The sequence below is a fragment of the Siminovitchia sp. FSL W7-1587 genome (assembly GCF_037963795.1).
Lineage (GTDB): Bacteria > Bacillota > Bacilli > Bacillales > Bacillaceae_C > Siminovitchia > Siminovitchia thermophila.
The window spans coordinates 1-115343 of the sequence record NZ_CP150169.1; the positions used below are offsets into that span (position 1 = coordinate 1).

Here is a 115343-nt window from a genome sequence, read left to right on the forward strand (position 1 = left end):
ATAAACTGAACAATTATAAATGAATTGTTCGGTTTTTGCTATTTCGTATTTGCTTATGTCCCAGCCTAATTTTTACCCACGCAATGTAAAACGAGAATGGTAAGTGGGAAATTAACTGCCCAGCCAAAACCCGATGTTCAAGCCAGCAGGATAAGAATAATCTTCCATAGAAACCATGTTAAGGATACCAGCCATAAAGGTGGCCGGTAAGGGTGCTACTGAAGCGATAGGACAAGAAAGCTTCCATTTCATGAAGAAAAGCATTTGAGGGCGCTGCAGCCTGGGTTTACCTTAGAAATTTACGATCGCTTCTAGGGTAAGGCTCGCCCACTAAGAGCGTGTAATTGCCTGCATGGCCTACATAAGTGAGCGGATTGGAATTCAAATTAGAAAAGTGAGGTACAAAGTTGAGGGGAGTCGCACTCTATATGAGTGCGTGGATAGGATTGAAAAATAAACAATCTGCTATTTCTTTTTTTAAAACCCCTCAAGTTGCACTCTACATGAGTGCGTGGATTGAAATCTTTAAAGCAAATGCTTCTACTGTCGCACTGTTGAAATTTCACTTTATACAGTTATAAACGGGCATGATCCCATTTGGCCATTTTTTGGTTTCTTTCTTTGTAAAATGCGCTTAAATATTGTTGTTCAAATGCTTTTGCTGCTGTTAAGAGTTGTTTTTCCCTGAAATGGCGGCCAATCAACTGTATGCCGATCGGGAGCTTCTCCTTGCTCAGTCCGGCTGGAATCGATAAAGCGGGGTGGCCCGTGACATTAAAATAAGATGTAAATCGGATCATGCAATTAAAAAGCGGCTCAATGTCTCCTTGGATGTTAACCATCTCTTTTCCAATTTCTATGGGCAAGACAGGCAAGGTAGGGGTAACGATCAGATCCACTTCCGTAAAAACATTGTTAAGAGCACTGGCTATTTCTTCTTTTCGTTTCAGTGCGGATATATATTCGAGTGCAGTGATGTTTTTTGCCGCTTCCATTACGAGCCGCACATCGTCACCGTATTTGTCCAAATGCTTTTTTGCCCGTTCTTTATGGACATGGCCCGCTTCCGCCGTGGCAATCGTAAATGCCAAGTCCTCCATTTCCTCAGTGTAAGGAACTTCTACATCTACCAATATTGCCCCGATCGCTTCCAGTTTTTTCAAAACATCTTTATAACATTGTAAAATCTCTGTTTCCATTCGTTCATTAAAGACATGCAACGGTACACCTATTTTAAGTCCGCGGATGTTCACCTCATGCTCATTAAATGAATAATGATCCCCCGTTAAAGCTTCGAGGACAATGGATACATCCCCAACTGTCCGGGCAATGGGACCGGAGTGATCCAAATTCCAGGATATTAAAGAGACCCCGGAATGATCTATTAATTGATAGGTTGGTTTTAGGCCGACGAGGCCGCAGCATGAAGCAGGTATCCGGACCGATCCTCCCGTATCTGTCCCGATGGAGATCATACTGGAATCCAGCGCTACCGAAACAGCCGATCCGCCGCTGGAACCGCCGGAAATAAGCTTTGGATTCCACGGATTTCTGGACGGACCGTAAAAAGGGTTGTGATTTGTAATCCCGAATGCGAATTCATGCATATTTGTCTTGCCGATCATCACTGCGCCTTCCTGTCTTAATACTTTCACTGTCTTGGCATCTTGCTCCGGTATAAATTCCCGGTCAATTTGAGAACCGCTGGTGGCAGGGAATCCTTTTACAAAAATATTGTCCTTGTAAGAAACCGGAATCCCCTCCAATTTCCCAGCTTCCCCGCATGTCCACCGCTCCTCGGCAATATGGGCCTGATGGAGCGCCCTTTCTTCCGTAATCGTTATAAAGGCGTTCATTTCTTCCGTTGCTTTTGCTTTTTCGATATACGATTTGGTGATTTCAACCGGAGAAAACTTCTTTTTTCGATAACCATCCAGCAACTCTTGAATAGTAAACATTCCGTACACCCCCTCCAAAAATTGAAAACATCAACCTAACTATATCACATCCATTTTTAAAAAATTTAAAATTGAAAAAACGAATTGATTTAATATAACGAAAAAGTTATAATTCGTTTAAAATATGATATAAAAGGAGCCAGGATACATGATTAAAAAATATAGTGTTACCGATTTACAAAAGGTAGTAACAGAACGTCTAACTCCGCCTCCTTGTGATCAAACAATGCAAATCACGATCCATAGTGCCGAGAACGGAATTGCACGCGGAATATGGCAGGTTGATCGTAAATACATAAATGGACTGGGTGTCGCCATGGGCGGCTTTTTATCCTCGGCCGCAGATATTACGATGGCCTATGCCATATCTTCCTTATTAACAGAAAAAGAGGGTTTTGCATCAATCGACCTTGATACCACTTTCCATCGCCCAGTGTTGGAGGGAGAGGTGGAAATTATTGCCGAAGTGGAGAGGCTCGGGCGCTCCGTTGCATATGTGACAGCCGAATTGAGGCAAAATGGAAAAAAAGCCGCCTCATGTGTTTCATCGCAGTTAATCAATCGTGCTGAATCAGATAGGGGAGGGGCGAATACATGAGAAGATAGACGGCGATCAAGTTTATGACATCTTCTATCAAGAAATCTACGATACGTTAAAAGAGGAACCTTATGCAAATCATCTCGAAATAAAGTTGCAAAAGGAACAGCTTTAGCTACTTTGGATGTTCAAGAACACATGCTAAATACACATGGGACGGTACACGAGGCGGTTATGTTCGCCATCGCTGATTATGTGTCCGCCGCTGCAAGCAATTCATATGGGAAAACATCTGTGACAATGAATTTTATGGCAGCTGCCATAAAGGGGGAGCTGTTACAAGCGGAGGCTCGGGAAGAAAAGCGGCCCCATACGCTTGCTTGGTATAGAATTCACGTAAAAAGCGACGATCATGTCGTTGCTGTGATGGATACGACCACGACCGTTTATCGGAAAAATGATTGTTTTGTCCCGATCGATGAACTGGAAAAGGGAGCCCAGCCCTTAAGAAATGAGTCTGGCTCTTTTTTTCCTCTCCAATAAGCATCTCTTACACATGTACATTCCCCCCTGTCACGCACCATTTATTTGGCTATTTCGAAAAATATAAACATACACCTTCCAATGGCTGGCTAACAAGAGCCAACAGGTAAAATGTTTAACCGTGCCTGTTTTGTCACCCCCGTCTTGCGACCCTATTACAAAACTAAAACGATGACCTTCATATTCAGAGCAGATACCATCATCCATTTTTAATGTAAACAAAATCATTAAAATATTTGTTCACATCTATATAAAAGTGAAATATTCGCTTTCCGAAATACATAAAAAGTGATGAAGTAAAAAAACACTCAATTTTCCGAAAAGATAGTTGACTTTTATGATTATTGATATTACATTAAAACATAACCAATAAGATAAACGTCACATTTTATTTGTTATAGAAAATTCACTATGCAATGTAAATGGAGGGAAAGGGAATGTACAATCCTGAAATGGAAACGCTGTCAAATGAACAAGTGAAAGTACTACAGCTTGGACGTCTCCAGAATACCATTGACAAAGTTTACAGCAATGTGGCATTTTACAAACATCAATTTGATGAGCAGAATATAAAGCCTGAACAGATACAATCACTGGAAGATGTCGCATTGCTTCCTTTTACGACAAAGAAAGATTTGCGGGATCAATATCCATTTGGATTGTTTGCAGAACCCATCGATCATATTGTCCGTCTCCATGCTTCCTCCGGAACGAGCGGAAAGCCGACAGTAGTGGCGTATACAAAAAATGATATAGCCGTTTGGTCGGAACTGATTGCGAGGGCCATTGTGGCCGCCGGAGGCAGAAAAGGGGATGTCTTTCAAAATGCATACGGTTATGGCTTGTTTACGGGCGGTTTAGGGTTGCATTTTGGAGGAGAGGAGCTTGGCTGTGCAGTCGTTCCCATTTCAGGAGGAAATACAGAAAGACAAATTTTAGCTATCCGGGATTTTAAGCCAAGAGGGATTGCCTGTACTCCTTCTTACGGACTGAATATTGCCGAAACTATGAAGGAAATGGGTCTTCATCCAAGTGACAATACACTTGAATATGGGATTTTTGGAGCTGAACCGTGGTCGGAAGAGATGAGGACAGAATTGGAAGAGATGCTCGGTATTAAAGCTGTCGATATATACGGATTGAGCGAAATTATGGGGCCGGGTGTATCCATAGAGTGCCGCGAGGCGCAGGATGGGCTCCATATTGCAGACGATCATTTTCTCGTTGAAGTGATTGATCCGGATACATTGCTGCCTGTAGATGAAGGGCAAGAAGGAGAGCTTGTCTTTACAACATTGACGAAGGAAGCCTTTCCTGTTATTCGCTATCGGACCGGCGATATTGCTTCCATTACCAGGGAAAAGTGCCAATGCGGCAGAACGACAACAAGAATGTCTCGAGTTAAAGGGCGTACAGATGATATGATCATCATCCGCGGCGTCAATGTATTTCCTTCCGAAATCGAACGCGTTCTTCTGCAAATAAAGGGATTGGCGCCACACTATCAAATTCATCTCGTGAAAAATGGCGCACTCGACGGAGCTCAGCTTCATGTTGAAGTAAATGAAGAGTTTTATACAGCAGCAGGCAATGATTTACAATGTGAAAAAATTCATTTGCTTGAACAAAGAATCAAGCATGAATTAAAATCAGCCTGCCTTGTTACGATTCAAACGGTCGTGAATAAACCAAAAAGTTTGCCGCGATCCCAAGGGAAAGCGGTCAGAATTATCGATCATAGAAAGAGCAGTCCCATCATGCTTACTTAAAGGAAAGGAGTGTCGAAAACAGAATGAGCGGTCAAAAGGTGTTTGATATTACAATTATCGGTGGAGGCCCTGCCGGTATGTTTGTCTCTTTTTATGCAGGGCTCCGGAATATGTCCGTTAAAATCATTGAAAGTCTGCCACAGCTTGGCGGCCAGCTGTCTGCTTTATATCCGGAAAAATATATTTATGATGTAGCAGGCTTTCCCAAAATCAAAGGACAGGAGCTTGTTGACAGACTCACTGCCCAAATGCAAATGTTTCCCCACGAAGTCTGTTTAGGCCAATCGGTCCAGACGTTGGAAAAGTTGGGAGACGGCACATTCCTTCTTCAGACAGACAAGGAAACACATTATACGAAAACAGTCGTCATTACCGCCGGCAACGGGGCTTTTCAGCCAAGAAAACTTCCAATTGACAAGGCAATAAAATATGAGGGAAGCAACTTGTATTATTTTGTAGACAATATGAGCCGGTTTGCTGGTAAGAGGGTCATCGTGTTCGGCGGAGGCGATTCTGCGGTTGATTGGTCGTTAATGCTTGAGCCGATTGCGAAAGAAGTAACTATTGTTCACCGAAGAGATCGCTTTAGAGCACATGAACACAGTGTATCACAGCTGTTTGAATCATCCGTCCATGTAATGACTCCATACGTGCCGACTGATTTAGCGGGAAAAGAACAGATTGAGCACGTCATTTTAAGACATGTAGCATCAGGGGAAGAACGGACCGTTGATGTCGATGCAGTGCTTGTTAATTATGGCTTTGTAGCTTCCCTTGGCCCCATTAAAGACTGGGGGATTGAAATTCATAAAAATTCGATCGTGGTCAATTCCAAAATGGAAACAAATATAAAAGGGGTCTATGCCGTTGGCGACATCAACACATATGAAGGGAAGGTAAAATTAATTGCTACAGGATTTGGGGAAGCCCCTATTGCTGTCAGCAATGCCAAAGTATATATTGACCCTTCATCCAAAATTCAACCTATCCATAGTACCACAGTCATGGAGAAATCGAAGAAGAAAGAAACAGTGTAAACCGGAGGTGAAAAGCATGAAAACATACACGAGGGTGGATCAGGACACATGCATAGCTTGCGGCTCGTGCGGAGCATGCGCACCCGACATATTTGATTATGACGATGAGGGATTTGCCTATGTTACCCTGGATCATAATACGGGTACCGCTGCGGTGCCGGAAGAATTGCAGGATGACCTGGAGGACGCTTTGGACGGCTGTCCGACTGACTCCATTAAAGTGGCGGATGCGCCATTTAATGAAGAAGAAGAGAAGGCAGGCTAATAAATAGAAACAGAAACGGAATTTCTTGTTGCTTTCAATATAACGTTATAATAAAATAACGTTAAATATACGTTATATAATGGAGGGTTACGAAGATGTCCAGCCTAACATATATTGATCAAGAATCGGAATCTTATAAATTGGCAAAGTTTATGGAGCGGATTGAAGCAGGGGAGAAAATTGAAGCGGACGATTGGATGCCGGAAGAATACCGGATTGCGTTGATTAAGCTCATCTCCATGCATGGCATCAGCGAAATTATGGGAGCGCTTCCCGAAAAGGAATGGGTGCCAAAAGCCCCCACATTAAGAAGGAAACTTGGCATCATGGCGAAAGTGCAGGATGAAATGGGGCACGGACAGTTGCTTTTACGAGTAGCTGAAGATCTTTTAAAACCGTATGGAAAAAATAGGGATGACTTAATGAAAGATTTATTTTCCGGAAAATTGAAGTTTCATAATGTGTTTCATATGAAAACATATACGTGGGCTGACGCCGGCCTGATTGCCTGGCTTGTGGATGGTGCGGCGATCATTACACAAACAAATATGTTGAATGCCTCGTACGGTCCATATGCCCGGGCTCTACAACGCATTTGTGCGGAGGAAGTATTCCACGCGCAACACGGAGAGGCGATCATTTTGGCTTTGGCAGAAGGAACAGACGAACAGCGGGAAATGATACAAGACGCGCTCAATCGCTGGTGGGACGCTTTATTAATGTTTTTCGGTCCTGCGTCAAAGGAAACGACCGGCTCTTCCAAGCAGGATGTAACAATTCAATATAAGATCCGGACAAAGACGAACGAACAATTAAGGCAAGATTTTTTGAGCAAATATATTCCGAGAATTTTGTCACTCGGACTGACAATCCCTGACCCCAACCTTCATTATGATGAGCAAAATGAAAAGTGGAATTATACGCAGCCTGATTGGAACGAATTCAAGAAAATTATTAAGAACGAAGGCCCAAGATCCAAGGCAAGGCTTAACTTGCGAAAAATATCCTATGAGAATAATGCTTGGGTGCGTGAAGCACTAAGCAATGCATAAGGAGAATAGCCATGAGAAATGAAAAAAAGAAAAGCTTTTATCAGGAATTCGAAGTATTCAGCAAGCGAACGGCGACATCGCCGTTCCAACACCAATTTTGCCTGCTGGCCCCAAACGAAGAAGTAGCCATGGTTATGGCCCAGGAAAACTTTATGAGACGGGAACCGGTGGCAGATATTTGGGTTGTTAACAGAAAGCATATCCGCACACTTCATCCTGAAGAAAAGAGAATGCTGGCCCGCATTGATAATAAAGATTACCGAACAACAAAAGGATACGGCTATTTACGGAAAAAATGGCGTCAATATGAGCAAAAAATGCTTGATGAAAAGGAAATTCTTTCTTGGGGAGGAGACAAAAAGTGACAGGGGCACAAATGAAAGATATGAAAAAAGAGGTGATAGGCGACCTGCTTTTTCAACTGGCCGATGATGACTTTTTAATTGCTTTTCGAGGATCCGAATGGCTGGGACTGGCGCCCCATATTGAGGCGGATGTTGCCTTTTCCTCCATCAGCCAGGATTGCATGGGCCACGCCTCTATGTATTATAGATTGCTAGAAGACCTTGGTTTCGGCAAAGCGGACGACCAGGCCCATTTACGCCCTGCAGAAGAACGCCGGAACAGCATTGTAACAGAGAGAACGAATGGCGAAGGCGATTATATAGAAACACCGAAATATGATTGGGCCTATGCAGTTGTCCGAAACTTCTTTTATACAGCAGCCAAAAAAATCAAGATAGATTCTTTGAGGAAAAGCTCCTATAAACCTTTGGCGGATGCCGCCACTAAAATAAACATGGAGCTATATTATCATCTGCTTCATTGGAAAACATGGTTTGTCCAGCTCATCGACTCTACAGACGATGCCAGAAACAGAATGGAAAATGCGGTGAAATTGGTAGAAAAAGATTTTGGCGACATGTTTCGTTTCGGGACATATGCGAAAGAGATACACAAGCAAAAGCTGATCGAGGAAGGTTCCTTATTGCAGGAAAAATGGCAGGGTGAAATGGTAAAAGTATATACATCTATTGGAATGGACCCTCCCAAAATTTCTCTTAAAGTCGAACGGGACGGCCGTTTGGGAGAACATACGAAAGATTTGGAAACAGCTTTGGAGACGCTTTCGGCAGTTTATCGGATGGACACAGCAGCCTCATGGTAAAACAATAAGGAGGGATGTGAAATGGAGGCGGTGCAGCCGATTTCCAAACAACAAGTCGTGGATATATTGGATCGTGTGAAAGATCCGGAAATTGACACTGTCAGTGTCATTGATTTAGGGATGGTCGAGCATGTGCACATTCAAGGATCGGAAGTGTCTATCCAAATGCTTCCCACTTTTTTGGGATGCCCGGCTTTGGAAATCATCGAAAAAAATATGATCGAAGAAGTTTCCAAGCTGCCCCAAGTGACAAATGTACACGTCGAGTTTATATTTGACCCTCCCTGGACTTCGGACCGCATTACCCAAAAAGGGCAGGAAGGTTTGAAAAAATTCGGCATTGCTCCTCCGCCAAGGAGGCTTGAAGAAGACGGTTCATGGCATGTGGATTGCCCATATTGCGGTTCTACGTACGTTACCCTTGAAAATATTTTTGGTCCTACAGCCTGCAGAAGTATTTTATACTGCAAGGGTTGTAAAAATCCATTTGAAGCGATGAAACCGGTTTCTAATATATGAATGGAAATATAGATCGTACTTTTATGCCGGGAGGTATTGCTGTTGATTGAAAAAATGGTAGTTGTCGGTTCTGGTGTCATGGGCAGAGGGATTGCCTATGTTGCTGCTTTATCCGGTTTTTCCGTTACACTCGTTGATGTAAAAGAAAAAGTGTTAGAATCGGCAAACAAAGAAATTCAGGCCATTCTGGAAAAAGGCATTTCAATGGGAAAAGTGACGCGGGAACAAGCAGCAGATTTTAAAAAGCATCTCTCCTATGGCCTTGATTTGGCCGAAGCGGCGCGAGATGCTGATTTGATTATCGAAGCTGTCCCGGAAAAAGCGGAGTTGAAAAGACAAGTGTTTGAAATGATGGAAATGGCCTCTCCATCCCATTGTCTGTTTGCAACGAACACCTCGACAATGAGCCCGACAGAAATTGCTTCATTTGCCAGAAGACCTGAACAAACGATTGCCATGCATTTTTTTAATCCGGTGCATAAAATGCCGTTGATAGAAATAATCCGAGGATTGGAAACGAGCGACGAAACCGTAGCTTCAATTAAACATGTTGCCGAAAAAATGGGAAAAGAAACAGTCATTATAAATGAATTTCCCGGCTTTGTCACAAGCCGAATCAGCACACTCATTGGCAATGAAGCTTTTTATATGCTGCAGGAAGGATTGGGCAGCCCGGATGATATTGATAAAGCGATCAAGTTAGGGCTTGGATTCCCGATGGGCCCTTTTGAATTGGTTGATCTAGTGGGGCTTGATACACGACTGAACAACTTGAAATATCTGCATGAAAAGTTGGGAGAGAAGTACCGTCCGGCCCCGCTTTTGGAACAATACGTAAAAGCGGGCAGACTGGGCAGAAAAACTGGTAAGGGCGTATATGACTACACAAATCAAAAAGAAGAGTTGGTTAAAAAATGAAAGAAGCAGTCATTGTTGATGCTGTAAGAACACCATTTGGACGCTATAAAGGCGCTTTAAAAAATATTCGACCCGATGACTTGGGGGCCATCATCATCGAAGCACTGTTAAAGAGAAATCCTCCCTTGGATGAAAACGATATAGAAGAGGTTATCTTTGGGAATGCGAACCAGGCAGGAGAAGACAATCGAAATGTCGCCAGAATGTCCGCACTGCTTGCCGGGCTTCCCGTCTCTGTCGGAGGTGTGACTGTCAATCGACTGTGCGGTTCGGGACTTGATGCGGTCATGTATGCCGCCCGGGCCATCTCTGCAGGGGAGGGAGACGTATATATTGCCGGAGGTACCGAAAGCATGACCCGGGCCCCCTATGTAATGGCCAAGCCTGATAAAGATTTCCCACGCGGTTCTATGGAGTTGTACGATACAACGATCGGCTGGCGATTTACAAATGAAAGATTAAGAGAAATGTATGGAACGGACTCCATGCCAGAAACGGCGGAAAATGTGGCGAAGCGCTTTGGAATTACGAGGGAGGAACAAGATGAATTTGCCTTGGAAAGCCAAAGGCGGGCAAAAAAGGCGATCGAACAGAATGTGTTAAAAGATGAAATCATACCAGTTATTTACCATGATAAAAAAGGCAACAAAATCGTCATTCAACAGGATGAACATCCACGCCCGGATACGACACTTGAAAAGCTGGCAAGTCTGCGTCCCCTGTTTCCAGGCGGTACTGTTACGGCAGGAAATGCGTCGGGTGTAAATGATGGGGCGTCGGCGCTGTTGATCATGAGCAGAGAAAAAGCCGAACAACTGGGGGTAACGCCTCTTGTTACATATAAAACAGGGGCAACAGCAGGTCTGGAACCGGCAGTCATGGGGTTGGGCCCAATCTACTCCACTAGAAAAGCACTGCAACGCGCGGGCTTAACTATCGAACATATTGACCTTGTGGAATTAAACGAAGCGTTTGCATCCCAATCCATTCAATGTATTAAAGAACTAGAATTAAGCATGGATAAAGTGAATGTGAATGGCGGTGCCATTGCCTACGGCCATCCGCTTGGTGCAAGCGGGGCAAGAATTTTAACGACACTAATCTATGAAATGAAAAGAAGAAAAGCCGTATACGGGCTGGCCACAATGTGCATCGGAGTCGGCCAAGGCATTTCTGTCATAGTTGAAAATATAGATTAACCAATCAATGCCCTTGCTTTTAATGAAGTGAGGGTTATTTTGTCCAACTTGGTAAAGAATTGTAAAATGAATCAAGGCCCGCACCGTGATATAATGACCTGTAATAATGACATTTGCTGATGAAATGAGTGACAAAATCATGAGTTTTAATACACAATCAATGATTTTTACGATATATGGCGATTACATTCGTCATTATGGCAATAAAATCTGGATTGGAAGCCTGATTCGGTTGTTAAAAGAGTTTGGACATAATGAGCAAGCGGTAAGAGTCGCCGTATCAAGAATGGTCAAACAAGGATGGCTTCAATCAGAGAAGAAAGGCAATAAAAGCTACTATTTTTTGACGCCGCGGGGCGTTAATCGGATGGATGAAGCGGGCCGAAGGATTTTTAAGCTGGACCCCCATGAATGGGACGGGAAATGGCGTATGCTTATGTATTCGATTCCGGAAGAAAAGCGGCAAATCAGGGATGATTTGCGAAAGGAACTGCTTTGGAGCGGATTTGGCAGCTTTACGCACAGTTGTTGGATCTCGCCGAATAACCTTGAAAAAGAAGTAAAACTATTAATTGAAAAGTATGAGATCGAAGAATTTGTAGATTTTTTCATTGCCGATTACTTAGGGCCGAAGGATAATATCCAACTTGTCAGACGCAGTTGGCCACTGGAAGAGATCGAAGAAAAATATGAGTCGTTCATCACGGCATATGGAAAACAGTTTATCGTCCACCAAAGCCTTATACATGAAGGGCACATGTCCAATGCCGATTGCTTTGTGGAACGGACTAAGCTTGTACATGAATATAGAAAATTTCTATTCATAGATCCCGGTTTGCCGAAGGAACTGCTGCCGTCCATGTGGAACGGCAACCATGCCGCATTGCTTTTCAGGCAATACTACCAGTTGTTGGCAGAGCCCGCGAGCGAATTTTTTGAGAGTGTTTTTGAAAAAGGGAATGATTTGCGAAAGAAAGACAAATCATATGACGCCAATGATCATCCGTATATCGTCAACTGAAAACAGAGTCACCGCCGGTTTGGTTTTGGCGGTGACAACAGCGGGTTATTTGGCCAGCGCTTGATATTCTTTTCCTTTTTGAACGTACGTATCGATCGATAACTGGATCAGCTCCAAGTCCTTATCGTTCAAGCTCCGTGTCACCTTGCCGGGTGATCCGACAACAAGTGATCTGGGGGGGATTTTTTTGCCTGAAGGAATTAAGGTGTTGGCGCCAATGATGCACTCTTCGCCGATTTCTACATTATCCAAAATGGTGGAGCCCATTCCTATAATAGAGCGTTTTCCAATTTTACACCCATGTAGAATAACGTTGTGCCCGACCGTTACTTCATCGTCAATGATGGTTGGAAAACCCTCATACATATGAATGGTGGAATTATCTTGTATGCTGCATCTTTCTCCTATATGTATCGGGCCCTCATCTCCGCGCAAGACGGCATTAAACCAGATGGTCGACTCTTTTCCAACCGTCACATCACCGATGAGATACGCTCCCGGCGCGATAAAGACGGACGGATCTACCTTGGGACGATGGTGATGGTAATTGATTTTCATTTTTCTCCCTCCACAACATGAAATCGTTCTCTTTCTATTATAACGTTATTTGAAAGAAGGTACAGAAAATTGAAACAAGCATGTGATACTTTGTCTATTCAATATCCAATTATTCAAGGCGGCATGGGTAATATCAGCAATGCCATTTTGACTTCCGCCGTCTCCAACGCGGGCGGGCTGGGAACAATCGGCTGCGGTACGATGAGCCCTGATGAAATTGAGCAAATCATCTCGGAAACGAAGAGAAGGACTGAACAGCCGTTTGCGTTAAATATCGCACTTACCGTCTCTGACTATGTCGATGAAATCATTCAGTTGGCGATCAAACATAACGTTTCCGCTATTTCTTTGTCGGCTGGGAATCCAGCGCCCTATATCCCGAAACTAAAACAAAACGGTATTCGGACCATTGTCCTTGTCGCTTCGGTGCGTCATGCGCAGAAAGCGGAAAAGGCAGGCGCAGACATACTCGTTGCAGAAGGATATGAAGCGGCAGGAATCAATTCTTCGTTAGAATTAACAACTTTTACCCTTGTGCCCCAAATTGTGAAAAAAGTGGCCATTCCCGTCTTTGCAGCCGGCGGAATTGGAGATGGAAAAGGATTGGCCGCGGCGTTGATGCTCGGGGCAAGCGGCGTTCAGATTGGAACGAGATTTATAGCAACCGCGGAAGCGCCATTTCACCCACTTTATAAAGAAAAATTATTAAAAGCGAATGGAGAAGATACACAAATCTTAGGCCGTTCTTACGGCAGGGCCAGAAGGGTGTTAAAAGGAGCGTATGTCGAGCAACTGGCCAACCTTGAGAAAGAAGGAATGACATTTACAGAATTCCAACAGAAAACATCTGAAAAATATCACATTAAAGGGGCAATGGATGGCGATTTCGACAATGGGTACGTCAATAGCGGCCAAGTTGCCGGATTAATTGATCATGTTCCGAGCGTACGGGAATTATTGGAAACCATAATAAGTGATGCAAGTTCGCAAATGAAAAAGATTGCAACAGATTTCAGGTTTGATTAAGATTTGCATGTAAAAATTGAAACCTTTAAAATAGGGGTAATTGTTCCATTGAGGGGGTAGGGAATTTAAGATGAGTATACATATTGCCGCTCAGCCGAATGAAATAGCTGAAACGATTCTATTGCCGGGTGATCCGCTTCGGGCCAAGTATATAGCTGAAACATTCCTGGAAAATGTTCAATGTTATAATGAAGTCCGTAATATGCTAGGTTTTACCGGTGAGTATAAAGGAAAGCGAATATCGGTTCAAGGAACCGGGATGGGCGTCCCATCCATTTCAATTTATATTCATGAGTTGATGGAAAGCTACGGTGTACAAAACTTAATCAGAGTTGGAACATGTGGCGCCATCCAAAAAGATGTGAAGGTGCGGGACGTCATTTTGGCCATGTCCGCCTCAACAGATTCACAAATGAACAAGCTTACCTTCGGAGGTATTGATTATGCTCCAACGGCATCGTTCGACTTATTGAAAAAAGCGTACGATGCGGGGGTAGAAAAAGGCTTGAATCTCAAAGCGGGCAACGTTTTTACGGCCGACATGTTTTATAACGATAACGCCGATCACGAAAAATGGGCGCGTTATGGCATACTGGCGATTGAGATGGAAACAGCGGCGCTGTACACACTTGCTGCGAAATTCGGAAGAAATGCTTTAGCGATTCTGACAGTCAGCGATCATATCTTAACAGGAGAAATGACTACATCGGAAGAGAGGCAAATGACATTTAACGACATGATCGAAGTGGCATTGGATGCTTCCTTGCGTTAAGCATGGATTAAAATCAGTATAGACATCATAGGCGAGAGGGCCTCTAGTACGCCACTCGCCTACACTTATTTTTCTTAGTCAATTGTCAACATGTTTTATATCGTTAACCTTTGAATTCTTATTTTCTTTATTTGAACGTTTTTTCCTTAACATATTAAAGCCGTTGGCATCATCTGCATCAGTTCAAACCCCTTTTTACCAAACATGTATTTCATATTCTCCTTATTTCCTTTCAATCTACATTTTGATATAGTTGCTAAACAGGTTTTCTATGAAAAACCAAGATCAAAATGCTCCAAAGCCATTAGTATCGTTTTTTTCCATCAACATAAGCCTCCCCAATTCTTCATAACTCGATTTCATTCGCCCTTACATTAACATCTAACACCTGCCACGCTCAGATTAGATTAACGGCCAAAATTTTGTTCAAAAGAGAGCTAGCCGCGCGGTAAATATATCTAGACAACTCATGATCGCTTATTCTCTTAAAGAAATCACATCACGATGAAAGGCCAATGAAGCAGCTTCTTTGACAGATTAGATGTTAAAGGGGATATATCTTCAAATGCGTATGATTCCTTATCCGTCTTAACAATCCTGATGGGCGCTCTGTCTTAATGCTTTACTTTTTAGTAGTCAAGCAACGCTAAAACAAATTTCTATGAATAGACCTCTGAGTCCACAAATCAGTGCCCCAGGAGTTGGACGCTTTAATACTTGGCGCGTCCTTTATTTTCTTTTAAACCTTGGTTTGCTTTTTTTCACTTCTTTTACTTTGCCCGCAATGGAGCGTAATAATAAAAGGGCATTATTCATATATAAAAAACAACGAGTTGTTTACACATGTCCGTTGCAAAATAAACCCTTTATGATGTAGACTAGTTTAAGTGACTCATAAGCAACGAGCAAAATATTGCTGACAGAGAGCGACGCTGTCAAAGGGAAGAACTTGTTAAATTACGACTATTAGTCCCATACTGGGAATGACATGATCGAAGTTGCATTGGGCGCGGCTGATAACAGCGACTGTTAAAATGCAATTACAAATAGAAGTGAGGCTTTTTATGAAAAAACATGTGAGCATTCTGGCTATGACCGTTTTACTTGGTGGATGTGCTTTGGCGGATGATTTGGCAGAAAACAAGGACAAGACAACAACGCAAACCGAACCGCCTAAGGACCAAAAGCCTGGGAGCGAACCTGTTGACGCTCAAAAAGAACAACCCGCCAATCAAGCTGATCAAAACCGTGGGGAGAAGCCTGAAAAGGACCCGGTTGACCCGGACTTAACATTGGAAGCAGCCTATTTCAACGAAATTGTAGAAGCCAATGGCAAAAAAGAAATTGCCAATCCCGATAATATACTCGTACTCGTCAATAAGGAATTCAGTTTGCCGGCAGGGTATGCGCCGGGCGATTTAGTTCGGCCCAAAGTGGCTTTTTCATTCGGGGAGCAAGATATCGAAAAAAGCTATTTGCGAAAAGAAGCTGCGGAAGCATTAGAACAAATGTTTCAGGCTGCAGCTAAGGAGGGCATTCAATTATATGCCTCTTCCGGATATCGCTCATATGGACGCCAACAAGCCATTTTTCAAAATGAGATCGAGCAAGTGGGAGAAGAAAAGGCCGCCCAGGTTGTGGCTATTCCAGGTAGCAGTGAACATCAGACAGGACTTACCATGGACATCACGAGTGAATCAGCCCAATTTGCCCTGTCGGAGAAATTTGGCGAAATGAAAGAAGGAGAATGGCTTAGAAACAAGGCCCATTTATATGGTTTCATCCTGCGTTATCCGAAAGGAAAAGAAAATATAACCGGATACAGCTACGAACCGTGGCACTTCAGATATGTGGGCAAAAAAGCAGCCAAGGTGATTTTTGAACGCAATTGGACATTGGAAGAGTATTTTGAGAATGTCGCGAAGATATAACGTCTTTTTCTGTTTGCCTTTTTCAAAGGCGTTTTTTTAGTTTGAAAACAGCCGGCAGTCGCGTCTATGTCTTTACGGCGCCGGATGAAAATTGATAAAATAAAGATACATATATGTAAATGGCTTTTTAATAAGCCCAGGATAGAAAGTGGTGAGATCATTGGAAGAAGACCAAAACCAGGTGAACAAAAGCCCGCAAAACAGCAGCTTTATCCAAATAAAAAAATTCAGATTCATCATATTGATTTTCCTGACCGTGTTGGCAACGGCCGGCATTACCATTCTGGCCCTCTCTTTTGCTAATAACAAAGCAGCAAGTGTGGTCATGCAGGAACGGAAAGAGTTCCATAAATTATATGAAGCCTATGACGTCATGAAAAAGCAATACTTTGCAGACGTAGACGAAGAAGCATTGGTTGATGGGGCGATTGATGGAATGGTGAAGTCACTGGATGATCCTTATTCTGATTATATGACCAAGGAAGAAAGCGAGAAATTCGAGGAAAGCATTACATCATCTTTTGAAGGCATCGGGGCGGAAATTCAAGAAATAGACGGGGACATTGTCATCGTTTCTCCCGTTAAAGGGTCTCCCGCTGAAAAAGCCGGCCTAAAACCAAACGATAAAATCGTTGAAGTCGATGGCAAAAGCGTACAAGGCATAAGCGCCAATGAAGCTGTTCTTTTAATTCGCGGAAAAAAAGGGACGAAAGTAACCTTATCCATCATTCGGCAAGCAAGCGAGGATCCGATCAAAATAACGATTACTCGCGATGAAATTCCGATGAATACGGTTTACCCGGAAATGTTGGAAGGCGGGATTGCCAAAATTCAAATTACAAGCTTTTCCACCCATACGGATAAGGACTTAGAAACAGCGTTAAAAGAGATGGAAGAAAAAGGGATGAAACGTTTAATTCTTGATTTAAGAAAAAATCCAGGCGGACTGCTTGAACAAGCCATCGATATTTCGAACATGTTTGTGCCTGAAGGCAAAACGCTGTTCCAAGTGGCATACAAAAACGGGCAGGTTGAAAAATACGTCGCGGAAGATGGCAAAAAGATTACCGTTCCAACCGTCATATTAATTGATGAAGGTAGTGCCAGCGCCGCTGAAATATTGGCTGCAGCCGCCAGCGAATCTGCCAATATCACGCTGGTTGGAAAAACATCCTTTGGAAAAGGGACAGTACAACAGGCGGAAGAATTTAAGGATGGATCCAATCTCAAATATACGATGGCAAAATGGCTGACACCGAAAGGAAATTGGATTAATGAAAAAGGGATTGAGCCCGACTATCCCGTCTCACTGCCGGAATATGCAGACCTTCCTTATATTAATCCTGAAAAGGAATTAAAAGAGGATACGGCCGCATCTGATGTAAACACTGCTGAACAAATCTTGAAAGAATTAGGATACAATCCCGGCAAGGTTGATTCATATTTTGATCCAGATACAAAAAGGGCTGTAATGGAATTTCAAAAAGCAAATAACATAGAAGTAACAGGTGTATTAAGCGGAGAAACAACCGTTACTCTAATGACGAAAATCCAGGAACATCTTCAGAAAAACGATCCCCAGTTGAAAAAAGCTGTGGATATATTGCAAACAAAATAACAGGGGGCTTTCTAAAAAGTCCAATTTAGAGCTAATGCACTAAAATGTAAAACCCAAGAATGTTGATTTACGGCAATCTTGGGTTTATTTTTTTAGTTTTCAAGCTGCGATGTTATTTTTTGGACGGCCCCGTTCAAAAAGTCATCTAGAGTGAAGTTACCACTCAAATAGACACTTTGTTGTTAAAACTTATTCATACATGCCAGTCACTGCAACCTTATGAGACTTTCTCTAAGGTTGCGTTTTTATTTTCCATTTGGCGTAATCTTTGATCATATTGTCGCGAAACAGTTTTCAGGTTCGCTACCAACAAAAAAGTTCATTGTGTAATGTAAAATAAAAATACAGTGCTTTGCAATGAAGTTAACGAAAGTTGCAAGAAAAAAATACATAGTCGTTTAGTTTAAACCAAGATTTGATATGGAGTAGAGTGTATAGTATCCTCCCAGTCGGCAGAACCAGTTGTTGAAAATGCTGGCTTTTTGACTCTAGTACTATACGCGCAAGTAGTTCCATGTCAAATCTATGTATAAACCATTGCAACACTCTGTACTAAACATTAATAGGTTTAATGCTCATCAAGTACCTGAAAAGAGAAAGCGGCATGCTTACATTTATAACTTTTTACTCTTCTTAGTCAATCATGGATACCCTCACGAGGACCCGGCGTCTACATTGATAGATGTTCGCCGGTTTTTTACGGATTATAGGTTGAGATTTTCCATCGCTATAGACATACTACCAGTTCACACTAGTGGTTAAGCATCCAATATCTATTAATTAGTGATAGATGTTAAAGCAATGTTTTTTTAAAAACATATAAAGATAATGAAGCTTGTAAATAAATAATAGGAGGAAGTAAAGATGAGTTATAATGAAAAATGTTGGAATTTTCAAGATGCTTTTTGGTATTTAGGCCAAGTGTTTACAGATTTCTGTCATTCGTTATTAAAATGTAATTCCCACTTAACATCAGGACCACTTAACAGTAATATAAATACAAAAAGTATGATTGCCAGGGTGAATAATTTAAACGATTTGGATGTTTTTGTACATTTGAAAGTGACCATTAATGATGACGTAGATGAAACATTCCAACCTTATTATTGTCAAACAATAAGGGTCCCCGCATGTTCACACGCTTTATTTAATGTGATCGATGCCACAGATTTTAATACATCGCGCGGTTATACAGTATGGTTTGAAATATATTTCGCACATCCAGGTCCACATATTGACCCTGCTTGCGACAATGTTCACGTCTACTTTGCAGAACGTTCTGACCTACCAGATGTCACAGTTGCAAACAGTCACATTCTTACAGAAATCCTCCATAAACAATTTATTCCTCATGATGCAGCATGTACTATTCCTTGTCCGGAACAGGTTAAAAAAAAGATTGGGTTGACGACGCATGATGATCATGTATTACCAGAGTGTTCATTAGATGATGTCAGTTGTAAAAAAACATCGGAAAAAGGAAACATGTAAATAAAAAGTTAATTCGGTTAATAAAACTGTAGAGATTCTAAACTAAAGCTGCGTAAGTGAGAGATTGCAAGGCTCTTGCTAAGTTGCTGCATATAAAATGCTGTATGCCGAAACAAGTTTAAATGGGAGATTTATAAAAATGGGATAACCAAATGCTCCTGCTATAAGTAGTTATCCTAACAAATTCTTTTCATTTTATTATAAACGTTGTGCCATGTTTCTACGTTCTTATGGAAGTGCCTGTTTTAATCTGCGGATACCTTCTTCAATTTCCATGTTAGAATTTCATAACTTAATATGATTTTATTGATATATTGTTGTTTAATTGTATGAAGTTAAACAGGATAAATATTCCTATATCATATCGTTTACCATATGTTCTGAGAACTTATTTTAATGCATATCTTTTTGAATCGCCAATTTTAGCACCAAACTCATTTGCTAAACATTTTCTCACATAATTCCGCCGTATCTTATCTATTTTCTTCCGCCTGATGATAAACCTTTCGTTTATCAACAGATTATTTTGGTGCGTGAAAAGTTAATTTATCCGATCATTCTGATAATTGTTTGGCTTTTCTTAAAATGTGAGGACTTTTAACCAGAAAAGTGGTTGATAATGAATAATGACCCGCTATAACGAAACGGGTCATTGTTCGCCATATTTTGCAAATGTTCTTTCCTCTTCGATTAATCCGCAAGTCCCACATTGGACTCTTCTTTCAGGACCATTGTAAATAGTATGCAGTGGGCCTGCGTCAGCCTCATGATCATATTTTTCGATGATATCTCCGGTTTGCGGATCGAGCTTTACCGCATGGACAACTTGTTCAATAATGTTGAACCTGGAACGATTCGTTTTGCAACTTGGACAGCGATATTTTGTACTCATAGGAACCTCCTTTACTTATAGAATAACCGAAGAAAGGAAGTTTTATACTATGAATGGCGTTGACGCAAACGCCAGGATCAATAAAACAGCGGTCACATTTGACATAAATTTGTAACAAACGTAACACAATGCGCTCTTTTCTGAGTTTGTCAACCGTCATATTTTAGTAGTTTTTGGTTATAGTATACGGCAAATGGAAAACTTCATTTAAAATAAGAAATAGAAAAAAGTTGTCTGATTGCATGTTGGGGAATTTCTGCCGAAAGCAGACAATGCCCATGGCAATTCCTCCCTGAAATATTACAAAAATCGCATGTTACTATAATAGCGGAAAAAGAAAACAGGGAGGAAAACAGAAATGAAAAAGCTTGTCGTATCAGCTGCAGCAGCAGTTGCGTTGATGGCATCCCCTCTAGCAGGAGGAACAGCAGATGCCGCACAACCTAATTCAGGACAACAAAATGGAAAGGTGTATTATTTCTACCAAACTGGTGATTTTTCAAAAATGAATGATTGGTGCAAGCAGCCTTATCATAAATTCACACCAAAGAAAAAAACTTGGAAACAAGCTCCAAAACAAAAACAACCAGCCAAAAAGGAGCAAGCACAAACACCTGCGCCTGCACCGGCTAAACCAGCACCAGCACCTGCACCAGAAAAACAACCTGGTAAACAAGAGGAGCAACAACCAACAGAGCAAAATGGTTCTCAATTGAGCGCCTTTGAACAAAAAGTGGTAGACTTAACGAATGCAGAAAGATCAAAAAATGGTTTGGCCCCGCTAAAAGTTGATTTGGAGCTCAGCAAAGTGGCTCGTGAAAAATCAAAAGACATGGCAGCCAACAACTATTTTGACCATAACAGCCCAACACATGGTTCACCATTTGACATGATGAAAAAATTCGGAATCAGCTACCGTTCAGCAGGTGAAAACATCGCCATGGGACAGCGTACACCAGAGGAAGTAGTACAAGCCTGGATGAAGAGCCAAGGTCACCGTGAAAACATCTTAAGCAGCAGCTATACACATATCGGTGTCGGCTACGTTGAAAATGGAAATTACTGGACACAACAGTTTATCGGAAAATAAGCAAATAAAAATGAAACACAAAGAACGAACCGCTAGGAAGAAGCAGGTTCGTTCTTTTTTTGAATATGCCGCAGACGAAACGATAAAGTGAATGCGCCGACTGCCAGCCCGGAAATCAGGCCAAACCAAAAGCCAAACGGCCCCAGTGCGGTATAATTGGCCAGTACATAGCCGAGAGGAAGTCCGATGACCCAAAAGAAATCAGCGCCATGATAAAAGTGGCAAAGTAGCCTGAATGGAATGAGCAGTCTTACGCCAATCAATCATATTTTCAATGTCAATCCGCCGTTAGAATCCGATCTCTTGAAATTTGAAAAGTACTTTTGCGATTGAGCAGGTTTACGTACTTTTTATAGCGGAGCAAATATAAAACAGAGCGGCTTCAGTCCTCTTGAATAGAGAGCCGAAGCCGGGTATATTTTGATAATTTAACAGTCTTTTTAAGCTTCCATCTGCTGCGATTCTTCCTCTTTCAATGATTGCCTCATTAACGCCATCGTATATAAATCTTTTGGAACCGCGTAAAGATCATAGATATATCCAGTGGCGTTCAGCTTTTGAAATACGTCTTGCTTCGTTTCATTGGCCTGCAAGACGTAAGAAAGCTTTTCGGCAGCCTTTTTCGAACGGATGTTTTCCTTGCGAATTCTCATATAGACCGTTTCAATATTCCGGTCGAAAAATAATTCTTTGAAAAAGGCGTCTTTTGCCAGACTGTTATAGCCTTTGCCATGAAATGGCTTGCCAATCCAAGTGCCCAAAAAACCAGTATTGCCTTCAATGTCATACAAATTAATCGTTCCAATCGGATTTTCCCATTCATCCAGAATCGTTCTGGAGATTAACTCTCCGCGTTCTTCCGCTTCGATTGTCTGCTTTGTCAAAAAGACGTATTCATCATAGGAAAAAGCTTTTTGACGCACGTAAGGGAAGACATCGGGATGCGTCATCAAATCAAATAGAATCCGGCATTCATGCCCGTTTACTTCACGTTTCTTGAGCATTTTGAACCCCTCCTGCCCAGGGCAGGTGTGGTGTACGATCCTGCCCTCGAAATTTTTTAAAAGATGCATAAAAAATTTCGGGGTGGGAATCGAACCCACTAAGACCAGCCAAGAAACAGGGCTGGTGGCGCACCATTTGCCTTCCCTCAATTATGAGCTGTATGTTCTTGTGAATTGAAATTCTACAAATATCATACAAAAAAAAGTTCTATTTGGATATACCAAGTTTGTAAGTTTTTCGTAAATTATTTTCTCTTTATCGACACATATTTTGCAATGAGATATTTTAATAAGAAGTATCCTAGTAAAACATATAAAGCGATCGCGATAATGGGTTTCAAGTAAGCCCCGGCAATTGCTCCTATTTGTTCCCAATGGGCGCCAAGTTCCATGCCAATGAATAGAAATAAAATAGTCCAAGGGATCATTGCGGCCATCGTATAGATCGTGAATTGATAAAATGGCATTTTCGCGATACCTGCAGGTATGGAGATCGCATGCCTGATGACCGGGATGAAACGGGCAGTGAAAATGACGATCGTTCCATGGCGGTCAAACCACTTTTCCGCCGCATCCAAGTGTTTAGGTTGGATCAATAAATATTTCCCATAACGGTCAAAAAAAGGTCGGCCCCCGTATATCCCAAGCCAATATAAAAAAAGTTGCGCCATCGTTCCCCCAATGATTCCGGCAATAAAAGCCATTAAAAATGAAATTTTTCCAGCCGATATCAAATAACCGCCATACCCCAGAACAATTTCACTTGGAATCACCTCAATCATAAGCCCGATGGCGATACCCGCAAACCCGTACTGTCCCAAAAATTCCAAAAGTTCGACAACCCACCCGCTTGACATCCGCTTTCATCACCCCGCCCTATGAATCGCTAATCTATTCTATGCTCGTCCAAAAAAAATTATCATAAAGCTGAAACTTTTAAACGAGATATTCATAAAAATAATACATGCATAAAAAAACAGGAGGTATCATCATGGATACAGCTTCAAGCAACGAAAGAACCTTGGCAACAGCCATATATGTTACTAGTTTTTTCTCCGCGCTGATCGGACCGCTTATTATTTGGCTCATTAAGAAAGAGGATTCCGCTTTTATCGATTTTCACGGTAAGGAATATTTAAACTTTTTTATTTCCTATACCGTCTATTCAATCGTGGCATCCTTAATGATGTTCATTTTAATTGGATTTATTCTAGTGCCTATCATCGCCATTCTTTATATTGTATTTACGATTATCGCGGCAGTAAAAGCATACAATGGAGAAATTTATCGCATACCGCTTGTGTTCAGGATTTTAAAATAACGGTACCAGGGAAGCCTTCGACTCCAAGCAGGAGTTGGGAGGCTTCTTATTTTTTGTGAAGGGTCCTTTGAGTGTTTTTTTATACAGTAATGGGAGGGGAGGGATGCAAGTTGAATGCAGTCGGTCATTTTTTACAGGAAATGAGCATGCTTTTTCTAATGGCGTCGACAGGGTATGTTTGCAGAAAAAGAAACATCCTTGGCAAGCATACAACCGAGGTTTGCACACAACTTCTTTTGTATATAACATTGCCCGCATTGATCATATATTCCTTGAATATTTCATTCCATATGGATTTACTGACGGAATTTTCACGGCTTATATCCATGTCTGCTTATATTCCATTTATCAGCTCCTTGCTAGCTGCCTGGTTGAGAAAACGTTCCGGTCTGCCAGACACTAGAAAAGCCCTTATGAAGGCTTGAATATTTTCGGGAACCAGGATTTATTGGCGCTACGCCACTTGCTTCATCATATTTGGAGAAATAGGAGTTACATATGCAATGATTATTAACATTTGTTATTTCATTTCATATGGACATATGGGATCTATATCTTTTCTCGGGGAGATGCTTACATCGGAGAAATATTGTGTTCAATTCGGGAATTATTGCGACAATCACGGGTCTTGCTTTGATGTTTTCTCCTTCCAGCATGCCTGGCATTTTGGAAAGAAAATAACAATCCCACTGTCGATGATCATGATTGGCAGTTCCCTTGCGGAAATCAAAAAAGATGAATATGTAAGCTTATTCACAACTACTACATTATGGATATCAGCCGGCGCCAAACTACTTGTCATTCCCTTCCTGCTATTCCCGTTTATGTTTTTGAATGTTCCTTCTTCATTGCTTGTTCTCGCCGCCTTAATATCCGGCATGCCGTCCGCTCCCACGACATCCCTTTTCTCCTACAAATACGGCGCCAACGCAAACTATGCCTCGCTGGGCGTCTTTTTATCAACACTCTGATCAATGATGACCATCCCCGCACTATAATTGGGCATTCACTTTCTTGACCCCGCAATAACTAGCAGTAAACCTCATTTCAAGCTCAGGGGAAAGCGAAACGAGAGAGTACTGCCCGTAAAAGCCCGATTGGTTCAGCTAGCAACCAGTAGGGGATGAGGCGTCCCTACTAATTGAGTTTCCCGTTATATTAGTCATGGAATGGGTGGCTGTCACGTATACTTTATTGAAGCTTCTGGTACAGGGGGGAAGCGATGAACATTAAGGATCATTATTCATTTATGTCGAAGCTTTATTTGCAGCAAACTGTCTTATTTGCCGTTGTCTTTATTGTAGTCATATTACCTAATATGAAAAGAACGGATTTTTTGCTCACGAATATGGCAGGGGTGGCTGTTTTTCTTTTCATGGTTTACTATTTTTTTCGCTGTGTTTATTTTACCTTTAAAAAGAATGCCGTTTCATTTGCATTGGTGCACAGCGCAACATCGTTGCATGGAAACACGTATTTGTTATTCCCTTCTCATAATTCCCAAACGGTACTTGAGGCATATTCTTCGGACGGCATACGGAGGTGGTCGATTCTTTCTCTCAAAGGAAGGGAAAGACGTGAACGTTTGCGTTACTTTTCCTTGGGTGAGAAAGGGCATATTTTTAAAGTGCATGAACACGGAAACGGCCATACCGGTTATATGTATGTCAACTTGAATGATGTTATATTTTTTGGGGCTGATAAACCATTAAAGATAACATTGAAGCGAGAAAAAGGAAAACAAATGAATTTTATAATAGAATCCGACTGCTATCAATTAAAAAAGCCGTACTCGAATCGGTTCCTTTATAAAAATGGACAAGCGGTCATGACCGTTAAAAAAGGATTGATGCCTGTTAGCTGGCAGCAGTTTTTCCATCCAAATACTCCACAGCTAAAATTCGCGGAACAATTGACTGTGGAGGAAAGAGGACTGTGCCTTTGCCTGATCACCCTTTTTTGAGCCGTTGAAGAGCTTGTGTAAAAGGCTGGTTTTCTTTGCAGGTAAAAAAATGGGCGAACGGGTCTTCGATCTGCTTGATTCTTTCCAGAACCGTTTGTATGGTGAATTGATCGGGGACAAGCTTGTCGGTCAACTCCTTCCATTGAAGCGGCGCGGCTACAAGCCCTGATTCATTTTTACGCATAGAATAGGGGGCAATGATGGTTTTACCCTCCGCATGCTGAATAAAATCAATATAAAGCCGTTCACCTCGGTTTTTCTTTAATCTTTCAATTGTAAAAGAATCTGGATCGTATTGAACGAGAAATTCCGCAATGAATGATGTAAAGGTCCGTGTATCCTCCCATGTAAATTGATCTTCCGGCAAAGGGATATATACTTGCAGGCCTTTATTTCCCGACATTTTGACGAAAGAATGCAGGTTGAACTCATCCAATATTTTTTTTAATAAGGTTGCCGCGCGCACAGCCAAAGGGAATTTCGAACGGTCAGGCGGATCAAGATCAAAGACAATTTCGCTTACAAAGTTGGTTGTGATCGTTTGAAACGGAATATGAAACTCAATGGCCAACTGGTTGCCAAGCCATATGAGCGTTTTTAAATCATTACAAACAATATAATCAATGTCATCAATCATGCAGGATTCAACAAAGTCAGGTGCTGAATCAGGCTTATGTTTTTGGTAAAAAAAATCGCCAAATATGCCATGTGGTGCCCGGATGACTGTTAAAGCCCGTTTTTCCAAAAATGGAAGCATAAGGTGGGACACTTTTCGCAAATAGCGAATGTAGTCCAGTTTCGTGATCTCGTTACTTTTCCACAACAACTTATCGGGATGGGTGATGGCCACTTCATTTGGAAATGATGCTTCATGAAGCAGAAATTGCTCGTACGTACAATCATCCGGATGCAAGTCAAAACGCAAGTCTTTAAAATGGGGTTCGCGCAAGCCATCGGCCCACTCCAAATAATATAGATCAAGACAAATCCCGGGTTTTACAACTAGTTTCGTTCCCTCCCGTTGCACGTAATTTTGCCGGATCGTCGTGATGAGGGCGGTTTTTGTATGGGCATCCAAATTAAACAGAAATTGGCCAAGTGGAAATATGGCTTCACCTTTCCATACCCCGACAAAAAAGTAATTGTTTTGTTCATCCAACGCTGTGATAAAACACGAAACCGTTTTCCAATTTTTTATTTTTAGCCAACTACTCGTTCTTCTGCCGGCTTCCCAAGGACTTTGCGGCTCCTTTGCAACAATGCCTTCACTATCATAGTCTTTCGCTAATTGTATGGCATCTTTGAATGAGTGGAAAGCTGGAACATACTGACATAGCTTTTTATCGCCGGGGTTTGGAGACAAAGGAAATGCGGCGGTTTTAAAAAGTTTTTGCAGCGATGATTTTCTTTCCATATATGGGTGGTCTGTCATGCTTTTTCCATTCAAAACGAGAAGATCAAACACTAGGTAGCGGCAGGGCCAGGCGGTTGCTTCATGCATGATTCTATCTTTTGAACCCATTCTGCCCCTCTGTTGCAACTTTTGAAAATTTGCTTTGTACGGATTTTCCAAAATGACCAATTCACCATCGAGCATAAGGGGAAAGGAGCTTGCGAATAAATCTGTTTGTGATTGAAGAAAGCGGCTGATCTCTGGAAACTGGGGCAGCAAATCCTTTCCGTTTCTGCTCCAAAGATGAATAGCATCTTCACTCCACTCCAAAATGGCTCGGTAGCCGTCGTATTTTATTTCATATCGCCATTTGCCATATCCGGGAGGATCGAATGACAAAGAAGGGAGCATAGGCTTCATCTTAAACATCACACCTTTCCATTCATAATTTGCCCAACTGCTCTGCATTTACCAAAAGTTTTTGTGTATGTAACGATCTTTTGAACAAAAACTAGTGTCAATAGACAATGGATGGAAGGTGAGTTTATGCATACCATGTGGAAAGGCAGCATCAGCTTTGGGCTTGTTAATATTCCGGTCAAGCTGCATGCGGCCACTGAGGATAAAGATGTTAAATTTCGCTCTCTTCATGAAAAATGCCATACTCCGATAAAATATGAAAAGATTTGTCCGTCGTGTGAGCAGGAGGTTGAAGCGAAAGAAATTGTAAAGGGCTATGAAGTGGCAAAAGGCAAGTTTGTTGTGATAGAAGAGAGCGAACTGAAGGAATTGAAGGGAGGGGGGGAAGAAAAAGCGGTAGAAATCATTGATTTTATCAAGCTCCAAGAAATCGACCCCATTTATTTTAACAAAAGCTATTATATGTCTCCCGATGGCGGTGGAAAAGCGTACAGCCTCCTCAGAAAAGCTTTAACGACCTCGGAAAAAGTGGGAATCGCCAAAATCATGATCCGTTCAAAAGAACAATTAGCGGTTATTCGCGTTTTCTCTAATACTTTATTAATGGAGACGATCCACTTTCCGGATGAGGTCAGAAAAGCAGCAGAGGTGCCGAACATTCCGAGTGCTGACAATGTCTCTAAAAAAGAAATTGACACTGCCATATTACTGATTGACCAATTGACTACAACCTTTCAACCAGAAGCGTATCAGGACGATTTCCGTTTGCGGGTATTGGAGCTTGTCGAAGCGAAAAGGACCGGAAAAGAACTGGTAACTGTGAAAGAAAAAGCCCCTGTTACTGAAATGAATGATTTAATGGCAGCATTACAGGCTTCGATCGACAGGACCAAGCCACAGGCGGATAAAAAACCGACCACTAAAAAAAAGAAAACGACCAAGACGACGAAAGCGAAATGATCCGCATCAACAACATGTCGAAAAAGCAAGGAAATGGGCGGATTATATTTGATCATATCGACCAAAAATCTTTCCTCATTTCTTGCTTTTTCATATTTATTCCTGTATGATAAGAGGGAACAAAACGATCAAAGCTTTTTTAAGTACCAATATTGGAGTTCCATTCACATGTTATAATGAATATCTACTCCAAAAAGTGGGTATTGATTATAATATGTGAAATTTTTATTTACAGGGTAAATATTAGTAACATATTAAAAAATTTTTGGAGGTTTTATCTACATGGCAACAGGTACAGTAAAATGGTTTAACAGCGAAAAAGGCTTCGGCTTTATTGAAGTGGAAGGCGGAAGCGACGTATTCGTACATTTCAGTGCGATCCAAGAAGATGGATTCAAAACACTCGAGGAAGGCCAGCACGTTGAATTTGAAATCGTTGAAGGCCAACGCGGACCACAAGCCGAAAACGTTGTAAAAATATAACCAAAAAAATGAATGGGGCCGATGATGCCCCATTTTCAAATACGCAAAGAGACGTTTGTTTCTTTGCGTGTTTTTTTGATTTACGCATTCATTACTCCGCTCGCCAGACAAGCTTTAATCAACTCTTTTTTATCTTCTTCATCAAATATTCTCTCCAGTCGTTCCGGCGCTGTTAAATACACGACGCCATTCCCTTCAATCTTCGCTGAAAATCCCAATGGAACTGTCCGTTTGACTAATTGGGCATATAATTCACTTTCTGACAGCGGCCTTGCAAAATGTTTGTTGGCTGCAACTTTAATCAGAGCTAATGCACCGGACACATGAGGGGCTGCCATAGACGTGCCGCTTAAGACTGCATATCTTCCGTTAAGATGGGTAGATAAGATTTCCACTCCAGGAGCAACCAAGTCAATTTCATCATGGGAATTTGTAAAATCGGGATAGCGGCGGTCATAGTTAATCGCACCAACGCAAATGACTTCATTATAACGCCCTGGATAGGCATATTCATCTGATGATTCTTCGCCATCCCCGTCGTTTCCGGCCGCGCACACAACAAGGACATTTTTGTTGACAGCATCCCTGACAGCCTCATGTAATTCCGGGTGGTCAACAGGTCCTCCCAAAGACATTGAAATGATGTCCACTTTTTGTTCAACCGCATATTTTATCCCTTTGATAATCCAGTCATATTGGCCTGCGCCGTTTTTGTTGAGCACTTTGACAATGAGTAAGTTGCACCCAGGCGCTACTCCAACAATTCCTTTATTGTTCTCACTAGCGGCAATTGTTCCGGATACATGAGTACCATGGCCATTATAATCTTGTAAGATTTCAGGACGGCCGTCATCATCATCTGTAAAATTTCTTCCCCCCATTACTCTGTCTTTTAAGTCGGGATGATTGACATCACATCCGGTATCCAAAACAGCTACAGTGATGCCTTCTCCTTTTGTTTCCTTCCACAATTCCGGAGCCTGGATCAATTCAACGCCTTTCGGGACTACATTCACGACTTTTTTCTGCTCTAACATATGAATGGGGATGACATGTGCAAAATGACTCATCATTTTTTCCTCCTTTTAATGTAAGATTATTAAAGAAATTCCGAAAATAGAACGCCCGTTCCGATAATGAAGGGAAAATCAACTAATTTTATCTGCTGAATGATTATTCTGTACATTTTTTTTAAGCTTCCGTATTTCGAGGTGGATGAATATTCCCCATCCAATCAACATCATTTCCAGCCAATGTTGTTTGATCAGTTGAAGGATGATGACGAACAGTTTACCCTTTAATACGGAATCCGGGATCAGCAACCCCAATATGGTTGCAGAAACACCGACCCAAGGTAGCCACCAGTCATTTTTAAGTGCCCACGATTTAAATTTTTTCACAGTCATCCCTCCCTTCAAGAGGAATCACCCATGGTTTCAGCGGCAATCATCATCATAAAACCTATACCATTAATTGTTGTTGTGTTTCTGCCCAAGAAAATGAAGGGAATGGGACACGTTTTTGCAAATCTAAGATGGGGGAAAAAGCCAAAACGGAAGCAATGACTCAACAGTTTTTTAAATTGGTTCCCAAACAACCAGGCTATTGACAGCGACCTCAACCTACAGGATTCTGCCCATTTGCCAAAAAACCAATTTACTATACGGCCATAACAGTGGAGATGACTACGGGGTATTTGTTTATGGATGGAAAAATGACTACAAAACCGTTTTTATCTACTATAAGCGCATGACGAATCCTCCTTTCATAACCATTTTAAATCATTTACCCAGTTGGCAAGCTTGGAAAACGGATATGAATGAAAATGAGTCTTTTGGCATGTTTATACTTTTGCTTCTCTTTATCGGTATTTCAAAATAATGTATTTCTTTCTCAAGATACATAACAATGAAGGGGCTGGAGAAAATTATAGAGCAAGGAGGGAACAGAATTGAAAGAAAAAGATAGGAAAAATGAACCAACCATCGCTCCCGGAATAGATGAGCAGGAAAAGATGATTCGAAAGGCCACAACAAAAGAAGTACGCAAGGGAGAATATACACGTGTCACCCGTTTATCGTATGATGAAGTCGACCCGAGCTGAAATAAAAGGCCATACCAATTGACGCTGGTATGGCCATGTTTCTTAGAGCTCATCAAATCCGTTTAAATCACTTGTTTTCGTATATTGACGAGACTTTTGCTCAAAAAAGTCTGTTTTCGTTCCATCAAAGTTATCTACATACGCCCGAATCCATTTCATCGGATTTTCCGTATAATCAGGGTATATTTCGCTTAAGCCCAATAATTTCAACATCTTATTGGCTCGATATTGAATATATCCTTCCATCTCAAGAAGATCGATACCGTCAATCTCTCCAAGTACGTACCTGCTCCATGCGGTTTCTTGTTCAACAGCGTGAACAAATTGATCATATACCCAGTTGCAAAATTCAGCTGTATTATATTCCGGATTTTCTGCAAGAACAGCTCGGAACAAATCGCCCATAAAGCGGCCGTGCTGAAGTTCATCCCGGTTGATGTAAGAAATCATCGTTGATGTTCCCACCATTTTTTGATGTCTGGCAAGGTTGTAAAAGAATGCAAACCCGGAATAGAAAAACAAACCTTCGAGTAATGATGAATAAACGATCGCTTTTAATACGGTCTGAATGGAAGGAGCATGGGCAAATTCATTATAAACGTCCATAATCCGTTCGTTTCTTTTTAGCAATACTTCATCTTTTCTGCCAGTTTCAAAAGATTCATTTTGCTTATCAAGTGTTGTAACAGAAGAAAGGACATACGCATAGCTGTGATTGTGTTCACTTTCCTGGTCCGCAATAGTAGCCATAATGGATTTGACGGATGGATCAGTGGAAAAATGGGAAATTCTCGCCGCCAAGTCCGTTTGTGGGCCGTCCAATGTTGCGAGCAGGCCGATAATTTTTAAAAACGCCTCCTGTTCAGGCTTTGAAAGAGTGGGAAACTGTTTGGCATCTTGCGTCATGTCCACCTCGCTGGCCCGCCAAAACAATGAGCGGATTTGCTCGCGGTAATCGTAAAAATAAGGATAAGCAAGATCATTCCAATTTAATATTCCGCTCGCTTTCCCGCCAAAAAGGGCAGTAGATTTATTCGGGTTGACAGGGTTTAATATGGCTGCTTTTTGTAAAAGTTCAGGCAATGTTTGATAACTCCTTCCGTCCAGTTGTTGACATGTTTTTCCTGCGAGCCTCTTGGGCTTTGTTCTATTTTCAAGGGGGCGATCGGCGAACAGTAAAACTTCGCCAGCTTGTCTGCTGCTTTGCAAAATAAATCATCGCCCCCAAACTGGGTGTCTCCTGTTCCAAATACGTATACGTTCGGCGGTTTCCACCCCAGTTCATATACAAAATCTTTTACAATGCCGGGGGTGGCGCCCTTTCCCCAAGTAAAAGATCCAAGAACCACGGCATGAAACCCGGAGGGGTCCGGGATTGGACCTTTTCCAATCCGGTACATCGTTGTTTCCATCCCCTCGCTATTCAATCGGGTTTGGATCAATTTTGCGGTTTCTTCCGTGTTTCCGCTGTAGGTGGCGTAACAAATCAAGACTCGCACCATACACATTCCTCAATATCGGATGCCGTTGAACGGACATAATAAGTCGTTTTGAGCCCCGAATCCCAAGCTTGCAAATGCAGGTCTAGCATGATTTGCGCCTTGATATTGTTCGGAACATACAAATTAAATGAAATAGACTGGTCGATATGCCGTTGCCGTGCGGCATTTTGCTGAATGGACCACCGCTGGTCTACGATGTAAGCGGATTTTCGGTATATGTTGTACGTATGATGGGTTAAATCTGGTGCCACAACAGGCAATTTGTAATCCTTTTTTTCTTCAAAGTAAAAAGGCTTGAAAATGGGATCGATGCTGGCTGTTGAGCCTGCAATAACGGATGTGCTGGAGTTGGGTGCAACTGCCATTAAATACCCGTTTCTTATCCCGGCGGTTTGAACTGCTTCCATGACCTCTTTCCACTCGTCTGATCTGTCACCGGCCAGATAGCCCCGTTTCTGAAAATAAGTTCCTGTTTCCCAATCACTGCCTTGGAACAGAGGGTAGGGCCCTTTTTCTTTTGCCAGCTCGACACTCGCGCGAATGGCCAGCAAGGCGATTTTTTCATATAATTGGTCTGCAAGCTCCACGGCCGTTTTTGATTCCCACTCAATGCCGTTTAAGGCCAATAAATGATGCCAGCCAAATGTTCCCAGTCCGATAGCCCGATATTTTTGATTGGTGATGACAGCCTGTTTAACGTCAATGGTGTTTAAATCAATGACATTATCCAACATTCGGATTTGGATGGGGATCAATCGTTCCAGTACATCGTGCGGGCCATCTATTTTTTGAACCGCTTTGGCCAAATTAATGGATGAAAGATTGCAAACGACAAAATCACCAGGTTTTTTATAAGTAATGATCGTGTCTCCATCTATTGTTTCATCAAATTGCACAGTGGGGGACATGTTTTGCATAATTTCGGTACATAAATTACTTGAATAAATCATTCCCGCATGCTTGTTCGGATTCATGCGATTCACTTCATCCCTGTAAAACATGAACGGTGTTCCTGTTTCCAACTGGGATTTCATGATTCTAATCATGATTTGAATTGCCGGAACCCGCGTTTTAGTCAAAGTCTCGTTTTGAATACATGCTTCATATTTTTCTCTGAAAGTGCCCGCGCCTTTTTCTTCGTCATAAAAGTCTTCCAGCGAAAAGCCCATGACTTGTCTCACTTCATGCGGGTCAAACAAATACCAGTCACCGCGTCGTTCCACTTGCTCCATAAAGAGATCGGGAATACATACACCCGTAAAAATATCATGCGCCCGCTGACGGTCGTCGCCATTGTTCAGTTTTAAATCGAGAAAAGAAAGAATATCCGCATGCCACACATCAAGATAAACAGCAACAGCGCCTTTTCTCCTTCCGAGCTGATCAACACTAACTGCTGTATTGTTCAACTGTTTAATCCAGGGAAGAACCCCGGATGACGCGTGTTTGAATCCTTTTATGGAGCTTCCACGGCTTCTGACTTTCCCCATATAGACCCCGATGCCTCCGCCGTCTTTGGAAAGCCTGGCAACATCTGTGTTGCTGTTGTAAATGCCGATCAGCGAATCTTCCACCGTGTCGATGAAGCAGCTCGAAAGTTGGCCATGCGCAAGTCCGGCATTGGCAAGAGTAGGAGTGGCGACTGTCATGTACAAGTTCGACAACGCCCAATAACTTTCCTGAATCCACTCTTTTCTTTTTTCCTTTGCCTCATCCTGCATTAAATGCATGGCGATGATCATCCAGCGTTCTTGCGGCAATTCATAAACATTTTTTTCATGATCCGTTGCCAGGTAACGCGTCGCCAATGTATGAAGTCCTATGTAATCAAATAACAAGTCACGCTCCGGATCAATGATTTGTTCCAGCTCCCGAATCTCTTTTTCACTGTATTTTTCAAGTAAACGAGTCGAGTAAATTCCGAAATCAGTTAATTGCTTGATTAATTGATAGAAATCCCCGTATTTTTGTTTTTTGTCATAGGAGCGGTTGATACTGGCCTGTTTGTACAAGTTTGCGAGGTAGATTTTTGCGGCAGTGTATGTCCAATCCGGGTTGGCTTCATCCGTATTTTCCAAAGCGGCTTGAATGAGAAGGCCCGTTATATGATCTTTATGATATTCATTTTTAGATTCTATCACCCGGACAACCTTATCGATGTATGCGGGACAGTTTAAGTCCGCGACCCTTTCTATAAAACGCGATAATCTCTTTCGATCAAATGGCTGCTTTTGAGATTCTTTTTCAGCAATAATGGTTGTCATTTTCTCACCTTTTCTTCATTTTTTAAAAATAGAAAAACCCGCTCCGGGAAGAGAGCGGATCAAACGATAGGAGAAAAAAGCGCACGAAAAATGACGGTTTCCACTATCGTTTCATCTTCTCAATCCCCGAAGAATTGAAACTGTGACAAAAAAGGCAGGTCTCCTGACTTATGCATCGTCCTACTTGGTCACCTTCCCGTTTAAAAAACAGTGGTATTGCCGTTCGTACGCATTTACAGTTGCGGGGACAGTTCCGGCTTTTCACCGGATTCCCTTTTAAGCCCTTTTGGGCGCCTTCTTTGTTGTGTCACTATATATTGTGTTTTATTTGATTGTTACACCTAAATATTGTATCTACTAAAATATAACATGGCCAAAACCAATTGACAAGCAAAATATCGTTTTCCGGTTGAATAAACGAAATGCAACATTCAAACATGAAAAACGGAGACAAACTGTATGTGATAAAGTCGGCGAGAACACAAACAATCGTACCACAAACAAACACGCCTTTAAACATCTGGCCGCTTTTGGGAAATATCTGCCCTTCCTAACGGAGGAAAACACAAGACGCGTTTCTCCTTGAGCGCGGCGTTGTTAAGGCTATTTTCCCAAGACAGCCATTGAAATATGAAGAAAAACCGAAGCATATAGCTTGAACATGGTAAAGTGATCGAATTCATCAAGCTTGCCGAGAAAAAGAGCCTGTAAGTCAATGGTAACCTGATGCTATTTGTTATAGCGTTTTTTTATGTATACAACAATGCTAAAAACGAATGGGTCGGCCGCAAAAACATTTGGATCACACTCCGACTTATTCCGATACGGTGGTGAAAAAATGAATTTCTTTTACCAATATTTTTAGTTTATTAAGATTGATGGGGAAAACCAGCGGTTGCCGAAAAGACAGGGTTCGAATTTTTGCTCGTGATCATTATAGTAACAACAATCATAGCCGGGAACAGGAACGACATTCCTCTAACGAATTTGAGAATCTGACACGCCACACGCATGTGACATGTTTGTCACATGCTTTTATCATTTGTTCGTCGAATCGAAGGAAAAAGATATCCAATCCTTTTATGATCAATATATCAAGTAAAGGATTGAACATAATTGAGTATTCTTGAAGCGCAAAAAATTTATAAAAGTTACGGAAATAAATTTAACAGGCAGGAAGTTTTAAAAGGAATAGATATTCAAGTGGAAAAAGGAGATTTTGTCAGTATCTTGGGCGCGTAAGGCTCGGGAAAAACGACATTGCTTAACGCCCTTTCTTCCATTGACAAAGTGAGTGAGGGGACGATCAAAATTGATGGAAAAGACATCGTCGGCATGAAGGAAAAGCAACTTGCCGAATTCCGCAAGCATCACCTCGGCTTCATTTACCAGGAATATAATTTGCTGGATACGTTAACTGTCAAAGAAAATATCTTGCTGCCTTTGTCCATCAGTAGGGCTCCTACTGAATGTTAGTTGAACCAATCGGGCATTTAGGTGCCGTTTTCTCCCACTTAAACCTTTTGTATCAACTCATCAAGTCTTGAAGTGGGAGTCTTACGGCACCTTATATGCGGGATAAAGTTGCTTTGGAAGTATCCCGCGTTTGACTTCTCTCCTTAAACAGCGGCTTATGGTCTTGAGTAAAATGGCAATTTAACAACATTACTGTTTTTCATTTTATTTGCCAAATATAATTGAAAAGCAAACGTAAAAAAGGTATTCTAGTAAATCGGGGATGGTGAGATGTGATGGAAATAAATATAATGGAAACTATTAAATATATCGTGCTGGGGTTGATTCAGGGAATTACCGAGCCAATCCCGATTTCATCCAGCGGGCATTTGGTGCTTGCCCAGCACTTTTTAGGAATTTCCACAAAAAAGTTGACATTTGAATTGCTTGTAAATGCAGGTTCTTTGATTGCCGTTTTAATTATATATCGTAACGATATTATTCGTCTTGCGACGAACGGCTTTTCTTACATATTGCATCGAAACGAAGAGGCGAGGGATGATTTTCGCTTCATTGTCTATTTAATAATCGCCACGATTCCGGCCGGAGTCATCGGTGTTCTGTTCAATGACATGATTTCGGAAACGCTAAAAGGAGTACATATTACTGCCGTTACCTTGCTCATAACGGGTGTAGCGTTGTTTTTAATCCGAAATTTAAAAGGAAGAAAACAGGATGGAGATCTGACGCTCAAGGACGCTATTGTGGTCGGCTTTGCACAGGTGGTAGCTTTAATACCGGGAATCAGCCGCTCAGGAGCGACGATTGTCGGTGCGATGGGCATGGGCATGAGACCTGAGACAGCACTGCGCTTTTCATTTTTACTGTACATACCGGTCAGTGTGGGCGGAACGATCCTAAGCATTTCCGACATGGTGAACGACCCTGACTTAACAACATTGTTTATCCCGTATATAAGTGCTTTTGTTGTTTCCATTGTGGCTTCCTATTTTTCTTTAAAATGGTTTATGAACATTATGGAAAAGGGAAATTTAATTTATTTTAGTATTTATTGTTTCGTCGTTGGGACACTTGTTCTCATTTTTGCTTGAACTTGCCGGCTTGCGGGGCTACTCGCAAGCCGTTTTTTCATACAGCTATCTTGCCACAATGATAATGGTCTGGTCATTAATCTCATGTGCTGCGGAATCAAGGATTTTTCCCAAGCTGCTGCTTATCTTCTGCAGTTCTTCCTTGTCATGAACAAGGAATACAGGAGCACCGCCACCAAGGATCACGTTTTGATTTTGAGTAACGATGGCGGCAATCTTTGCTTTGTTTTCTTCTGTATCCACGTCAAACCACCCCAGTTTATCTGTTTTTTCCTTTGTCCCCTTCATTTGGCAGCCTAATCGCACTATCCAACACTGGAACATGCTCCAGTACCGTTTTAACTTGTTCAAAATCTGTTTCTAGCGGCATAATGAATAAGGCGACTCTTCCATCATTCATATCTCGTTTGGATAGAGGGACGATATCGGGTTCTCCTGTATCGAGGTAGACGCCGAGTATGTTGGCAACATGATGGAGCATCGCCTGTCTTTGTCCAAGGTGTGAAATGGTGACGACACTGTTTTCATGTTTCGGTGTAATAATCGCCCCAACCCCTCTTTTGAGGATGAGCTGCCGGCTGGCTTCAAGGCCTACATTCTTTATATGTATATCCTTGACAAAAAGCTGGGGCCCCTCAAACCGGATCTCCCCCTGAGAAACTGTTGCGATGGCTGTCAGCACTTTCCCGGACATATTTTTTTTGACGACAATCAGCATGGCCAACCCGCTCAAAAGTCCGGCCCAAATGGAGAAAACAGCAAATAGTGTTGTCACGAGGCTTGTAAACATGACGAGATAGTTTCGGCTTTCAAAAGCTTGCGCCATCCCCTCGATAAAAGGCGCCCCGCGCTTGACCAATTCACTTGAATCAACATTGGAAAGTGTCTCCCTTTCCATTTTGCGGACTTCGCGAAACTGAGTTGCAGCCAACCCCAAAAAAGTAACCGCAGTCCAATTGGATTCTAAAACGGCAGGAACGGCAACCGCCCCTATAAAAGAAGCAATAAAACCCATTGACAAATGAATGATCCGGCCCTGCGGATAAGTTGGATATTGCCTAAAGTCTGTCCGCAGCAAAACAATGCGGGCAATGCATCCAAAAATGATGCCGATTAGAACAATCAACAAATATCGGTCCATTCCCATGCTCCTTTTTAGGAAAAAAACTTCCATTATATGATGCCGCCAGGAACAAAAAATATGAGCATAGCGTTTTATTTTTTCATTTTTTGGCTATTATCAAACATTCAAATTTGGATGGGGGAGGGAAATGAAGGATTAGGCATCATACGGGACCGTTCAACGTATTTCGAGCAGTTTTTCATGTTTTAGCCAAAATACCGCTTAAATATGAAGGATAGGCTTGTTTGAAATATGGACAGTTGTTCGGTAAGCTAAATAATGATACACGAACTGCTGTTCAACTTGCCATTCGTAATTGTGACAGTATCGCGTTTGGAAAACGGTGAGTGAAGTCTGGAAAGCCAGAAACGCATGTTTCTCCGTGTTGTCCGTTTTTAAGTTGAAACATGTGAAAAGTTAAACATACCCCACTACTTCCCAAAATTTACAACTTAGAAAGGGCATCGCCCACAGCCCATTTACTTCGATCAAATCGGTTGCGCAAAAAGCCTCTACCAAAAATAGACTTTCATTCAAGCAATTCATTCAGAATTTGTGTTGGAAAGTATAATATGCCGGAAAGCCGAAATACCGGATGAACGGACGGGAGAAAATGATTCATTGCCTCAATGAATCAGCACGTAATTAAACACATAATTCGGAACAAAAATATTGTTAAAAAAAGGGGAATATTCAAATGAAAAAACTGGGAATAATGTTAGCCGCAGCCAGCCTCATACTACTGTCTGCATGCGGCGGAAGTGGTGAAAATTCAGAAAGAAAAGGGAATAAAGATTCCGGCACCATCGTCTTTGCTGATGCCGGCTGGGATAGCATCCGCATCCACAACGGGATTGCGCAAACAATCATCGAGGAAGGCCTGGGCCATAAAACCAAAGTGACAGCGGGCTCCACATCCGCCACTATTCAAGGACTTCGCCGTGGGGATATTGATGTTTACATGGAAGTGTGGACCGACAATATTAAAGACGTGTATGAAGATGCTGTCGAGTCGGGAGACGTTGAACAAGTTGCAACCAACTTTAACGATAATGACCAAGGTTTATACGTGCCATCATATGTGATTCATGGCGATAAAGAACGCGGTATCGAGCCATTGGCGCCAGACTTGAAAACCGTGGAAGATTTAAAGAAATATCCGGAAGTATTTGAGGATCCCGAAGATCCCGGCAGAGGCCGTATTATTAATGCGCCAAGCGGTTGGGTTGTAGCTGAACATATTGATGCCAAATTTAAAGCGTACGGCTTGGATGAAACAATGAACAATTTTATGCCGGGATCGGACTCGGCGATTATTGCCTCGCTCGTTGACGCGTATAAGGCCGGAGAAGGCTGGGTTGGATATTACTGGTCACCTACGGCCATAACAGCGAAATACGATCTTGTCCTGTTGGAAGAGCCGGAATATGATGAAGAAACCTGGGAAAAAACAAAAGCTACGAAATTTCCTCCCAATGATGTTGTCGTGGCCGTTCATAAAGATATGCCTGAACAAGCACCTGAAGTTGTGGATTTCTTGAAAAATTACGAGACAAGCAGCAAGCTAACAGAGGCGGCCTTGAAATATATGGAAGATGAAGATGCATCAGCGGAAGAGGCAGCAAAATGGTGGTTGAAAGAACATGAAGATGTATGGACAAAATGGGTTTCAGATGATGTTGCCCAAAAGGTGAAGGACGCGCTTTAATCCCCATTGCTGGAAGCTAGACGCCCAAGAATCGAAGTAAAACGAACGAATGGGGGAACAATTGCCGGTAAAAGGTCGATTCGTTCTGGTTGACAGACAGGAAAGATTCGACAAATTGATTTTGTAGGCTCACGAAGAAGAAAAACGCAAACGTTTTCGAGAACGTCGTTGTCGGTGTTGTTACAGGAAAGGATGTTAGTCTTTGTTCTTGTTCTGTATATGATCAATGGGGGCGTTTTTCGGCAGACTCGGAACGCCGCGTCTGCGTGATTCATCTCAACGCCCATTGTTCTGAGCTTCACGTTAGTGTTCACATGGAGCAGCTTGGCCGCGTTTGGCCGGCTGCTCATTTCAAATCTTAATATAGGTGAGGTAGGTATTATGGAAGGATTTCCGGATATACAAACAAATCTGGGAAAGTATGCCGACCAATTGGTTACTTTTCTCGATGTTTCTCTTGAAGGATTTTTTGATTTTATTTTCTTTCTGGCATCAAGGACGATTAATGGAATCCAGGATTTTCTCATTTGGATCCCCTGGTGGTTGTTTATCGTGGCCATTTTCTTACTGGGATGGTATTTTAAGTCGGTTTTTTCAGGAGTATTGTACGGCGTCTTTATTTTTCTCATCGGAACATTCGGGTTGTGGGAAGATATGATGACGACGATCGCCATCATTGTGACAGCGGTCCTTATTTGTTTGGTTCTCGGTATTCCATTTGGCATATTGATGTCATACAGCACCGGCTTTTCAACCGTTGCGCGGCCCATTTTGGATGCGATGCAAACCATGCCAAGCTTCGTTTATTTAATTCCCGCGATCTTTTTCTTTGGATTGGGGAACGTATCGGCTATATTTGCCACTTTAATTTACGCTCTTCCGCCGGTGATCCGATTAACTGAACTTGCGATCCGCGGCGTTGACAAAGAAGTGATCGAATCAGCCCAGTCCTTTGGATCGTCTCCTTGGCAAATGTTACGGAAAGTACAGTTGCCGCAGGCTTTGCCAACCATTATGGCAGGAGTGAACCAAACGACGATGATGGCTTTGGCGATGGTTGTTATTGCTTCAATGGTTGGAGCGCAAGGTCTTGGTGAACAGGTGCTTATCGCGATCAACAGGATAGACATCGCTTTAGGGTTTGAAGCGGGAATCAGCATCGTATTTTTGGCCATTATTATTGACAGAATCACTAATGGAGCGGCCGACAAGTTTCAGAAGCACAGGAGGTTGGCTCGATGACAACACAAATAAAACTGGAACACGTTTCAAAAATTTTTGGCCCCAAACCCAAATCGGTTATCCCCATGATTAAACAAGGGATGTCGAAAGAAGAGATTTTGGAAAAAACGGGCCATACAGTCGGAGTATACGATGCATCTCTGGAGATCAAAAAAGGCGAAATATTCGTCATTATGGGCTTGTCCGGAAGCGGAAAATCAACGCTTATCCGCTGCTTTAACTTATTAAACAAACCAACTGACGGCGCTATTTATATTGATGGTGTCAATATTGTCAATGGCAGCAAGTCCGAGTTGAAAAAAGTAAGACAGGAAAAAATCGCCATGGTATTTCAGCATTTCGGTCTATTCAGCCACCGAACGGTTTTGGGCAACGTGGAGTATGGATTGGAAGTCCGGAACATGCCTAAAAAGGAACGGCGTGAAATAGCCTTAAAAAACATTGAAATAGTAGGATTAAAAGGTTATGAAGATCAATACCCGGATGAATTGTCGGGGGGAATGCGCCAAAGGGTGGGGCTGGCCAGAGCATTGGCCAATGACCCCGATATCCTCTTGATGGATGAACCGTTCAGTGCGCTTGATCCGCTTATCCGCAGGGAAATGCAGTTGGAGCTCTTGGATATCCAAAATCGTCTACAAAAAACAATTGTTTTTATTACACATGACGTGAACGAGGCTTTTAAGCTGGGGGATCGGGTTGCTGTCATGAAGGATGGCCGTGTTGTACAAGTCGGTACACCTGAAGAAATTATTGAACGGCCGGCGAACAATTATATATCCGAGTTCATTAAGGACATTGACCGTTCGAAAATCCTCCAAGCGGAGCATGTCATGATCAAGCCGAATGCGCTCGTTTCATTGAAGGACGGTCTACATGTCGCAGTAAAGGAAATGAAGGAGAACGGCATATCTAGCGTTTTCGTTGTGGACCGCCAGAGGCATATAAAAGGCATTGTAACGATAGATGACGCGGTAAAGGGGATAAAGCAAAAAAAAGCGTTGCCTGAAGTGATGCGGGATGACATTTCCATTGTCCAAAAAGATGAATATGTCAGTGATTTAATACCAAAAGTATTGGAGTCGAAATTTCCGCTTGCCGTCGTAGATGATAACGACAAACTGTCCGGATTCATTCTTCGTGTCCATGTTTTATCGGGCCTGGCTTCCGCAAACGGGAATGGTACAGACGACTCGTAAAAAAAGAACGGGGAAACAGCAACATGTTCGTTTTCCGTACCAAAGCCCTTGGAAACTCTTAACGGAGCTCCCAAGGGCTTAATAGTCTAATAATGTAAATATCTTGATGGAACCGCAGTTTTCCGAACGGTCGGGGCTGTCCGAAAAGTAATATTGCCGCTTGAAAACAAAAAAAACCAAACCCAAGATTGCTGTAAAATCAACATCTTGGGTTTTACATTTTCATGCATTTACTCTGAATTGGATTTTTTAGACAGCCCCTCCTGCTTGATTCTAATTAGCTTTATATAACAGCGCATGAAGTGCCCGAAAAATAATAACGCCAGCAAATAATACAATAACAATGACAGCGATAATTTGAATCACAGTGATCAAAGGAACTACAATAGTCAGGTTGGGAACCAAAAGTGTGATGCCCAATAAGGCATACCCAGCAAGGATGGCAAGCAAAGAAGTTGGCCAATTCATTCTAAGTATACACCTCCTTGGTAACAATGTATGAACACCAATTTCCGTTGGTGCGATTTTAAATATAAATAAGGAAACAATCTAGCCGCGATTGCAATCATATATTAAATGATATATGATAATGTTGGTATCGAGGTTAAAAGAGATGCAAGGGGGAGGCCTGTATTGAAAACAATTTTCATAGAAGGGGCATTTATTGGAAATAGAGAGGAACATGAACCTTGTGTAATGGTGCTTGGCTTTTTTGATGGCGTCCATTTAGGGCACCGTTCATTGATTGACACGGCCAAAGACATCGCAGAGAAAAAGGGCATAGAATTGGCTGTTATGACATTTTTTCCACATCCAAGCAATATTTTACGGGTTCAAAACAAAATAACGAGTTATTTGACGCCTCTGCCTGACAAACAGAGATTATTGAAAAATATGGGTGTTGAAAAATTATATATTGTAACATTTACCGAGCAGTTTGCCGAACTTTCACCGGGAGATTTTATTAAAAAATATGTGGCTGGATTACATAGCAAGCATGTCGTTGCCGGTTTTGATTTTACCTATGGTTACCGCGGGAAAGGAAACATGGAACGAATGAAGTTAGATGGAAAAGGCTTATTTGATGTAACAACAGTCCCCAAAAAAGCTTTTAATGGTGAAAAGATTAGTTCGAGTAAAATCAGGAAGCTCTTGGATGAGGGGAAAGTGGAGGACGTTCATCATTATTTGGGGAACCATTACAGTGCGCATGGAATGTTGGAAAGCCAATCATTCGATCAATACAGCGGAAAAACAGTCGCCCATATTGTATTCCAACATTATTATTTGCCGCAAAAAGGGTTGTATATCGTTGAAGTGACGACTCAAGAGCGAATATATCAATCAATAAGTCTGCTTGATGTTCATCATTCATGTGTGTTAGTGTTGGAAGGAAATATACATATTCCTGCACCCGTAACGATTAAATGGCTGGCAAAAGTGAAAGCGTTCTCTCCGTTGCAGTATAAGTCCATTGATCAAATAACAAAAAATCCATACTATCCGCTAAAAGCTTAACTGTTGTTTTAACCGTTTTCTTATGTATAATGTACGAGTGAAGAAGTGGTAAAAGGAAGTATCCTGAAGTCCATTTCTTCGCTTTTTCTTTGCCATTATCAGTTTTTATACAGAAAGTAGGATACGTATGGAATTTACAGTTGTTTTTCAGTCAATCATCATTATTACTTTGATGATCATGATTGGCGCGTTGCTCGGTAAAACAACTCCATTAAATGATGATACTCGCAGAGCATTTATTCAAGTGATCGTAAATATTGCGATGCCCTGCATTATTTTATCGAGTATTTTTCACGTTGAAATGGATGACCAGATGTTTAAAATGATTGCCATCGTTTTTGGGCTTTCCATCATTATTAATCTTATTGGAATCGGGACCGGCTTTTTATTTGCTTGGTTATTTCATAGGGGTTCCAATAAGATAAGGGAAATTGCCATCCTTTCAGGTTTGGGAAACACCGGATTTATCGGCATTCCGCTTTGTGCGGCACTTTTGGGCCCAGAGGGGGCTTTGTTTGCGGCCATTTTTGATGCTGGAGTCGATGTGACCATTTGGACAGTCGGAGTCATTTTACTTCAGAAAAATAGAAAGTTTGCTTGGCAAACATTAAAGTCCATGGTGAATATTCCGACAGCAGCCATTTTCGTTGGTCTTATTACCGCATATTTTCAATTAAAGCCGCCCGGTCTTTTGATTGACTTGACGGACAGATTGGCCGCATTGGCGGCACCGCTCGCCATGTTCTATATCGGAATGATGATCATGACCCTGAAACGCGGACAAGTACGCCGTTCGGTAAACCATATTTGGGTGCCCATTTCCGTAAAATTGATTATTTTGCCGATCGCTTCCATTTTCATGATACACTTTTTCAGTTTAAACACGGTACTCGTTCAAACGGTCTTGATTCAATCCATGATGCCGACGATTACCCTGGCATCCATTCTCTTTGCCAAATACTCTGCAGATGAACAAATGGGGGCCTTAACGACTATTTTTTCCACGCTGCTTGCACTTGTGACCATCCCTTTAATGGTGTATGTAATGAGCCTATTTATTCATTAAACTTGCTTTTTGTCCATATCATGATATGATGGCAGTACATGCACCTAATAATTGAATAACTTCTTTGAAACAATGAATTTTGTCTGCTAGGGGAGCTGTAAAGCTGAGAGAAATCGATGATTGAAACCCTTTGAACCTGATCTGGTTTATGCCAGCGTAGGGAAGCAGGCTGCGTCATTATGATTTGCTTTATGATGATGAGCCGCTTCCTTTTCGGGAGCGGTTTTTTCATTTTTTCAAAGTGGGGAATCATGAAGTACAAACTTTTTTAAAGGAGTGGAACCAATGAAAGTTGAAAAAATGTTGTTTACGGACAGGCTTTATGAGAGCGCGAAGGAAATATGGGAAAAAAGCTATAACCACCCATTCGTCCAAGGGGTAGGAAAAGGAACACTCGATCAAGAAATTTTTGAATATTATATGAAACAAGACTATGTCTATTTAATTGATTATGTGAAGCTGTTTGCTATTGGAGCGCAAAAAGCTCCCACTCTCGAAATTATGACAAAGTTCTCACATTTGCTTCATGAACACCTCCATTTTGAAATGGAGCTGCATCGCCAATTCGCCGCAGAGTTTGGCATTTCGAATGAAGAGCTTGAAAACACCGAACCCGCACCAGTCAATTTGGCATATACCCGCTACATGCTGCATGTGGCTCATAACGGAACATTGGCGGAACTTGTGGCAAGCCTGCTTCCGTGTGCCTGGCATTACGCCGAAACGGGAGAAAGATTAAAAGAACAATATGGGGCTACTTTGGAATCCAACCCGTACCGCAAATGGGTTGAAACCTATTCATCAGAAGAATTTACTTCTCTTGGAAAATGGCTGATTGATCTCATGAATCAGTTAGCAGATGGGAAACCGGAAAGAGAATTGGCGGAATTGGAAAAGCACTTCCTTATCACCTCCAAATATGAATATTTATTCTGGGATATGAACTATCATCAACAGAACTGGACGCTCTAAATCCTAATAGCCGGAGGTTGCTCCATGCGAGTTAAAAAACTGACCATTACAGCCATGATCATTGCATTTACAACAATCACGAGCCATGTTATCTTTATCCCGGCCGGATTTGCCAAAATTTTTCCAATCCAGCATTTTGCCAATATGGTAACGGCCGTTTTATTTGGGCCAGGCTATGCATTAGCCCAAGCATTTATCGTTTCGACAATCCGGAATATTTCAGGAACAGGCTCGTTGTTTGCTTATCCGGGAAGCATGATCGGAGCCCTCCTGGCTGGCTGGTTGTATGCCAAAACGAAAAGAATAGGGTTTGCGTTTATAGGTGAAGTCGTTGGAACCGGGATCATCGGTGCTGTTGCCGCCTATCCGATTGCGGCATTGCTGTTAGGCCGGGAGGCGGCCTTATTTGGATTGGTCCCGGCCTTTGCTGCCAGTTCCATTGCCGGCGCTGCCCTGGGATTTGTTTTATTAAAAGTATTCATGAAACATTCAGCGATCGGAGGTTTGCTGTATGAAAACAGCTCTTACAATCGCCGGATCTGATTCCGGTGGAGGAGCGGGGATTCAAGCGGATATAAAAACTTTTTCCGCTCTAGGGGTGTTCGGCATGTCTGCGATTACGGCGATTACGTCCCAAAATACTGTTGAAGTAAGATCTGTACAACTCATTGATGTAAACATCATCAACGACCAAGTCGCAGCCGTGTTGGAAGATATTGGGGCTGACGCGGTGAAAATCGGTATGCTGGCAACGCCGGACATTATACAAACAGTCGCGCAATGTTTAAAAAAATATAAACCAAAACACATTGTTCTTGATCCTGTTATGATTTCCAAGGGGGGACACCGGCTGCTTGAAGAAGATACAATGCAAGAGCTGAAATCAACCCTTATCCCGCTGGCTTCGCTCGTTACACCTAATATCCCGGAAGCGGAGGTTTTGGCCAATATGCCGATACATAATGAGCCTGACATGTATGAAGCATGCCGGGTGATCAAAAAGCTGGGAGCGCAGGCTGTCCTGATTAAAGGCGGGCACTTGCAGGGAAACCCCAATGACTTATATTACGACGGGCAAACGTTTCAACTATTTCGCGGGGAAAGAATTGAAACGAAAAATGTCCATGGGACAGGTTGCACACTGTCCGCAGCAATTGCCGCCCTCTTGGCGAAAGGAAAGGAAATGCCGACAGCGATTGATGAGGCCAAAGATTATATTACAAATGCGATCGCCAACAGCCTTGACATTGGACAAGGATACGGACCGACCCATCACTTCTATCATCTATACGAGTGTGTAACGTGATGGGAACGGATGGGCAGATGATGTTGACGAAAGTCGGACAGCTTTTTGAGCAAGTCAGACATAAACAGCCGCTTATTCACCATCTAACAAATCAGGTAACGATAAACGATTGCGCAAACGTAACCCTAGCCATTGGCGCTGCACCCGTCATGGCGTCCAGCCCTTTGGAAGCGGCTGACATGGCCAAAATGGCGAATACCCTCATAATAAACATCGGAACATTGAACTCGGATGCGTTTAAAGCGATGAAGCTGGCTGGAAAAGCCGCCAACGAAACAGGAATTCCTGTTATACTTGATCCTGTCGGAGTGGGGTCAACGGACTTTCGAACCCAATCTGCTTTTGAAATACTGGAACAAGTAAAGGTTTCCGTCATTCGAGGAAATGTAAGTGAAATGAATTGTTTAGCCGGAGGCATCGGGGCGACAAAAGGGGTTGATGCGGGCAAAGTCGATCAAACACCTGAAAAAATTGCCGTCAAGGTTGCCCGTCAATATCGGTGTATAGCTGCTGTCACCGGCAAAGAAGATGTGATCAGTGATGGGAAGAGCGTTTTTATGATTCAAAACGGCCATATGTGTTTATCCAGAGTGTCGGGGACAGGCTGTATGACGACTTCCTTAATCGGGTGCTTTGCCGGTATAACGAATCACATGCTACATGCGGCTGTAGCAGGAGTATCCGTTATGGGGTTAGCTGGGGAAGAGGCTGCTTCCTTATTAGGTGAGCGCATTGGTTTGGGAACATATAAAATAAAATTAATCGATTCCATTTCATTCATGAACAGCAATCACTGGCAAAAAGGAGTCAAAGTCATTGAAAAAGAATCATATTGATTATCGCCTTTACTTGGTTACGGAAGAAGATCTTCCGATAAGCAAGCTTTTGCATTTAATTGAAGAGTCAGTAGCCGGAGGCGTAACTCTCGTTCAATTGCGTGAAAAAAAGAGCGGAGGAAGAGATTTTTATGAAAAAGCAATCCAAATAAAAAAACTCCTTGATTCACTATCAGTCCCCTTGATCATTAATGATCGAGTGGATGTAGCTCTGGCAGTCGGCGCTGACGGCGTGCATGTGGGGCAAGAAGATTTGCCTCTTGCCGCAGTAAAAAGTATCATTCCGGATTCCATGCTTGTCGGGGTTTCAGCCCGTACTTTAGAACATGCCATTGCGGCAGAAAAGGGTGGCGCAGACTATATTGGGGTTGGTTCTGTTTTTCCCACCTCAACAAAAAGCGATGCCAAACTTCTTCCAAACGGCATGCTGGACAAAATTGTTTCCTCCGTGTCTATTCCTGTTGTGGCGATAGGCGGCATCAATGAAAAAAACAGCGGTTGTCTGAAAAACAGCGGAGTAGCCGGTATTGTCGTCGTCTCCGCATTAACACGGGCAAAAAATCCGAAAGTTACCGCCGAAAACTTATTAAAAGGCCTAAAAGGCTTCGATACGCACTAAACCTGGATTCAACAGATTCCGGGTTTCTTTTTTTGTCCCGCTTTAACTGGCAGTAAGTCCCCGATTCAACGCATCGAGATAAAAACGAGAACAGTGCGGGATCAACTGCCAGTAAAAGCCCGATTGAATCAACTAACAATCAGCGGACAACAGCTGATTGAAGTTTCACTATATCCCGCTTTAACTGGTAGTAAGTCCAAGATTCAACGCATCGAGATAAAAACGAGAACAGTGCGGGGCAACTGCCAGTAAACATCCGATGTGTTTGGGTTAACATGACAAAAGCTTCGACAGCATTGTCACACGAAGAAAAAGCGCAAGTTTTTTCGAGCGATGCTGCTGCCTGGTCCTTGCTTTGCCAACAGAACGCTTTCGCTGTTAGCCATTGTCCTGCTTCTCATCAGCGAATCAAAACCTCGCTGATTGAAGTTTCCTTCAACCGCTCAAAACTTTCGAAAAACGAAATGATTTGCTTGTAATATGAATTTGTTCCATATATGTTAAGATTAGGCATTTTAATACACGTTGTAACGAAAGGTGAACGCAAAATGCAGAACAGGAAACGTGGGCATCAAACAGCACTATGGACAAAGTCTTTTACAATGCTTGTCATTGCCAGCTTATTTTTATTTATGAGCTTTCAAATGCTCATTCCGACATTGCCCCCTTATATTAAGTCATTGGGCGCTTCGGGGTTTGAAATCGGAATGATTACTTTAGTGTTTTCGGTTGGTGCGGTATTAACCAGGCCGTTAATCGGATACATGCTAGAGTTTCGGCCGCGTAAACCGCTCGTATTAATTGGAGCTGGCGGATTATTGGCCGTTACCATTTTATACCCGCTCACACAAATCGTCACGATTTTGTTGTTGTTCAGGCTGCTTCACGGATTAATGTGGGGCTGGTCGTCAACTGTTAACGGAACAGCTGCTGTTGATCTTGTTCCTAATGAGCGGTTGGGGGAAGGGATGGGATATTATGGCCTTTCCATTACGGTCGGCATGATTATCGCTCCCAGTCTGGGAATCTATGTATATCAAAACTTTCCTTTTACAGTATTAATTGTCATTTCGGCCCTGCTGGGATTCATTGCTTTCATTTTACTTGCTTTCATTCAATATCATACCCCTGACAATATCCTGATTGCCAATCGAAAAAACCTGCAATTTTCCATTGTTGATTCTCTAGTTGAAAAATCTAGTTTGACACCGGCGGTCATTACTTTTCTCGCAACGTTTGGATACGGAACGATTGTCACTTTTATCGTCATTTTTGCTGAAGAAAGGGGCATAGCAGAAATCTTTTTATTTTATTTGCTTAATGCCTTAACAGCTACTTTGATCCGTCCGATAACCGGGAGATGGTTTGACCGGAAAGGTCCTATCCAATTAGTTGCTTTTTGTTCACTCTTAACCTTTATTTCTATGTGGATGTTATCTTTTTCGAGCAATTGGCTTGGCATTGTGGTGGCGGGAACGTTGTTTGGAGCCGGGTACGGTTCTTTAATTCCCGCATTGCAGGCCTGGGTGCTGGCCATGACCCCCCATCAGCGCAGGGGAGTAGCAAATGGCATGTTCTATTCCGCGATTGATCTTGGAATCGGATTAAGCGGTCTCGTTTTCGGCTTGATTGCCCTGTTTGTCGGTACTGCGCAGTTGTTTCAAATTTCGAGTTTCTTTTTCCTGATTGTGGTCTTCATAACGCTCTCCGTAGGGAAAAAATGGCAGAAAGAATCGGAAACAAGAAAGAAAAGGGAATTTCTGCTTTAAGGTACGTGAAGAAAGGCGACTGTAATGCTTTTTTAGCGATTATCCTTTGTCGTTCATTGTCCTTTATTAACTTATCGGAAATAAGCCAATCGAAGCATGACGAATGTAATGGCCTGCAATAAACTTGTAATTAAACGAAAATATTCTTGTTAATGGATTGATATGTTCCTCTGATACGATAGGCATCGTTAGTTAGTATTCAACTAACAAAAAAGGAGGAACAAAAAATGAGGAGAAAAATTTTCGCGCTTATTGCAGGAGTCGCGCTCGTGGGCTTTTTTTCCGGGAAAGTTTCTGCCGCAACGCACGTCGTACAACAGGGCGACTCATTATGGAGCATTTCTCAAAACTATGGAACCTCTGTAAATCAGTTAAAGGCGATTAACAACCTAAATGGTGATCTTATATATCCAAATCAGCAGTTACATATATCTGCCGAGGAAAAAACGGAAAGTCAAGATCAGTTATATAAAGTTGCCGAGGGAGATTCCCTGTGGAAAATAGGAAACAAGTATGGCGTGTCTGTTGCGGATTTAAAAGCTTGGAATAACCTGTCTTCTGACATTATTCATCCTGGACAGTCGTTGGCAGTTTCAAAGGGAGCTGCTCCAGCCCCCGAGCAAAAACAAGCCACAAACAGCCAAGCTGTTCAACAGAACAAACCGGCGCCCAAAGCACCTGCGGCAAAACCCGCACCCGCTCCTGTTCAAAAAGAAGCGCAGCCTGCCACCACCGGCAGTGAAGCTTCCGGAAAGGAAATGACCGTAACGGCTACCGCATATACAGCATATTGCAATGGCTGTTCAGGTGTTACTGCCACTGGAATCGACCTGCGTTCCAATCCGGGCATGAAAGTTATAGCTGTTGATCCATCTGTCATTCCACTTGGTTCCAAAGTATATGTGGAAGGTTACGGTACAGCTATTGCCGGGGATACCGGCGGGGCAATTAAAGGAAACAAAATAGATATATTCATGCCCGATAAAAATGCTGCTACACAATTTGGCAGAAAAACAGTTAAAATTAAACTGTTACATTAAATAAGTCACTTAACGAACCCAACCTGATCAGATCCGGTTGGGTTTTGTTTTATACAAGCCGGAATTGGGGTACGATAACTCCAAGGAGGGTGAACATATGAATTTGTCTTTGATTGGTGTGTATGATTCGGAACAAGATGTCATCAATATGGTAAAAACATGTGAATCAAAAGGATTTAAAAGCGAAAACTTTTCTGTATTGGCATTGGAAGATGCGAAAATAAATTCCATACAAAAAGAAACTCACATCCAGCACCAACATTCGCCCAGCGAAGAAGCGTTTGGCATCATCAGCGGCTTTCTTACGGGAATTAGCGGCGGATTTATTGTGCCCGGATTGACGGTTCCCGGACTTGGCCCTTTGTTGGCGGCGGGTCCTCTTGCTTCTTACTTTGAGGGAACAAGCCACCAAGACGTGAAAGATTTGCTTTTATCGTGTGGATTACATGAGGAAGAGGCAGATGCATGCTATTCCCATTTAGAAAGCGGAAAAATCCTTCTATTTTACGCCGGAAAGGAATGACACTTCCCTTGAAAAAAAGTCGCTTCTCTCCCATAATAAAGAGCGGATAAGTCCTTACAAAGGAGAGAAACACAGCGTGAAGAAGCAAATCCAAAAAAAGCCAAGCTCGTCCAAACGGCAGTCAAGGCGGCTGCACACCATTTTGCTTGTATTGATAAGTGCCTTTTTAATGTTTATGGCGCTTTATACATATACAGACAATCAAATAGAGCCGCCGCAATTAGAGGATGAAGTGCCTTCGAATTTTATCCCCATTTATAAAGCGGCGGAAAAAGAGTTTGGCGTACCTTGGTATTTATTAGCCGCCCACCATCGTGTAGAAACTATTTTTTCAACGATGGATCCGATGATCTCTCCAGTAGGTGCGGAAGGCCATATGCAATTTATGCCTTGCACTTTTGTAGGTTGGGCACACCCGACTTGTTCCGGATTAGGGGAGGGCAATATTCCCGAAGAGGAAAAGACGGATCCCGCGGTGATTAAACAGTATGGTGGCTACGGAATTGATGCCAATGGAGATGGAATTGCTGATCCTTTCGACTTGGAAGACGCCATCTTTAGTGCAGCCAACTATTTGGCTAAAAATGGAGCAAATAACGGCGAACTGCGAAAAGCGGTTTATGCATACAATCACAGTGAAGAATATGTTGATGAGGTTTTATATTTCGCTAAAAGATTTCAAGAGTTGGAAAATAAAACGGGAGCAACAAGCTCCCGTTTTTAAAAGTGCGTTATTTTCTTGCCATCGCTCCCATAATAAGACTTAATACGAGTACAAGAATGATGGCTCCGATGAGTGCAGGAACAATGGCCATATCGGCTATCGTAGGTCCCCAGTCTCCAAACAAAGCGCCGCCAATCCAAGCGCCAACAATTCCGGCAATAATGTTTCCAATGATGCCGCCCGGGACATCTTTTCCGAGTATTAAACCCGCTAACCAGCCAATAACTCCACCTATAATAAGATAAAGAATAAAGCTCATGAAGATCATCTCCTTTTTAGGAATTTATTTTATTGAGTGGATATGGTTTTATTATTGCCCATTCAATAATGCGATAAACATATTTTACTTTATGTATCTAAAAAAATACTTGCAGGGAAGGGACATCATGGGGAAGAAATTTTTTTCTTTTGTTGTGGCCATATTCATGCTCTGGGGATGTTCTGCCGAAGAAAGTGGACAAAGTAAAAACATAAAGGGGATGGAAGCCACTGTTGTTCATGTTGTTGACGGTGACACGATCGATGTCCAACTCAAAGACGGACGGAAAGAACGTGTCCGGATGCTGCTTATCGATACACCGGAAACGAAACACCCCAGGCTAGGTGTGCAGCCTTTCGGCCCGGAGGCATCCGATTTTACGAAAAATGTACTATATCAAAAACAAGTAGTCTTGGAAATGGATGTATCCGAACGCGATAAATATGGACGGCTCCTCGCTTATGTGTGGCTGGAAAATGAAAATGTTAACCGCAAATTATTGGAACAAGGATTGGCGCGTGTGGCCATTTTTCCTCCGGATATAAAATACTTGGACGAATTTGAAAAAGTACAGGAGGAAGCCCGCCAAAGCAAACGGGGCATATGGTCACTAGAAGATTACGTTCATGACCGAGGCTTTCAAGATTCCCCGAAAACAACAGGGGAAGCGTCTAAAAAAGACCGTGACGGCTGCGATATAAAAGGAAATATTAATAGCAAAAAGGAAAAAATTTATCATTTGCCGGACGGCCAATATTATGATAGTGTCATTCCGGAAATGTGGTTTTGCTCCGAAGCAGAAGCTGAAAATGCCGGTTTCCGTCCATCCAAAAGATAAATGAAAAATGGGTGCAAATATTTTAATGTATCATGAAAAAATTTTTAAAATAAGTATTGCTTATGAAAAACGATAACTTTCTTATCATTTACTTATGTCAAATGTTGTAATAAAATATATGGGTGGAGGTAAACGACTAAAGAAGTGTTGTTTATCGGTTTTCGGAAATTTAATAAACATAAAAGGGGTAATTGAAATGGCGCAACCAAAAAACGATATTTTTAATGCCCGTTCGTCATTTGAGATTGACGGAAAAAGATATCATTATTACCGCCTTGCCGCATTGGAAGAAGCAGGAGTAGCGACGGTTTCCCGTTTGCCGTATTCCATTAAAGTGCTTCTCGAGTCTGTTCTTAGGCAATATGACGGCAGGGTCATTACAAAAGAGCATGTTGAAAATTTGGCAAAATGGGCGACAGGCGAAGTACAGAATGGAGAAGTTCCATTTAAACCTTCAAGGGTTATTTTGCAAGACTTTACCGGAGTTCCTGCAGTAGTCGACCTTGCCGCACTAAGAAAAGCAATGTCTGACCTTGGCGGGGATGCTGAAAAAATCAACCCGGAAATACCTGTCGACTTAGTTATTGACCATTCTGTCCAAGTTGATACGTATGGTACGCCAGAAGCACTGCAAATTAATATGGATTATGAATTTGAGCGCAATGCTGAACGCTATGAGTTTTTAAGCTGGGCTCAAAAGGCTTTTGACAACTATCGCGCAGTTCCCCCGGCAACAGGAATTGTCCACCAAGTGAACTTGGAATATTTGGCGAATGTCGTTCATGCCATTGAAACACCAGCAGGCGACTATGAAGCTTATCCTGATACTCTTGTGGGAACGGATTCCCACACGACGATGATTAACGGGGTCGGTGTACTCGGATGGGGTGTCGGCGGTATTGAAGCTGAGGCCGGAATGCTTGGCCAGCCTTCTTATTTCCCGATCCCTGAAGTTGTCGGAGTGAAGTTGATCGGTGAACTTCCAAACGGAGCTACAGCAACTGACTTGGCATTAAAAGTGACAAACGTTCTACGTACACACGGCGTTGTCGGCAAGTTCGTCGAGTTTTTCGGTGACGGAGTCGCTTCACTGCCGCTTGCAGACCGGGCTACGGTTGCCAATATGGCACCTGAATACGGTGCTACATGTGGGTTTTTCCCGGTAGACGAAGAAACATTAAACTACTTGCGTTTGACGGGACGCCCGGAAGAGCAAGTCAAGTTGGTTGAAAAATATTTAAAAGAAAATGACATGTTCTTCACGATAGACAAAGCAGAGCCGGTATATAAAGACATTGTTGAAATCGATCTTTCCACAATTGAAGCAAACTTGTCCGGACCAAAACGTCCGCAAGACTTGATCGCACTTTCCCAAATGCAAAAAACATTTAAGGATGCATTGACAGCACCTGTAAGCAACCAGAGTTTTGGATTGGACCCAGCTGAAATTACAAAAGAAGTGACCGTTACATTCGAAGACGGCTCGGAGTCCGTGATGAAAACCGGCGCTCTTGTCATCGCTGCGATTACAAGCTGTACGAATACATCCAACCCTTACGTCATGCTGGGAGCCGGTCTGCTTGCGAAAAAAGCGGTTGAAAAAGGCCTGCAAGTGCCTAAGCATGTTAAAACGTCCCTTGCACCAGGATCAAAAGTCGTTACAGGGTACTTGAGGGATGCCGGCTTGATGCCGTATATGTCCCAGCTTGGTTTTAACCTTGTCGGGTATGGCTGTACAACATGTATCGGAAACTCCGGTCCTCTGAAAGAGGAAATTGAAAAAGCCATCGTGGAAAACGATTTGTTGGTAACATCCATTTTATCAGGTAACCGTAACTTCGAAGGGCGCATCCATCCGCTTGTGAGAGGAAACTATCTGGCTTCTCCTCCGCTTGTAGTGGCATATGCCCTTGCCGGAACAATCGACATCGACTTGACGAAAGACCCGCTCGGAAAAGACAAGGACGGCAATGATGTGTATATGAAAGATATTTGGCCATCCAAAGAAGAAGTGGTGGAAACTGTCCAAAAAACGGTTACACCTGATTTGTTCCGTAAGGAATATGAGCATGTATTCAGCGACAACAAGCGTTGGAACGAAATCAAAACGAGCAACGATCCACTTTACAACTGGAATTCAGACTCAACTTACATTCAAAATCCGCCGTTCTTTGAAAACTTGTCCAAGGAATTGGCGACGATCGAACCGCTGACAAACATGCGGATTGTCGGTAAATTCGGGGATTCCGTCACAACGGACCATATTTCTCCGGCAGGAGCAATCGGCAAAGATACGCCTGCAGGAAAATACTTGCTGGAAAAAGGCGTTCAACCGCGCGACTTTAACTCATACGGTTCTCGCCGCGGTAACCACGAAGTCATGATGCGCGGCACATTTGCCAACATCCGCATCCGCAACCAGATTGCACCTGGAACAGAAGGTGGTTTTTCCACATACTGGCCAACAGGCGAAGTCAGCTCCATGTACGATACATGCATGAAATACAAAGAGGATGGAACGGGTCTTGTTGTGATTGCCGGAAAAGATTACGGAATGGGTTCATCCCGTGACTGGGCAGCCAAAGGAACGTATTTGCTCGGCATCAGAACAGTAATAGCTGAAAGCTTTGAACGGATCCATCGCTCTAACTTGGCCATGATGGGCGTATTACCATTGCAATTTAGAAAAGGCGAAAATGCCGAAACACTCGGTTTGACAGGCAAAGAGGTTATAAACGTCCACATTGATGAAAATGTGAAGCCGAGAGATATAGTGAAAGTAACAGCTGTTTCCGAAGACGGAAGCAAAAAAGAATTTGAAGTACTTGTGCGTTTCGACTCGATCGTTGAAATCGACTATTACCGTAACGGAGGCATTTTGCCTCTCGTACTTCGGGAAAAGCTTGCCCGATAAAGTGAAAGGCGGGGGTGGTTCATCCCCGCCTTCTCATGATTCAATCTTCTTCAATATCTAAACTCATAAAGGTGGGAAATGTTTTTTCATCACCACTTTATGAGTTTTTTTTATGGCTTGATGCAAGATAACGTAGTTTACGCCAGCCCTTTTGGTAATGCTGTATGGGGTCGCGAAAAAAGCGGAAAAACATCTTGCCTAAAAAAGTTTGAAAATTGGTTTAATTCAGCGCGAAAATGCGCATAGTAAAAAAGAATAATGAAAAGAGGAGTGAAAAACATGAAAAAAACTCGAAGAAAATCATTTATGGATCTTGTCCAAGAAAATAAGGAAATGCTTTTAAGGGATATGGATGCGCTGGAAAGGATAGAGGATCGCTTAGAGAAAAGACTAGCGAGAAAGCTTTGAAAAAGGGCACATACTTACGATTAATAAGGCAACAATAACGTAAAGAAGGGGGAGAAACATGAAAAATCAATCCAGAAATCAACAACCGTTCACCCCTAATAATCCGGGGGAAAAGCCAGTCGCCATTGATGCCAATAAAGGGAAGAAAATGGCTGATAAAACAGGTCGGCACCCGGATGTTATTCAAACAAAAGGAGAATAACCTGAACACAGGAGGTATTTCAGATTGGCAAACAACAGGCCAAAGCCCGATAATCGCAGCGACAACGTAGAAAAACTACAAAAAATGGTTCATGACACGATTGAAAACATGGAAGCTGCCGAGGAATCGATGCAATTTGCCGAAGGAGAACAGAAGGCGCAAATTGAGCGCAAGAACGAGCGCAGAAGAGAAAGCATCGAAGGAATGCGGGAAGAAATCAAAGACGAAGCAGCCCAGCAAAACAAATAGTCCTAGCAAAAAGCCGGTGTATGACCGGCTTTTTGCTCTTAAAAATGTGATTGATCACCTAATACGAATATTCCAGAAACATTTTACAACAGATGCTGTATAGAGGAAAAACCGCCCTTGAAATTGAATCGACTGAGGCTTGGAAGGAAACTCGTCTCATGCAAGTAATTCAATGTTTTCCTGAGATTTTTTGAGTAACAATGCAAAGTTTAACAAACTTTTCATTTTTATATAAAGAAAATTCCCACCCCCTGTTAATACAGCCATAGTATATCGAGGGTGAATGGTAAAAGAGAGAAACTTGTTCAGCGGTTTTAGTACATTCACACGCTAGTGGGGATATTGCGGCATTTGGGTAAAAATACAGAATTGCTTATCAGGAATTTTCTATTCAATATTCCACTCGAACCATCTTCCGTGACCATCAGTTGAACCAATAGTTTGATTGTATTCAACACCATCAATAAAATAATCAAGATGCAGGTTTCTATCCCACATATTGTTATAAAGATGGAAAACGTCTCTTTTGCTCCCGATTGTTTTAATCTTATTTAGAAGATCGTACTTTAAATCCTCCGGTATTTGATTTGCAACATGAGTATGGAAAATACAAATGGCAGTGTTTTTAGGAAGTGTTTCTACAACTTCTGTTAAGAGGGCTACTCCATCTCCTTCAAGAAGTTCAACGGGATTTTCATTAAAACACTTAGCAGACTTTTCAAAAAGTTCTTTTCTCTCCTTATGTTCAGGCCAAATAAGGGATTTCAACCACAAATAATCTTCTGAGTTGCTTAAATCACTTATATGTAAATCTATTCCTAGCTTTGAAACTACTGGAGGACTTTCTTTGAACAATAAAGGAACATTATCCCCTTTTACTTCAGAAGTTATATGAACATTTGAAAGCATATTTCCGTAAACTACATTGTTTCCATATGAATAATTGTAATGGTCCCATAAAAGCTGAAGGCCTGCACTCGTTCCAATTTCAATTAAAGATAAAGGTTTTTTTATTTTATTATAAACATAACAAAAGGTAGGATACAGGTAAGCACAACGCCTTACTTCGTTAGTTTGTACTAACTTAATTTTAAGAAGTGAAATAATTTCATCTCTATAAATCTGACAAAAATCCTTGAAATGAACAAAGGCTCCTTCTATCTCTTTTGGATCAGGAACAATGCTTGGATAGTAATCCCTTAATAAATGATCTCTGCCTTTTAACAATAGGTAATGAACAGCACCCAAAAGCAAATTTGGAACTGGCTGGCCAATTCTAGCAAAAGAAGATAATTCAAGTATTTCATCATCTTCAGCTATTTTTCTAGACAAAAGTTCATATAACCGACTTGAACCTTTACATTCAATATCAGCAAAATTCTTAAATCGCACGGATAATTGTGATTGATCCATTTCAACTCCCCTTTTTATTAACTTATTTTAACCATTTCTTGTTTCTTGGCGTTGTTTCATTGGACTGCCCTGTTTGCATAATACCAATTATGTTAATAATCTTGTGATTTGAGCAAACATTTTATTCCGCAATCGGGTCTTTGGAATAAGGAAGATTATTTGTTCCCTTCCGGTAGCTTTCTATATAATGAGGCTCTAGACACATTTGTAATTTCGCAAATTTGATTTACAGTCATACCTTCCTCTTTATAGAGTTTTACTGCATAATTCCATTCCTGCGTGATTCTTATGATACTTCTTGAATAGCCCTTTAAACCTTCCTTCTTTCTTTGCCAACTCAATTCCTTGGCGTTGTCGCATACGAATAAGATTTCGCTCTAATTATTAACACCAGCTATTACCTAATGAGGAATGGAATTAGAAACGGTACAAATTAGCCATTTGCATCGTAATCGGTTGTTACAACTATCTCGCTTAGTTTTAATAAAGATTTGTTACACCATATGTCGCCTTTAGGTTGGGAACATATCAATTTGCTAGGAGAATACCATTTTAATTCAGAGAAAATGGTCTCGTTCAGATTCTTTAAGAGCATTGAAACTTCCTTAACGTTGTTAAAAATAGGGGGATCGTCCCGAAAATGTGCTTAGCGTTGTAAATCCGCATTTTCCTGACGGTACCCCTAAATGAGTGATTACTCACAATTTCCAAAGAAAAATGCCCGTTTGATTGTATCCTGAAAAAGGTTATTTCAGTTGATCCTGTTTACGTAAAAGAAAAGCTAAAGTAAGATAGCGGGGATTGCCATAATCAAATTCTCCTTGTAATCTTTTAAAATAACAAGAAATGTACATTTATATTAAGATTAGCTACAGCTAACATAATAACATTTTTACGTTTTTCCCGTAATGTTCGTTGGTACCTTTGATTTTTTCACTCAATTTATGTTAACAGGTAGCTGTTTGCCAAACTGTCAAGTAGGCAGTGAAAAAACTATAATTGTACCGAACGGCAGGGGCCGTTTTAGGCAAAAATGGGATAATCGGATGATCATGTTGAATACCCCGTACATTAAATACACACCACACTAATATCCGGATAGAATACACAACCTCTATCTGTATTTTTAATAACAGCGTTTGCGTATATCATCACCACGCCAGTCTTAGGGTTTACACAATAATAAGTATCAATTTCCACCTTCACGTTAGAGAGTGATTGTGTAAGGTTTAAAAATAGGATTCGATTTTTTCCATAATTGACAAACCCATATATAGTTAAGTAAACTAAACTTAATTAATAAACAAAGGAGGGATGATCAATCAGTGCACGATTATGCAATAATGATCGACAAAATCAATCAAAAATTTGAGCAGTTCAAGTTGTTAATATTACAAGAAACCAAAGAGGTTGTGGAATTAGAGGACTTTCAATTAACTCCTCAACAAGAAATTGTCATGTTTTATATCATTCGTAATGAGCCTGTCATTGCAAAAGATATTGCAAATCATTTCGATATTTCCAAGAGTGCAGTTAGCCAAGTCATTTCCAAGCTTGAAGAAATGAAAATGATCGTTCGCCAAGAGAATGCAATAAACCGTAGAGAGACCTTCATTTATCTTGGGAAGAGGGGGCAAGTGTTTCATCAGCTGCTAAAAAAAATCGACGGCATACTTGTGGAAAAATATTACTCAAAAGTATGCTTAACAGAGCTAAAAAATGTTCTTGATACATTGAATAAGATTGTCGGAACTACAAAAAACAAAGGGAGTTAAACATGGAGAACCATTTGCAACAACTAACCAATCGTATATATTATTTACCGGATGATCCTGAAACAGATCGACCGGTAATGTCTGCTATATGCGGAACTGACCAAACTTTAATTGTCGATGCAGGAAATTCTGCTAAACATGCCAAATTATTTCTTGATGAACTAGACCAATGGCAAATAACGAATCATCATGCTGTCGTATTAACACATTGGCACTGGGATCACAGCTTTGGAACAAATCAGTTAAATCGGTTAACCATAGCCCATGAAAACACAAAAATGCATCTTGAAAAAATGATGGAATATGATTGGTCAGATGAAGCTTTAGATCATCGTGTAGAAAAAGGTTTAGAGAATCCGTTTTGTTCAAAAATGATAAAAAAAGAATTTGGAGCAGACAGAGAAATCACTATCAGGCTACCTCATATTACGTTTAAAGACAAATTGGAGATTGATTTAGGTGGTATTCGGTGTGTAGTCAAACATGTAGGTGGAGATCATTCTGATGACTCATCACTTATTTTTGTAGAGGAAGAAAAAGTACTTTTCTTAGGGGACTGCTTGTATCCAAGTATTTACACCAAAAAACCGGAATACAAGATTGATAATGTTAGACGCCTTCTGAAAAATATTGAAATGTTTGATGCCGAAATGTATGTGCTTTCGCATGAATCTCCATTATCAAAACATGATTTTATGGGGTATACATTTTTATTACAGCTCATTTGTGATGTATCAGAAAAACATCAAAGAGACCATTTGAATTTGGTGAATGAGTTGTCTACTCGACTAAATCGTAAGTTAAATCAGTTAGAAGAAGAAATTGTAGATTGTTTTATGAACGGGTTATCAGTTAGTTAAACGAAAGAACCATGAAATACTAAAAAAACGAGTGATACCAAAACAAATCATGCCTGAGAAGAGAAAAGCTCAGGCTTTTTTTAATAGGGTCATTATGGAAACAAGATGAATCAACTGTCATCATAGGCTTTTAAATGTTCCTAATGAAGATCGTGCGAAGGCCATGAACGGAACCCTCTACCATACAAGCTAGCAATCAACGAATAGATCAGAGCACCGTCATTCAACTATCTCACGACAAAATGTTGTTCCACGTTCCAGTGGCAGGGTATAGATCAGAGAAAATACGCCTCAAAGTGCCAAGGTACATATATCATGCATGTCAAATAAGCATTGTTGACGTATAATAGATGTGAGATATTCATTCCTGTTATATTCTTTGCAGTGATATACAGAGGAGATGTTCCATTTTCGGTGCCTTGAAAGCTTTGAGGCTTCCATATAATGAAGTCATCTATTATATTTTTGAAAGGTTGGTCTTTAAATGAGCCATGTTGTCGCACATACAAACATTGAAGTACGCTATGCGGAAACCGACCAAATGGGCGTTGTCCATCATTCCAATTACATTATTTGGATGGAGGTTGGACGCACGCAGCTTATGAAAGATTTAGGTTTTTCTTATGCGGAGATGGAAAAAAGTGGAGTCCTCGCTCCGATTATTGATGTTCATGTTTCTTATAAAAAGCCGCTTACATATGGAGAGGAAGCGACCATTCAAACATGGATCGAAGAATATGACGGGTTCAAAGTAGTATACGGGTATGTTGTCTTGAACAAAGACGGCGAGATCGCCGTTTCGGGCACGACCGCCCATGTTTGTGTAAAAAAAGAGACTTTCCGTCCTGTTAGATTGAGCAAAATATTTCCTGATTGGCATGATGCTTATGAAAGGGCAAAAAAGAAAAAAGATCATTAGGAGAGATTTCAGTGGCTTTTGGGATCACAAAGGAGCAGCTAAAGCTCTGGAAAAGAAAGATTGATCAGGGAGATGTAGCTTTTATTACCCACTATTGGCTGGATGACCGTTTTCCGGGGGCTAAAACGGTGACAAAAGTTGGATGCAAGGATATTGAACAGCTTGCCCGTTGGGGAGCGCGATACGGTTTGAAAAAAGAGTGGATACATATCCGCAAAGACGGGTATTCCCATTATGACCTGTTGGGAGACAAGCAAAGAATGATACTCAGGGCAGAAGGGAAATTGGACCAACTGGAATGTTTGCCATAGCCCTATACTAAAAAATTGCCAAACTAGCGAGTAAATCGTAAAAGTTGTGAGTTACAGCTTCGGGTTTTTGAGTAAATTGTAAAAGCGGATAGTCATACTCAAAAATGGATAGTGTTACGGAAAAGCGGCGAGTAAATGGACCAAATCGAATCGTAATAGCGCAAAAGTCGGGAGTAAATCGAAAAAGTTGCTTGTAAACCCAATAGCAAAGTGTAAATGGATTTTTCACCATATGTTCTTGAATATACACAAAAAAATAAGAACAGTTCCGAAAGGCATTATCCGAATCTGCTCATTTCTCTATCCAAATACGGCCAACACTCCTGCAAAATGCACAGCTCTTGTCGAAATGTCTCAGAAAGAAACGACACGCTTCCTTATATGGCTTGCCATGTTGACATAAAACGCCAAAGGTGTAAAAAGGTGCCATCTTCGGCACCTTCACATTAATCATATCGGTAAATCGGTCCGTCCGACTTTTCGTCGTAATCTACCAAAAGGTCATGCTCATTGAAAAACCATACATCTCGTTCTTCGATAAAGTATTGGCACCCATCTTTGTTGACTATTACCGCCGGATCCATTGGCTCTTCTTTGTTCATTCCCAGAGAAAAGCCTTCGTGAAACGGACCGGACCCTCCATATCTCACAAAAAAACGGATGTAATCTCCTTCGTTTAAGTCCAATTCCTGTTTAAACCATTGTGCAGCTTGATCAGTAACTTTAATTTGCATGTTGTAACCTCCTGTCTTGAGCCCAACCTGTCCAGTTGATCAAGGAATGTGCATGAATGTATTGATGCTTCTAGAGTTTTCATTTGTCCATCCGTGCTTTGCGGCCTGATCAATAGGAAAGACACGATAATTTTTTCTTCCTTCATTCGCAGTAAAAGTCGGATGAAAGTTTACTTTTTCTATAGTGGTCACTGTATTTCCCGGAATGCCAACCTTTTTTACGGTGATTTCAATCATTCCGCCAATGTCCCTGTAATTCAAATCTTGGCCAGATAAAAAATTGCCCAAGGAATAGACAACCATACCTTTTTTCCCGTCTTTTTGCTTTAAAAACTGTATGGGCTGAAGAACATGCGGATGATGTCCAAGAATGATGTCTGCTCCATTAAAAATGAATTCTTTTGCGAGCTCCTTTTGTGTTGCATTGGGTTGGCGGACATACTCATCCCCCCAGTGCAAAGCGACAACAACGACGTCTGCTTCTTTTTTCACTTTTTCAATATCAGAAAGAACGTTATGCTTCTCAAGCTTACTTACTAAATATTCTTTCCCATCGGGAACCCGTAGACCGTTAAAATGTTCAGCGTAGGCCAAAATGGCGATGCGGATTCCTTTTACTTCTACTATCCGAATCCGGGCTTTGTCTTCGGAGCTTTTAAAGGTTCCAGTATAATTCATGTTTTTCTTTTCATAATAACGGATGGCGTTTAAAATGCCGCTTTCTCCCTTATCAAGGGAATGGTTATTAGCTGTTGTGACAAAGTCAATCCCTGCATCCTGCAATGCATCTACAATTTCATGCGGGCTGTTAAAACGGGGATAGCCTGAAATGCCGAGTTCCTCTCCTCCCGGGATCGACTCCTGGTTGGCAATCAATAAATCTGGTTTTCGGAGTAACGGCTTGATGTGAGAAAACATCGGCGAAAAATCATAACCATTATGTGATCGCGCATCATTATACAACTTGTCGTGAATAAGAATATCCCCTATTCCGGCAATCGTGGCTTCCGTTTCGAAGCTTTTGGGTCGAAGATTAATCTCCTTAGCCGGCATAGTTTCAAAACCCTGATGAGGTGAATGTCGTTTCCGCTGTTCACTGCTCACCCCATAAAAAAATAATACGCTGGCCAGGCCCAAAAAAACGAGGAACAAATATACTTTATTTTTCATATAGAAAACCCGTCTTTCAGTCAATTGTTTGTTATATCCATTTCACTTTTGGCTCAGTTTTATCCCTTATTCGTTTTAAATTTGCCCTGTGCCTGTAAATGACAAACAGCTCCAGTGCTGAAACAACCAACACCAGCACCCAGTCACCAAGAATGATGCAATAAATAATGCCAAATAAGCCGGCCACCATTGAAGATAATGAAACATATTTTGATATTTTTAGAGTAAGTAAAAATCCGCTAACAAGAACAATAAATAGCCAATACTCATATCCCAAAAGAACGCCTGCCGATGTAGCGACAGCCTTTCCCCCGCGAAAACCGGCAAACACCGGGAATGTATGACCTAGCACCGCAAACACACCCGCGAGCAAAGGATGCATATCAACGCTAAACAGGGTGGGCAAAAACGTAGCAGCCGTTCCTTTTAAAATATCCGCTGCCGTAACGGCTATCCCGGCTTTTTTACCTAATACGCGAAACGTATTAGTCCCCCCTAAATTGCCGCTGCCGTGTTCACGGATATCAATTCCATAAAATACTTTTCCTACAATTAAACCGGAAGGAATAGAACCAATCAAGTATGATAATAACAAAACAACGATTTGCATCATCAGCATTTGCCCCTCTTTCTATTAATCCACAAAAATGCTTTTTTATCCCGCATTAACTGGCAGTACAATCCCCTGCTCCAAAAATCAAGGTAATACAGGAAGCGAGCAGCGAGGATCTACTGCCAGTAAAAGCCCGATTGGATCAACTAACAATCAGCAAATACCTTGCTGATTGAAGTTTCACATATCCCGCATTAACTGGCAGTATAATCCCGCTCTAAAAATCAAAGGTAATACAGGAAGTGAGCAGTGGTGATACAATGCCAGTAAAAGCCTGATTCGGCCAGTTTGACAGGACTAGGAAAAACTTCGACGGTATTGTCATCGAAGTAAAAGCCCGATTGGGTTAACTAACAACCAGGGAATACCGGCTGATTGAAGTTTCACTTTATTGTACCATGTCCCCATCATAATTGTGTATACGTAATCGCTTGCATGAAAAACAGGAGTGAATTACGATATGATTAAGACGAGACTTATTGAAGGAGGATATGAAATGGCGATAGAAAATCCAACAAGAGAAGAAATGGGACAAATTTTGAAAAAAGCAAAAAGAATAGCCGTTGTGGGCCTTAGTGATAATCCTGAAAGAACTTCATATATGGTATCAGAGGCAATGAAAGATGCTGGTTACGAAATCATCCCTGTTAATCCAACTGTAGATGAAGTGTTTGGCATCAAAGCTGTTGATTCATTAAAGGAAGTTGAAGGACATGTTGATATCGTCAATGTTTTTAGGCGTTCTGAGTTTTTGCCGGAGATTGCGAAAGAATTCGTTGAAATTGACGCAGATGTATTTTGGGCCCAATTAGGTGTGCAAAATGAAGAGGCGTATGAATTTTTAAAGGAAAAGGGCTATACTGTCATCATGGACAGATGCATTAAAGTGGAGCACGCCTTAACAAAATAAGCGCCACAGCGGGCATATGTTTAGTCTATAGTATTCGAAATCGCCAAGGCGTACCATTTTACACGCACTCTAAGCCTAATGTCGTTCACGCAAATCTTTTTGGAAACCTCCACAAGGCACGCAACCCGTCTTTGCTTGTTTCATATCAATTCAAGCAAACAGATCAACTGGTTGCGTGCTTTTTTGCAAATTTAAAAAATGTGGATGCTTGTCAGGCATTTGATACAAGAAGCTTTATAAATTCAAAGGAACGCAATGATTTGACTTTCCGTCCTGCTGAAGGACGGTCTTTTCATGTTCATCAAAGAAAATGAAAATGACAGAAGGGCGGCACTGATGAAACAGCAAAAAAAGAAGTAAGCCGGAAATAACACTTATGAACATTTCGGCAAACTCTTGAGACGTATAATCCCTTCACCATTTGCAAAAAGAGAGCTTCCGGATATACAATAAGACATGCTTGGAAAAATATGATATAGTACAATATGCGAACAAGTGTTTTATAACTGGAAAGCTCTATGAAAGAGGAGTCGTTTTATAATGAGTAAAAATATGACAACGATGGAATATAACGAAGATTCGATTCAAGTGCTGGAAGGGCTGGATGCTGTCCGAAAAAGGCCCGGCATGTATATAGGCTCCACGGATGCCCGCGGTCTTCATCACCTTGTTTATGAAATTGTCGACAACTCGGTGGATGAAGCTTTAGCAGGATATGGCGACCAAATTATCGTTACGCTGCATAAGGATCACAGTGTAAGCGTGGAGGATAAAGGGCGCGGTATGCCTACCGGAATCCATCAAACAGGCAAACCTACTACAGAAGTCATATTGACCGTTTTGCATGCAGGAGGGAAGTTCGGCCAAGGAGGATACAAGACGAGCGGAGGCTTGCATGGGGTTGGCGCTTCTGTTGTGAACGCACTCTCTGAATGGCTCATCGTAACGATTAAAAGAGATGGTGTTATATACGAACAAAAATTTGAAAATGGCGGAAAACCGGCCACAACGCTTGAGAAAAGGGGAACGACGAGGCAAACCGGAACCAAAATTCATTTTAAGCCCGACCCGGCTATTTTCAGTACAACCACGTTAAATTATGAAATCTTGAGCAGCAGGCTTCGGGAATCAGCATTTTTATTAAAAGGGCTCACAATTGAAGTCAATGATCTGCGCAGCGGGCAGCACGAAGTATTTTGCTATGAAAATGGCATTGAAGCTTTTGTGGAATACCTAAATGGAGAAAAAGATGCCCTTCATTCTGTCGTTTCATTTGAAGGGACGGCGAATGACATCGAGGTAGATTTTGCATTTCAATTTAATGATGGCTACGCCGAGAATATTTTGTCTTTTGTAAACCACGTCCGGACAAAAGACGGCGGAACACATGAGGTGGGCGCGAAAACGGCGATCACAAGAGCCGTCAATGATTTTGCGAGAAAAACAGGATTGCTGAAAGAAAAAGATAAAAACCTGGAAGGTTCGGATATCCGGGAAGGTTTGGCTGCTATCTTATCCGTAAGAATTCCAGAAGAATTACTTCAATTTGAAGGACAAACAAAAGGAAAGCTGGGAACAGCCGAGGCAAGATCCGCTGTTGATACGATTATATCGGAACAGCTGGCCTACTTCTTGGCCGAAAACCCCAATGTCAGCTCCATGCTTGTGAAAAAAGCGATTAAAGCGGCTCAGGCACGGGAGGCGGCAAGAAAAGCCAGGGAAGAGGCGAGAAGCGGAAAACGCAGAAGGAGATCCGACGCGTTGCTTTCAGGTAAACTGACGCCCGCCCAGTCGAAAAATCCGAAGAAAAATGAGTTGTATTTAGTGGAAGGAGATTCGGCGGGCGGTTCGGCAAAGCAGGGAAGAGACCGCAGGTTCCAGGCAGTTCTCCCGCTGCGCGGCAAGGTGGTCAACACGGAAAAAGCGAAGCTTCAGGATATATTTAAAAATGAAGAAATCAATACGATTATCCATACGATCGGCGCAGGCGTCGGACCTGAATTCAATCTTGAAGACGTCAATTACGATAAAGTTATCATCATGACCGATGCCGATACGGACGGAGCCCATATTCAAGTATTGCTTCTTACCTTTTTTTACCGTTATATGAAACCCTTGATTGAAGCCGGAAAAGTATTTATTGCGCTCCCGCCCCTTTATAAAGTAAGCAAAGGAACTGGAAAAAAAGCGATTGTCGAATACGCATGGACAGACGATGAATTGGCAGATGTAACAAAAAAGGTCGGCAAAGGATATATGTTGCAAAGATATAAAGGTCTTGGTGAAATGAATCCCGATCAACTGTGGGAAACGACGATGAACCCGGAAACAAGAACGCTGATCAGGGTGCTGATTGATGACGCGGCAAGTGCGGAAAAACGTGTGACGACGCTAATGGGGGACAAAGTGGAACCACGGAGAAAATGGATTGAAAACAATGTTCAATTCGGCATGCAGGACGACATGAATATACTTGAAAATGAGAACTTGACATCAGAAGGGGGAGCTGTTGATTTATGACGGCAATGGAAAGATTTCAAGATTTGCCTCTTGAGGAAGTACTGGGTGACCGATTTGGCCGTTACAGCAAGTATATTATTCAGGAACGGGCGCTTCCGGATGCCAGAGACGGGCTGAAGCCGGTACAGCGCAGAATTTTATATGCCATGCATCAAGATGGAAACACCGCAGACAAAGGTTTTAGAAAGTCGGCAAAAACGGTAGGGAACGTCATTGGGAACTATCACCCGCATGGAGATACATCAGTGTATGAAGCAATGGTTCGTATGAGCCAAGACTGGAAAGTAAGAAACGTATTAATTGAGATGCACGGAAATAATGGAAGTATAGACGGTGATCCGGCTGCGGCAATGCGTTATACGGAAGCCCGTCTTTCCAAGCTTTCTTCCGAGCTGCTTCGAGACATCGAAAAAAGAACAGTGGAACATGTACCAAACTTTGATGATACATCCTCTGAACCGACTGTGCTTCCGGCGCGGTTTCCAAACCTTCTCGTCAATGGCTCCACAGGTATTTCGGCAGGTTATGCGACCGATATTCCCCCACATCATCTCGGAGAAGTGATCGATGCCGTCATCATGCGGATGGATAAACCTGGGTGCACCGTCGATGATATCATGACGGTCATCCAAGGCCCAGATTTCCCTACAGGGGGCATTATTCAAGGTGTGGACGGAATCAAGAAAGCGTATGAAACTGGAAAAGGAAGAATTGTTGTCAGAGGCAAAACGGATATTGAGACGATTCGCGGAGGAAGAAAGCAAATTGTCATCAGTGAGATTCCTTACGATGTAAACAAAGCCAATCTTGTGAAAAGGATTGACGAATTTCGAATCGACCGGAAGCTTGAAGGAATTGCCGAGGTTCGGGATGAAACCGACAGAACCGGCCTTCGGATGGTCATCGAGTTAAAAAGAGAAGCGGATGCCGAAGGAATCTTGAATTATTTATTTAAAAACAGCGATCTCCAAGTAACCTATAACTTTAATATGGTTGCCATAAGAGATCAGCGGCCAAAGCTGATGGGAATTCTTGATCTTTTGGATTCCTATATCAAACATCAGAAAGAAGTCGTCGCCAACCGTTCCCGCTTCGATTTGGAAAAAGCATTGGAGAGGCAACATATTGTGGAAGGTCTCATGAAGGCTCTTTCGATTCTGGATGAAGTGATAGCAACCATCCGCGCCTCCAAAGACAAACGCAATGCCAAAGACAACCTTATATTGAATTTCGCCTTTTCTGAAAAACAGGCAGAGGCGATCGTATCCTTGCAATTGTATCGTCTGACAAATACGGACATCACTGCTTTGCAGAAAGAAGAAGCAGAATTGAAAGAGATAATCAAAAAGCTGAAAGAGATTTTGGACAGTGAAAAGAAATTATTAAGCGTCATTAAAAAAGAGTTAAAAGCCATCCAGAAAAAATATGCTGATGAACGACGTACGATCATCGAGCATGAAATAGAGGACCTTAAAATTAATTTGGAAGTCATGATTCCAAATGAAGATGTCATTGTAACGGTGACAAAGGAAGGTTATTTAAAAAGAACAAGTTTAAGATCATACTCCGCTTCAAATGGCAGCGATTTGGCGATGAAAGAGCTTGACCGGCTCTTGCTTCAAGAAGAATTGCATACAGGAGACACTCTTTTACTTTTTACGAACAAAGGAAACTTTTTATATATTCCTGTACATGAACTGCCGGATATCCGCTGGAAAGACTTGGGTCAGCATATATCGGGAATCATTCCTATCGAACAGGATGAAGTAATTATAAAAGCTCTATCCATTAAAGAGTTTCAAGAGGATCAATTCCTTGTGTTCTTTACGAAATATGGCATGGTGAAGAAAAGTCCACTGAAACTCTACCAGCCGCAGCGCTATTCGAAGCCGCTTGTAGCAGTTAACTTGCGGGAACATGATGCTCTCATCAATGTTCAACTATCCAGCGGAACAGATGATATTTTCATCGTGACGAAACTCGGATACAGTCTCTTATTTAATGAAACAGAGGTTAATCCGATTGGAGCCCGAGCGCTTGGGGTAAAAGGCATTGATTTGAAGGAGAAAGATATTGTAGTTGGCGCAGAAGTGATTAAAGCCGAAACGGAACCTGCCATTATGATTGTGACGAACCGCGGGGCGGTTAAGAAAATGAAGTTCACAGAATTTGAGAAAGGCGGGCGCGCCAAAAGAGGAACAGTCTTGCTCCGCGAATTAAAAAACAATCCGCACCGGGTTATTGGAGTGGCCGTATTGTACGAAAACAAGCCCGTCTTTGTTTTAACTGAAAAAGGGAACGTTGAGCAACTTCAACCAGCTACACTAAAATTCAATGACAGATATTCGAACGGATCGTTTTTGATTGATGAAAAAGAATATGGACATTCAATTGAAATATGGGAGGATGCGGAACCCATAGAAGGATAAAACAACCTTTTGGTTGTGAATAACGGCACTCCGATTGTTAGACACGGTTTAACAATTGGGGTGCGTTTTTTTATTTTCCGCGCTGAAATGATGCACCGTAATGAGCTATGTTGTGGGGAATTTAGCTTACCGAAGTGCTTATTACTGGCCAAATTTTCTTTATATATAAAAATGTTATAAATATACTATTGAATTAATTTTTATACAGCGTATAATATATAACATCTAAAGAATAACGGAAAAATTTGGAGTGGATCACGTTTTAAGGGAGTGTTGGTAGTGAAAGTGGGAATTATTGGGGCAACTGGATACGGGGGAGCGGAACTGCTAAGAATTTTACAATCTCATCCAGCTTTTACGATAGCAGCGATTTATTCATCATCACAACAAGGAAAGGATATAACTGCCCATTATCCTCATTTATCGCATCTTTCTATGACATTGGATGAAATTCATCCGGAAGCAATTGCCAAACAAACGGATATTGTGTTTTTGGGGGTGCCATCGGGAATTTCTGCTGAAATTGCCCCGTCGTTATTGAAAGCAGGATGTACAGTAATTGATTTATCGGGAGATTTCCGGTTGAAAAATATAGAGCAGTATGAAAAGTGGTATAACAAGAAACCGGCTCCGAAGGAATGGGTAGATCAAGCAGTTTATGCCATGCCGGAAATAAACCGATCGGCCATCAAACAGGATACGAAGTTTATATCCAACCCTGGTTGCTACCCTACAGCCACGTTGCTTGGCTTGGCGCCTGTTGTCCAAAACAAGCTGGCTAAAGAAGGGTCTATTATTATTGACGCCAAATCCGGTGTTTCCGGCGCTGGACAAACAGCGAGTTTTGGAACGATTTACAGCGAACTCAATGAAAATTTCAAAATATACAAAGTGAATCAACACCAACATATACCGGAAATGGAACAGATGCTTTCAACTTGGGGATATGAAGCTCCGATCACGTTTAGCACTCATCTTGTTCCAATGACCCGGGGCATTATGTCAACGATTTATGTATCACTTGCTTCATCCGTGGACCAAGCCAAGATAGAGCAGTTATACATGGAATTTTATAAAGATGAACCTTTTATTCGCATCAGAAACAATAACCAGTTCCCTGCAACAAAAGAAGTGTTCGGTTCCAATTATTGCGATATCGGATTTTTACTGGATGAACGGACCGGCAGGCTAACAATTGTGTCAGTGATCGACAATCTGATGAAGGGAGCTGCCGGGCAGGCGGTGCAAAACGCCAATATTTTATGTGGACTGGACGAAACAGCGGGACTACAACTTTCCCCCGTTTACCCATAAATTCAGGAGGGAAGCAGTCATGAGTAAAATCATTGTCATTAAGTTCGGCGGAAGCATGATCGATTCACTGTCCGACGAATTTTATGAAGGAATAAAAAAACTAAAGGACGGCGGATGGCAGCCTTTAATCGTACATGGCGGCGGACCGGCTATTAATCAAATGCTTCACAACTTAAAAATAAAGTCCGAGTTTCATAACGGCTTAAGAAAAACAACAAAAGCGGTTATGGATGTGGTAGAGATGGTTTTATCAGGAAGCATGACCAATACGATCGTCAGAAATGTAAACAACCACGGGCTGTCTGCCATCGGAATGACAGGCTTTGACGGACCTTTACTTGAAGCAAAGCCGATTGATTTTGAAAAGCTCGGTTATGTCGGAGAAATAACACATGTCAATAAACATTTGCTGCTAAAAGTAATGGCGCTGGGAATGATTCCGGTCATTTCACCGATCGCACCTGGAGCAGATGGCAAAATCTCTTATAATATTAACGCAGATACGGCAGCGGGATCTATTGCCACTGCCTTGGATGCTGAAAAACTATTATTTGTCACAGATGTTCCCGGCATTTTAAAGAATGAACAATTAATGGAAGTAGCAACCAAATCAGAAATTCTCAACTTGATAAATGAAGGAACGATTACGGGAGGCATGATTCCAAAGGTCAAAGCCGCTCTGGACAGCCTTGATGAGGGAATGAGCGAAGTCATGATCGTAAGTGGAAATGCCCACATAGTCAGTGAAGGAAAAATTATCGGGACAACGATAAAGAAAGAATTGGAGGAAATCCCGTATGTCTCATCTATTTAACACATATGCCAAATGGGATGTAGAAATCTCATCCGGCTTAGGAACAAAAGTGATTGATACAAATGGCAAAGATTATTTGGATTTTACTTCCGGCATTGGTGTATGCAATCTGGGGCATTGCCATCCCGAGGTTGTTGGCCCTGTTCAAGAACAGTTGGAAAAATTGTGGCATACATCCAACTTGTTTCAAAGCTCTTTGCAGGAACAAGTGGCAGAACTGCTGGCGAACCATTCTTGCGGAGACTTGGTATTTTTTGCGAACAGCGGGGCAGAGGCAAATGAAGCAGCTATTAAATTGGCTCGTAAGTTTACCGGAAAACCGAAAATTATTACGTTTCTCCAATCATTTCATGGCAGAACGCTTGGAACGATCGCGGCAACAGGACAAGAGAAAGTAAAGACCGGCTTTGGCCCGATGCTTGAAACATTTCAACATGTGCCATATAACAACATCGAAGCAGTTAAAGAGGCCATAGATGGACAAACGGCCGCAGTCATGCTGGAAGTGATTCAAGGCGAGGGAGGCGTCATCCCTGCCGACTATGATTTTCTCAAAAAATTGGAGCAAGTGTGTCACGATAACGGACTCCTGCTAATCATCGACGAAGTTCAAACGGGCATTGGCAGAACAGGAAAACCATTTGCCTATCAACATTACAATATTTCGCCGGATATCATTACATCAGCGAAGGGACTTGGAAACGGCATACCTGTCGGAGCGATGATTGGAAAGAAAAAGTTAAGTTCGGCATTTGGACCGGGCAGCCACGCCACTACATTCGGCGGTGGACCACTTGCGATGACAGCTGCCAAAGCGGTGCTTAACATCGTGTTTCAGGAACATTTTCTTCAAGAAGTAGAGGACAAAGCGGACTTTTTTGCAAAACAGTTAACGAAAATGAAGGATCGGCTTGATGGCTTGGTCAACATTCGCCACAAAGGGCTCATGTATGGCCTCGAATTTAAGGAAGATGTCGGCTCTTTGGTTACCAACTTAAGGGCGAACGGACTTCTTGCATTAAACGCCGGACCAAATGTGTTAAGAATGCTCCCTCCTTTAACAGTTACTTATAAGGAGCTGGAGGAAGCATTAAATATCATTGAAAAGACAGTTTAATTTTTTTACATGGAAATGCATAAAAATGCAAATTTAAAAATAAAAATACGAAAGCGGGGAAAGGAAGAATGGAAGGATCCTTACTGCTCGCTAATGGTGAACGATTTACAGGCCAGTGGCATGGAAAAAACAGCGACTCCTTTGGAGAAATCATTTTTTATACAGGTATGGGACGGATTCAAGAATTTATCACCGATCCGGCAAACAAAGGAAAAATAGTGGTAGCGACATTTCCGGGAATAGTAAATGTCGAATTGGATAAAGAACAATTTGAAAGTGATCAGATTCAAATAAATGGACTGATCATCCAAGATGATTTATCCATACCGCAAAATGCCGATTTGTACCATGAATTATTGACGGCAAACATCCCCATCTTGGCTGGGGCAGATACCCGGGCCATCGTCAAAAAGGTTAAATATGCGGGGGAAATGCCGGCTGTTTTGACACTGGGCAGCAGCAACCAACTATTTCCGATTGATCAAAAAGAAGGAAGAGCAGATAAGAAAAAAGTTGACATGATCTTAAAAGAGGGAAAAAACCATATCGTCATCATTGATTTTGGATATAAAAAATCTTTGCTGAAACTTCTTAAAAAAATCGATTGCAAGGTGACGATTGTTCCTGATCACGCTACGAAAAAACAGATAGATTCACTGAATCCGGACGGTTTGATTTTTTCCGGAGGATACGGAAATCCATTGTTATGGGAACAATACTTAAACGAATATAAGCACATGGCCGTAAGCTACCCGGTTCTTGGTTTGGGACTTGGCCACCAAATTTTGGCGCTTTCTTTCGGCGGCAACGTGGAAAAAATGCGGACGGGACACAGAAGCTTCAAAGAGCCGATCATCGATTCAACAACACAAAAAGTATATATGTCCGTTCAAAATCATGGGTATGCTGTCCAAGACAAACAACTTAATAAGAATGGATGGCGCATTTCCTTTAAAAATGTTCATGACGGAACCATTGAAGGGCTTGTTCATGAACATTATCCGATAGCAACGTATCAATTTCACCCGGATCTTTATGATCATCCGCTGAATACGATTGTATTTCAAACTTTTTTCCATCATCTTGGAGAACGCAAAGGAGCAAGAGTGTATGCCTAAAAAGAAAGACATCAAGAAAGTATTGGTCATCGGTTCCGGGCCGATCGTTATCGGTCAGGCTGCCGAATTTGACTATGCCGGAACGCAAGCATGCATGGCTCTCAAAGAAGAAGGTTGCGACGTCGTTTTGGTCAATAATAATCCGGCGACCATTATGACAGATGAACAGTTTGCCAAAACAGTTTACTTTGAACCATTGACCATTGACAGTATGACAGAGATCATCAAAAAAGAGAAGCCTGATGGAATCCTTGGAACACTTGGAGGACAAACAGGGCTCAACTTGACTGTCGATTTATATAAACGGGGCATTCTCGAACAGTATGATGTGAAAGTGTTGGGTACATCCCCAGAGTCTATTATTCAGGGAGAAGATCGCCAGGCTTTCCGCAAACTGATGCATGAGCTGAAAGAACCTGTTCCCGAGAGCGAAATTATCCATTCGGTTGAAGAAGCCATCACATTTGCAAAGCAACAGGGTTTCCCCATTATTATTCGCCCGGCATATACGTTAGGCGGAGGGGGAGGAGGAATTGCCTCCAATTGGGAAGAACTCCGTTCCATTGTGAAAAAAGGATTGGATTCCAGCCCCATTACACAATGTTTAATTGAAAAAAGCATTGCAGGCTTTAAAGAAATTGAGTTTGAGATGGTCCGGGATGCCAATGACACATGCATTGCGATTTGCAGTATGGAGAACTTTGATCCGGTGGGCGTCCATACAGGTGATTCAATTGTCATCGCACCACAACAAACCCTTTCTGACAGTGAATTTAATACGCTTTATAAATCGGCGGTGAAAATTATTCGCGCATTGGGAATTGTCGGCGGCTGTAATATTCAATTTGCCCATGACCCACACAGTGATCAATACTATTTAATCGAAGTGAATCCCCGCCTAAGCCGGTCTTCTGCCCTTGCCTCGAAAGCGACGGGTTATCCAATTGCAAGAATAGCCGCCAAACTCAGTTTGGGCTATCATCTGCATGAACTAATCAATCCGGTTACCGGTACGACTTTTGCCAGCTTTGAACCAGTGGTAGATTACACGGTTGTTAAAATGCCGCGTTGGGCTTTTGATAAATTTCCGCAGGCACAGCGCAAGCTCGGTACCCAAATGAAGGCAACAGGAGAAATAATGGCCATAGATAGGCTTTTACCCGCAGCATTTCAAAAAGCTGTCAGATCCCTTGAATTAAAAACATGCGGCTTGGAGCTGGAAGGATTAGCTTCGTACACTGAAAGTCAATTATGGACTTCTGTTTCGCAGGCGGATGATGAACGCTTCTTTTCCATTCTGGAACTCATGAGAAGAGGTGTTTCAAGCAAAGAAATCCAAGAAACAACGCACATTCATATGTATTTTCTGGATTGCCTGCAAGAACTTGTTCAATTGGAAGCACAAGCAAAAAAGAAAACATTGGAAACAGTGTCACATGAATTTTTAAAACGGCTAAAGGAAAAAGGATTTTCCGATCAATGGCTTGCTAGGATATGGAAAACCACCCTTGCTGCAGTCCGGGAAAAACGGATTCAAGAAAACATCACCCCTGTTTTTCAAATGGTTGATTCTTGCGCGGGAGAATTTCCGGCAGCGGCTCCTTACTTCTACTCCACATGGAAAGGAGAAGGGGATGTCGTCAAAAACAATACGAAGCGCAAAGTGGCCATTATCGGGTCGGGACCTGTCAGGATTGGACAGGGGATCGAGTTTGACTATTGTACCGTTCATGCGGCATTATCTTTGAAAAAAGCCGGCTATAAGACGATTTTGATCAACAATAATCCAGGTACGGTAAGTACGGATTTTCAAATCGCCGACCGCCTCTATTTTGAACCGCTTCATTTGGAGGACGTCTTAAATATTTTAGATTATGAAAAGCCCGACGGCGTCATTGTACAACTGGGCGGCCAAACGGCCATTAATTTGGCGGATGGGCTAGAAAACTTTGGATTTCCCCTATTGTCCATTTCACAGGATCAAATCGATCAAGTGGAAGACCGGGAGAAATTTTATCAGCTCTTGCAAGAGCTTACCATTCCCCATATTCCGGGATTGACAGCTCATGATGCCGATGAATTGCTGGAGAAATCGGAAAGGATCGGCTTCCCAGTGTTATTAAGGCCTTCTTATGTCATAGGCGGACAGGGAATGCTCATTATTCAACAAAAAGAGGAATTGGAGCAATGTAAAAATTCCATTCAATATCCGGTTCTAATAGATGCGTATTATCAAGGGGTTGAAGTAGAGATTGACGCATTAGCAGACGGAGAAAACATATTCATTCCCGCTTATTTTGAACATATTGAAAAAGCCGGGGTCCACTCAGGAGACAGTATTACGGTAACTCCTCCTGTAAATATAGGTCATCAAGTAAAAGAAACGATTTTCTCATACACTGAAAAAATCGCAAAAAAGCTGGCATTCAAAGGAATCTTCAATGTCCAGTTTGTTGTTTATAAAGGAACGGTCTATGTGCTTGAAGTTAATCCGCGAGCGTCAAGGACGGTGCCGATTGTAAGCAAAATTACTGGAATCAATTTAATTGATGAATGCGTGAAAATACTAACTGGTTCAGCATTGTCTGCTGTTGTTCCGAATCAGCTACCATTTTACACCGTGAAGCACCCTGTTTTTTCCACCGGAAAACTTGAAGGGGTGGATCCAGTCTTGACACCCGAAATGAAGTCTACTGGCGAGCTGATCTCCAATGGAAACACATTTCATGAAGCAATGGCCAAAGCGGTTCTTTGGAACGAACATTTGACAGCAAATGCCGAACAGTTAGCCTTTTTCGTCGACGAATGCCCAGATCAGGAAAAATGGCTTACATTCATTACTGAATCCGGTTTTCAGGCGGTTACCGAAACTGCCGAATTGCCATTTGCCGAGTGGATAAAACAACAAAGAGGGGCCATATTAGTAAGTCTCGGTCACTCTAAACATTCCGTTGAAAATCGGAAAATCGCTTCTTTGGCCCAAGTCAACATATTAACCGAAAAAGAAACACTGGAAGCTTATTTATCAGGCTTGCAGCAACAAATAACTGAGCCAAAGTCAATGCAAGACTGGCTTGGAAACTGTGAAAAGGAAGTGCTGACATAATGATCGCCTCACAAGTGAACCTGAAAGGAAAACATTTACTCACGTTGGCTGATTTGTCCAAACAAGACATCATGCAATTAATCATGGATGCGATAAAACTAAAAGAGATGCAAAAGAAAGGAGAAAACCATCAATACTTAAAGGGAAAATCACTTGCGATGATATTTGAAAAATCATCTACAAGGACGCGAGTTTCCTTTGAAGTCGGAATGACGCAGCTCGGAGGACACGCTTTGTTCTTGGGCCGCAATGACATGCAGATGGGGAGAGGGGAGACAATCGAAGATACCGCCAAAGTGCTCTCACGTTATGTGGACGGTATTATGATTCGCACATACGAACATGATACAGTTGTGACGCTGGCGGCAAACGCCAGTGTGCCTGTCATAAACGGGTTGACGGACGACTATCACCCTTGCCAAGTACTGGCCGATTTAATGACACTTTACGAAAAGAAAGGAAGCTTGGAAGGAAAGAAGCTTGCATATATCGGCGACGGAAACAATATGACTCATTCCTTAATGATCGGCTGCGCCAAAACGGGTGTAAGCTGTTCTATAGCCGCACCTAAAGGATATGAGCCAAAAGCAGCCGTCATTGAAACTGCCATGAAATTTGCGGAAGCAACAGGAGCGGTGATCGAAGTGACAAACAATCCAGTTGAAGCCGTTTCGGACGCTGACGCAGTATATACGGACGTATGGACGAGCATGGGATGGGAAGCAGAGCAGCAGGAAAGGGAAAAGGCTTTCCAACAATTTCAAGTAAACAGCGAACTCATGGCTCACGCAAAGAAAGATGCCATTTTTCTCCATTGTTTGCCTGCCCATCGCGGAGAGGAAGTCACTGCCGAAGTCATTGACGGACCGCAATCCGTTGTATTTGATGAAGCCGAAAACCGCCTTCACGCCCAAAAAGCAGTATTGGCGGCACTGATGGCCGATTGATTACTGGCAGTAATGGCAGCAAGATTCCAATCAGCAATTGGGTTTAGGCTAAGGCTACTTTTTAAACTTGTTCGGTAATTGGTTGAATACCATACAATGATTAGGAAGTTACCTTTTCAATCAACATTTAATTAAACAGAAAAGAAAATGCAACCCATGAAAAGGTTGTATTTTCTTTTATTCCACTCCTTTTTTAAATCGATCCCCAAACCGAGAGTACACTAAGCCAAAGATAATAATACCTGTAAATAAAATCAAACCAATAATGAATAGTAAATTGTTTTGTAATATGTCGCTTAATAACCAAAATACCATGCTTACTGACAAAGCTAGCAACGTTTTTCCATAGAATTTACTCAACGCCAGTTTATCGTACTCTGCTTTTTCCTTTTTTGATAGTGTATTAAATCCTGCAATAAGAAACATTCCTTTTCCATTCAATAGAAACACACCTAAAACAGCAAATAAAAAAATACCCATGCTTAACAATAACATGTTAACACCTCCAAAAAGTTAAGTGTCCAATAATACGTACGGGTGCGTATTAAAAAAGTTTCCCCGATAAAAGAAAGACTTATAACAATATATAAACTAAACGGATACCCAACAGGAATATAACGATGTAACCGATAAATTTCTAATTTCATTCCATCTACTTTGTGGGTAGTGTCAGCTACGCTGGTATTACCCCAAATTGAGAGAAAACGAGATGGCCACTGGGGGATCAACTGCCGGAAGGCTTGCGACGCATAGGAGGTACTAGTGCAAGCGAAGCGACTGGAACAAGGAAAGCTTTGACAGCACCGCCAACACATTTAGAAAAAATGGAAGCGCTTCCTTTAGGGGGCGCCAACTTGAGCTTACCAAATAGGAAGCGGAACCTTATTACCGGTGGGGAATAAAGGTGCACCGGCTAACCCTGTTGATTTGAAATTCAATTTGCTTGAAATGCAAAAGATGCATCACCCCTTGTAGGCGTTCGTCATATTATGTAATAGAACATGGATGGGGGGGTGCAGTACAGCGTGAACAAATTGCAAACGAAACATTTTTCTGTCACCATTTTGCCTCCTGCAACGGTTTATCATCCGGTAGATGGACGGAAATATACATTCATTTTATCGGATCATTCATCAAACCGCTATTTGGCCATTGGCTATAAGTATGCATTAAACTTATTAAACGTTCATCATGATCAGGAAGATATTTTAACCGCTGAATGGAGACCCGAACTCGGAGAATATGTCATGAAAGGTAACATTTGTTTAAGCGATAAGGAAAATGATGTATTTGCCGTTCGTGAAAAATTAAAACAATATGAGAAAATGCTCCCGGAAGCAATATCTTTTATTATACATGCTGACAGATCATTTTATTCTCATGTGCCATGGCTGCTCGACGCACCTATATATATGGAATTCACTTCATTGGATCGGCACGTTCGGACTACACAATATATGGGAACACCGCGCCAATACTTGAACAACAAAAAAACACAGGCCAGTTCATAACCTGTGTTTTTTTGTTTGTCTCACTATTTAAAGTATACTTTGGTTTTGAGACAAAATGCATTTTCCTGCCTGTACTTCCTATAATATATATTATGTAAACTAAAAAACAAAATGCCAAGCCAATTATACAAGCAAGCCTATTTGTTTTTTAGCCGGCTGTCCTCCATTCCCTCTTTGGCAGGAAATCCTTACCGGAAATCAATTTGAATACCATTCAAGAAAAACATCCTTTTCTATTACACTCAAAATACATGGTTCTTTTACTCGTGCTAACAATTTTTCATGTTCTTCAGGAAACTCTTTATTTACACCAATTTTAATGTATGGAAGCTTTTCTTGGGCTTTTCGGGAACGAATGTTGGATAATTTTGCGCCCGCAAAAACATACTTTAAATGTAATTCTGTAAATGCGGTATAAAGCATTTCTTTCTTTGCTAATTGATTATAACCTTTTCCCCAATATGGATGACCTATCCAAGTTCCCATATGACTCGTTTGATTGTTTCTATTTATATTTTTTAGTGTGATCACGCCGATTACTTTGCGGTCTTCGTTTAAGATAACCCTTGAATATTGCTTTCCTAATTTTTCCTGTTCCAGAATAAAATTGATAAAATTCTCAGTACCTTTTAAGGATGTATGGTTTTCGCTAAGACCTAAAGCATCCTTAACTTCAGGTTCTGAAGATAGCTCTGAGATAGACCTGGCATATTGTAACTCGTGAGGAACCAAGAATACTTTTAACATCTTGTTGTCCTCCTTTTTACATTTAATCGGATAATCAGAAATTCCCAAATTTTTTCCAGCCGGCTCATTTTTTATTATGGTCAGCCGGCTGCTCTCCATTAGACTCTGCAGGTATAAGGGTATTTTTTAGCAAAATCAAGAAATTACAATGGTTGCCTAGCTATCTGCTGATTCATCGATCGATACGCAAAATGATTTGTAGGCCCCTGTCCCTTCCCAATACCGAGGGTATGTTTAATGGCGGCGGAAATAAATTCTTTTCCTACTGTAACAGCTTCCTTTATACTTTTTTGCTTTGCCAGCTCCGCCGTAATAACTGCTGAAAACGTACAACCTGTTCCATGAGTATGCTTCGTATCAAAACGGGGAGAAACAAACTCCTCAAAGTTCTCGTCAAAGTATAGAACATCGCGGGCTTCTCCGTCCCTGTGCCCGCCTTTTACGATGGCTGCTTTAGCTCCATATACTTGGACAATTTCTTTGGCGGCATCACGCATCTGCTGTAAAGTTTCTATGGATTTCCCGATTATTACTTCTGCTTCCGGGATATTGGGCGTAATCACCGTCGCTTGTGGAATCAATAACTTTTTAAGATGATCAATAGCATCCTGATAAAGCAAATGATGCCCGCTTTTGGCGACCATAACCGGGTCCATCACATATGATTGAATATTTGCCGCTTTCAACTTTTCAGCTACTAGTTCAATAATGTCTATACTTGCAAGCATACCGGTTTTTACGGCATCAGGCTTGATGTCTTCAATTACACAGTCTATTTGCTGAGATATATTATTTTGGGACATTTCCTCAAAGCTTTTAACACCGAGTGTGTTTTGGGCCACAACCGATGTAATCACAGCCATTCCATACACTCCCTGTTCTTGGAAGGCTTTTAAGTCTGCATGAATACCTGCTCCTCCGGTTGGATCTGTTCCCGCAATTGAAAGTGCTTTATAAATTTCTGTCAACAACGTTCCTCTCCTTTAGCTATGTTTAACGGTTTCAGTTATGATCTTAATAAATGATCGCTATTACTGAGGCTGATCCTAATAAAACACCTGTCTCCGATAATAGTTTATAGTAGTACATTGACTTTAGCCAATAAAAATGAATCTGTCCTATCTATCTCTATTCATTGTTTGACCAACTACAACAGACCATGCAGGTTCAAGATAGTGATGCCCGTCTTTTGGAGCGAACAATGCTCCCACTTACGATTGGTCAACGTGATTTTTTGTTCAATATAAAATACTTTACCCCAAAATAAAGAAATAGCATCACCCAAATGGTGATCCAAACAAACACATTATTTACAATAAATATGGCAACAGCCCCGATTAAAATCAATATAAAATCTATTTTGTTTTCAAGTTTTTTCTGTCTCACTACAAAAACGATAAGCGAAATCGTTATTAAGAGCATCATCATATCAATTATTTGCATTGGTACCATTAACCCCCTATATAAAAGGATAGCATAATATTATTGAATTGATAGCGAAAATAAAGGACCTTCCATTATATCAACGCGATATTTAGATGAAAAAGGGGATGGCGCAGAAAGTCAAATGTCACTGACTTTTTGTACCATCCCAGCCGTTAGGTTCTTTTTAAAAAAATGAACTTCTGTATCTGTCAGCTCGCCTATACGATGTGTTAAGCTTTACAATTCATATTGTTCTTTTGCTAAATCTAACAACCCTTTATTATTTAAATAGGATTCAGGAACTAAAAATGTTACGGTCACCACCCCAGGATGGCGGCCAATTTCAATAGCCCCGTTAATTGTAGCTCTATTCATCACTTCCGGCACCGTAATGCCGAAAAAGTTGGCGGCCCGTTCCATGCCATTCGTTGTCGCGTCATTTAAATTAGCGCCTGTGCCTACAAATGATATGGGACATAAATCTTCGATTTCATTCATATTCCATTGTTTTGCTAATTGTTTGGCGCGCAGTTTTTCTTGTTCGGTAAAAGGCTTGGCCAAATAAGGTAAATCCTCTTCCACTGGTAAAAGGATCGGACCTTCCAGTTGCATATTTTTTAATACTCGTACTTGCAGGTTCACGATACCCGCAACATCTGCTGTATGTCCGGCGATTTCTCCGTCTCCTTGCATAGCATGCATATCACCGAGATAGACACCGCCACCTTTTACCTTAACTGGGCAAATGAGTATCGCGCCCTCTCGCACACGATTAATATCCATATGGCCATCAGTTCTATCCTCAAGTTGCTCTTCGGTAATTCCATAATCATGCGGCGCATTCAATAAAAATTGCCCAAAATCCCCAGCATTATGAGAGTCTGGCATCGGTCTTGCGGGAACAGTGCCTAGTTGCCCTAAAAACGCCCGGATTCTCGCCATCGTCGCAGGCATATCATGAGGTGCAAAAGTCACTATTGGATTTTGAATAGATTGCTCCGGCGTACACATGTATTTTCTGCCATCTTTGGCTACCGTTTCCGCTGCTTCTTTCGTAAGGGTCAGACCCATTGTTTTTTGATCATCGAAAGCAATCGTATAAGCATGTGTAAAATCAAATGGAGTAATATCAGTATCACAAGTTTTACAATGGATGGCCGTATTACCAATTCCTTTAATAACTGTCTCGGGATTGACCGTGTTACAGACGGGGCAAATTGCGGCGACAAACGGATCGCCATTAAAACGCCCTTCCACTGGCTTATCGTTTCCAGATGCCGTCGCCATGGAAGTGATTTCGATTGATTTTATATAAATAACAATGGCGTCGCCTACTTCGGCACCTTCCACATACACTGGTTTTGTAACTTCATGTCCTCCTTTTAAAGCAGGCGTTATCATGGGTCCCCAACAACCAGGCGTTGTATTGGCGACGATATATCCTCCATCTTGAACGACATACTCCATTTCTTTATTGGGATCAAGTATTCCATCTGTAAATTTATTGACAAATACAGTCTGCTTTGCGTTCATATTTGTTCAACCTTTCCCCTTTTAGGTTTTATGGAAGCTGTAAGTAAAAAAAATGGTAATTGATAAAAGTCAACTATATTGAAATCCTTTTCCCTAAGCGCAGACAAACACCTTGTTCCTATCAGTGTATGTTCTTTTATAGTCCCTCCTACTGCCAGTTTTTATAGAACTTCGAAGTGAAAAAGAAGAAAAACCTTCTCAGCAGCTCCTTATATAAATTTGGTTATATGTTCATTCTACCTAATGATTGGCTCCGTGTGGCAATGTATATGTTAATTTTTTATAAACCTTTTGATGAAAATGATAATTCTTGGCTGCCCTAATGAGATATTGAAAGTCAGGATGGAAGGTCGCCCCTATTGGAACATAGCAGCTTTCAAAAAATAGTAGATGACAAAGCAACAATAAGCATACCGTCTACTAATTAACAGTACGAGTTATTTCAGATCCATTAACGGTTAAAAATGGGCGGTGATTGACCTGGAAATGGTAACATTGCTCATAGTAAAAATGACATTGAGCAATTAAGCGACGATGTTAAAGAATTTTATTTGCTTTATAACTCTATTAGTTAAATGAAGAAGATGTTTTGGCAGTTGTGGTGAAATCCTCGAAGTAGTAGGAAACAGTACAGCCAGTGGCAATTATACGCTTATTCAGTTATTGGATCTAAATATTATAAATTTTCTAATCATTGGTATTCATGGGACTGGATGGAGCATTGCCATTGCAGTGCTAAAAAAAAATTGGGGAAAGAGCCCAACGTGGGTTACTTTGAGGATTGCAGCAGTACCAGCTTTGGAGCAGCTGGGCTTAAAGCCTGTAAATTGAAAAGGGAAAGGTGTCATTCTCCATAGGTGCAACACATAGCTTTTCATGTAGATTACAATAATGCAGTTACTATTTTAGTTTTTTCTTGCTTTTTTATTTTTAATACTAAATAAAAAATCACTAATAAAAAAGACGAGTAAGCTTAGAACCAGGAGTAAAAAAGAACTTTTCATGAATGTTTTATGAAAAAACAGTTCAAAAAAAGAATTAATCAATAACACACTCCCTAAAAATATAAATGTTACCCAACAAGCGTTATTTGCTGCTTTGATGTCTGCATTATTTTTGAAAAACATTTTTCCCACTCCTTGCTTTCTTTATTACATGATCGTCGGACCAACCTCCATTTGACTTGTTTACAGTTGTTCAGGTTCCCTTCGCTTTTATGTCTATGATGATTCATATTTTCCTCCAGTTGTTCAGATCCTATATCATTTTTATGAAGATGTTCCTAATACCAAGGGTAACTTTTGTATGGCGCAAAAGCAACATGCCAATGTTTTTCATTGGAATTACTTTGTAGGATCATCAGCAAAAAATGAAGAAATTCCTTAACCGAATTCCTTCATTTTTTTGGGAAGAAAGGGCGCCCAGTCCTCTCCCTGCACCATTTCATATTTATTATCAAACCTTTATTACAAAATTGGCCGCCTAACATGAATTCGGCTCAAAGTTTAAAAATGCGGGGTCAAGCTTTTTCACATTTTTTTTGGTTCAAATGACCGTTATTGTGTGGACATTTGAACCAAAATCTTTGTCATTAATGCCGAAATATTGATAAGGGGATCATTCAACTGTTTGACCTTTGATTTAAATCCGTATCCACATAAAGGTCGCTGCGTGTTTTACCAACATGAAGCTCAATGGGCAATACCGAATCATGTAGGCCTTTCGGTTTTATGTCTTTAATGATTCATATTTCCTCCGTTTGCATAGCCCCATGATTAGCAGGCTCATCGGTGTTTGAATTCATATTTGCATATAGACTGTAGCCCGCGATCACTGCCCCAAGATAAACGATACCGGTAACGAGCCAAATCAAAACACTTCGTTTCATAGGTGTTTCCTCCATTCTGAATCCAAAACTAAGCCTTTAACTTGATTCTCTGTAGTCTTAGTGCGTTAAGCACAACTGATACAGAACTAAAAGCCATCGCTGCTCCGGCAAGCCACGGGGCCAAGAAACCGGCTGCGGCAATCGGTATGCCCAAACTGTTGTATGCCAGCGCCCAGAACAGATTCTGCTTAATATTGATGATGGTTTTTTTGCTCATGAAAATCGCATCGGCGATACTGTTTAAGTCACCGCGGATAAGCGTGATATCCGCCGCTTCCATTGCGACATCGGTGCCTGTACCAATCGCCATTCCGATATCAGCGGTTGCCAATGCCGGAGCATCATTGATTCCATCTCCCACCATGGCTACTTTTTTCCCCGCCTGTTGCAGCTTTTTCACTTCTTCTGCCTTGCCTTCAGGCAGTACTTCCGCAATGACATGCTTGATACCGACTTGTTCGGCGATCGCATGGGCGGTTGCGGTATTGTCCCCGGTGATCATGACGACATCCAATTCCATCTCTAGCAAACGGGCAATCGCTTCTTTCGATGTTTCTTTAATCGTATCGGCTACGGCAACGATGCCTGCATAACGGTTATCGACAGCCACCAACATAGCCGTTTTCCCTTGTTTCTCCAATTCCTCCATTTTTGGCAGGTGCTCTTGAATATGGATGGCATGTTTAGCCATCAACCTGCGTGTGCCGACCAGTAATTGTTTGCCATCGACCGTTGATTGTATCCCGAAACCGGGGATGGCTTCAAATTCGTCCGGTGAGCCCAGTTCAATCCCTTTCTCCTTGATTCCCTCAACAATCGCTTGGGCAAGGGGATGTTCTGAATTTCTTTCTGCAGTGCCGACAAGCATTAAAAATTCGCTTTCGTCCATACCTTCCGCCAATATCACATCTGTCAACGAAGGTTCCCCATTGGTCACTGTACCGGTTTTATCAAGAATAATCGTGTCTAACTGATGAGTCGTTTCAAGGTGTTCTCCACCTTTAAATAAAATCCCGAATTCCGCAGCGCGCCCTGATCCTGCCATGATGGATGTGGGGGTGGCCAATCCGAGAGCACATGGGCAGGCAATAACCAGTACAGCAATGAATTTTTCAAGGGCAACCGCAAACTCTCCCGGACTCACCGCAAAATACCACACAAGGAAAGTGACAATCGCGATCCCCACAACAATGGGAACAAAAATACCCGAGATGACGTCGGCCATGCGCTGAATCGGCGCTTTGGAACCTTGGGCTTCTTCTACTACCTTAATAATTTGTGCAAGGGCCGTCTCTTTTCCAACTTTGGTTGCTTTGATCTTTAAGAAGCCGTTTTTATTAATCGTTGACCCAATCACCGTGTCGCCAATGGTTTTATCGACTGGAACGCTTTCCCCGGTTAACATGGATTCATCAAGTGCCGATTGACCTTCTACAATTTCGCCGTCAACCGGTACTTTTTCCCCCGGTTTTATATAAACAATATCGCCTTGTAAAACTTCTTCAACCGGAATCGCCATTTCCTGGCCGTCACGAACGACCGTTGCGTTTTTGGCTTGCAATCCCATTAACTTCTTAATGGCTTCTGAAGACCTGCCTTTGGCCTTCGCCTCAAACAGCTTGCCCAAAATGATCAAAGTAATCAGTACGGCACTTGTCTCATAATAGAGTTCAACCATATGGGCATCTGATCCAATCGACCTGATGCTTAAATACAGACTATAGAAATAGGCGGCTGAAGTACCTAATGCAACAAGTACATCCATATTGGCGCTTTTATTGCGCAACGCTTTATACGCCCCGACATAAAATTGTCCGCCTACAATAAATTGAACAGGTGTGGCAAGCGCGAATTGAACCCATGGATTCATAAACATGTCAGGGAGCCAAATGAAAGACGTAAACTCAAAGTGGCTGACCATGGCCCATAACAATGGAAAAGACAAGATGGCGGAAAAAAGAAACTTTCCGAACTGTTTTTCGATCTCCTTTGTCCGATGATCTACTTGTTCCCCCGCTTTTTCCTGCTTTTGCTCCAGGGTATAGCCAAGCTTTTTGATCGCTTCTTTCATATCGGGAATAGAAACCTGATCAGGATTATATTCCACAAGAGCTGTTTCCATAGCAAAGTTCACGGCGGCCTTATCCACACCATCCAGCCTGTTTAGCTTTTTTTCAATTTTATTGGCACAGGCAGCACACGTCATTCCCGAAATATCAAACTCGACTTTTTTAGTTACAACGTCATACCCCAGTGAATGGATTTTCTCCTTAAATTGCGATACATCTACTTTTTCCGGATCATACGTAATTTTGGTTTTTTCGATCGCCAAGTTTACGTTTGCTTCTTCTACGCCTTCCATCCTCTTCAAGCCTTTTTCAATTTTGGTTGCACAAGCGGCGCAGGTCATCCCTGATATTTGCAGCGTTGTTTCCTTTTGACTCACGTTCATCACTCCCGATGCTCATACTGTAGTGGGGTATATTTCATTCAATAAATAAATCGTGCCACAAACTGCACGATTTATTTTATTTCCTTTTGATTCAGATGGTTACACCACATCGTATCCTTGGTCCTCAATGACATCTTTAATAGCTTGCAAACTGATAGAATTCGCATCAAAAGAAACATCGACTTTTCCTTCATTCAGATGGACTTTGACAGATCGAACACCGTCTAGTTTTCCGACTTCGCCCTCAATCGAATTTACGCAGTGGCCGCAAGACATCCCTTTTACATGCAATGTTTGTTGTTCCATACAATCATTCCTCCCATTTGGTGGTTTTATTTTACATTACCCCTGTATGGTAATGAAATAACGCTCCAAGAAAAAAACAGTGTAAAAACACCACTATCATTTTTCCTTGTTATGGCAATTTTATTCCTTTCACAAACCAATTTACCATACCCCAGATAGGTATGTCAATAAAAATATGTGCCGGCATAACGGCACTGGCATTTTTTATAGGGACTTGGAAAAACGTTTAAATACTTCCATCAATTCTTGGATGGCACTTTCTCCGTCTCCATCTTTAACCGCATCCGCTACACAATGTTGTGTATGCTTTTCCAACAGTTGAAGCCCCACCTTATTCATGGCGGCATTAATGGCGGAGATTTGGGTTAAAATGTCCACACAATAACGGTCATTTTCGATCATGCTTTGAATACCGCGGACTTGGCCTTCAATCCGTTTTAACCGGTTAATCAATTGTTCTTTTTCTTTAGAGGATCGGTGTGTAACTTTAATTTCATCCGTATTGTTCATCAAGCTCACCCTCTTCTGGTTAAAATATAAAATACGTTACGGGGGTACCCACATTCATTGTACCATAAAATCCACCTGCATGTATTATTTGTTGATTCATCATCAATTTAAACGAAATCGGGCTCGCCTTTATTCAGTCAGGTGTTGTACCATTTTCTTCCGGGCGTACAAAAGGTATCCTGTTTGGATGCACAGGTAAATAGCCGCGATGATAAAAAAGTGCAGAGCGATATCAAGGTTTTTCATTATTCCGCCACTATCTGTCGTCATAATAACAATAAATAGGAACGCCAAGGTTGATCCAAGAATGGCGGGTAAAAAAAACAACATCATTAACTCTTGGGTAATCATTCTTTTTACTTCCTTTAAAGTAATCCCGATTTTATATAATTTTTTAAATTTTCCCTTCTCCTGCTCAATGTCGGCAAAAATATGTAAGTATAGGAGAATAAACGACCCAAAGAAAAAAATGATACTGATAAATGTCATCACAAAAAACAATATGCCATTGACGTTTTTACTGGAATGGTAGTCCTCCACTTTGGAAATAATCTGAAATAATTCTTCTTCAGAAATATGTTCTGTCCGAACATCAGTGATCGGCGACGTGGATTGATTATAACTTGTAAACCGTTTGCCCAATTCCTCCACCGCATCCATGGAGCTTTCCCAGTTTTCTACATTTATTAAATGAATCGTTGATTCAAAACCTTTTACATTGTTTAGCAGATACTCCCATTCGGCATTGCTTACAACGAGAATGTCATTAAATCCAAGATTAGAATTCATTTCATTTCTTATAATCTTTGCCTTCAGCGAATAGCTTACCTGTTTCGTTCCACTTGTCAAACTAATCCCTTCTTCATAATCACTATTGCTTTCTCCGTAATCCGGATTCTCATTCATAAAATACAAATACTCACGAGGTCCGACAGTCTTCTGATCGGAAGTTAATTGATTAAAATGATCCACTGGCATAAACACATATTGGTATTGCCAATCCCATTTTGTTTTTTTGTAATAGGTATAGACTGGGATTTCCAGGTGTTTCTGAACCCGATTTTCCTTGCGGTCCAAAATCGAATAGACCTCTTCCATAGGAAGATTATTTTTTGTTTCCGTTTGAATAAAAGCGATATCGTAAGGGTTTCTTTCTAACGCTTCTTTTTTGGCTGATTGGTAAAAAGCCAATAATACTGTGGTAAAAAAGAGGGTTACCATGATCATGACCGTCACAAGCATCAACACCGATGTCAATTGTTTAAATCTATAATCAAGGCTCGTCAAAAATAACAATCTGCGATAATAAAAAGGCTTGTTTTTTTTCGCAAGCTCGATAAAAAAGCTGGTAAATTGATAAAGGCTTAAGTACAATCCTCCCAATAACGTACCCGTCCACAAAAGCACGAGTCCATCGGTAGCCTGTGAAAACGTGAAATAAAAAAACAAGAGAGAACCAATCATGACCACGAACCCAAAACCGCCCAGCACTGGACTTTTCATCTTGATCGTTTCTGCCACCTTGTTACTTTTCAACGTTTGAATCACGTTGCGATGAAGCGTTCGAAATAAGGAGTATCCGACGGCTGTCGAAAAAACCGCTAAAAAAGCAATGAGCGTATACAACAGCATTTTCCCGCTTATATGAAAAGGAATTTCTTGCAATCCTACACTATTCATTAATATCAGAAAGAAAAGCCGGGAAAAGACGGCGCCCCCCAGAATGCCGGAAAAAATGGATAAAAGCGCAATAACACCATTTTCCAAAAGTAGCACTTTGGCGATGTCACGCTTAGTCATTCCCAATGTCATGAAAAGCCCGAATTCACTTCCCCTTCGTTTCATAAAGATATTGTGGGAATAGCCAATGAAAAAAATAGTAAAAACGACTAGAGCGACGGCCGGGATCATTAAAGCACCCTGTAACCCTTCTAATTTTTTTGCCTGTTCGATCCGCTCGTTAAAATACACAGTGGAAAACATGAAGAAGAACATGATGGCAAAACTGTTGCACAAAAAATAAAAGAGATACTTCTTATATTGAACTTTTGCCATTTTCCACACGATTTGATTAAAAGTCATGGGTTCTTCCTCCCAAAACGGCAAGATTATCCATGATCTGGTTTAAAAATTCTTTCCTCGTCCCCTTTTTGACAATATGGGAATGGATGAGGCCGTCTTTTATAAAGACCACTTTTTGACAGTAACTTGCGGCAAAAACGTCATGGGTGACAAGAAGAATCGTTGTCGAAAGGTCGCGTACAATTTTTTCAAAGCATTCCATGATCGCCGCCGCCGATTTGGAATCCAGATTTCCGGTTGGTTCATCGGCAAATAGGATGCTTGGTTCATTCACCAGCGCGCGGCTAACCGCTGTTCTTTGCTGCTGGCCACCAGATATGTGATAGGGATACTTGTGTAAAATGTCCTCTATATCAAATAAGCGGGCGAGCGTTTGCACCTTTTCTTCCATTGCGCCAGCGCTTTTGTGTTCCAGCACCATGGGCAACATGATATTTTCTTTAACTGTTAAGCTATCCAATAAATTAAATTCTTGAAATACAAAACCCAATTGCCTGCGGCGATACAAGGCTAAGTCATCTCCTGACATTTCACTGATGAAATGCCCCGCAAGCATCACTTCTCCCGAAGTAGGCCGATCAATTCCGCTCAATACGTTCAGCAAGGTTGTTTTTCCACTTCCGGACGGGCCCATGATTGCAATAAAATCTCCTTTATTCATAGAAAGGCTCACTCCGCTGAGTGCTGTTGTGGCGCCTTCTCCACTGGCTTCTCCGTAAACTTTCGTTATCTTGTTAGCCTCTAAAATAACCATGTTGCTTCCCCCTGTTTCAACAAACTGCCATCCCTCTACATCCTAATATACAAACATCATCCGATCCATCGCTTACACTAAAAATACCTTACAAAAATGTAAGGTAACGATACGACCGAAAAGGACTGCCACAGAAAATCAATTTTCACTGATTTTGTGGACGCGCCTGATCGATTCCATTTTCTTTTATATTATCTCTACGGATTTAACATACTAAACTGATTCACATAAGAGTGTGAAACGGACTCTTCATCGGTCCCAGGGGGTATTCAACCTTTCTTCACTTCTACTATAAAAAAATAGTAGCACAAATCCTGGCCTTGGTGGGTACTACTAATGTTAGTATGTTTTATTCTTGGTTATTGGTCAGGTTTTTTTCCGGATACGTAACGGATCGTGACCGTTGTACCTTCGGCAACTTTGGAGTGTATCATGATCGTATGGCCAAGTCTGTCCGCGATTTTCTTGCAGAGATAAAGCCCGATCCCTGTTGAATTTGGAAATTGCCGGCCATTTTCGCCCGTAAAAAATGGCTGAAACACCCTTTCCAGATCATAAGATGGGATGCCCACTCCTTCATCCGTTATGGATAATGTTGTAACCTCTTCTATTTCTTCAATGTGAAAAATAAGTTTTTTACTTCCGTTTTTTGCGCTTGAGTATTTGATTGCGTTAGAGATGATTTGGTCCAATAACAATTCGTTCCATTTCAAGTCGCTAACAATGTAAGCGGCCGTGCCAGCGAATTCAATGGAAGGAAATATGGATTGATAAATACATTCCCTTTTTCGGCCGTTGATTAATTTTCTCAAGGAAGCGAGTAAATCAATGGATTTTAATTCCAGGTCATTTTCAAAACTCTCCATTTTGATCATTGTCAAGCCTTGTTCGATCGATGTATGCAGCCGTTTATTTTCTTGCCGAATTTTTTCCAGCGCCTGAGCGGTTCCCGTTGCTTCTCCTTCCTTATGAATGATCAGTTCTATCACGGAAACAGGCGTTTTTAAATAATGCATCCAATGGGATAAAAAATACAACCTTTCCTTATTCTGTTCCTGCATTTCATGGAATGTGCCCCTATGTTCATGAATGGTTTTATGCAACAATTGCTGAAAGGCTTTTTGTTCTTCGGTATGCGGCTTTAACTCTACAAATTGATCCCTTAACATAAGCGCAATAGCACGGTTCGTTTGATAATAGCGGAGCCAGTCGATGATGAGATAGACCAATAATAAAAACACTGCAATGGATAGTGGATACAAAAATTCCGTGTTTGCTCCTTCGTTCAAATGAAAAAAAACAATCATGCATACCGTGTTCACCATATAAAAAACGATAAGAAGCGCTTTGTCTTTGAGGAATTTCAATAATATTTCTTTCAGCATCATAGTCCCTCATATACATCCGGATCCTGCAACATATAGCCCGCCCCTCTTCTGCTTTTGATCGTTTGACCTACTCCCAATTCAGAGAGTTTCTGCTTTATTCTGGCGATATTGACGGTGAGTGTATTATCATCGACAAAAGTAACCGAATCCCACACCTCTTCGATCAGCTCTTCCCTCGAGACAAACGCGCCGTGATGAGCCATCAACTTTTTTAGCAGTTTATATTCATTTTTGCTAAGCTCGACTTTTTTCCCGCGGCATGTCAAAGTCAGGTCTTTTGCATGAATACAAAGCGGGCCGGCACAAGTAGTTGAATCATCGTTTGTTGCATATTCCCCGTACACTCTCCGGATGGTTGCTTTGATTTTGGAGAGCAGTATGTCAAACGTAAACGGCTTCGTCATATAATCGTCAGCCCCAAGCTCAATCGCCATAATCTGGTCCAGTTCTTGACTCCGGGCAGAGAGGACCAAAATCGGAACTTTGGATTGCTGCCGAAAACTTCTGCACAAATAATAGCCATCATAATAAGGCAAGTTAATATCCAGCAAAACAAGATCAGGTCGGACTTCCGCAAACTCCTCTACTATATTCATAAAACTCTTTGGCTGATACACGACATATCCGTAGCGTTCCAAATGATTATGGATCAGTTCACCCAGCTGGACATCGTCTTCGATTAGAAATATTCTGTACACCGGTAATTCTCCTTTTTTTCAAAACCCGATATATAATAGTATCCCATATTAGATAATAGAATCACACAAACTCTATTATAATAGAAAAAAAGAAAACGACTCTGTTTTATGCGGAAATTTCCAAAGGACTAACATCTAGAAAGTACAGTAGATAGTCTGAAAGGAATTCGCGGTGCATTCTGAAATGGTTGATAAGGGACGCAAGGGTTCGGGGAAAACAATCGAAAATATTAAATATAATAAATCCAAAACCTCATTATCCGATCAAGAGTTTCATAAGGGAGCATTTGCCGTTGAATACTTTGTAAATTTACAGTTGCACTGTCCGTTTTGCTTACACTTAACATTACATGAAGAATATGAAAAACAGGTTTTTCAGGAAGAAGGCAAGGGTATAATGATATGATAAAACAAGTCATGTCCTATCTGTTTTTTAAATAAAAATGTAAGTTAAAACAGTAAGGAGAAGTCATAAAGCCACTGCTAAGTATGAAGTTTGTATGAAGGCTAACACTGAAGAGGTTTCCCAGCCTTTTCAATAGTATGACTTAATTTTTTAGGATCGTTTGCGAAAGTGGCCTTTTGACATGAATTTGGATACCTCATGTCAAATTGAATATAGTTCAATACTTAATTTACCAATCTCGAGTTATTTCCATTTGCTTTTTAAACATTATAAAATAAAACCAAATAACTCCGAAAATCGAAAGAGGTAATCCATTTGAAGTTTTTTAGAGCCCTTCTCATATGCTTGTTCATTGCAGGATGCTTTTTATATTTCCAAAATAAAGATCAAGCGGCAGCAGATGGCCCATCTATATTTAATGACATTTACTCTTACGTTGAAACGTTTAAAAACAAGCCGGAAATTGCCCAGCTTCTCGGTGAACTCGAAGATGGATTTCAGGCGCTTACTCAAAAGCTGAAAGAACTGGATTCAAATACGAATGAAAAGCCGGAACAGGAAGATGTGAATAATCCGGATCTCGAAACACCAGCCGAACAAACATTTTCCATTCATAATGTTGAAATTGGCGATACAAAAGAAGAAGTTGAAAAGCAGGTTGGAGCAGCCAAGCGCGCTTCTTCTAACGAATATGGCGTACAATGGCATGCTTATCATGAAAACTATCAGAACTTTTTTATGGCGGCATACGATGATCAAGGAAAAGTGGCCGGATTATATACGAATCAGGATTTGATTTCATCCAAACTGGGCATTAAAAGCAATGACACCAGACAATCCATTATTGAAAAACTTGGTGAACCGATCAAAGGGATTCAAAAAGGACTCGTCATGTATCAAGTTCAAAACAATGGCGAGTACAACATTTATGAGCTGGACAATAGCTATATTACCGTATTTTTCGACAAGCATGAAAACGATACGGTTACCGCTTTGCAAATCATCAGCAAGGATCTTGAACAGCAAAAACAAGATTTTTTTGCCGACGGTAATCAGGCGTTACAGGAAGGATTTGAGTATCAGCTCTTTGATCTTACAAATGCCGCAAGAGTTCAAAATGGCCTCTCGCCTCTTTCATGGGATGACCATGTCAAAATAACCGCACGCGATCACAGCGCGGATATGGCCAAAAACCGCTATTTTAGCCATGATAACTTGGATGGCCTTTCCCCATTTGATCGTTTAAAACAAGATCGCATCACTTATCAAGCGGCGGGAGAAAATATTGCTTCCGGGCAGGCCAGCAGTATTTTTGCCCATGAAGGATTAATGAACTCACTGGGCCATAGGGAAAATATATTAAGCACGAATTTTAACGCTTTAGGAGTCGGGGTAGCCTTTGATTCCGATTCAAGGCCCTATTATACGGAAAATTTCTTAGGGAAATAATATGTCTATATAAAGTAAAATATGATCCAACCCAAAAATGCACATTTATTAGTAAAATGCCAGCTCCTTTTGCACCGACATATCTTAGTAATCTTTCCTTGTTCAAAACAGCATTCATGCAGATTGGTTTAGGATGTTTTATCGTTTCCTAATCAAATGGGCCGGTCATCTGTCCGACCATGACACTGCCCCCATCTTGATCCGCCACGTCCCATGAGTGTTTTGATTGGCTTAAACGATATAACCGTAAAAAATTTGAGAAAAATGCCCTATCGCTTTTGGACTCAAACAAAATAACATGTTGTTCGTCAAGCTCTAGAACTCATGAAATGGAAAAACCGATTTTCCCTACAAATAGGAAAATCGGTTTTTTACAAAGGGCAAGTCACTCTTTAAAAATGGTGGAAATCACCTGATCAGGCGTCATTTCACTCGTAATCTTATATGTGCCGGGACGCAAGCGATTTTCCACTCCTTTTTTCTCAACCTCTTTCGTGAATTGAAAGGCGTTCTCAACGATTTTTGCCTGTTCCAGCATTCTGCCGACATCGATGCTTGTCATGCCATCGGTTACGTTGATAATCACTTCATTAACGACTTCTTTTTGCGGTTCATTGGATGCTATTTCCTCTTGCGCTGCTTTTTTCGCTTTTTGCAAACTTTTATTATATTCTTCGGTCGTTTGTACCACATAGCCTGAAGATTCAAGGTCAGCCTTCATTTTTTCATCAGAAGGCTTGCTGGCGGAATCCGATTTGTCTTCCTTTGTTTGAGCTGGAGCTTTTGATGCCTCCGTTCCAATAGTGAAGTAGGCAGCACTGGAAATGGCGGTAGCCAGAAAAATGCCGGCTGCAAAGCTGCTCAGTCGGTTAAGTTTCATTTGCAACCTTTCTCCTTTCACTATTAGCTGTTATGTAGGGAGCAAGTATCTGCTTAATCTCGTTTTCCGTCATACGTGTTTTTTTGGCTATGCTTTCAATCGAATATTTGCGTTTATACAAATTGAGTACTGTACGCAAAGTTTCCCTTTCTTCTGAAGAAAGCTGTATTCCTGCTTTGTTGATCACAATCTCAATGTCATGCTCGATGTTTTGAATCATGTCCCGCAATTCATTTATTTCGTTCATGTTCGTTATGTGAAGCATATCAATTTCTTCTTGCCGGGCTTGTGACGCTTTGCGAGAAGAAGAAAAAGATATGATAAGCAACAACGCAGATACAGCAAACAAACCAGCCAACGTCCACTCCATCAGATAAAGTCATCCTCCTTTTGGGAATTTATGCTTGCTACAAATAATAATTATACATCTATCACGCCAATTTTTCGACTTGAATATTGTAAAAATGACAAAAAACACATGCGTTGGCAAAATCAACCTTATGAGAAAGAGCCTATCAATGGAAAACGGATCTGTTTTTTTAATGAGGTTAATCTGTTACGAATCATCCAAGTCGGCCATAACCCCTTGACGACAAGTTGTTCTTGATATTGTCATAGGCATTTTCTTTTTTTTCGATTTTGACTTTTCCGTTCAACTGTCATGCCAAAAACGGATTTTTTTTAAAAACATCCAAATTAGCCATCAATGCTCTTAACCACAGTTGCCGCGGGCACGTCCGCCAGTAAGCAATCACCCTGTTGCAGATTCCCCCTATTAAAGTGTTCTATGGACAGTCATACATCCTTTGACTGAACATTACGCGAAAATGCCTTAATAGTAGATAATTTCTTTTTTAAGTTGGCCCGATCCTGTTTCATTTTGTTCAACCGATTTGTTACCACTTTTTTTCCATATTCTTTGGGTGCGGAGGCGATTAAAATGACGTCTTCTTTATCCTTCAATGGCCAAACCCCCCAATAGTTTTTTTACAAAATAGCAATAAGCATATCCTTTCGCTTCCAGTATAGCATTGAGGATGTCATCTTGATAAGTTTGGAGTTTGTATTGATCCCATCCGCCCAATAATGGCAGATGAAAGCAAAAAATATAAGACCCCGCTTTAAATAGAAAATAACATGTCTTTTCCTCCACTGAATAATAGAGTTTTTCATTATTCAGTTTATCATGGTACGTTTGTACAACATAGGAGGAACAATCATCCAAAGAAAAGCTTTCAGGAGTAGCTATTCCATCATATTCTATGCAGATCATGTCGTTATTCGTTTTTTCATATACTGTTACAGCATTTGAATCCATAATGGCACCTATGGATTCTTGATGATATTTCGTTTTTCTCGTAAATAGCTCAAACCCCGTCATCTGAGAGCGCAAGATAGTCAGAAAGCGCCTCCAATCCGTGATTCGCCCATTATCCAGTAAACTGATGAGTTCCAGGGAATTTTCATAGTAATCACCATACACTTGGACGTATTCAATACTTTGTTCAATTTCTGGACGAATATTTAACAATTGGATGCTTTCTTTAAATAAAGAAGAAAAATAGGCTTTCATATTAGAAACCATTTCAGTACCAATGGCACATCTTTCAAAATACACCCCTTTTTGTTCAGCATCGTATAAAAAATACCAAACATAAGCCTCAACATTGAAAGATTGAACATCCAAATACTGTTCTATTACACGTAACACGGAATCAGGTGCTTGATGATGTTCTTGTACATAGCGTTCAAGAGCTTTCAATATTTGAGGACGAATTTGTTGAAAATATGTGGTTAACACTTCATCAAATACATAAACAATTAAACGCTTCTTTTCGTGATATGCCCGCAAAAACTCAAGATGTGTGATTGTTTTTTCTTCATCCTCTAACATAGTGCCGGCTTTATCCGCGATAAAAAGAAGAAATATGTCACTTTTAGAAACATACTCTAAACAAGTCTGAACAGAATCTTCATGTATATATCTCATAGAATCCTCAAATCGTATAGGCTCATGCCCCATATGGCGGATTTCTTCAAATACAGAATTTCTTATGGGAGTCAGTGAATCTTGGGCAACAGAACTAATAAAAATAGCCGTCCGGTCCATGAATACTTCTCCTTCTTTTCCCTTTTAGGAATCTATTTACCATACAGACAAGAGATACCCGAGCTTCCATGCTTTGTTTATGAGCGGCAGCCAATAGGAAGAGTTCCATTTCCTCTTCATCCACTACCTGTAATTGATTTTTTGGACATGCCCGTTGGCTTTTTCCGGATATAAACAAAAGTTGATAGAGTACTGGATTGAATAAGGTATAAAAATGGCTACACCGTCACGCTTATATGAGTACGCAAGTTGAAACATACATCCCGAGCAGTAACCGGTCATGCTTTTTGCCGCATTCATCAGCTCAACTTCGTTCTTTTCTCAAATTCTTCCATCAGTTTGGGGTTTATTCCAACATGTCGTATGGTGAAGCAGTCAGTGTCAGGAGTCAATAACTTATGAGGAATTTCATTCCCGCTCTTTTTTGTCAGACACCTTTACCTTCAACTGAACATTCAATCAACATTTATCCTCTGCTTAGCAAACAATCAGTAAATAGCGATGGAACGACCGTGGTGTCCACATTCCCTCCCGACACAAGAGCAACAACTCTTTTCCCCTCCGCCTTTCTTTTCAATACCCCTGCAATTGACACTGCGCCTGATGGTTCAATGACCTGTTTCATGAGCGTAAAAACACTCGTAAATGCTTCTTTGATCTCGTTTTCTTCAACCAATACAATGTCATCGACATAGCGCTGCACAATTGGGAAAGTTAACTCTCCCGGAATGGAAGCGCGTAATCCGTCTGCGATTGTCGTGGTGGAACCAATGTTTATTCTTTTTCCTTCTTGAAAGGATTGATAGGTATCATCTGCGAGCGCCGGCTCTACACCTATAACACGGATTCTTGGATTTGATTCCTTCAAGGCCGTTGCGACACCGGAAATGAGACCGCCTCCACCAATCGGGACATATACTTCATCAATGTTGTCAAGCTGATCCAAGATTTCCAATCCGGCTGTTCCCTGACCTGCCATGATGTACGGGTGGTCATAAGGAGGGATGAAAGTTGCTCCGCTTTCTTTACATATGGATTGGGCACGGTCAATTCTTTCTCCTGATGTAGTACCGCAATGGTCAATTATTCCATTGTACGCCTCAATAGCTGCTTCCTTGCAACGGGCAATATCTTTGGGAACAACGATTGTTGAGCGAATTCCCAACACATTGGCAATATAAGCAACCGCCTGTCCGTGATTGCCAGAAGAAGCAGCCAATACATGTTTTACATGATGTTCGGATTCTTTGATCACTAGATTGGAAGCGCCCCGAATTTTAAACGAACCGGTTTTTTGCAAATGCTCACATTTTAAAAACAAGTCATTCCCGATTTTTTTCGATAATGTATTGGAATTCAGGACGGGGGTCCGCTTGACGACATGCGCAATTCTTTCTCTTGCTTCTTCAATATCTTTCAATGCAATCATTACTTCTCCTCCTTGGTGAAAAAATAGAAAACCCGGCGGCCACAGCCGAGTCTTCTTGTGAACGTTTTATTTCATGACTTGATCTTCCGACATGATCGTTTTAATATGTGCAACTGTATCCGGATCTTCAAGCCCGGTGATGTCTCCGGCGACGTCACCTTTTAATACAATCTCTTTTAATAAGCGACGCATGATTTTGCCGCTGACCGTTTTCGGCAATGACTCCGTAATAATCACTTGTTTTGGCTGGGCGATTTTCCCGATATTTTCAATAATAGCATCCGAAATTTTCTTTTTGATTTTCTCCTCATCGTCTGCTTGTTCCGACACCCTTACAAATATGAAAGGAACTTCTCCTTTTATAGGGTCCGGAACACCGATGACAGCGGCCTCCGCTACTCCAGGCGTTTCCAAGACAGCGCTCTCCATCTCCATGGTGCTGAGGCGGTGACCCGCAACATTAAAGGCATCATCAGAACGCCCCACGACCCAGAAATGCCCATCTTTATCTTTTAAAGCAATATCGCTGGCAAAATAAGCCCCTTCCACTTGACTGTAGTAGGTACGGTAATATCTTTCCGGTTCTTTCCAAAGGGTACGGCAAAGCATTGGGAATGGCGTCCGGATAACAAGATTTCCAAGGGTCATCGGAGGTACCGGTTTGCCTTCATGATCAACGACATCCATATGGATTCCAAGAAATTCCACCCCCGCTGAACCCGGTTTCATTGGAGTTATCCATGCGGCGCCGGCCAAAGGGGTTCCCGCCGTTTCCGTTTGGCCCCACGTATTATTGACATATACTTTCTTTTTCCCCAGCACTTCATATGTCCAATTCCATGTTTCGGGATCAAACGGTTCTCCCACCAGAGAAATGACATCCAGACAATCAAGATGATGCGGCTCGATCGCTTTTTCTCCCAAACTTTTCAACATGCGAAGAGCAGTTGGAGCTGTAAATAACTTCGTTACCCGGTATTTGTCAATTATTTGGTAAATGCGGTCTTTTTCAGGATAGTCCGGTGCGCCCTCATAAATGACAGTCGTCACCCCATTCGCAAGCGCTCCCGCAATGCCCCAAATATGCATCGTCAGCCAGCCGATATCTGCCGAACACCAGAATACGTCATCCCGTTGGAAGTCCATATGGTATTTCGCATAAATATAGTTTTGGACGACAAATGCGATCCCCGAGTGAACGACCCCTTTCGGTTTTCCTGTTGTTCCGCTCGTGTAAAAAACAATTCCTGGTTCATTTGCTTCCACACGTTCGGGTTCACATTCAATACTAACGGTTTTACGAATATCATGCCACCAGACATCGCGTTCTTCTTTCATATTTGGATTTGTATTCAACCGATTTACAACAAGCACATTCGTTACTGAAGGAATGGAATCGATCACACGATCTACTTTTTCTTTCAACGGAATGATTCTTCCGCGGCGATAGCTCGCATCGGCCGTTACCACTATTTTCGGCTCATAGTTGATTAACCGGTCTTTTAACGCTCTTTCAGAAAAACCTGAGAAAATAGAGTTGTATACAGCCCCGAGCCTGAAGCAAGCCAATACCGCAATGAATGCTTCAGCCAGATTAGGGAGATAAATGGCTACAGCATCCCCCTTTCGTACACCAAACGATTTGAGAGCGTTTGCAAATCGGTTTACTTCGGCAAGGAGCATATTGTACGTATAAAATTGTGAATCTCCATTTTCACCTTCCCAAATAATGGCTGTTTTATTTCCTGATCCATTGTCTATATGACGGTCCAACAAATTCACGCTGGCGTTGCTGATCCCGCCTTTAAAAAAAGAAAAGTCAGGAAGATCCCCGGATATCGTTTCTTCCCATCGTTGATACCAGAATAATTGTTCAGCAACTTCTTCCCAAAACTTTTCTGGATCTTTTTTGGACTTTTCCAAGATCATACCAAACGTTTCTTGGCTTCCATCTGCTGTTCGACGGATTTTTTCTTCCCGTGGCTGAATAAGTAAACTGTTTTCAACGACATTTTGAATACCGGCCGTGTCCATCACGTTTCCTCCTCATTTTGTTTTGTGCCTATCTTTTTTATTAATTCGAGTTTATTTTCTTTTTTCCTACTGAAGATTGTAAATTTTAAAAAATGATAACGTTTGCTTGTACGAATCATCGCGGTTTGTCTAAAATCATTCCTAAAAGAAAGTCAAAAACATGATTTCAAAAGCAAGTAAAGTCCCCATAGTGGAATGATTATGCTGTGTTAGCTTGCCTGATGATAAAATCTGGACGAAGGATGGGAGATAAAAGGGAAAAATCAAAAAACAGGCATCCATCGCGGGTGATAAATACGAAAGATGCCCGTGAAAAAGGTGATCAAACGGGGGATTGTGTTCACACAATGGGATAGCTCAAAATCAAAACAGATTGATACTTCGATGGACAGAGGGTCAATTAGTCGATCTTTCGAGCTTTTGTCACCTCTTTTCTATATTAAAAAGCACATACTCGCTTATTTTTTTTCAGTACTGAAATCACATTGTTTAAGAGGAACTACTTGTGTTTTCTTGACAAACTTGTACCCGAGCCATACAGCAATAAACAAAGGCAGGCCGATATAGGAAATAATGGCGCCATTCCAATCAATCTGACCTTGTGTGAAAGCGCTATAATTTTGTCCCAAAATGACAATGATGCACAAAACGAATGCAAAAATGGGGCCGAACGGGAACCATTTCGCGCGGTATGGCAGCTCCGCCAAATTGCGGCCTTGCGCTATAAAGGCTTTGCGAAAGCGGTAATGGCTAATGGCGATGCCGACCCAGGCGATGAATCCGGACATGCCCGAGGCATTTAAAAGCCAAATGTACACAGCTCCGTCACCGAAGAAAGAAGCGAGGAATGCCAGCGTCCCGACGAGGGATGTGGCGATCAATGCCCGGACCGGAACCCCGCGATGGTCCAGTTTTCCCAAAAATTTAGGTGCTTTCCCTTCTTTGGCCAAATCCCATAACATTCTTGTCGATGCATATAAGCCGGAACTTCCCGCCGACATGACGGCAGTCAAAATAATCGCATTCATCACAGAAGCGGCAAAAGCGACACCCGCCTGGTCGAATACAAGTGTAAAGGGACTCACGGTGACATCCTCGCTCGCAAGGCTTTCTGTCGTGTAAGGAATCAGAAGGCTGATAACAAGAATGGCAAATATATAGAAAAGCAGAATTCTCCAAAACACGGATCTAACCGCTTTCGGAATGGATTTGCCGGGATCTTTTGTTTCACCGGCAGCGACCCCAAAAAGCTCGGTTCCCTGAAAAGAGTAACCTGCGGCCATAAAGATGCCGAGTATTGTCATAAAGCCGCCATTAAACGGCCCTTCACCCACTGAAAAGTTTTTAAATCCGACGTACTCTCCTCCAATAATTCCAAAAATCATCAGTACGCCAATGACTAAAAATACGATGACCGTGACCACTTTGATCATCGAAAACCAATATTCCGACTCTCCAAACCCTTTTACAGACAAATAATTCAATAGAAAGATGATCCCCAGAAAAAGCGCGCTCCAAACAATGGAAGGGCTTTCAGGAAACCAGAACTTCATGATTAAGGTGACGGCTGCAAGCTCCGAGGCAATTGTAATTGCCCAGTTATACCAATAATTCCATCCAAGGGCAAAACCGAGCGCAGGATCAACAAATCGTGTCGCATATGTACTAAAAGAACCGGCAACAGGCAAGTATGCTGACATTTCAGCGAGACTTACCATTACAAAATAGACCATTAATCCGATGGCGGCGTATGCGGTGAGGGCTCCTGCTGGGCCGGCTGTATGGATGGCGGTTCCGCTGGCAAGAAAAAGGCCTGTTCCGATTGTGCCTCCAAGAGCGATCATCGTCAAGTGTCTCGACTTTAAATCACGCTTTAATTCCTGTGGCGCTTGTTGAACATTCTCCTCAGCTGTGATGACGATGGTTGATTTGGCGGTACTTGGCATGTGCTATATTTCCTCCTTTTATGGCTGAATCTGGATGAACTTTTCATGGCCACAACCATATTAAAAGTTATGGCCATATCGTTTTTTATTTGATGACATATAAAGTTTGCATTGTATCATCAGACGGGCTTTGGAAATAAGCGCCCATTTCATGCAACTGCCGTATAGTAGCCACATGGCTCTTTGTAATTTCTTCCCCGGGTGTCAGCAAGGGAATTCCTGGCGGATACGGCAACACCGTCTCCCCGCAAAGCGAACCGACTGCCTTTTCCAGACTCACTTTATGCCGCGGCTTATGGAAAGCATCCTGCAGTGAAACGTGGGGCTTGTATACTGACCCCTCTTCCGCAAACATGACTATGTCTTTTTGTTCCTGCTTTTGGCCGGGAGTTTCTTTCAGCTTGGCATCTATTGATTGGACGGCTTTGACAACCCTGTCAATATCCTCTTCTTTTTCATTGATCGAAAACAAAAAGACTATATTGCGGGGATCGCTGATTTCAGCCGTTGCCCCTTCCTCATAAAACATATCAAGTAACTGATAGCCGGTGACGGTTTCATTTTTGCAGGAGATAATCCATTTTAAAGGATCCCTATATTGAACTTCCTGGCTTCCTTCCCATATATTCAAAGATTGAAGCTCGGTTGCCAGACGGATACGTCTTTTTTCCAATCGTGCCACCGTCTCTGTTAATTGCTTCCTTCCTTTTTCCACCAAGTATCTTCGAGCTAGATCCAAAGAAGCAAGCAACGGATAAGAAGGACTTGTTGATTGGATCATGCCCAACACTTGGGCCAACCTTTCCCGCGATACCCGGTTGCCTCGCACATGCAGCATCGAAGCCATTGTCATCGCAGTCAGCATTTTGTGGGTCGATTGGACGACAACATCGGCGCCTTGCGCCAGTGCTGAGGGCGGTACTTCATCAGCGTGTCCGAAGTGAGCGCCATGTGCTTCATCCACAATGAGCGGAACACCTGCTTTATGACATGTCTCCGCTAATCCTGAAATGTTTTGGCTCATACCGTAGTAGTTTGGATTTGTTACCCAAACTGCTTTGACATGGGGATTTTTCTTTAATGCCTCTTCTATATAATACACATCCGACACCATGGCTGCCTTGGTGGTCGGCTCAATGGCCGGTGCTATATAAATGGGACGCGCTCCTGCTAATAACAGACCGTGAAAAACAGACTTGTGCATATTGCGCTGTACGAGTATTTGATCTCCCGGACTGCATAAAGTGAGTGCTGTCCCGATATTGCCAATCGTGCTCCCGCCGACAAGGAAAAATGTATGATCCGCTCCGAAAGCATTTGCGGCCAAAGCTTGTGCATCAGCAATGAAATCTGTCGGATGATGCAAATCATCTATGCCGACTGACTCTGTTGCATCAATTTTTAATATGTTTGAAAAATGGCCATAGCCTCCCTCATCAAAGACGCGCCCGTCCTTATGGCCCGGAACGTGCATAGATGTTCGCTTGCTTTCTTCATATTGACAGAGCGCTTCGTAAAGTGGCGCTTTTGAATGCTGCAATTCTTTTTCAACTGTGTTTTCTAATATTTCCAATGGTTGGCTCATGCGGAATTCTCCTTCCAAACGATGATTTATGTAAATAGAGGTTTGTTGAAACAGTGCTTCTTTTCCTCACATATCACGTGCAATTTACATGCCAATATCGGAAAGGAGTGCTAACATGTTGCCGTACCGGGACGTTCAGCCAAACAACAAGAAATTTCATTTCCGCAAACAAGTGAAAAATAAAAGAAACCGCCGGAAAATGGGCGGTTTCTTTTATTGGTTCAGTTTAGTCAGCTTATACTGCAATGTTTGACGGGGGATGCGAAGCAATCTGGCCGCCTGTTGGATATTTCCTCCCGTTTCCTTCATCGCTTCGTTGATCAAGCGAGTCTCTGTTTCCAGCAGCGCATCCCGGAGTGGCTCGATATGAGCAGGTGTTTCCGTCATAGCGCTATTGTCTCCGATATGATGTGGTATATGCTCCAACGTAATGATATCACCATCCATCATATTCATGGATGATTCAATCGCATGTTGCATTTCACGCACATTTCCCGGCCAGGAATATGTTGAAAATAAGCTTAATACCTCATCGGATAATCCTGTTACAAGTTTTCCAAACAGAAAATTGTACTTTTCGATAAAATGGTTGACCAATAATGGTATATCTTCTTTTCTTTCTCTGAGGGGCGGGATTTGCAAATGTATAACGTTTAAACGGTAATATAAATCTGCCCTCAGCGTTTTCTCCTCTATACATTTCTCTGCCGGCTCATTCATCGCGGCGATAATCCGGACATTGACACCCTGCTCTTTCATCCCGCCAACCCGGCGTATAAGGCCATTTTCCAGAACACGCAACAACTTTGCTTGAATATCCAGCGGCATTGAATTGATTTCATCCAGAAACAACGTTCCGCCATCTGCTATTTCAAACAAACCCGGACGATCAACGGCCCCTGTATAACTGCCTTTTACCGTTCCAAACAAAATACTTTCCAGCAGCGAAGACGGAATCGCTGCACAATTTTGCGCAATAAATGGAGCCGATTTTCTCGGGGATGCATTATGAATCGCCTGAACGAGCAACTCTTTTCCTGTCCCGGTTTCCCCGTAGATTAAGATAGGAGAGGATGTTGCCGCTGCTTTAAGCGCTTTCTCTTTTATCAATTTGAAACGGCCATTTTTCGTAATGATATCGGTCATTCGGTATTTGGCGCCTGTTTCATGTTGTTTGGCTTTTTTCTGACCATTTCCCGATTCGACTTTTGCCTGTAAATCGATCAGTTTTTCAGATAGCCGCTTTACTTTTGTCATATCTTTTGCAATTTCCACCGCGCCAAAAATGTCTCCATTTACCTTGATCGGCAGTGTGGTATTCACTGTATCGATTAGGACACCCCGCATATTGTAATAAGATTGATGTTGATTATAGATGGGCTGTCCGGTCTTAATCACTTTTAACAAAGTACTCGTTTCCACTGTCAAAGACGGAAATACATCCAGCAAGTGCTTGCCGAGTATATCTTCCCCTTCCAATCCGTCCAATTTGGCTGCCACATGATTATAGAAAATCGATACACCGTTTGCGTCTACTGCATGAATACCTTCGTCTATTGTGCTTAAAATAGCCTGGAGAATCTCTTTGTCTTTTGTTTCTGTCAAGTTGAGCAACATATTCGATTCCCCCTTTTCACGAAAATAAAAATGTGCCGAATTATTGTCAATGGTATGCCGGATTTTCGGCACACCCTTCATATTGATCAAATTGATTAGTAAAAAGATTCTATCATTCCGTTTTATCGCAACTTTACCATGTCATTCAGCAATTCTTTTATGCCAGCAATCAAATCCAGCGGTGTGACTCCGTAATGGGACAATGTATCCGTTTTTGTCTCTGCTGTCCTGGCGTGAAGAAAGCTTGCCGAAATCAATGCCTCGAGCGGTGGAGCCCCCTGTGCCAAGAAAGAAGCAATCAGACCGGTCAAAACGTCTCCACTGCCTCCCTTACCAAGGGCGTCATGTCCGTAAGGATTAATGTAAAGATCGCCGGCTGGTGTCGCAATGATGGAACGATGGCCTTTTAACAGCAAATACAGACGATGTTCTTGAGCAAAAGATTTAGCCACTTCCAAACGGTTTGTTTCCACCTCTTTTATGGATGTATGTAATAAACGGGCCATTTCCCCGGGGTGGGGTGTAAAAATTACTTGTCCCGGATAAGATGTCATCAAATGTAAATGGTCTCGCAGCAATGTCAGTGCGTCTGCATCAATGATGATAGGCTGTTCTCTGAACTTGTCCATGAGCGCTGCCAACCATTGTTCACCGCCTTGAAATCTGCCCATTCCCGGGCCGATGGCTGCTACATCATATTCGTCCAGTTTTAATGCAAGCTCTTCAATCGCTTTGGCGGAAAAATGCCCATTCTCACTGGCAAGCGGATAAAATAAAGCTTCTGGCAGTTGAGCCGCTGTTAATGGGTAAACACTTTCGGGAACAGCTGCCGTCACCAACCCTGCACCACTGTGAAGTGCCGCTTTCGCCGTAAAAATCGGCGCCCCTATATAGGAATGTGATCCCCCTATCACAACGACATGGCCAAATGTGCCTTTATGACCAGTTTGCGGCCTGGCGGGTAATGAATGTGCTGCCAGGGAACGGGTGATTACTTTGGGCATCTCCAATTTCAATGTTTCGGCAATCAATGGAGGTATGGATATATCGACAGCCTTCCACTCCCCCACATATGCCGGACCTTCCCTAAGAAAAAATCCTTTCTTGGGACAAACAAATGTAATCGTCTTCGTCGCCTTAACGGCGATTCCTTCCACCCGTCCATTATCACTATTGACCCCTGAAGGAATATCAATTGATAAAATCCATTTTTCACTAGCTTGTTCATTTATGAGCGAAATCACTTGATCAAACGGCTCCCTTACAGCCCCTTTCGCTCCAGTTCCGAGAATGGCATCGACAATGACATCTGCCTGTTTGATCATGTTTTGCAGTTCAGCAATGGAATGTTTCTCCAAATAGAAGATTGGCAGCCCTCTATTAACAAACACATTATAATGTATCCTAGCGTCCCCTTTGATACGGGACGGATCAACAAGCACCCATATACAGGGGGCATAGCCCATGTCGAAAAGCCTGCGGGCAACGACAAATCCATCCCCGCCATTATTTCCGGCTCCGGCCAAAATAATCACTTTGGTTTTCTTGTCCGAAAAGTGACTGCTCACCTCTTCGGCAACCTTCGCTCCTGCATTTTCCATCAATACCGCCCCAGGAAGACCAAGATTTTCTATCGCATATTGATCGATCAATTGCATTTCTCTTCGACCAGCAACAAACATGTCCCATCCCTCCTCATCCCCATTATAAACAACACAGTAACGGGTTTACGAGACATAAACACCAAAAAAAGAACGAAGCATCGTAATCTGCTTCCGTCCTCAACGATTAAATGGCATTTTTTCTCTTTTTTAATTGCTTGCTGCGAAGTTGTCCACATGCGGCATCAATGTCCGTACCCTGTTCCATGCGAACACCGCAGTGGATGCCCCGCTTTTTCAAAGTATCGAAAAAAGTGCGAATGGCTTCAGGCTCACTTCTTTGATACTGGCCATGTTCATCAACTGGGTTGTAAGGGATCAAGTTCACATATGTGAGCTGCCGCCTTTTTGCGAGAAGATCAGCCAGCTCGCGCGCTTCTTTTTCAGTGTCATTGACATCCTTTAATAAGATATATTCGATCGTTACCCTTCGGTTCGTCTTTTCCAAAAAATAATCGAGTGCTTCCATTAACTTGTTAATTGGAAAAGCCCTGTTAATTTTCATGATTTGTGACCTTAATGCATCGTTTGGCGCATGCAGAGAAAGCGCCAGATTTACTTGCAAATTCTCGTCCGCAAAATCAACTATTTTGTGAGCAAGACCGCTAGTTGAGACGGTAATATGCCTGGCGCCGATAGCCAGCCCTTTCGGATTATTGACAACGCGCAAAAATTTCATCAAATTACTGTAATTGTCAAATGGTTCGCCAATTCCCATGACGACGATGTGGCTGACTCTCTCCTCTTTCCCTCTATCATCAAGAAATTCCTGTACTTTCATGATTTGTCCAACAATTTCGCCGCTCGTTAAATCCCGGCTTTTTTTCAGCAAGCCACTTGCACAAAAGCTGCAGCCAATATTACAGCCGACTTGAGTCGTAACACAAACAGAAAGACCGTAATGAAAACTCATCAGCACTGTTTCAATCAAATTGCCATCTTCAAGCTCAAACAAAAATTTGATCGTGCCGTCCTGGGATTCTTGCTTTAGTGCGAGTTTCAGCGGCTGAATGGTGAAGTGCTCTTCGAGTAATTGGATACAATCTTTATTCACGTTTTTCATATGAGAAAAGCTTTTGACGCGTTTTCGGTACAACCAGTCCCAGACTTGCTGCGCCCGAAACTTTTTTTGACCGTGATCCGCCAGCCAAGTCTCCAGCTGTTCGAACGTCATTCCATATATGGATGCCTTCATGATAAAAACCTCTTTTCAAAAAATCCAATGCTGTTATTATAATACTTTCATGAAGAAAAGAAAACCATCATTTGGCTTGATAACGCCGATTGCACTGTCCATCATGATGTAAATTGGTTTGTACGCAGTGATTTATGATGAATGCTCTTTCACATTTTGCCATTCGCGAATTTCGGCTTTTGCCAATCTCGTCCCCAACAAAAAAGCTGCCGCTATTAATCCAAAACATAGCCAAAGCGCTGCGGGAATGCTCCCAAAGCGATCTATAATGATTCCCCCCAGTCCCGGGCCAAGAATCTGGCCGACACCGAAAAATATCGTTACATATCCTAGCGCGATCGGTGCATAGGATTCATCTATTTGCTCCGTTGAAAGAGCTTGGGAAAGGGACAACATGCCGATAAATGTGAGTCCCCAAAAAAACTGGCTTATGAAAAAACAACTTAAAACAGGTAAAAAGATCGGTATCAAAATGGAAATGCCGGCAATAAAAAGGTTGATAAGAAGTGCTCTTTTCCGTCCGATTTTATCCGAAATGGCTCCCCATAACGGACCGCTGACAATACTCATCAATCCGCCCAATGCCATAATTTGTCCAGCCGAATGACGATTCATCCCCGACTCCATTATATAACTGAATAAAAAACTTTGCGGGATAAGGTAGGCAAATCCTAAAAGTCCATACATGAAGCCGACCAATAGCACTCCTTTATGGAAATAAACGTCCTGGACAATAGAAACACCCCCTGTATCCCGCTGGTTTTCCGAATTCGGTGCATCCTCTAATGTTTTTGCGCCGATAATCCCCATGGCGATGGACAATATGCCAAATAATAACCAAAGATAGCGCCAGCCATCATCCGCAAACCAAGAAGTAAAATGCGGTACGAGCATACTGGAAATAAGCGTACCCAGTCCCATCCCGCTGATGGCGAACCCGATCATCACACCCCTGTTTTGTGGAAACCAGCCTACAAGAAGATTTATCATCGGCGTATATACAAAAGCCGTGCCAACGCCCAAAACAACCATTCCGATTAAAGATGTGAGGAAATCATTGACTACATATAAATACATAAGACCGGCAGCGACAAAAAACGTACCGATAATAATGAGGCGTTTAGATCCCCATTTTGCAGTCATGATTCCAACGAATAGCACCATGCCCAAATACCCCAGTGCCGTGGAGGTCCCCAACATACCTGCCTGTTTATACGTCAATGACAAGCTGTCTTTCATAAATGGCATCAAGATGCCATATGACATTCGCGCAAAACCGGATGTACAGATTGTAATAAACATACTGACGAGCCCAAACAATAACATCCTGCTCTTCAGCATCCCCACCGCCTTATTTTGAAAAAATAAATTTTAACGATATTTCTAAATAGATTTACAATTATGCTTCATTATACCATGGTTAAAATCAAATAAGTGAATGGATTTTTTTCGGATGAGAAGGCAATTGACCGTCATTTTTTAGTTTACATAAAATAATTATGGTAACCTGGTGATCTTTGAGTTGGCTTTTGTTGACACATTGGTTGTGCACAAGCTACGATGGGGCTGTCTAAAAAGACCAATTTAGATTAGAGCAAATGCATTAAAATGTAAAACCCAAGAATGTTGATTTTACGGCAATCTTGGGTTTGTTTTTTTTAGTTTTCAAGCTGCAATGTTACTTTTTGGACGGCCCCCATCGTGTTGATCTATAGCCCTGTTCCGTTCACCTAAAAGGCCACTGGCACTTGTTCCAAGCGATGATGGGGAGTCTTTCTTACTTTCCGCCAAAACTCCTTTTGGGCAAAATCTCTCCATTAAAAAAGCGCTTCTTGATGAAGCGGCTTTTCCCCAACTTTCCGGTCATGTCATTCACATCTGTGTCTTCCTTGTCATTTTACATCATGAAGCAAGATTCTCTAAAGCGACTCAAATATACGGACTGCTATGCTTGCAAAGGAAAATGGCAACCGCTATCAATCTATTAAGCTCGTGTAAAAGGCAGCTGTTCTGACAACGGCAGTTAAATTCTTGCTTTCTGCCATTTTCCTAGCAGGGATGTATCCGCATGGAGCATTCCAACATCTGATGGCGCTACATTATCCCTGGCTTGCCGCAGATGGCTTGTCAATGCTTTTTCGAATATAGTTCCCATCGCATTGGGGAGCCGATATGACGCAGATACTGGAAGGACGCTCTGTGCACGTTGCTTTCATTATCGTCATCGTTAAAATCTATGTTCAGGACTCTTGTCTACTAATCCCGTGTTTTTTTACTAGGATGTTAGCATAGAGCAGGGTGAAAAACACAAACACCATGATGGAGGAAAGGAAGATCCATCCTGCCGAAAACGTTCCAGATTGATCAACGATAAAACCAAAAAGCGGCGGCCCTATGACCGTTCCCCATGAACCAATCATAATGCTGAAACCACTGGCTGCACCTGCTTGCTCCCTCGGTACAAGCTCTGTTGCGGCATTCATCCAAATTCCGTTAAAGCCTGATGTACAGAAGCCAAACATTATCGTAACGGGAACCATTACCCAAAAAGGAGTGTCAGCGGGAAGGAAAGCCACAAGCAGAGAAACGCAACCTGTTAACAAGGCAATGATCATCAAAATAATAATTCTTCTCCCATAAAATAATCGGTCGCTAATGATCCCCCACCCAATTCTCCCGAATGAACCACTCACATCTGAAATGACAAGCAGAAGTCCGGAAAGAAACAGGCTGATACCAAGCTTTTGATAGGCGAACAGGACGATGTATGTATTTAACATGAGTTGGCTTCCATTCAAGCCAGTAGCCCCCAGGCTGACAAGCAATAGCGGTTTATGTTTAAACATGTTTAAAAGGGAGGGTAAAAAATGGCCGCGGTTCATCGAACCGTTTCTTTCCGCAACGCTCGGCGGTTCATGATAAAAACGAAACGACAATACGCCAACGAAGATTAATAAAACCGCTGCGCCAATGATGGCAGTCCGCCAGCCCCACGTGCCCGCAACGGGCAAAAGAACGAGTGCCGCCAGCGCAGAGCCGGCCGTTACCCCCATTTGCTTAATGCCCATTGCCGTGCCGCGTTTTTTGGAATCAAACCAATAAATAATTCCCTTATTTGACGTGGGATGGATTGTGCCGTATCCCACGCCTCCCAAAGCAATTAATAGAAGGATCAAAACAAAAGAAGACGTAAAGGTTGTAAGCAAAAATCCGCATCCCAGACAAAGACTCAACATTAACAGCAGTTTGCGGGAATCAATGCGATCCGCCACAATTCCGGCCGGTATAGCGGCGGCCATTTGTCCGAAAAAAAGAGCAGCGGGCAACATCCCGATTTGCGCTTTCGTAAGTGATAAATCTTCGCCGATCAACACACCCAGCGGTGATACACTTCTTCCAACGAAAGCAACGAGTACCTGTGCAGCAAAAAGCCAGCCGAGCATCCGCCAAGGTTCCAATGTGTAATTTGACTGTTGTGAAAAACTCGAAATGTTCATTATTAGGTTTCATCTCTTTTACTTATAAGTTATGATCATGAAGATTTCACGTGAAGTGATGTCATATTTTCCACCTTCTTTTGCATTGCAGCCGTTGGCGGAACGATATACGAGCCAATCACCGCAATGAAAAAGTTAATAGCCAGACCAATCACACCGCCATGAACGCCCATAAACGTTTTGTGTCCTGTAAATGTCATCAAGCCCGCAACGAGAGCACCGATCAGCATCCCCCAAAAAACTGGCATGGCCAACATTCGTTTCCAATAAATGCCAAGGATAAACGCCGGAGCAACTTGAACTAATAAT

At 41.9% G+C, this 115343-nt stretch carries 108 protein-coding genes, 2 pseudogenes and 2 riboswitches (1 of these 112 running past the window's edge); of the genes and pseudogenes, 62 read left to right on the top strand and 48 right to left on the bottom strand.

The window, feature by feature from the left end:
• Window positions 1-575: 575 nt before the first annotated feature.
• Entirely contained in the window at window positions 576-1958 is a 1383-nt protein-coding gene (locus tag NST31_RS00005) for an amidase (protein WP_339163164.1), read from the bottom strand.
• A gap of 148 nt (window positions 1959-2106) precedes the next feature.
• Here NST31_RS00005 and NST31_RS00010 point away from each other — a divergent pair, with 148 nt between their 5' ends.
• The 12 genes from NST31_RS00010 (at window position 2107) to paaX (ending at window position 11987) form a co-directional block, all read left to right on the top strand.
• On the top strand, window positions 2107-2556 hold the full coding sequence (locus NST31_RS00010; RefSeq protein WP_339163167.1) for a PaaI family thioesterase: 450 nt from the start codon (window positions 2107-2109) through the stop codon (window positions 2554-2556).
• A 138-nt stretch (window positions 2557-2694) separates the two neighbouring features.
• On the top strand, window positions 2695-3039 hold the full coding sequence (locus NST31_RS00015) for a hotdog domain-containing protein (RefSeq protein WP_339163170.1): 345 nt from the start codon (window positions 2695-2697) through the stop codon (window positions 3037-3039).
• A 437-nt stretch (window positions 3040-3476) separates the two neighbouring features.
• Window positions 3477-4808, top strand: a complete 1332-nt coding sequence (locus tag NST31_RS00020; protein WP_077113382.1) for an AMP-binding protein — start codon at window positions 3477-3479, stop codon at window positions 4806-4808.
• Between the two features lie 23 nt (window positions 4809-4831).
• Entirely contained in the window at window positions 4832-5845 is a 1014-nt protein-coding gene (locus NST31_RS00025) for an NAD(P)/FAD-dependent oxidoreductase (RefSeq protein ID WP_077113383.1), read from the top strand.
• Window positions 5846-5861: 16 nt separating this feature from the next.
• Window positions 5862-6110 (top strand): ferredoxin, encoded by a 249-nt coding sequence (locus NST31_RS00030; protein ID WP_339163172.1) that lies wholly within the window; start codon window positions 5862-5864, stop codon window positions 6108-6110.
• A 95-nt stretch (window positions 6111-6205) separates the two neighbouring features.
• Entirely contained in the window at window positions 6206-7162 is a 957-nt protein-coding gene (paaA, locus tag NST31_RS00035) for a 1,2-phenylacetyl-CoA epoxidase subunit PaaA (RefSeq protein WP_077113385.1), read from the top strand.
• Between the two features lie 11 nt (window positions 7163-7173).
• Complete coding sequence (gene paaB / locus NST31_RS00040; RefSeq protein WP_077113386.1) at window positions 7174-7527, top strand: 1,2-phenylacetyl-CoA epoxidase subunit PaaB; 354 nt, start codon at window positions 7174-7176, stop codon at window positions 7525-7527.
• A gap of 11 nt (window positions 7528-7538) precedes the next feature.
• Window positions 7539-8330, top strand: a complete 792-nt coding sequence (paaC, locus tag NST31_RS00045) for a 1,2-phenylacetyl-CoA epoxidase subunit PaaC (RefSeq protein ID WP_077113518.1) — start codon at window positions 7539-7541, stop codon at window positions 8328-8330.
• A 21-nt stretch (window positions 8331-8351) separates the two neighbouring features.
• The gene (paaD, locus tag NST31_RS00050; protein WP_339163175.1) at window positions 8352-8849 is read left to right on the top strand and encodes a 1,2-phenylacetyl-CoA epoxidase subunit PaaD; all 498 of its coding nucleotides are present in this window, start codon (window positions 8352-8354) and stop codon (window positions 8847-8849) included.
• 42 nt (window positions 8850-8891) lie between these two features.
• Complete coding sequence (locus NST31_RS00055) at window positions 8892-9767, top strand: 3-hydroxyacyl-CoA dehydrogenase (protein WP_077113388.1); 876 nt, start codon at window positions 8892-8894, stop codon at window positions 9765-9767.
• The gene (locus tag NST31_RS00060; RefSeq protein ID WP_077113389.1) at window positions 9764-10966 is read left to right on the top strand and encodes an acetyl-CoA C-acyltransferase; all 1203 of its coding nucleotides are present in this window, start codon (window positions 9764-9766) and stop codon (window positions 10964-10966) included. Before NST31_RS00055 ends, NST31_RS00060 begins: the two co-directional genes overlap by 4 nt.
• 139 nt (window positions 10967-11105) lie before the next feature.
• Window positions 11106-11987: a phenylacetic acid degradation operon negative regulatory protein PaaX gene (gene paaX, locus NST31_RS00065; protein WP_077113519.1), complete on the top strand. Its 882-nt coding sequence runs from the start codon at window positions 11106-11108 to the stop codon at window positions 11985-11987.
• Between the two features lie 45 nt (window positions 11988-12032).
• Here the strand turns inward: paaX and NST31_RS00070 are convergent, their stop codons facing one another.
• Window positions 12033-12545: a gamma carbonic anhydrase family protein gene (locus NST31_RS00070; RefSeq protein WP_077113390.1), complete on the bottom strand. Its 513-nt coding sequence runs from the start codon at window positions 12543-12545 to the stop codon at window positions 12033-12035.
• A 69-nt stretch (window positions 12546-12614) separates the two neighbouring features.
• Between NST31_RS00070 and NST31_RS00075 the strand changes: the two genes are divergently transcribed.
• The 5 genes from NST31_RS00075 (at window position 12615) to NST31_RS00095 (ending at window position 19383) form a co-directional block, all read left to right on the top strand.
• The gene (locus NST31_RS00075; RefSeq protein ID WP_339163181.1) at window positions 12615-13571 is read left to right on the top strand and encodes a DUF561 domain-containing protein; all 957 of its coding nucleotides are present in this window, start codon (window positions 12615-12617) and stop codon (window positions 13569-13571) included.
• A 70-nt stretch (window positions 13572-13641) separates the two neighbouring features.
• On the top strand, window positions 13642-14343 hold the full coding sequence (deoD, locus tag NST31_RS00080; RefSeq protein ID WP_339163183.1) for a purine-nucleoside phosphorylase: 702 nt from the start codon (window positions 13642-13644) through the stop codon (window positions 14341-14343).
• 1064 nt (window positions 14344-15407) lie between these two features.
• Entirely contained in the window at window positions 15408-16274 is an 867-nt protein-coding gene (locus NST31_RS00085; RefSeq protein WP_339163184.1) for a M15 family metallopeptidase, read from the top strand.
• Between the two features lie 151 nt (window positions 16275-16425).
• The gene (locus NST31_RS00090; protein WP_321189695.1) at window positions 16426-17892 is read left to right on the top strand and encodes a S41 family peptidase; all 1467 of its coding nucleotides are present in this window, start codon (window positions 16426-16428) and stop codon (window positions 17890-17892) included.
• An 864-nt stretch (window positions 17893-18756) separates the two neighbouring features.
• Window positions 18757-19383, top strand: a complete 627-nt coding sequence (locus NST31_RS00095; protein ID WP_339163186.1) for a hypothetical protein — start codon at window positions 18757-18759, stop codon at window positions 19381-19383.
• Window positions 19384-20032: 649 nt separating this feature from the next.
• Here the strand turns inward: NST31_RS00095 and NST31_RS00100 are convergent.
• Entirely contained in the window at window positions 20033-20275 is a 243-nt protein-coding gene (locus NST31_RS00100; RefSeq protein ID WP_077113396.1) for a DNA alkylation repair protein, read from the bottom strand.
• A 358-nt stretch (window positions 20276-20633) separates the two neighbouring features.
• On the opposite strand from NST31_RS00100, the gene NST31_RS00105 reads away from it, so the two are divergent.
• Complete coding sequence (locus NST31_RS00105; RefSeq protein ID WP_077113397.1) at window positions 20634-21365, top strand: CAP domain-containing protein; 732 nt, start codon at window positions 20634-20636, stop codon at window positions 21363-21365.
• Window positions 21366-21397: 32 nt separating this feature from the next.
• Here the strand turns inward: NST31_RS00105 and NST31_RS00110 are convergent, their stop codons facing one another.
• From NST31_RS00110 to NST31_RS00120, 3 genes are all read right to left on the bottom strand, one after another.
• A complete protein-coding gene (locus NST31_RS00110) occupies window positions 21398-21628 on the bottom strand; it encodes a hypothetical protein (RefSeq protein ID WP_077113398.1) in 231 nt (76 codons plus the stop codon).
• Between the two features lie 177 nt (window positions 21629-21805).
• The gene (locus NST31_RS00115; RefSeq protein ID WP_077113399.1) at window positions 21806-22369 is read right to left on the bottom strand and encodes a GNAT family N-acetyltransferase; all 564 of its coding nucleotides are present in this window, start codon (window positions 22367-22369) and stop codon (window positions 21806-21808) included.
• A 245-nt stretch (window positions 22370-22614) separates the two neighbouring features.
• On the bottom strand, window positions 22615-23226 hold the full coding sequence (locus NST31_RS00120; RefSeq protein ID WP_077113400.1) for a DedA family protein: 612 nt from the start codon (window positions 23224-23226) through the stop codon (window positions 22615-22617).
• A gap of 134 nt (window positions 23227-23360) precedes the next feature.
• Between NST31_RS00120 and NST31_RS00125 the strand changes: the two genes are divergently transcribed.
• The 4 genes from NST31_RS00125 (at window position 23361) to NST31_RS00140 (ending at window position 25653) form a co-directional block, all read left to right on the top strand.
• Entirely contained in the window at window positions 23361-23690 is a 330-nt protein-coding gene (locus NST31_RS00125) for a DUF4870 domain-containing protein (RefSeq protein WP_077113401.1), read from the top strand.
• Between the two features lie 110 nt (window positions 23691-23800).
• Window positions 23801-24115, top strand: a complete 315-nt coding sequence (locus NST31_RS00130; protein ID WP_077113402.1) for an AEC family transporter — start codon at window positions 23801-23803, stop codon at window positions 24113-24115.
• Window positions 24116-24193: 78 nt separating this feature from the next.
• Window positions 24194-24661: an AEC family transporter gene (locus NST31_RS00135; RefSeq protein ID WP_139345707.1), complete on the top strand. Its 468-nt coding sequence runs from the start codon at window positions 24194-24196 to the stop codon at window positions 24659-24661.
• Window positions 24662-24912: 251 nt separating this feature from the next.
• Window positions 24913-25653 carry a hypothetical protein gene (locus NST31_RS00140; protein ID WP_339163193.1) on the top strand — a complete coding sequence of 247 codons (741 nt, stop codon included), beginning with the start codon at window positions 24913-24915 and terminating at the stop codon, window positions 25651-25653.
• Here the strand turns inward: NST31_RS00140 and NST31_RS00145 are convergent.
• Entirely contained in the window at window positions 25640-27466 is a 1827-nt protein-coding gene (locus tag NST31_RS00145; RefSeq protein ID WP_339163196.1) for a DNA ligase D, read from the bottom strand. The two genes, NST31_RS00140 and NST31_RS00145, sit on opposite strands and share 14 nt — an antisense overlap.
• Window positions 27467-27592: 126 nt before the next feature.
• Here NST31_RS00145 and NST31_RS00150 point away from each other — a divergent pair, with 126 nt between their 5' ends.
• Window positions 27593-28426 carry a Ku protein gene (locus NST31_RS00150; RefSeq protein WP_339163198.1) on the top strand — a complete coding sequence of 278 codons (834 nt, stop codon included), beginning with the start codon at window positions 27593-27595 and terminating at the stop codon, window positions 28424-28426.
• A 282-nt stretch (window positions 28427-28708) separates the two neighbouring features.
• Entirely contained in the window at window positions 28709-28909 is a 201-nt protein-coding gene (locus NST31_RS00155; RefSeq protein WP_077113407.1) for a cold-shock protein, read from the top strand.
• 80 nt (window positions 28910-28989) lie between these two features.
• Here NST31_RS00155 and NST31_RS00160 read toward each other — a convergent pair whose 3' ends face one another.
• Window positions 28990-29979: a S8 family peptidase gene (locus NST31_RS00160; protein ID WP_339165651.1), complete on the bottom strand. Its 990-nt coding sequence runs from the start codon at window positions 29977-29979 to the stop codon at window positions 28990-28992.
• A 78-nt stretch (window positions 29980-30057) separates the two neighbouring features.
• A complete protein-coding gene (locus NST31_RS00165; RefSeq protein ID WP_339163200.1) occupies window positions 30058-30309 on the bottom strand; it encodes a hypothetical protein in 252 nt (83 codons plus the stop codon).
• A gap of 551 nt (window positions 30310-30860) precedes the next feature.
• On the opposite strand from NST31_RS00165, the gene NST31_RS00170 reads away from it, so the two are divergent.
• Entirely contained in the window at window positions 30861-31013 is a 153-nt protein-coding gene (locus tag NST31_RS00170; RefSeq protein ID WP_339163203.1) for a hypothetical protein, read from the top strand.
• Window positions 31014-31055: 42 nt separating this feature from the next.
• Here the strand turns inward: NST31_RS00170 and NST31_RS00175 are convergent, their stop codons facing one another.
• Genes NST31_RS00175 through NST31_RS00185 form a run of 3 tightly spaced genes read right to left on the bottom strand, consistent with a single transcriptional unit; the run spans window position 31056 to window position 34779 of the window.
• Window positions 31056-32096 (bottom strand): ribonucleotide-diphosphate reductase subunit beta, encoded by a 1041-nt coding sequence (locus tag NST31_RS00175; RefSeq protein WP_339163205.1) that lies wholly within the window; start codon window positions 32094-32096, stop codon window positions 31056-31058.
• Window positions 32063-32515, bottom strand: a complete 453-nt coding sequence (locus NST31_RS00180; RefSeq protein ID WP_077113411.1) for a flavodoxin — start codon at window positions 32513-32515, stop codon at window positions 32063-32065. The genes NST31_RS00175 and NST31_RS00180 overlap by 34 nt, the downstream gene beginning before the upstream one ends.
• The gene (locus NST31_RS00185) at window positions 32500-34779 is read right to left on the bottom strand and encodes a ribonucleoside-diphosphate reductase subunit alpha (RefSeq protein WP_339163208.1); all 2280 of its coding nucleotides are present in this window, start codon (window positions 34777-34779) and stop codon (window positions 32500-32502) included. Before NST31_RS00185 ends, NST31_RS00180 begins: the two co-directional genes overlap by 16 nt.
• Window positions 34780-34914: 135 nt before the next feature.
• Window positions 34915-35092: riboswitch (cobalamin riboswitch) on the bottom strand.
• 803 nt (window positions 35093-35895) lie between these two features.
• Here NST31_RS00185 and NST31_RS00190 point away from each other — a divergent pair.
• Window positions 35896-36234: pseudogene (locus tag NST31_RS00190) on the top strand (ATP-binding cassette domain-containing protein); the annotation flags it as partial.
• 296 nt (window positions 36235-36530) lie between these two features.
• Entirely contained in the window at window positions 36531-37346 is an 816-nt protein-coding gene (locus tag NST31_RS00195) for an undecaprenyl-diphosphate phosphatase (protein WP_339165447.1), read from the top strand.
• Between the two features lie 45 nt (window positions 37347-37391).
• Here NST31_RS00195 and NST31_RS00200 read toward each other — a convergent pair whose 3' ends face one another.
• Together NST31_RS00200 and NST31_RS00205 are read right to left on the bottom strand one after the other, a co-directional pair.
• Window positions 37392-37589 (bottom strand): hypothetical protein, encoded by a 198-nt coding sequence (locus NST31_RS00200; protein WP_339163210.1) that lies wholly within the window; start codon window positions 37587-37589, stop codon window positions 37392-37394.
• Window positions 37590-37605: 16 nt separating this feature from the next.
• Window positions 37606-38487, bottom strand: coding sequence for a YIEGIA family protein (locus NST31_RS00205; protein WP_339163212.1), 882 nt, complete (start codon window positions 38485-38487; stop codon window positions 37606-37608).
• Window positions 38488-39166: 679 nt separating this feature from the next.
• Between NST31_RS00205 and NST31_RS00210 the strand changes: the two genes are divergently transcribed.
• From NST31_RS00210 to NST31_RS00220, 3 genes are all read left to right on the top strand, one after another.
• On the top strand, window positions 39167-40177 hold the full coding sequence (locus NST31_RS00210; protein ID WP_339163214.1) for an ABC transporter substrate-binding protein: 1011 nt from the start codon (window positions 39167-39169) through the stop codon (window positions 40175-40177).
• 381 nt (window positions 40178-40558) lie between these two features.
• Window positions 40559-41419 carry a proline/glycine betaine ABC transporter permease gene (locus NST31_RS00215; RefSeq protein WP_339163217.1) on the top strand — a complete coding sequence of 287 codons (861 nt, stop codon included), beginning with the start codon at window positions 40559-40561 and terminating at the stop codon, window positions 41417-41419.
• Window positions 41416-42618, top strand: coding sequence for a glycine betaine/L-proline ABC transporter ATP-binding protein (locus tag NST31_RS00220; RefSeq protein WP_339163221.1), 1203 nt, complete (start codon window positions 41416-41418; stop codon window positions 42616-42618). Before NST31_RS00215 ends, NST31_RS00220 begins: the two co-directional genes overlap by 4 nt.
• Window positions 42619-42891: 273 nt before the next feature.
• Here the strand turns inward: NST31_RS00220 and NST31_RS00225 are convergent, their stop codons facing one another.
• Window positions 42892-43086: a hypothetical protein gene (locus NST31_RS00225; protein WP_077113418.1), complete on the bottom strand. Its 195-nt coding sequence runs from the start codon at window positions 43084-43086 to the stop codon at window positions 42892-42894.
• Between the two features lie 165 nt (window positions 43087-43251).
• On the opposite strand from NST31_RS00225, the gene NST31_RS00230 reads away from it, so the two are divergent.
• The 11 genes from NST31_RS00230 (at window position 43252) to NST31_RS00280 (ending at window position 52991) form a co-directional block, all read left to right on the top strand.
• Window positions 43252-44136, top strand: a complete 885-nt coding sequence (locus tag NST31_RS00230) for an adenylyltransferase/cytidyltransferase family protein (protein WP_339163223.1) — start codon at window positions 43252-43254, stop codon at window positions 44134-44136.
• Between the two features lie 127 nt (window positions 44137-44263).
• Window positions 44264-45202 (top strand): AEC family transporter, encoded by a 939-nt coding sequence (locus NST31_RS00235; protein WP_339163225.1) that lies wholly within the window; start codon window positions 44264-44266, stop codon window positions 45200-45202.
• Window positions 45203-45280: 78 nt separating this feature from the next.
• Window positions 45281-45382, top strand: a riboswitch (TPP riboswitch).
• Between the two features lie 105 nt (window positions 45383-45487).
• Window positions 45488-46174 (top strand): thiaminase II, encoded by a 687-nt coding sequence (gene tenA / locus NST31_RS00240; protein WP_083717677.1) that lies wholly within the window; start codon window positions 45488-45490, stop codon window positions 46172-46174.
• Between the two features lie 24 nt (window positions 46175-46198).
• Window positions 46199-46717: an energy coupling factor transporter S component ThiW gene (gene thiW / locus NST31_RS00245; protein ID WP_077113421.1), complete on the top strand. Its 519-nt coding sequence runs from the start codon at window positions 46199-46201 to the stop codon at window positions 46715-46717.
• Window positions 46686-47480 carry a bifunctional hydroxymethylpyrimidine kinase/phosphomethylpyrimidine kinase gene (thiD, locus tag NST31_RS00250; RefSeq protein ID WP_339163229.1) on the top strand — a complete coding sequence of 265 codons (795 nt, stop codon included), beginning with the start codon at window positions 46686-46688 and terminating at the stop codon, window positions 47478-47480. Before thiW ends, thiD (NST31_RS00250) begins: the two co-directional genes overlap by 32 nt.
• The gene (gene thiM, locus NST31_RS00255) at window positions 47480-48316 is read left to right on the top strand and encodes a hydroxyethylthiazole kinase (protein ID WP_236017131.1); all 837 of its coding nucleotides are present in this window, start codon (window positions 47480-47482) and stop codon (window positions 48314-48316) included. Before thiD (NST31_RS00250) ends, thiM begins: the two co-directional genes overlap by 1 nt.
• The gene (thiE, locus tag NST31_RS00260) at window positions 48297-48935 is read left to right on the top strand and encodes a thiamine phosphate synthase (RefSeq protein WP_077113423.1); all 639 of its coding nucleotides are present in this window, start codon (window positions 48297-48299) and stop codon (window positions 48933-48935) included. The genes thiM and thiE overlap by 20 nt, the downstream gene beginning before the upstream one ends.
• A 548-nt stretch (window positions 48936-49483) precedes the next feature.
• On the top strand, window positions 49484-50704 hold the full coding sequence (locus NST31_RS00265; protein WP_077113425.1) for an MFS transporter: 1221 nt from the start codon (window positions 49484-49486) through the stop codon (window positions 50702-50704).
• A gap of 227 nt (window positions 50705-50931) precedes the next feature.
• Window positions 50932-51744: a 3D domain-containing protein gene (locus NST31_RS00270; RefSeq protein ID WP_077113426.1), complete on the top strand. Its 813-nt coding sequence runs from the start codon at window positions 50932-50934 to the stop codon at window positions 51742-51744.
• Between the two features lie 97 nt (window positions 51745-51841).
• Window positions 51842-52267, top strand: a complete 426-nt coding sequence (locus NST31_RS00275) for a general stress protein (RefSeq protein ID WP_077113427.1) — start codon at window positions 51842-51844, stop codon at window positions 52265-52267.
• 76 nt (window positions 52268-52343) lie between these two features.
• On the top strand, window positions 52344-52991 hold the full coding sequence (locus NST31_RS00280) for a lytic transglycosylase domain-containing protein (RefSeq protein ID WP_339163236.1): 648 nt from the start codon (window positions 52344-52346) through the stop codon (window positions 52989-52991).
• A 7-nt stretch (window positions 52992-52998) separates the two neighbouring features.
• On the opposite strand, the gene NST31_RS00285 is transcribed toward NST31_RS00280, so the two are convergent.
• Window positions 52999-53250: a GlsB/YeaQ/YmgE family stress response membrane protein gene (locus NST31_RS00285; RefSeq protein WP_077113428.1), complete on the bottom strand. Its 252-nt coding sequence runs from the start codon at window positions 53248-53250 to the stop codon at window positions 52999-53001.
• Between the two features lie 127 nt (window positions 53251-53377).
• On the opposite strand from NST31_RS00285, the gene NST31_RS00290 reads away from it, so the two are divergent.
• The 5 genes from NST31_RS00290 (at window position 53378) to tlp (ending at window position 57861) form a co-directional block, all read left to right on the top strand.
• On the top strand, window positions 53378-54088 hold the full coding sequence (locus NST31_RS00290; protein WP_077113524.1) for a thermonuclease family protein: 711 nt from the start codon (window positions 53378-53380) through the stop codon (window positions 54086-54088).
• A gap of 196 nt (window positions 54089-54284) precedes the next feature.
• Window positions 54285-57002, top strand: a complete 2718-nt coding sequence (acnA, locus tag NST31_RS00295; RefSeq protein ID WP_339163240.1) for an aconitate hydratase AcnA — start codon at window positions 54285-54287, stop codon at window positions 57000-57002.
• A gap of 279 nt (window positions 57003-57281) precedes the next feature.
• Window positions 57282-57410, top strand: coding sequence for an FbpB family small basic protein (locus NST31_RS00300; RefSeq protein WP_339163242.1), 129 nt, complete (start codon window positions 57282-57284; stop codon window positions 57408-57410).
• Window positions 57411-57468: 58 nt separating this feature from the next.
• Window positions 57469-57612: a small acid-soluble spore protein N gene (gene sspN, locus NST31_RS00305; protein WP_077113431.1), complete on the top strand. Its 144-nt coding sequence runs from the start codon at window positions 57469-57471 to the stop codon at window positions 57610-57612.
• Window positions 57613-57636: 24 nt separating this feature from the next.
• Window positions 57637-57861 (top strand): small acid-soluble spore protein Tlp, encoded by a 225-nt coding sequence (tlp, locus tag NST31_RS00310; protein WP_339163245.1) that lies wholly within the window; start codon window positions 57637-57639, stop codon window positions 57859-57861.
• Window positions 57862-58248: 387 nt separating this feature from the next.
• Here the strand turns inward: tlp and NST31_RS00315 are convergent, their stop codons facing one another.
• The gene (locus NST31_RS00315) at window positions 58249-59274 is read right to left on the bottom strand and encodes a DUF2332 domain-containing protein (protein WP_339163247.1); all 1026 of its coding nucleotides are present in this window, start codon (window positions 59272-59274) and stop codon (window positions 58249-58251) included.
• Between the two features lie 155 nt (window positions 59275-59429).
• Window positions 59430-59759, bottom strand: a pseudogene (locus NST31_RS00320) (helix-turn-helix domain-containing protein); the annotation flags it as partial.
• An 840-nt stretch (window positions 59760-60599) separates the two neighbouring features.
• Between NST31_RS00320 and NST31_RS00325 the strand changes: the two are divergent.
• The 4 genes from NST31_RS00325 (at window position 60600) to NST31_RS00340 (ending at window position 63139) form a co-directional block, all read left to right on the top strand.
• The gene (locus NST31_RS00325; RefSeq protein WP_339163250.1) at window positions 60600-61049 is read left to right on the top strand and encodes a MarR family transcriptional regulator; all 450 of its coding nucleotides are present in this window, start codon (window positions 60600-60602) and stop codon (window positions 61047-61049) included.
• Between the two features lie 2 nt (window positions 61050-61051).
• On the top strand, window positions 61052-61909 hold the full coding sequence (locus tag NST31_RS00330; protein ID WP_339163253.1) for an MBL fold metallo-hydrolase: 858 nt from the start codon (window positions 61052-61054) through the stop codon (window positions 61907-61909).
• A 484-nt stretch (window positions 61910-62393) separates the two neighbouring features.
• A complete protein-coding gene (locus NST31_RS00335) occupies window positions 62394-62828 on the top strand; it encodes a thioesterase family protein (protein WP_339163255.1) in 435 nt (144 codons plus the stop codon).
• Window positions 62829-62839: 11 nt separating this feature from the next.
• Window positions 62840-63139, top strand: coding sequence for a hypothetical protein (locus tag NST31_RS00340; RefSeq protein WP_339163256.1), 300 nt, complete (start codon window positions 62840-62842; stop codon window positions 63137-63139).
• Between the two features lie 446 nt (window positions 63140-63585).
• Here the strand turns inward: NST31_RS00340 and NST31_RS00345 are convergent, their stop codons facing one another.
• Genes NST31_RS00345 through plsY form a run of 3 tightly spaced genes read right to left on the bottom strand, consistent with a single transcriptional unit; the run spans window position 63586 to window position 65656 of the window.
• Window positions 63586-63873, bottom strand: a complete 288-nt coding sequence (locus NST31_RS00345) for a HesB/YadR/YfhF family protein (RefSeq protein WP_077113437.1) — start codon at window positions 63871-63873, stop codon at window positions 63586-63588.
• Between the two features lie 39 nt (window positions 63874-63912).
• Complete coding sequence (locus tag NST31_RS00350) at window positions 63913-65043, bottom strand: CapA family protein (RefSeq protein WP_339163258.1); 1131 nt, start codon at window positions 65041-65043, stop codon at window positions 63913-63915.
• 31 nt (window positions 65044-65074) lie between these two features.
• Window positions 65075-65656, bottom strand: a complete 582-nt coding sequence (gene plsY / locus NST31_RS00355) for a glycerol-3-phosphate 1-O-acyltransferase PlsY (RefSeq protein WP_077113525.1) — start codon at window positions 65654-65656, stop codon at window positions 65075-65077.
• A gap of 496 nt (window positions 65657-66152) precedes the next feature.
• On the opposite strand from plsY, the gene NST31_RS00360 reads away from it, so the two are divergent.
• The 9 genes from NST31_RS00360 (at window position 66153) to argF (ending at window position 79931) form a co-directional block, all read left to right on the top strand.
• Window positions 66153-66566, top strand: a complete 414-nt coding sequence (locus tag NST31_RS00360) for a CoA-binding protein (RefSeq protein WP_339165448.1) — start codon at window positions 66153-66155, stop codon at window positions 66564-66566.
• Between the two features lie 540 nt (window positions 66567-67106).
• Window positions 67107-69086 carry a DNA topoisomerase IV subunit B gene (parE, locus tag NST31_RS00365; protein ID WP_077113439.1) on the top strand — a complete coding sequence of 660 codons (1980 nt, stop codon included), beginning with the start codon at window positions 67107-67109 and terminating at the stop codon, window positions 69084-69086.
• Window positions 69083-71515 (top strand): DNA topoisomerase IV subunit A, encoded by a 2433-nt coding sequence (parC, locus tag NST31_RS00370; RefSeq protein WP_339163262.1) that lies wholly within the window; start codon window positions 69083-69085, stop codon window positions 71513-71515. Before parE ends, parC begins: the two co-directional genes overlap by 4 nt.
• 279 nt (window positions 71516-71794) lie before the next feature.
• Window positions 71795-72829 (top strand): N-acetyl-gamma-glutamyl-phosphate reductase, encoded by a 1035-nt coding sequence (gene argC / locus NST31_RS00375; RefSeq protein WP_077113441.1) that lies wholly within the window; start codon window positions 71795-71797, stop codon window positions 72827-72829.
• A gap of 19 nt (window positions 72830-72848) precedes the next feature.
• Window positions 72849-73643, top strand: a complete 795-nt coding sequence (gene argB, locus NST31_RS00380; RefSeq protein WP_339163265.1) for an acetylglutamate kinase — start codon at window positions 72849-72851, stop codon at window positions 73641-73643.
• A complete protein-coding gene (locus tag NST31_RS00385) occupies window positions 73627-74760 on the top strand; it encodes an acetylornithine transaminase (RefSeq protein WP_339163267.1) in 1134 nt (377 codons plus the stop codon). The genes argB and NST31_RS00385 overlap by 17 nt, the downstream gene beginning before the upstream one ends.
• A 68-nt stretch (window positions 74761-74828) precedes the next feature.
• Window positions 74829-75878: a carbamoyl phosphate synthase small subunit gene (locus tag NST31_RS00390; protein ID WP_339163269.1), complete on the top strand. Its 1050-nt coding sequence runs from the start codon at window positions 74829-74831 to the stop codon at window positions 75876-75878.
• A complete protein-coding gene (locus NST31_RS00395; RefSeq protein WP_339163272.1) occupies window positions 75871-78984 on the top strand; it encodes a carbamoyl phosphate synthase large subunit in 3114 nt (1037 codons plus the stop codon). The genes NST31_RS00390 and NST31_RS00395 overlap by 8 nt, the downstream gene beginning before the upstream one ends.
• A complete protein-coding gene (gene argF, locus NST31_RS00400) occupies window positions 78984-79931 on the top strand; it encodes an ornithine carbamoyltransferase (protein ID WP_077113446.1) in 948 nt (315 codons plus the stop codon). Before NST31_RS00395 ends, argF begins: the two co-directional genes overlap by 1 nt.
• A gap of 177 nt (window positions 79932-80108) precedes the next feature.
• Here argF and NST31_RS00405 read toward each other — a convergent pair whose 3' ends face one another.
• Window positions 80109-80426, bottom strand: a complete 318-nt coding sequence (locus NST31_RS00405) for a DUF3784 domain-containing protein (protein ID WP_077113447.1) — start codon at window positions 80424-80426, stop codon at window positions 80109-80111.
• A 530-nt stretch (window positions 80427-80956) separates the two neighbouring features.
• Here NST31_RS00405 and NST31_RS00410 point away from each other — a divergent pair.
• Complete coding sequence (locus NST31_RS00410; protein ID WP_077113448.1) at window positions 80957-81442, top strand: staygreen family protein; 486 nt, start codon at window positions 80957-80959, stop codon at window positions 81440-81442.
• A 198-nt stretch (window positions 81443-81640) separates the two neighbouring features.
• Here NST31_RS00410 and NST31_RS00415 read toward each other — a convergent pair whose 3' ends face one another.
• From NST31_RS00415 to NST31_RS00470, 12 genes are all read right to left on the bottom strand, one after another.
• Entirely contained in the window at window positions 81641-82189 is a 549-nt protein-coding gene (locus tag NST31_RS00415) for a GNAT family N-acetyltransferase (protein ID WP_339163276.1), read from the bottom strand.
• Window positions 82190-82332: 143 nt separating this feature from the next.
• On the bottom strand, window positions 82333-83157 hold the full coding sequence (gene thiD / locus NST31_RS00420) for a bifunctional hydroxymethylpyrimidine kinase/phosphomethylpyrimidine kinase (protein ID WP_077113527.1): 825 nt from the start codon (window positions 83155-83157) through the stop codon (window positions 82333-82335).
• Between the two features lie 253 nt (window positions 83158-83410).
• Window positions 83411-83632, bottom strand: a complete 222-nt coding sequence (locus NST31_RS00425; protein ID WP_077113450.1) for a hypothetical protein — start codon at window positions 83630-83632, stop codon at window positions 83411-83413.
• 219 nt (window positions 83633-83851) lie between these two features.
• Entirely contained in the window at window positions 83852-85147 is a 1296-nt protein-coding gene (locus tag NST31_RS00430) for an acetamidase/formamidase family protein (protein ID WP_077113451.1), read from the bottom strand.
• Between the two features lie 1744 nt (window positions 85148-86891).
• The gene (locus tag NST31_RS00435) at window positions 86892-87035 is read right to left on the bottom strand and encodes a hypothetical protein (protein ID WP_339163277.1); all 144 of its coding nucleotides are present in this window, start codon (window positions 87033-87035) and stop codon (window positions 86892-86894) included.
• 28 nt (window positions 87036-87063) lie between these two features.
• Window positions 87064-89487 (bottom strand): heavy metal translocating P-type ATPase, encoded by a 2424-nt coding sequence (locus tag NST31_RS00440; protein ID WP_339165449.1) that lies wholly within the window; start codon window positions 89485-89487, stop codon window positions 87064-87066.
• Window positions 89488-89586: 99 nt separating this feature from the next.
• Window positions 89587-89793 (bottom strand): copper chaperone CopZ, encoded by a 207-nt coding sequence (gene copZ / locus NST31_RS00445; protein WP_077113454.1) that lies wholly within the window; start codon window positions 89791-89793, stop codon window positions 89587-89589.
• Between the two features lie 204 nt (window positions 89794-89997).
• Window positions 89998-90303 carry a metal-sensing transcriptional repressor gene (locus NST31_RS00450; protein ID WP_077113455.1) on the bottom strand — a complete coding sequence of 102 codons (306 nt, stop codon included), beginning with the start codon at window positions 90301-90303 and terminating at the stop codon, window positions 89998-90000.
• Between the two features lie 129 nt (window positions 90304-90432).
• Window positions 90433-92385, bottom strand: coding sequence for an ABC transporter permease (locus NST31_RS00455; RefSeq protein WP_339163282.1), 1953 nt, complete (start codon window positions 92383-92385; stop codon window positions 90433-90435).
• The gene (locus tag NST31_RS00460) at window positions 92375-93139 is read right to left on the bottom strand and encodes an ABC transporter ATP-binding protein (protein ID WP_339163285.1); all 765 of its coding nucleotides are present in this window, start codon (window positions 93137-93139) and stop codon (window positions 92375-92377) included. Before NST31_RS00460 ends, NST31_RS00455 begins: the two co-directional genes overlap by 11 nt.
• Window positions 93140-93498: 359 nt before the next feature.
• A complete protein-coding gene (locus tag NST31_RS00465) occupies window positions 93499-94527 on the bottom strand; it encodes a sensor histidine kinase (protein WP_339163287.1) in 1029 nt (342 codons plus the stop codon).
• Window positions 94524-95225, bottom strand: coding sequence for a response regulator transcription factor (locus NST31_RS00470; RefSeq protein WP_077113459.1), 702 nt, complete (start codon window positions 95223-95225; stop codon window positions 94524-94526). The genes NST31_RS00465 and NST31_RS00470 overlap by 4 nt, the downstream gene beginning before the upstream one ends.
• A 172-nt stretch (window positions 95226-95397) precedes the next feature.
• Here NST31_RS00470 and NST31_RS00475 point away from each other — a divergent pair, with 172 nt between their 5' ends.
• Together NST31_RS00475 and NST31_RS00480 are read left to right on the top strand one after the other, a co-directional pair.
• On the top strand, window positions 95398-95631 hold the full coding sequence (locus tag NST31_RS00475) for a hypothetical protein (protein ID WP_077113460.1): 234 nt from the start codon (window positions 95398-95400) through the stop codon (window positions 95629-95631).
• A gap of 315 nt (window positions 95632-95946) precedes the next feature.
• Complete coding sequence (locus NST31_RS00480; RefSeq protein WP_339163291.1) at window positions 95947-97080, top strand: CAP domain-containing protein; 1134 nt, start codon at window positions 95947-95949, stop codon at window positions 97078-97080.
• 385 nt (window positions 97081-97465) lie between these two features.
• Here the strand turns inward: NST31_RS00480 and NST31_RS00485 are convergent, their stop codons facing one another.
• The 14 genes from NST31_RS00485 to NST31_RS00550 form a co-directional block, all read right to left on the bottom strand.
• On the bottom strand, window positions 97466-97960 hold the full coding sequence (locus tag NST31_RS00485; protein ID WP_339163292.1) for an aminodeoxychorismate lyase: 495 nt from the start codon (window positions 97958-97960) through the stop codon (window positions 97466-97468).
• The gene (locus NST31_RS00490; RefSeq protein ID WP_339163295.1) at window positions 97950-98330 is read right to left on the bottom strand and encodes a hypothetical protein; all 381 of its coding nucleotides are present in this window, start codon (window positions 98328-98330) and stop codon (window positions 97950-97952) included. The genes NST31_RS00485 and NST31_RS00490 overlap by 11 nt, the downstream gene beginning before the upstream one ends.
• Before the next feature lie 425 nt (window positions 98331-98755).
• Entirely contained in the window at window positions 98756-98923 is a 168-nt protein-coding gene (locus NST31_RS00495; protein WP_171974005.1) for a hypothetical protein, read from the bottom strand.
• Complete coding sequence (locus tag NST31_RS00500; RefSeq protein ID WP_077113464.1) at window positions 98913-100070, bottom strand: DUF4062 domain-containing protein; 1158 nt, start codon at window positions 100068-100070, stop codon at window positions 98913-98915. Before NST31_RS00500 ends, NST31_RS00495 begins: the two co-directional genes overlap by 11 nt.
• Before the next feature lie 466 nt (window positions 100071-100536).
• Window positions 100537-101499 carry a threonine/serine dehydratase gene (locus tag NST31_RS00505; protein WP_077113465.1) on the bottom strand — a complete coding sequence of 321 codons (963 nt, stop codon included), beginning with the start codon at window positions 101497-101499 and terminating at the stop codon, window positions 100537-100539.
• A gap of 66 nt (window positions 101500-101565) precedes the next feature.
• Complete coding sequence (acs, locus tag NST31_RS00510) at window positions 101566-103533, bottom strand: acetate--CoA ligase (protein ID WP_339163296.1); 1968 nt, start codon at window positions 103531-103533, stop codon at window positions 101566-101568.
• A 458-nt stretch (window positions 103534-103991) separates the two neighbouring features.
• Window positions 103992-105479 carry an amino acid permease gene (locus NST31_RS00515; RefSeq protein WP_083717680.1) on the bottom strand — a complete coding sequence of 496 codons (1488 nt, stop codon included), beginning with the start codon at window positions 105477-105479 and terminating at the stop codon, window positions 103992-103994.
• Window positions 105480-105564: 85 nt separating this feature from the next.
• Window positions 105565-107064, bottom strand: coding sequence for an aminotransferase class I/II-fold pyridoxal phosphate-dependent enzyme (locus tag NST31_RS00520; protein WP_077113467.1), 1500 nt, complete (start codon window positions 107062-107064; stop codon window positions 105565-105567).
• Between the two features lie 213 nt (window positions 107065-107277).
• Window positions 107278-108681 (bottom strand): sigma 54-interacting transcriptional regulator, encoded by a 1404-nt coding sequence (locus NST31_RS00525; protein ID WP_077113468.1) that lies wholly within the window; start codon window positions 108679-108681, stop codon window positions 107278-107280.
• Window positions 108682-108803: 122 nt separating this feature from the next.
• Window positions 108804-110363, bottom strand: a complete 1560-nt coding sequence (locus tag NST31_RS00530; RefSeq protein WP_339163297.1) for an NAD(P)H-hydrate dehydratase — start codon at window positions 110361-110363, stop codon at window positions 108804-108806.
• Window positions 110364-110469: 106 nt separating this feature from the next.
• Entirely contained in the window at window positions 110470-111537 is a 1068-nt protein-coding gene (gene rlmN / locus NST31_RS00535) for a 23S rRNA (adenine(2503)-C(2))-methyltransferase RlmN (protein WP_339163298.1), read from the bottom strand.
• Between the two features lie 132 nt (window positions 111538-111669).
• Complete coding sequence (locus NST31_RS00540; protein ID WP_339163299.1) at window positions 111670-112878, bottom strand: YbfB/YjiJ family MFS transporter; 1209 nt, start codon at window positions 112876-112878, stop codon at window positions 111670-111672.
• 899 nt (window positions 112879-113777) lie between these two features.
• Entirely contained in the window at window positions 113778-115034 is a 1257-nt protein-coding gene (locus tag NST31_RS00545) for an MFS transporter (protein ID WP_339163301.1), read from the bottom strand.
• Window positions 115035-115069: 35 nt separating this feature from the next.
• On the bottom strand, window positions 115070-115343 hold the end of the coding sequence (locus NST31_RS00550) for a sodium:solute symporter family protein (RefSeq protein WP_339163303.1). Its footprint extends 1235 nt past the window's final position; the window shows 274 of its 1509 coding nt (coding positions 1236-1509); its start codon lies beyond the right edge, outside the window — the gene reads right to left on this strand; the stop codon is at window positions 115070-115072.

Excerpts from the sequence above, each read along its gene's own strand:
- NST31_RS00005 (WP_339163164.1), bottom strand. The coding sequence starts at position 1,958 with ATGTTTACTATTCAAGAGTTGCTGGATGGTTATCGAAAAAAGAAGTTT.
- NST31_RS00010 (WP_339163167.1), top strand. The coding sequence starts at position 2,107 with ATGATTAAAAAATATAGTGTTACCGATTTACAAAAGGTAGTAACAGAA.
- NST31_RS00015 (WP_339163170.1), top strand. The coding sequence starts at position 2,695 with ATGCTAAATACACATGGGACGGTACACGAGGCGGTTATGTTCGCCATC.
- NST31_RS00020 (WP_077113382.1), top strand. The coding sequence starts at position 3,477 with ATGTACAATCCTGAAATGGAAACGCTGTCAAATGAACAAGTGAAAGTA.
- NST31_RS00025 (WP_077113383.1), top strand. The coding sequence starts at position 4,832 with ATGAGCGGTCAAAAGGTGTTTGATATTACAATTATCGGTGGAGGCCCT.
- NST31_RS00030 (WP_339163172.1), top strand. The coding sequence starts at position 5,862 with ATGAAAACATACACGAGGGTGGATCAGGACACATGCATAGCTTGCGGC.
- paaA (WP_077113385.1), top strand. The coding sequence starts at position 6,206 with ATGTCCAGCCTAACATATATTGATCAAGAATCGGAATCTTATAAATTG.
- paaB (WP_077113386.1), top strand. The coding sequence starts at position 7,174 with ATGAGAAATGAAAAAAAGAAAAGCTTTTATCAGGAATTCGAAGTATTC.
- paaC (WP_077113518.1), top strand. The coding sequence starts at position 7,539 with ATGAAAGATATGAAAAAAGAGGTGATAGGCGACCTGCTTTTTCAACTG.
- paaD (WP_339163175.1), top strand. The coding sequence starts at position 8,352 with ATGGAGGCGGTGCAGCCGATTTCCAAACAACAAGTCGTGGATATATTG.
- NST31_RS00060 (WP_077113389.1), top strand. The coding sequence starts at position 9,764 with ATGAAAGAAGCAGTCATTGTTGATGCTGTAAGAACACCATTTGGACGC.
- paaX (WP_077113519.1), top strand. The coding sequence starts at position 11,106 with ATGAGTTTTAATACACAATCAATGATTTTTACGATATATGGCGATTAC.
- NST31_RS00070 (WP_077113390.1), bottom strand. The coding sequence starts at position 12,545 with ATGAAAATCAATTACCATCACCATCGTCCCAAGGTAGATCCGTCCGTC.
- deoD (WP_339163183.1), top strand. The coding sequence starts at position 13,642 with ATGAGTATACATATTGCCGCTCAGCCGAATGAAATAGCTGAAACGATT.
- NST31_RS00085 (WP_339163184.1), top strand. The coding sequence starts at position 15,408 with ATGAAAAAACATGTGAGCATTCTGGCTATGACCGTTTTACTTGGTGGA.
- NST31_RS00095 (WP_339163186.1), top strand. The coding sequence starts at position 18,757 with ATGAGTTATAATGAAAAATGTTGGAATTTTCAAGATGCTTTTTGGTAT.
- NST31_RS00100 (WP_077113396.1), bottom strand. The coding sequence starts at position 20,275 with ATGAGTACAAAATATCGCTGTCCAAGTTGCAAAACGAATCGTTCCAGG.
- NST31_RS00105 (WP_077113397.1), top strand. The coding sequence starts at position 20,634 with ATGAAAAAGCTTGTCGTATCAGCTGCAGCAGCAGTTGCGTTGATGGCA.
- NST31_RS00115 (WP_077113399.1), bottom strand. The coding sequence starts at position 22,369 with ATGCTCAAGAAACGTGAAGTAAACGGGCATGAATGCCGGATTCTATTT.
- NST31_RS00120 (WP_077113400.1), bottom strand. The coding sequence starts at position 23,226 with ATGTCAAGCGGGTGGGTTGTCGAACTTTTGGAATTTTTGGGACAGTAC.
- NST31_RS00125 (WP_077113401.1), top strand. The coding sequence starts at position 23,361 with ATGGATACAGCTTCAAGCAACGAAAGAACCTTGGCAACAGCCATATAT.
- NST31_RS00135 (WP_139345707.1), top strand. The coding sequence starts at position 24,194 with ATGATTATTAACATTTGTTATTTCATTTCATATGGACATATGGGATCT.
- NST31_RS00140 (WP_339163193.1), top strand. The coding sequence starts at position 24,913 with ATGAACATTAAGGATCATTATTCATTTATGTCGAAGCTTTATTTGCAG.
- NST31_RS00145 (WP_339163196.1), bottom strand. The coding sequence starts at position 27,466 with ATGAAGCCTATGCTCCCTTCTTTGTCATTCGATCCTCCCGGATATGGC.
- NST31_RS00150 (WP_339163198.1), top strand. The coding sequence starts at position 27,593 with ATGCATACCATGTGGAAAGGCAGCATCAGCTTTGGGCTTGTTAATATT.
- NST31_RS00155 (WP_077113407.1), top strand. The coding sequence starts at position 28,709 with ATGGCAACAGGTACAGTAAAATGGTTTAACAGCGAAAAAGGCTTCGGC.
- NST31_RS00160 (WP_339165651.1), bottom strand. The coding sequence starts at position 29,979 with ATGAGTCATTTTGCACATGTCATCCCCATTCATATGTTAGAGCAGAAA.
- NST31_RS00180 (WP_077113411.1), bottom strand. The coding sequence starts at position 32,515 with ATGGTGCGAGTCTTGATTTGTTACGCCACCTACAGCGGAAACACGGAA.
- NST31_RS00185 (WP_339163208.1), bottom strand. The coding sequence starts at position 34,779 with ATGACAACCATTATTGCTGAAAAAGAATCTCAAAAGCAGCCATTTGAT.
- NST31_RS00195 (WP_339165447.1), top strand. The coding sequence starts at position 36,531 with ATGGAAATAAATATAATGGAAACTATTAAATATATCGTGCTGGGGTTG.
- NST31_RS00205 (WP_339163212.1), bottom strand. The coding sequence starts at position 38,487 with ATGGACCGATATTTGTTGATTGTTCTAATCGGCATCATTTTTGGATGC.
- NST31_RS00210 (WP_339163214.1), top strand. The coding sequence starts at position 39,167 with ATGAAAAAACTGGGAATAATGTTAGCCGCAGCCAGCCTCATACTACTG.
- NST31_RS00215 (WP_339163217.1), top strand. The coding sequence starts at position 40,559 with ATGGAAGGATTTCCGGATATACAAACAAATCTGGGAAAGTATGCCGAC.
- NST31_RS00220 (WP_339163221.1), top strand. The coding sequence starts at position 41,416 with ATGACAACACAAATAAAACTGGAACACGTTTCAAAAATTTTTGGCCCC.
- NST31_RS00225 (WP_077113418.1), bottom strand. The coding sequence starts at position 43,086 with ATGAATTGGCCAACTTCTTTGCTTGCCATCCTTGCTGGGTATGCCTTA.
- NST31_RS00235 (WP_339163225.1), top strand. The coding sequence starts at position 44,264 with ATGGAATTTACAGTTGTTTTTCAGTCAATCATCATTATTACTTTGATG.
- tenA (WP_083717677.1), top strand. The coding sequence starts at position 45,488 with ATGAAAGTTGAAAAAATGTTGTTTACGGACAGGCTTTATGAGAGCGCG.
- thiW (WP_077113421.1), top strand. The coding sequence starts at position 46,199 with ATGCGAGTTAAAAAACTGACCATTACAGCCATGATCATTGCATTTACA.
- thiD (WP_339163229.1), top strand. The coding sequence starts at position 46,686 with ATGAAAACAGCTCTTACAATCGCCGGATCTGATTCCGGTGGAGGAGCG.
- thiM (WP_236017131.1), top strand. The coding sequence starts at position 47,480 with ATGGGAACGGATGGGCAGATGATGTTGACGAAAGTCGGACAGCTTTTT.
- NST31_RS00265 (WP_077113425.1), top strand. The coding sequence starts at position 49,484 with ATGCAGAACAGGAAACGTGGGCATCAAACAGCACTATGGACAAAGTCT.
- NST31_RS00270 (WP_077113426.1), top strand. The coding sequence starts at position 50,932 with ATGAGGAGAAAAATTTTCGCGCTTATTGCAGGAGTCGCGCTCGTGGGC.
- NST31_RS00275 (WP_077113427.1), top strand. The coding sequence starts at position 51,842 with ATGAATTTGTCTTTGATTGGTGTGTATGATTCGGAACAAGATGTCATC.
- NST31_RS00285 (WP_077113428.1), bottom strand. The coding sequence starts at position 53,250 with ATGAGCTTTATTCTTTATCTTATTATAGGTGGAGTTATTGGCTGGTTA.
- NST31_RS00290 (WP_077113524.1), top strand. The coding sequence starts at position 53,378 with ATGGGGAAGAAATTTTTTTCTTTTGTTGTGGCCATATTCATGCTCTGG.
- acnA (WP_339163240.1), top strand. The coding sequence starts at position 54,285 with ATGGCGCAACCAAAAAACGATATTTTTAATGCCCGTTCGTCATTTGAG.
- NST31_RS00300 (WP_339163242.1), top strand. The coding sequence starts at position 57,282 with ATGAAAAAAACTCGAAGAAAATCATTTATGGATCTTGTCCAAGAAAAT.
- sspN (WP_077113431.1), top strand. The coding sequence starts at position 57,469 with ATGAAAAATCAATCCAGAAATCAACAACCGTTCACCCCTAATAATCCG.
- NST31_RS00315 (WP_339163247.1), bottom strand. The coding sequence starts at position 59,274 with ATGGATCAATCACAATTATCCGTGCGATTTAAGAATTTTGCTGATATT.
- NST31_RS00330 (WP_339163253.1), top strand. The coding sequence starts at position 61,052 with ATGGAGAACCATTTGCAACAACTAACCAATCGTATATATTATTTACCG.
- NST31_RS00335 (WP_339163255.1), top strand. The coding sequence starts at position 62,394 with ATGAGCCATGTTGTCGCACATACAAACATTGAAGTACGCTATGCGGAA.
- NST31_RS00345 (WP_077113437.1), bottom strand. The coding sequence starts at position 63,873 with ATGCAAATTAAAGTTACTGATCAAGCTGCACAATGGTTTAAACAGGAA.
- NST31_RS00350 (WP_339163258.1), bottom strand. The coding sequence starts at position 65,043 with ATGAAAAATAAAGTATATTTGTTCCTCGTTTTTTTGGGCCTGGCCAGC.
- plsY (WP_077113525.1), bottom strand. The coding sequence starts at position 65,656 with ATGATGCAAATCGTTGTTTTGTTATTATCATACTTGATTGGTTCTATT.
- NST31_RS00360 (WP_339165448.1), top strand. The coding sequence starts at position 66,153 with ATGGCGATAGAAAATCCAACAAGAGAAGAAATGGGACAAATTTTGAAA.
- parE (WP_077113439.1), top strand. The coding sequence starts at position 67,107 with ATGAGTAAAAATATGACAACGATGGAATATAACGAAGATTCGATTCAA.
- parC (WP_339163262.1), top strand. The coding sequence starts at position 69,083 with ATGACGGCAATGGAAAGATTTCAAGATTTGCCTCTTGAGGAAGTACTG.
- argB (WP_339163265.1), top strand. The coding sequence starts at position 72,849 with ATGAGTAAAATCATTGTCATTAAGTTCGGCGGAAGCATGATCGATTCA.
- NST31_RS00385 (WP_339163267.1), top strand. The coding sequence starts at position 73,627 with ATGTCTCATCTATTTAACACATATGCCAAATGGGATGTAGAAATCTCA.
- NST31_RS00390 (WP_339163269.1), top strand. The coding sequence starts at position 74,829 with ATGGAAGGATCCTTACTGCTCGCTAATGGTGAACGATTTACAGGCCAG.
- NST31_RS00395 (WP_339163272.1), top strand. The coding sequence starts at position 75,871 with ATGCCTAAAAAGAAAGACATCAAGAAAGTATTGGTCATCGGTTCCGGG.
- argF (WP_077113446.1), top strand. The coding sequence starts at position 78,984 with ATGATCGCCTCACAAGTGAACCTGAAAGGAAAACATTTACTCACGTTG.
- NST31_RS00405 (WP_077113447.1), bottom strand. The coding sequence starts at position 80,426 with ATGTTATTGTTAAGCATGGGTATTTTTTTATTTGCTGTTTTAGGTGTG.
- NST31_RS00415 (WP_339163276.1), bottom strand. The coding sequence starts at position 82,189 with ATGTTAAAAGTATTCTTGGTTCCTCACGAGTTACAATATGCCAGGTCT.
- NST31_RS00425 (WP_077113450.1), bottom strand. The coding sequence starts at position 83,632 with ATGCAAATAATTGATATGATGATGCTCTTAATAACGATTTCGCTTATC.
- NST31_RS00430 (WP_077113451.1), bottom strand. The coding sequence starts at position 85,147 with ATGAACGCAAAGCAGACTGTATTTGTCAATAAATTTACAGATGGAATA.
- NST31_RS00435 (WP_339163277.1), bottom strand. The coding sequence starts at position 87,035 with ATGAAACGAAGTGTTTTGATTTGGCTCGTTACCGGTATCGTTTATCTT.
- NST31_RS00440 (WP_339165449.1), bottom strand. The coding sequence starts at position 89,487 with ATGAACGTGAGTCAAAAGGAAACAACGCTGCAAATATCAGGGATGACC.
- copZ (WP_077113454.1), bottom strand. The coding sequence starts at position 89,793 with ATGGAACAACAAACATTGCATGTAAAAGGGATGTCTTGCGGCCACTGC.
- NST31_RS00450 (WP_077113455.1), bottom strand. The coding sequence starts at position 90,303 with ATGAACAATACGGATGAAATTAAAGTTACACACCGATCCTCTAAAGAA.
- NST31_RS00455 (WP_339163282.1), bottom strand. The coding sequence starts at position 92,385 with ATGACTTTTAATCAAATCGTGTGGAAAATGGCAAAAGTTCAATATAAG.
- NST31_RS00460 (WP_339163285.1), bottom strand. The coding sequence starts at position 93,139 with ATGGTTATTTTAGAGGCTAACAAGATAACGAAAGTTTACGGAGAAGCC.
- NST31_RS00465 (WP_339163287.1), bottom strand. The coding sequence starts at position 94,527 with ATGATGCTGAAAGAAATATTATTGAAATTCCTCAAAGACAAAGCGCTT.
- NST31_RS00485 (WP_339163292.1), bottom strand. The coding sequence starts at position 97,960 with ATGAAACTTAACCGACTGAGCAGCTTTGCAGCCGGCATTTTTCTGGCT.
- NST31_RS00490 (WP_339163295.1), bottom strand. The coding sequence starts at position 98,330 with ATGGAGTGGACGTTGGCTGGTTTGTTTGCTGTATCTGCGTTGTTGCTT.
- NST31_RS00500 (WP_077113464.1), bottom strand. The coding sequence starts at position 100,070 with ATGGACCGGACGGCTATTTTTATTAGTTCTGTTGCCCAAGATTCACTG.
- NST31_RS00505 (WP_077113465.1), bottom strand. The coding sequence starts at position 101,499 with ATGATTGCATTGAAAGATATTGAAGAAGCAAGAGAAAGAATTGCGCAT.
- acs (WP_339163296.1), bottom strand. The coding sequence starts at position 103,533 with ATGGACACGGCCGGTATTCAAAATGTCGTTGAAAACAGTTTACTTATT.
- NST31_RS00515 (WP_083717680.1), bottom strand. The coding sequence starts at position 105,479 with ATGCCAAGTACCGCCAAATCAACCATCGTCATCACAGCTGAGGAGAAT.
- NST31_RS00520 (WP_077113467.1), bottom strand. The coding sequence starts at position 107,064 with ATGAGCCAACCATTGGAAATATTAGAAAACACAGTTGAAAAAGAATTG.
- NST31_RS00525 (WP_077113468.1), bottom strand. The coding sequence starts at position 108,681 with ATGTTGCTCAACTTGACAGAAACAAAAGACAAAGAGATTCTCCAGGCT.
- NST31_RS00530 (WP_339163297.1), bottom strand. The coding sequence starts at position 110,363 with ATGTTTGTTGCTGGTCGAAGAGAAATGCAATTGATCGATCAATATGCG.
- rlmN (WP_339163298.1), bottom strand. The coding sequence starts at position 111,537 with ATGAAGGCATCCATATATGGAATGACGTTCGAACAGCTGGAGACTTGG.
- NST31_RS00540 (WP_339163299.1), bottom strand. The coding sequence starts at position 112,878 with ATGCTGAAGAGCAGGATGTTATTGTTTGGGCTCGTCAGTATGTTTATT.
- NST31_RS00545 (WP_339163301.1), bottom strand. The coding sequence starts at position 115,034 with ATGAACATTTCGAGTTTTTCACAACAGTCAAATTACACATTGGAACCT.